The 113,320-nt window shown below is 71.5% G+C and carries 102 protein-coding genes, 1 other RNA gene, 3 pseudogenes and 1 riboswitch; of the genes and pseudogenes, 65 read left to right on the plus strand and 41 right to left on the minus strand.

The features are described from left to right. Positions 1–289: 289 nt before the first annotated feature. Positions 290–685, plus strand: a complete 396-nt coding sequence (locus ACFVXE_RS12015) for a DUF6188 family protein (RefSeq protein WP_389670938.1) — start codon at positions 290–292, stop codon at positions 683–685. A gap of 546 nt (positions 686–1,231) precedes the next feature. On the opposite strand, the gene ACFVXE_RS12020 is transcribed toward ACFVXE_RS12015, so the two are convergent. The 3 genes from ACFVXE_RS12020 to ACFVXE_RS12030 all read right to left on the minus strand — a co-directional run bounded on the left by ACFVXE_RS12020 (position 1,232) and on the right by ACFVXE_RS12030 (position 2,942). Next, positions 1,232–1,609, minus strand: coding sequence for a hypothetical protein (locus ACFVXE_RS12020; protein WP_389670939.1), 378 nt, complete (start codon positions 1,607–1,609; stop codon positions 1,232–1,234). 154 nt (positions 1,610–1,763) lie between these two features. Then, entirely contained in the window at positions 1,764–2,114 is a 351-nt protein-coding gene (locus ACFVXE_RS12025) for a hypothetical protein (RefSeq protein WP_389670940.1), read from the minus strand. Between the two features lie 84 nt (positions 2,115–2,198). After that, on the minus strand, positions 2,199–2,942 hold the full coding sequence (locus tag ACFVXE_RS12030) for a hypothetical protein (RefSeq protein ID WP_389670941.1): 744 nt from the start codon (positions 2,940–2,942) through the stop codon (positions 2,199–2,201). A 120-nt stretch (positions 2,943–3,062) separates the two neighbouring features. Between ACFVXE_RS12030 and ACFVXE_RS12035 the strand changes: the two genes are divergently transcribed. Both ACFVXE_RS12035 and ACFVXE_RS12040 read left to right on the plus strand, forming a co-directional pair. Next, positions 3,063–3,407 (plus strand): transposase, encoded by a 345-nt coding sequence (locus tag ACFVXE_RS12035; RefSeq protein ID WP_389670942.1) that lies wholly within the window; start codon positions 3,063–3,065, stop codon positions 3,405–3,407. Beyond that, entirely contained in the window at positions 3,407–3,880 is a 474-nt protein-coding gene (locus ACFVXE_RS12040; protein WP_389670944.1) for an IS3 family transposase, read from the plus strand. The genes ACFVXE_RS12035 and ACFVXE_RS12040 overlap by 1 nt, the downstream gene beginning before the upstream one ends. 71 nt (positions 3,881–3,951) lie before the next feature. Here the strand turns inward: ACFVXE_RS12040 and glnA are convergent, their stop codons facing one another. Then, positions 3,952–5,313, minus strand: a complete 1,362-nt coding sequence (gene glnA / locus ACFVXE_RS12045; RefSeq protein WP_389670945.1) for a type I glutamate--ammonia ligase — start codon at positions 5,311–5,313, stop codon at positions 3,952–3,954. 285 nt (positions 5,314–5,598) lie between these two features. Here glnA and ACFVXE_RS12050 point away from each other — a divergent pair, with 285 nt between their 5' ends. The 6 genes from ACFVXE_RS12050 to ACFVXE_RS12075 all read left to right on the plus strand — a co-directional run bounded on the left by ACFVXE_RS12050 (position 5,599) and on the right by ACFVXE_RS12075 (position 11,589). Then, positions 5,599–6,276 carry a DUF3105 domain-containing protein gene (locus ACFVXE_RS12050; protein WP_389670946.1) on the plus strand — a complete coding sequence of 226 codons (678 nt, stop codon included), beginning with the start codon at positions 5,599–5,601 and terminating at the stop codon, positions 6,274–6,276. Beyond that, entirely contained in the window at positions 6,273–7,019 is a 747-nt protein-coding gene (locus tag ACFVXE_RS12055) for a DUF305 domain-containing protein (RefSeq protein WP_389670947.1), read from the plus strand. The genes ACFVXE_RS12050 and ACFVXE_RS12055 overlap by 4 nt, the downstream gene beginning before the upstream one ends. A gap of 135 nt (positions 7,020–7,154) precedes the next feature. Beyond that, positions 7,155–7,583 (plus strand): CBS domain-containing protein, encoded by a 429-nt coding sequence (locus ACFVXE_RS12060; protein WP_389670948.1) that lies wholly within the window; start codon positions 7,155–7,157, stop codon positions 7,581–7,583. Positions 7,584–7,681: 98 nt separating this feature from the next. After that, the gene (locus tag ACFVXE_RS12065; protein WP_389670949.1) at positions 7,682–7,873 is read left to right on the plus strand and encodes a hypothetical protein; all 192 of its coding nucleotides are present in this window, start codon (positions 7,682–7,684) and stop codon (positions 7,871–7,873) included. Positions 7,874–7,935: 62 nt separating this feature from the next. Beyond that, positions 7,936–9,735 (plus strand): multicopper oxidase family protein, encoded by a 1,800-nt coding sequence (locus ACFVXE_RS12070; protein WP_389670950.1) that lies wholly within the window; start codon positions 7,936–7,938, stop codon positions 9,733–9,735. Between the two features lie 99 nt (positions 9,736–9,834). After that, the gene (locus ACFVXE_RS12075; protein ID WP_389670951.1) at positions 9,835–11,589 is read left to right on the plus strand and encodes an NAD+ synthase; all 1,755 of its coding nucleotides are present in this window, start codon (positions 9,835–9,837) and stop codon (positions 11,587–11,589) included. Between the two features lie 63 nt (positions 11,590–11,652). On the opposite strand, the gene ACFVXE_RS12080 is transcribed toward ACFVXE_RS12075, so the two are convergent. From ACFVXE_RS12080 to ACFVXE_RS12095, 4 genes are all read right to left on the minus strand, one after another. Beyond that, positions 11,653–12,867 carry an MFS transporter gene (locus ACFVXE_RS12080; protein ID WP_389670952.1) on the minus strand — a complete coding sequence of 405 codons (1,215 nt, stop codon included), beginning with the start codon at positions 12,865–12,867 and terminating at the stop codon, positions 11,653–11,655. A 229-nt stretch (positions 12,868–13,096) separates the two neighbouring features. After that, positions 13,097–14,014 (minus strand): endonuclease/exonuclease/phosphatase family protein, encoded by a 918-nt coding sequence (locus ACFVXE_RS12085; RefSeq protein WP_389671113.1) that lies wholly within the window; start codon positions 14,012–14,014, stop codon positions 13,097–13,099. A 297-nt stretch (positions 14,015–14,311) separates the two neighbouring features. After that, positions 14,312–14,992, minus strand: coding sequence for a TetR/AcrR family transcriptional regulator (locus ACFVXE_RS12090; RefSeq protein ID WP_389670954.1), 681 nt, complete (start codon positions 14,990–14,992; stop codon positions 14,312–14,314). Between the two features lie 147 nt (positions 14,993–15,139). Further along, entirely contained in the window at positions 15,140–16,750 is a 1,611-nt protein-coding gene (locus ACFVXE_RS12095; RefSeq protein ID WP_389670955.1) for an MFS transporter, read from the minus strand. A gap of 156 nt (positions 16,751–16,906) precedes the next feature. Between ACFVXE_RS12095 and panB the strand changes: the two genes are divergently transcribed. From panB to ACFVXE_RS12110, 3 genes are all read left to right on the plus strand, one after another. Next, complete coding sequence (gene panB / locus ACFVXE_RS12100) at positions 16,907–17,791, plus strand: 3-methyl-2-oxobutanoate hydroxymethyltransferase (RefSeq protein WP_389670956.1); 885 nt, start codon at positions 16,907–16,909, stop codon at positions 17,789–17,791. A 149-nt stretch (positions 17,792–17,940) separates the two neighbouring features. Further along, positions 17,941–18,963, plus strand: a complete 1,023-nt coding sequence (locus ACFVXE_RS12105) for an ATP-binding cassette domain-containing protein (protein ID WP_389671114.1) — start codon at positions 17,941–17,943, stop codon at positions 18,961–18,963. Then, positions 18,960–19,817 (plus strand): ABC transporter permease, encoded by an 858-nt coding sequence (locus ACFVXE_RS12110; RefSeq protein WP_389670957.1) that lies wholly within the window; start codon positions 18,960–18,962, stop codon positions 19,815–19,817. Before ACFVXE_RS12105 ends, ACFVXE_RS12110 begins: the two co-directional genes overlap by 4 nt. A 15-nt stretch (positions 19,818–19,832) precedes the next feature. On the opposite strand, the gene ACFVXE_RS12115 is transcribed toward ACFVXE_RS12110, so the two are convergent. Next, positions 19,833–23,219 carry a BTAD domain-containing putative transcriptional regulator gene (locus ACFVXE_RS12115; RefSeq protein WP_389670959.1) on the minus strand — a complete coding sequence of 1,129 codons (3,387 nt, stop codon included), beginning with the start codon at positions 23,217–23,219 and terminating at the stop codon, positions 19,833–19,835. A 204-nt stretch (positions 23,220–23,423) separates the two neighbouring features. On the opposite strand from ACFVXE_RS12115, the gene ACFVXE_RS12120 reads away from it, so the two are divergent. After that, positions 23,424–24,224, plus strand: coding sequence for a site-2 protease family protein (locus ACFVXE_RS12120; protein ID WP_389670960.1), 801 nt, complete (start codon positions 23,424–23,426; stop codon positions 24,222–24,224). A gap of 56 nt (positions 24,225–24,280) precedes the next feature. Here ACFVXE_RS12120 and ACFVXE_RS12125 read toward each other — a convergent pair whose 3' ends face one another. Next, positions 24,281–24,454, minus strand: coding sequence for a hypothetical protein (locus ACFVXE_RS12125; protein WP_389670962.1), 174 nt, complete (start codon positions 24,452–24,454; stop codon positions 24,281–24,283). 98 nt (positions 24,455–24,552) lie between these two features. Further along, on the minus strand, positions 24,553–25,263 hold the full coding sequence (gene npdG, locus ACFVXE_RS12130; protein ID WP_389670963.1) for an NADPH-dependent F420 reductase: 711 nt from the start codon (positions 25,261–25,263) through the stop codon (positions 24,553–24,555). Between the two features lie 141 nt (positions 25,264–25,404). On the opposite strand from npdG, the gene ACFVXE_RS12135 reads away from it, so the two are divergent. Further along, the gene (locus ACFVXE_RS12135; protein WP_389670964.1) at positions 25,405–26,007 is read left to right on the plus strand and encodes a hypothetical protein; all 603 of its coding nucleotides are present in this window, start codon (positions 25,405–25,407) and stop codon (positions 26,005–26,007) included. Positions 26,008–26,096: 89 nt separating this feature from the next. Next, on the plus strand, positions 26,097–27,398 hold the full coding sequence (locus ACFVXE_RS12140) for an MFS transporter (protein ID WP_389670965.1): 1,302 nt from the start codon (positions 26,097–26,099) through the stop codon (positions 27,396–27,398). A gap of 67 nt (positions 27,399–27,465) precedes the next feature. On the opposite strand, the gene ACFVXE_RS12145 is transcribed toward ACFVXE_RS12140, so the two are convergent. Then, entirely contained in the window at positions 27,466–27,696 is a 231-nt protein-coding gene (locus ACFVXE_RS12145; protein WP_389670966.1) for a hypothetical protein, read from the minus strand. A gap of 58 nt (positions 27,697–27,754) precedes the next feature. Here ACFVXE_RS12145 and map point away from each other — a divergent pair, with 58 nt between their 5' ends. Next, entirely contained in the window at positions 27,755–28,612 is an 858-nt protein-coding gene (map, locus tag ACFVXE_RS12150; protein ID WP_389670967.1) for a type I methionyl aminopeptidase, read from the plus strand. 225 nt (positions 28,613–28,837) lie between these two features. Beyond that, positions 28,838–29,500: a heme oxygenase (biliverdin-producing) gene (locus ACFVXE_RS12155; RefSeq protein ID WP_389670969.1), complete on the plus strand. Its 663-nt coding sequence runs from the start codon at positions 28,838–28,840 to the stop codon at positions 29,498–29,500. 60 nt (positions 29,501–29,560) lie between these two features. On the opposite strand, the gene ACFVXE_RS12160 is transcribed toward ACFVXE_RS12155, so the two are convergent. Then, positions 29,561–30,262: a PhzF family phenazine biosynthesis protein gene (locus ACFVXE_RS12160; RefSeq protein ID WP_389670971.1), complete on the minus strand. Its 702-nt coding sequence runs from the start codon at positions 30,260–30,262 to the stop codon at positions 29,561–29,563. 270 nt (positions 30,263–30,532) lie between these two features. Between ACFVXE_RS12160 and efeO the strand changes: the two genes are divergently transcribed. From efeO to ACFVXE_RS12180, 4 genes are read left to right on the plus strand one after another with little or no spacing between them, the layout of a single operon-like run. Further along, positions 30,533–31,669 carry an iron uptake system protein EfeO gene (gene efeO / locus ACFVXE_RS12165; RefSeq protein ID WP_389670972.1) on the plus strand — a complete coding sequence of 379 codons (1,137 nt, stop codon included), beginning with the start codon at positions 30,533–30,535 and terminating at the stop codon, positions 31,667–31,669. Positions 31,670–31,687: 18 nt separating this feature from the next. Further along, the gene (efeB, locus tag ACFVXE_RS12170) at positions 31,688–32,974 is read left to right on the plus strand and encodes an iron uptake transporter deferrochelatase/peroxidase subunit (RefSeq protein WP_389670973.1); all 1,287 of its coding nucleotides are present in this window, start codon (positions 31,688–31,690) and stop codon (positions 32,972–32,974) included. 32 nt (positions 32,975–33,006) lie between these two features. Next, on the plus strand, positions 33,007–33,978 hold the full coding sequence (efeU, locus tag ACFVXE_RS12175) for an iron uptake transporter permease EfeU (RefSeq protein ID WP_389670974.1): 972 nt from the start codon (positions 33,007–33,009) through the stop codon (positions 33,976–33,978). Next, complete coding sequence (locus ACFVXE_RS12180; RefSeq protein WP_389670976.1) at positions 33,911–34,846, plus strand: hypothetical protein; 936 nt, start codon at positions 33,911–33,913, stop codon at positions 34,844–34,846. The genes efeU and ACFVXE_RS12180 overlap by 68 nt, the downstream gene beginning before the upstream one ends. An 88-nt stretch (positions 34,847–34,934) precedes the next feature. Here ACFVXE_RS12180 and ACFVXE_RS12185 read toward each other — a convergent pair whose 3' ends face one another. After that, complete coding sequence (locus tag ACFVXE_RS12185; protein ID WP_389670978.1) at positions 34,935–35,681, minus strand: bifunctional DNA primase/polymerase; 747 nt, start codon at positions 35,679–35,681, stop codon at positions 34,935–34,937. Between the two features lie 487 nt (positions 35,682–36,168). Here ACFVXE_RS12185 and ddaH point away from each other — a divergent pair, with 487 nt between their 5' ends. Further along, the gene (gene ddaH / locus ACFVXE_RS12190; RefSeq protein ID WP_389670980.1) at positions 36,169–37,032 is read left to right on the plus strand and encodes a dimethylargininase; all 864 of its coding nucleotides are present in this window, start codon (positions 36,169–36,171) and stop codon (positions 37,030–37,032) included. A 15-nt stretch (positions 37,033–37,047) separates the two neighbouring features. Here the strand turns inward: ddaH and ACFVXE_RS12195 are convergent, their stop codons facing one another. Further along, a complete protein-coding gene (locus tag ACFVXE_RS12195) occupies positions 37,048–38,046 on the minus strand; it encodes a small ribosomal subunit Rsm22 family protein (RefSeq protein WP_389670981.1) in 999 nt (332 codons plus the stop codon). Between the two features lie 186 nt (positions 38,047–38,232). Here ACFVXE_RS12195 and ACFVXE_RS12200 point away from each other — a divergent pair, with 186 nt between their 5' ends. Next, the gene (locus tag ACFVXE_RS12200) at positions 38,233–39,582 is read left to right on the plus strand and encodes a hypothetical protein (protein ID WP_389670983.1); all 1,350 of its coding nucleotides are present in this window, start codon (positions 38,233–38,235) and stop codon (positions 39,580–39,582) included. A 131-nt stretch (positions 39,583–39,713) separates the two neighbouring features. Here the strand turns inward: ACFVXE_RS12200 and ACFVXE_RS12205 are convergent, their stop codons facing one another. After that, positions 39,714–41,012: a multidrug effflux MFS transporter gene (locus tag ACFVXE_RS12205; RefSeq protein ID WP_389671116.1), complete on the minus strand. Its 1,299-nt coding sequence runs from the start codon at positions 41,010–41,012 to the stop codon at positions 39,714–39,716. Positions 41,013–41,092: 80 nt separating this feature from the next. Here ACFVXE_RS12205 and ACFVXE_RS12210 point away from each other — a divergent pair, with 80 nt between their 5' ends. After that, on the plus strand, positions 41,093–42,094 hold the full coding sequence (locus ACFVXE_RS12210) for a Gfo/Idh/MocA family protein (protein ID WP_389670984.1): 1,002 nt from the start codon (positions 41,093–41,095) through the stop codon (positions 42,092–42,094). Positions 42,095–42,113: 19 nt separating this feature from the next. On the opposite strand, the gene ACFVXE_RS12215 is transcribed toward ACFVXE_RS12210, so the two are convergent. Beyond that, positions 42,114–43,742, minus strand: coding sequence for an alkaline phosphatase D family protein (locus ACFVXE_RS12215; protein WP_389670985.1), 1,629 nt, complete (start codon positions 43,740–43,742; stop codon positions 42,114–42,116). Positions 43,743–44,017: 275 nt separating this feature from the next. Between ACFVXE_RS12215 and ACFVXE_RS12220 the strand changes: the two genes are divergently transcribed. Together ACFVXE_RS12220 and ACFVXE_RS12225 are read left to right on the plus strand one after the other, a co-directional pair. Next, a complete protein-coding gene (locus ACFVXE_RS12220) occupies positions 44,018–44,791 on the plus strand; it encodes an SDR family oxidoreductase (protein WP_389670987.1) in 774 nt (257 codons plus the stop codon). 130 nt (positions 44,792–44,921) lie between these two features. After that, entirely contained in the window at positions 44,922–45,800 is an 879-nt protein-coding gene (locus ACFVXE_RS12225) for a PhzF family phenazine biosynthesis protein (RefSeq protein WP_389670988.1), read from the plus strand. 54 nt (positions 45,801–45,854) lie between these two features. Here ACFVXE_RS12225 and ACFVXE_RS12230 read toward each other — a convergent pair whose 3' ends face one another. Together ACFVXE_RS12230 and ACFVXE_RS12235 are read right to left on the minus strand one after the other, a co-directional pair. Further along, entirely contained in the window at positions 45,855–46,790 is a 936-nt protein-coding gene (locus ACFVXE_RS12230) for an NAD-dependent epimerase/dehydratase family protein (protein WP_389670990.1), read from the minus strand. Then, positions 46,787–47,794 (minus strand): ScbA/BarX family gamma-butyrolactone biosynthesis protein, encoded by a 1,008-nt coding sequence (locus tag ACFVXE_RS12235; RefSeq protein WP_389670992.1) that lies wholly within the window; start codon positions 47,792–47,794, stop codon positions 46,787–46,789. Before ACFVXE_RS12235 ends, ACFVXE_RS12230 begins: the two co-directional genes overlap by 4 nt. Positions 47,795–47,923: 129 nt before the next feature. Between ACFVXE_RS12235 and ACFVXE_RS12240 the strand changes: the two genes are divergently transcribed. Continuing rightward, positions 47,924–48,586, plus strand: a complete 663-nt coding sequence (locus tag ACFVXE_RS12240) for a ScbR family autoregulator-binding transcription factor (protein WP_389670994.1) — start codon at positions 47,924–47,926, stop codon at positions 48,584–48,586. Between the two features lie 237 nt (positions 48,587–48,823). Next, positions 48,824–49,960 carry a serine hydrolase domain-containing protein gene (locus tag ACFVXE_RS12245; protein ID WP_389670996.1) on the plus strand — a complete coding sequence of 379 codons (1,137 nt, stop codon included), beginning with the start codon at positions 48,824–48,826 and terminating at the stop codon, positions 49,958–49,960. Between the two features lie 79 nt (positions 49,961–50,039). Here the strand turns inward: ACFVXE_RS12245 and ACFVXE_RS12250 are convergent. Beyond that, positions 50,040–50,305, minus strand: a pseudogene (locus ACFVXE_RS12250) (aldo/keto reductase); the annotation flags it as partial. A 116-nt stretch (positions 50,306–50,421) separates the two neighbouring features. On the opposite strand from ACFVXE_RS12250, the gene ACFVXE_RS12255 reads away from it, so the two are divergent. Together ACFVXE_RS12255 and ACFVXE_RS12260 are read left to right on the plus strand one after the other, a co-directional pair. Next, positions 50,422–50,796: a MazG-like family protein gene (locus tag ACFVXE_RS12255; RefSeq protein WP_389670998.1), complete on the plus strand. Its 375-nt coding sequence runs from the start codon at positions 50,422–50,424 to the stop codon at positions 50,794–50,796. A gap of 141 nt (positions 50,797–50,937) precedes the next feature. Continuing rightward, complete coding sequence (locus tag ACFVXE_RS12260; protein ID WP_389671000.1) at positions 50,938–51,840, plus strand: glycosyltransferase family 2 protein; 903 nt, start codon at positions 50,938–50,940, stop codon at positions 51,838–51,840. A gap of 27 nt (positions 51,841–51,867) precedes the next feature. On the opposite strand, the gene ACFVXE_RS12265 is transcribed toward ACFVXE_RS12260, so the two are convergent. Both ACFVXE_RS12265 and ACFVXE_RS12270 read right to left on the minus strand, forming a co-directional pair. Further along, positions 51,868–52,338 (minus strand): GNAT family N-acetyltransferase, encoded by a 471-nt coding sequence (locus ACFVXE_RS12265; RefSeq protein WP_389671002.1) that lies wholly within the window; start codon positions 52,336–52,338, stop codon positions 51,868–51,870. A gap of 119 nt (positions 52,339–52,457) precedes the next feature. Further along, a complete protein-coding gene (locus ACFVXE_RS12270; RefSeq protein ID WP_389671003.1) occupies positions 52,458–53,300 on the minus strand; it encodes a hypothetical protein in 843 nt (280 codons plus the stop codon). Between the two features lie 123 nt (positions 53,301–53,423). Between ACFVXE_RS12270 and ACFVXE_RS12275 the strand changes: the two genes are divergently transcribed. Further along, positions 53,424–53,840, plus strand: coding sequence for a hypothetical protein (locus ACFVXE_RS12275; RefSeq protein WP_389671004.1), 417 nt, complete (start codon positions 53,424–53,426; stop codon positions 53,838–53,840). Between the two features lie 108 nt (positions 53,841–53,948). Here ACFVXE_RS12275 and ACFVXE_RS12280 read toward each other — a convergent pair whose 3' ends face one another. From ACFVXE_RS12280 to ACFVXE_RS12300, 5 genes and pseudogenes are all read right to left on the minus strand, one after another. After that, positions 53,949–56,069 carry a glycoside hydrolase family 6 protein gene (locus tag ACFVXE_RS12280; protein WP_389671006.1) on the minus strand — a complete coding sequence of 707 codons (2,121 nt, stop codon included), beginning with the start codon at positions 56,067–56,069 and terminating at the stop codon, positions 53,949–53,951. Between the two features lie 233 nt (positions 56,070–56,302). Continuing rightward, positions 56,303–57,058 (minus strand): annotated as a pseudogene (locus ACFVXE_RS12285) (cellulose binding domain-containing protein); the annotation flags it as partial. Positions 57,059–57,088: 30 nt separating this feature from the next. Then, a pseudogene (locus tag ACFVXE_RS12290) lies at positions 57,089–57,895 on the minus strand (hypothetical protein); the annotation flags it as partial. Then, on the minus strand, positions 57,877–60,624 hold the full coding sequence (locus ACFVXE_RS12295; protein ID WP_389671118.1) for a glycoside hydrolase family 48 protein: 2,748 nt from the start codon (positions 60,622–60,624) through the stop codon (positions 57,877–57,879). The gene ACFVXE_RS12295 and the pseudogene ACFVXE_RS12290, both read right to left, overlap by 19 nt. Positions 60,625–60,766: 142 nt before the next feature. Next, on the minus strand, positions 60,767–62,299 hold the full coding sequence (locus ACFVXE_RS12300; protein WP_389671008.1) for an endo-1,4-beta-xylanase: 1,533 nt from the start codon (positions 62,297–62,299) through the stop codon (positions 60,767–60,769). A gap of 565 nt (positions 62,300–62,864) precedes the next feature. Between ACFVXE_RS12300 and ACFVXE_RS12305 the strand changes: the two genes are divergently transcribed. The 8 genes from ACFVXE_RS12305 (at position 62,865) to ACFVXE_RS12340 (ending at position 71,935) form a co-directional block, all read left to right on the plus strand. Next, a complete protein-coding gene (locus ACFVXE_RS12305; protein ID WP_389671009.1) occupies positions 62,865–63,287 on the plus strand; it encodes a hypothetical protein in 423 nt (140 codons plus the stop codon). Positions 63,288–63,298: 11 nt separating this feature from the next. Beyond that, positions 63,299–63,913 carry a cell wall protein gene (locus ACFVXE_RS12310; RefSeq protein ID WP_389671011.1) on the plus strand — a complete coding sequence of 205 codons (615 nt, stop codon included), beginning with the start codon at positions 63,299–63,301 and terminating at the stop codon, positions 63,911–63,913. A gap of 31 nt (positions 63,914–63,944) precedes the next feature. Further along, on the plus strand, positions 63,945–64,847 hold the full coding sequence (locus ACFVXE_RS12315; RefSeq protein ID WP_389671012.1) for a MauE/DoxX family redox-associated membrane protein: 903 nt from the start codon (positions 63,945–63,947) through the stop codon (positions 64,845–64,847). Between the two features lie 385 nt (positions 64,848–65,232). Then, complete coding sequence (locus ACFVXE_RS12320; protein WP_389671014.1) at positions 65,233–65,997, plus strand: alpha/beta hydrolase; 765 nt, start codon at positions 65,233–65,235, stop codon at positions 65,995–65,997. Between the two features lie 72 nt (positions 65,998–66,069). After that, complete coding sequence (locus ACFVXE_RS12325; protein WP_389671015.1) at positions 66,070–66,906, plus strand: alpha/beta fold hydrolase; 837 nt, start codon at positions 66,070–66,072, stop codon at positions 66,904–66,906. A 652-nt stretch (positions 66,907–67,558) separates the two neighbouring features. Then, positions 67,559–68,086: a DUF2690 domain-containing protein gene (locus ACFVXE_RS12330; protein WP_389671016.1), complete on the plus strand. Its 528-nt coding sequence runs from the start codon at positions 67,559–67,561 to the stop codon at positions 68,084–68,086. Beyond that, positions 68,077–71,097, plus strand: a complete 3,021-nt coding sequence (locus tag ACFVXE_RS12335; protein WP_389671017.1) for a transglycosylase SLT domain-containing protein — start codon at positions 68,077–68,079, stop codon at positions 71,095–71,097. Before ACFVXE_RS12330 ends, ACFVXE_RS12335 begins: the two co-directional genes overlap by 10 nt. A 109-nt stretch (positions 71,098–71,206) precedes the next feature. Beyond that, positions 71,207–71,935: a hypothetical protein gene (locus tag ACFVXE_RS12340; RefSeq protein ID WP_389671019.1), complete on the plus strand. Its 729-nt coding sequence runs from the start codon at positions 71,207–71,209 to the stop codon at positions 71,933–71,935. Positions 71,936–72,224: 289 nt separating this feature from the next. On the opposite strand, the gene rnpB is transcribed toward ACFVXE_RS12340, so the two are convergent. Both rnpB and ACFVXE_RS12350 read right to left on the minus strand, forming a co-directional pair. Beyond that, an RNA gene (gene rnpB / locus ACFVXE_RS12345) (RNase P RNA component class A) lies at positions 72,225–72,626 on the minus strand. A gap of 66 nt (positions 72,627–72,692) precedes the next feature. After that, positions 72,693–73,208 carry a TetR/AcrR family transcriptional regulator gene (locus ACFVXE_RS12350; RefSeq protein WP_389671119.1) on the minus strand — a complete coding sequence of 172 codons (516 nt, stop codon included), beginning with the start codon at positions 73,206–73,208 and terminating at the stop codon, positions 72,693–72,695. A gap of 332 nt (positions 73,209–73,540) precedes the next feature. On the opposite strand from ACFVXE_RS12350, the gene yaaA reads away from it, so the two are divergent. After that, positions 73,541–74,341, plus strand: coding sequence for a peroxide stress protein YaaA (yaaA, locus tag ACFVXE_RS12355; RefSeq protein WP_389671020.1), 801 nt, complete (start codon positions 73,541–73,543; stop codon positions 74,339–74,341). A 74-nt stretch (positions 74,342–74,415) separates the two neighbouring features. After that, positions 74,416–75,039: a bifunctional 4-hydroxy-2-oxoglutarate aldolase/2-dehydro-3-deoxy-phosphogluconate aldolase gene (gene eda / locus ACFVXE_RS12360; protein WP_389671022.1), complete on the plus strand. Its 624-nt coding sequence runs from the start codon at positions 74,416–74,418 to the stop codon at positions 75,037–75,039. Positions 75,040–75,186: 147 nt separating this feature from the next. On the opposite strand, the gene ACFVXE_RS12365 is transcribed toward eda, so the two are convergent. The 4 genes from ACFVXE_RS12365 to ACFVXE_RS12380 form a co-directional block, all read right to left on the minus strand. Next, positions 75,187–76,413, minus strand: coding sequence for a bifunctional RNase H/acid phosphatase (locus tag ACFVXE_RS12365; protein WP_389671023.1), 1,227 nt, complete (start codon positions 76,411–76,413; stop codon positions 75,187–75,189). Further along, positions 76,413–77,156, minus strand: coding sequence for a zinc ribbon domain-containing protein (locus ACFVXE_RS12370; RefSeq protein ID WP_389671121.1), 744 nt, complete (start codon positions 77,154–77,156; stop codon positions 76,413–76,415). The genes ACFVXE_RS12365 and ACFVXE_RS12370 overlap by 1 nt, the downstream gene beginning before the upstream one ends. After that, positions 77,153–77,998 (minus strand): Nif3-like dinuclear metal center hexameric protein, encoded by an 846-nt coding sequence (locus ACFVXE_RS12375; protein WP_389671024.1) that lies wholly within the window; start codon positions 77,996–77,998, stop codon positions 77,153–77,155. The genes ACFVXE_RS12370 and ACFVXE_RS12375 overlap by 4 nt, the downstream gene beginning before the upstream one ends. A 109-nt stretch (positions 77,999–78,107) precedes the next feature. Beyond that, positions 78,108–79,145 carry an ABC transporter substrate-binding protein gene (locus ACFVXE_RS12380; RefSeq protein ID WP_389671026.1) on the minus strand — a complete coding sequence of 346 codons (1,038 nt, stop codon included), beginning with the start codon at positions 79,143–79,145 and terminating at the stop codon, positions 78,108–78,110. A 205-nt stretch (positions 79,146–79,350) separates the two neighbouring features. Here ACFVXE_RS12380 and ACFVXE_RS12385 point away from each other — a divergent pair, with 205 nt between their 5' ends. The 9 genes from ACFVXE_RS12385 to ACFVXE_RS12425 all read left to right on the plus strand — a co-directional run bounded on the left by ACFVXE_RS12385 (position 79,351) and on the right by ACFVXE_RS12425 (position 89,830). Further along, complete coding sequence (locus ACFVXE_RS12385) at positions 79,351–80,718, plus strand: hypothetical protein (protein ID WP_389671027.1); 1,368 nt, start codon at positions 79,351–79,353, stop codon at positions 80,716–80,718. Between the two features lie 529 nt (positions 80,719–81,247). Further along, the gene (locus ACFVXE_RS12390) at positions 81,248–82,189 is read left to right on the plus strand and encodes an ABC transporter ATP-binding protein (RefSeq protein ID WP_389671028.1); all 942 of its coding nucleotides are present in this window, start codon (positions 81,248–81,250) and stop codon (positions 82,187–82,189) included. After that, on the plus strand, positions 82,189–82,917 hold the full coding sequence (locus ACFVXE_RS12395) for an ABC transporter permease (protein ID WP_389671029.1): 729 nt from the start codon (positions 82,189–82,191) through the stop codon (positions 82,915–82,917). The genes ACFVXE_RS12390 and ACFVXE_RS12395 overlap by 1 nt, the downstream gene beginning before the upstream one ends. A gap of 11 nt (positions 82,918–82,928) precedes the next feature. Then, positions 82,929–84,131, plus strand: coding sequence for a sensor histidine kinase (locus ACFVXE_RS12400; protein WP_389671031.1), 1,203 nt, complete (start codon positions 82,929–82,931; stop codon positions 84,129–84,131). After that, positions 84,128–84,769 carry a response regulator gene (locus ACFVXE_RS12405; RefSeq protein WP_389671032.1) on the plus strand — a complete coding sequence of 214 codons (642 nt, stop codon included), beginning with the start codon at positions 84,128–84,130 and terminating at the stop codon, positions 84,767–84,769. Before ACFVXE_RS12400 ends, ACFVXE_RS12405 begins: the two co-directional genes overlap by 4 nt. Positions 84,770–85,214: 445 nt before the next feature. Further along, the gene (locus ACFVXE_RS12410) at positions 85,215–87,014 is read left to right on the plus strand and encodes an MFS transporter (RefSeq protein ID WP_389671034.1); all 1,800 of its coding nucleotides are present in this window, start codon (positions 85,215–85,217) and stop codon (positions 87,012–87,014) included. Between the two features lie 274 nt (positions 87,015–87,288). Next, complete coding sequence (locus ACFVXE_RS12415; RefSeq protein WP_389671123.1) at positions 87,289–87,876, plus strand: class I SAM-dependent methyltransferase; 588 nt, start codon at positions 87,289–87,291, stop codon at positions 87,874–87,876. A 22-nt stretch (positions 87,877–87,898) separates the two neighbouring features. After that, on the plus strand, positions 87,899–88,825 hold the full coding sequence (locus tag ACFVXE_RS12420; RefSeq protein WP_389671035.1) for an N-acetylmuramoyl-L-alanine amidase: 927 nt from the start codon (positions 87,899–87,901) through the stop codon (positions 88,823–88,825). Positions 88,826–89,044: 219 nt separating this feature from the next. Further along, positions 89,045–89,830 carry a hypothetical protein gene (locus ACFVXE_RS12425; protein ID WP_389671037.1) on the plus strand — a complete coding sequence of 262 codons (786 nt, stop codon included), beginning with the start codon at positions 89,045–89,047 and terminating at the stop codon, positions 89,828–89,830. A 101-nt stretch (positions 89,831–89,931) separates the two neighbouring features. Here the strand turns inward: ACFVXE_RS12425 and ACFVXE_RS12430 are convergent, their stop codons facing one another. Next, positions 89,932–90,708, minus strand: a complete 777-nt coding sequence (locus tag ACFVXE_RS12430; RefSeq protein WP_389671039.1) for a maleylpyruvate isomerase family mycothiol-dependent enzyme — start codon at positions 90,706–90,708, stop codon at positions 89,932–89,934. A gap of 39 nt (positions 90,709–90,747) precedes the next feature. Further along, entirely contained in the window at positions 90,748–91,299 is a 552-nt protein-coding gene (locus ACFVXE_RS12435; RefSeq protein ID WP_389671040.1) for a hypothetical protein, read from the minus strand. A 152-nt stretch (positions 91,300–91,451) separates the two neighbouring features. On the opposite strand from ACFVXE_RS12435, the gene ACFVXE_RS12440 reads away from it, so the two are divergent. Beyond that, a complete protein-coding gene (locus ACFVXE_RS12440; protein WP_389671041.1) occupies positions 91,452–91,745 on the plus strand; it encodes a hypothetical protein in 294 nt (97 codons plus the stop codon). A gap of 34 nt (positions 91,746–91,779) precedes the next feature. Here ACFVXE_RS12440 and ACFVXE_RS12445 read toward each other — a convergent pair whose 3' ends face one another. The 3 genes from ACFVXE_RS12445 to ACFVXE_RS12455 all read right to left on the minus strand — a co-directional run bounded on the left by ACFVXE_RS12445 (position 91,780) and on the right by ACFVXE_RS12455 (position 95,009). After that, the gene (locus ACFVXE_RS12445; RefSeq protein ID WP_389671043.1) at positions 91,780–92,856 is read right to left on the minus strand and encodes a prenyltransferase; all 1,077 of its coding nucleotides are present in this window, start codon (positions 92,854–92,856) and stop codon (positions 91,780–91,782) included. Continuing rightward, the gene (locus ACFVXE_RS12450; RefSeq protein WP_389671044.1) at positions 92,853–93,611 is read right to left on the minus strand and encodes a class I SAM-dependent methyltransferase; all 759 of its coding nucleotides are present in this window, start codon (positions 93,609–93,611) and stop codon (positions 92,853–92,855) included. Before ACFVXE_RS12450 ends, ACFVXE_RS12445 begins: the two co-directional genes overlap by 4 nt. A gap of 66 nt (positions 93,612–93,677) precedes the next feature. Further along, positions 93,678–95,009 (minus strand): glycosyltransferase family 4 protein, encoded by a 1,332-nt coding sequence (locus ACFVXE_RS12455; RefSeq protein WP_389671046.1) that lies wholly within the window; start codon positions 95,007–95,009, stop codon positions 93,678–93,680. Between the two features lie 230 nt (positions 95,010–95,239). Here ACFVXE_RS12455 and ACFVXE_RS12460 point away from each other — a divergent pair, with 230 nt between their 5' ends. From ACFVXE_RS12460 to ACFVXE_RS12490, 7 genes are all read left to right on the plus strand, one after another. Next, the gene (locus ACFVXE_RS12460; protein ID WP_389671047.1) at positions 95,240–95,851 is read left to right on the plus strand and encodes a TetR family transcriptional regulator; all 612 of its coding nucleotides are present in this window, start codon (positions 95,240–95,242) and stop codon (positions 95,849–95,851) included. Positions 95,852–96,041: 190 nt separating this feature from the next. Continuing rightward, a complete protein-coding gene (locus tag ACFVXE_RS12465) occupies positions 96,042–97,289 on the plus strand; it encodes a substrate-binding domain-containing protein (RefSeq protein ID WP_389671049.1) in 1,248 nt (415 codons plus the stop codon). A gap of 3 nt (positions 97,290–97,292) precedes the next feature. Beyond that, entirely contained in the window at positions 97,293–98,084 is a 792-nt protein-coding gene (locus ACFVXE_RS12470) for an ABC transporter ATP-binding protein (RefSeq protein ID WP_389671050.1), read from the plus strand. Continuing rightward, complete coding sequence (locus ACFVXE_RS12475; RefSeq protein ID WP_389671052.1) at positions 98,081–98,827, plus strand: ABC transporter ATP-binding protein; 747 nt, start codon at positions 98,081–98,083, stop codon at positions 98,825–98,827. Before ACFVXE_RS12470 ends, ACFVXE_RS12475 begins: the two co-directional genes overlap by 4 nt. Then, positions 98,827–99,714: a branched-chain amino acid ABC transporter permease gene (locus ACFVXE_RS12480; protein ID WP_389671053.1), complete on the plus strand. Its 888-nt coding sequence runs from the start codon at positions 98,827–98,829 to the stop codon at positions 99,712–99,714. The genes ACFVXE_RS12475 and ACFVXE_RS12480 overlap by 1 nt, the downstream gene beginning before the upstream one ends. Further along, entirely contained in the window at positions 99,711–100,856 is a 1,146-nt protein-coding gene (locus ACFVXE_RS12485; RefSeq protein WP_389671055.1) for a branched-chain amino acid ABC transporter permease, read from the plus strand. The genes ACFVXE_RS12480 and ACFVXE_RS12485 overlap by 4 nt, the downstream gene beginning before the upstream one ends. Next, positions 100,853–101,746: an alpha/beta fold hydrolase gene (locus tag ACFVXE_RS12490; protein WP_389671057.1), complete on the plus strand. Its 894-nt coding sequence runs from the start codon at positions 100,853–100,855 to the stop codon at positions 101,744–101,746. Before ACFVXE_RS12485 ends, ACFVXE_RS12490 begins: the two co-directional genes overlap by 4 nt. A 39-nt stretch (positions 101,747–101,785) precedes the next feature. Here the strand turns inward: ACFVXE_RS12490 and ACFVXE_RS12495 are convergent, their stop codons facing one another. From ACFVXE_RS12495 to ACFVXE_RS12505, 3 genes are read right to left on the minus strand one after another with little or no spacing between them, the layout of a single operon-like run. Beyond that, positions 101,786–103,774, minus strand: coding sequence for a helix-turn-helix domain-containing protein (locus tag ACFVXE_RS12495; RefSeq protein WP_389671059.1), 1,989 nt, complete (start codon positions 103,772–103,774; stop codon positions 101,786–101,788). Positions 103,775–103,809: 35 nt separating this feature from the next. Further along, a complete protein-coding gene (locus ACFVXE_RS12500) occupies positions 103,810–104,616 on the minus strand; it encodes a 3-hydroxybutyrate dehydrogenase (RefSeq protein WP_389671060.1) in 807 nt (268 codons plus the stop codon). Positions 104,617–104,647: 31 nt separating this feature from the next. Further along, positions 104,648–104,902 carry a hypothetical protein gene (locus ACFVXE_RS12505; protein ID WP_389671061.1) on the minus strand — a complete coding sequence of 85 codons (255 nt, stop codon included), beginning with the start codon at positions 104,900–104,902 and terminating at the stop codon, positions 104,648–104,650. 30 nt (positions 104,903–104,932) lie between these two features. Here ACFVXE_RS12505 and ACFVXE_RS12510 point away from each other — a divergent pair, with 30 nt between their 5' ends. The 7 genes from ACFVXE_RS12510 to ACFVXE_RS12540 all read left to right on the plus strand — a co-directional run bounded on the left by ACFVXE_RS12510 (position 104,933) and on the right by ACFVXE_RS12540 (position 113,229). Continuing rightward, on the plus strand, positions 104,933–106,405 hold the full coding sequence (locus tag ACFVXE_RS12510) for a PHB depolymerase family esterase (protein ID WP_389671063.1): 1,473 nt from the start codon (positions 104,933–104,935) through the stop codon (positions 106,403–106,405). 175 nt (positions 106,406–106,580) lie between these two features. Next, a riboswitch (cobalamin riboswitch) is annotated at positions 106,581–106,712 on the plus strand. A 107-nt stretch (positions 106,713–106,819) separates the two neighbouring features. Then, the gene (locus tag ACFVXE_RS12515) at positions 106,820–108,085 is read left to right on the plus strand and encodes a hypothetical protein (protein WP_389671064.1); all 1,266 of its coding nucleotides are present in this window, start codon (positions 106,820–106,822) and stop codon (positions 108,083–108,085) included. Beyond that, the gene (locus ACFVXE_RS12520; RefSeq protein ID WP_389671065.1) at positions 108,082–108,762 is read left to right on the plus strand and encodes an SCO2322 family protein; all 681 of its coding nucleotides are present in this window, start codon (positions 108,082–108,084) and stop codon (positions 108,760–108,762) included. Before ACFVXE_RS12515 ends, ACFVXE_RS12520 begins: the two co-directional genes overlap by 4 nt. Beyond that, a complete protein-coding gene (locus ACFVXE_RS12525) occupies positions 108,759–109,919 on the plus strand; it encodes an energy-coupling factor transporter transmembrane protein EcfT (protein WP_389671067.1) in 1,161 nt (386 codons plus the stop codon). The genes ACFVXE_RS12520 and ACFVXE_RS12525 overlap by 4 nt, the downstream gene beginning before the upstream one ends. After that, positions 109,916–111,628: an ABC transporter ATP-binding protein gene (locus tag ACFVXE_RS12530; RefSeq protein ID WP_389671068.1), complete on the plus strand. Its 1,713-nt coding sequence runs from the start codon at positions 109,916–109,918 to the stop codon at positions 111,626–111,628. The genes ACFVXE_RS12525 and ACFVXE_RS12530 overlap by 4 nt, the downstream gene beginning before the upstream one ends. Beyond that, positions 111,625–112,488, plus strand: coding sequence for an ECF transporter S component (locus ACFVXE_RS12535; RefSeq protein ID WP_389671069.1), 864 nt, complete (start codon positions 111,625–111,627; stop codon positions 112,486–112,488). The genes ACFVXE_RS12530 and ACFVXE_RS12535 overlap by 4 nt, the downstream gene beginning before the upstream one ends. Before the next feature lie 300 nt (positions 112,489–112,788). Then, complete coding sequence (locus tag ACFVXE_RS12540) at positions 112,789–113,229, plus strand: transglycosylase SLT domain-containing protein (RefSeq protein ID WP_389671070.1); 441 nt, start codon at positions 112,789–112,791, stop codon at positions 113,227–113,229. Positions 113,230–113,320 lie beyond the last annotated feature (91 nt).

Raw genomic sequence — 113,320 nt, forward strand, 5'->3', positions numbered from 1 at the left:
GAGTATCGGTGCACACAAGCGTTTCCGGCAGGGGCCGAAGCGGCTCGGGGAACGAGTGGCGGCGCCCCGGTATCTAAAGCCCTAGTTTGGAAGACGCCGTACGTGGATGCCTGCTGACCTGCGAGGTCGTTGACCTGCGTGGGAGCTCCTCGCTGTCCGCGATTCCCCGTGGTTCCCCGCTCGTCTCCTGGTGATCGGGCACGCAGGGGGCACGCCGCTGGGGGAACGGGCTGCACCTACGATGTCGAACCATCAGGTTGTTGGCTTGCTGCGGACGTGGGGAGGCGGCGTGAAGGTTCCAGTGGCCTTGATCGGCTCTCGGGTGGAGCGCACAGCATTTGATCAGCAGGTGCGGCTGAGCCTGTGCGCCCTCGATCCGGACGAGGGGTACCGGCTGGATGCCGAGTTGGTGGTGGAGACGCCGTTCCTGCTCCGGGACGCTGCTGGCGAGTGGCACGAGCTGGACCCCGGCACAGGTGTGAGCCTCGCGCCTGTTCTAGCGCTTTACGGGCAGTCGGTCACCGCGGCCGACGTGCGTGACCATGGTGCGTTGGTCATCGACTTTCAAGATGGCGCAGGACTCTGGATCGGGCCAGACCCACAATTTGAGTCCTGGCATCTGACCGGACACGGAATCGACCCGATCACGGTCGGTCCTGGCGGTGAGGACGACTGGGTGCGCTGACTGGCGACAGCACGGATACGGCGTGACCTTCGTCGCGAGGTCGGTGGAATCTGAACCCGCGCCCTCCCCCTTCCCCAACCAACCTCCCCAGCTGCCATCCCGTCCGCCTTCGGCCCACACATCGTGGAGCGGGCGTGGTTCAGGGCGTCAAGGTGGAGCGCGCCACTGTACGAACGACCTTGACGCCCTGGGCCGCGGCTGCTCGGCTCTGCCTGGGTCGAAGGTGGTCGGGATGGGAGCCCACGACGCTCGCCACGATTCGGCCGGCACTCGCGAACGGCGCCCCGTCCATCCCGGAGTCTGAGCGCCCCCGCCGGAGGCATGTCCTTGTGCCTGCCGTTTCCCCTTGTCCAGGTTCTCTCGCTCTAGTTGCGCGACCGGCGTAGCCGGGGCCCAGAGCGGGGCGAAGACAGGAGCGCAGGGCCCCGGCGGTGAGCCGGGGAGCGCGCGACGAGCAGAGCGAGGAGCCTTGATGAGGTAGAGAAACCTGTAACAGGCCTAGCCAGGGAGTCCCTTTCGGATCACCTGACTGCGCTAGCTCACTGGTCAGCGATCGGAAACCCAGCACGCGTCCGGGGGCCAGGAGCCCTTGGCGACGATGTGACTCACGATCCTGAACGCTTCGCCGATCGGCACGGTGTCCTCGTCCGGGTACTCGTCGTGCTGCCCGCTGGAAAGGACAAAACCCTCGCTCGATCCGTGGGCTCCCGGGTCCACAGCGTGCTCGCCAGGATCGCCCTCCGCAACGACCAGCATCACCATCGCACGCTCGGTATTTGTCACGACGGCCAGAAATCGGCCCGCCGAACTGGCCAGCCACGTCTCAAGCTGTCCTCTGCCGATCCTCGCCCGAAGGGCCTCCAGCACCACCTCGGACGACACCGGGACGGTGCTGCCGTCTTCAATCACCCAGGACTCGATCACGAGCGCGACGATCTCATAGTTGGATCTGAGAGACAGTCCTAGTAGAGCCAGCGGTCGAGGAGCTCCGGCCAGATGAACCCGATGTAGCCCTCGAAAGAAGCTGGATCGATGGCGCGGGCATCTTCCTCTGGTCTGCCCGCTGAGAACACGCTGTTCACGGCCGGAGGCATTCACCCTGTGGGTCGAAGCAGACTAGTCCGTGCTCGCGAGCCAGCGCAGCGGCGTACTCGGACACTTCCTCAGCCTTGCCATAGGACATGAGCAGGTACACGATCGGGCCCGATGCCTCATCGATGACCGGGGGCGATGCCCATACGACACTGCGGTCGATATCGTCCGGGTATCGCGCGATGAGGGCTTCCACGTAGGCCGCGATGCGCGGCACCGGAGGCACGATAACCTCGTCCGACTCCAGGTAGCGCTCGTAGAGCTCGTCGTAGGTCGAGCTCGCTTGGTCGTCGTCGAGTGGACGGTCTCCGTCCCACACTGCAAGGTCGTAGCTCACCGGCGCATCGTCGCAGGCAGCAGTTCCGTCGGAGTCAGCGGGCCCCGAGACTGAACCGCCACCAAGTGACCCGAAAGAGAGCTCCTAGCTGGTGCGAGTGAGCGCAGTCAGGTGGTCCAGATACTCCCGGCCTGCTGTCTCCGTGGCGTAGTCCCGGTTGATGATGGCTGCCAGTTCTCGGCTGACCATGAGCAGGGAGGGCAGAGACTGCCGGTCCCCCTTCAGCGCCCACTCGCCGTAGTTGACGGCCTGGTCCAAGTCGCCCTGTCGGGCTGCCACCACCCCAAGGGTGATCCGCGCTTCTGCCATGCGCATTGGTGATCGCTCGGAGCCGTCGAAGTCCGTGCCCGCCCGGATCACTTCATGGGCAAGGTTCTCGGCGAAACGGTCCTCTCCGAGCAGCCGGTAGCAGTCCATCGCGTAGAAGTCGAACTTCGCCGGGTCCACCACAAAGTGGTGATCAAGGTTCTCGGGGTACGGCATCCCTTCGAGAAGTTTCCGCCCCCTGTCCAGGGCCACCTCGGTCTGCCGCCGGTCGCCCAGTCGTGCCCAACCTTTGGCCTCCTGGGCGGCAAGTTGTACCGCCACCCCGTGCTTGGGAGACGCGTCGGTCCCGGCCTGCGAGGCTGCCAGGATTCCGCGGTAGTCGCCTGTCGTGAGGGCGAACCATGCGCGCATCTCGTGGGCCCAACCGGAGATCTCCGGGTTGTCCGCCTCACGAGCTAAAGACAAGGCTGCCCTGCGGGTGCTCTCTGCCGCTGCGCGGTCGCCCATGTCGTACTCGACACAGCCGATCAGGAGCGCGAGCCATCCGGACAGGGTGAGCACTTCGCGGTGCTGCGCGAGCGTGAGGCGTTGAGCCTGAAGCCCGGCAACGAAGCCTCCCCCTGAGTGGTGGACACGCTGATACTGGATCTGCTTGATCCGGAGGAAGCGAGAAGACCGCCGATGGCGATGAAGGACTATTCGGACGAGTTCAAGGCCGATGCCGTGGCCCTGTACGAGTCCACACCGGGGGCGACGTACAAGAGCATCGCCGCTGACCTGGGCATCAACCGGGCCACCCTGCGGGAGTGGGTGCTGCGGGACCGTGGACGCCGCGGCGTCACCGCCACGGCTGCAAAGCCGGTCGTCCAACCGGGGGCGGCGGTGCCGTCCGACGCTCCGGACGAGCGGATCCGGCAACTGGAGGCGAGGGTGGCAGAGCTCGAGGCGAGTGAGCGCAAGCTCGCCACCGAGCGGGACATACTCCGCAAGGCGGCCAAGTATTTCGCCGGGGAGACGAACTGGTGATGAGCCGCTTCCAGTTCGTTGACGACCACCGGGACACCTACGAGGTGAAGCGGCTCTGTGAAGTCCTGGGCCTGAACCGGTCCAGCTACTACAAGTGGCTCGCCAGCCGGCAGACGAGGGCTGCCCGACTACGGGAGGACCGGCTCCTGGCCGAGCGGATCCGCGAGGTCCATGGCGATTCCAACGGCGCCTACGGCTCCCCGCGGGTGACCGCCGAGCTCCGGGAGAAGGGCCTGCGGGTCAATGAGAAGCGCGTCGCCCGCGTGATGCGGACGTTCTCCATCACCGGAATCCGCCTGCGCAGACGCGTCCGCACCACGATCCCGGATCCGGCGGCCTCACAGGTCCCGGACCTGTTCCAGCGGGACTTCACCGCCACCGAACCCGGCCTGAAGTACATGGGCGACATCACCTATCCCCCGCCGGGCATCGTCCTTGACCGTGGGCCGCGTCGTCGGGTGCTCGACTCATGACCTCCGGGCCAGAGGCGAACTGCCTCTGGCCCGGATCGTCACAGCGTCGCTGCGATACGTCTGACCTGCGGTTACAGCACCGGCAGCAGCGCCTTCAGCTCGAAGGCCGTGACCTCGCTGCGGTACTCCTCCCACTCCTGCTTCTTGTTGCGCAGGAAGAAGTCGAAGACGTGCTCGCCGAGCGTCTCGGCGACCAGTTCGCTCTTCTCCATCAGCGAGATCGCCTCGCCCAGGTTCTGCGGGAGGGGCTCGATGCCCATCGCACGGCGCTCGGCGTCGGACAGTGCCCAGACGTCGTCGTCGGCGCCCGCCGGGAGTTCGTACCCCTCCTCGATGCCCTTGAGGCCCGCGGCGAGCAGCACCGCGTACGTCAGGTAGGGGTTGGCGCCGGAGTCGATCGAGCGGACCTCGACACGGGCCGAACCGGTCTTGCCCGGCTTGTACATCGGGACGCGGATGAGCGCGGACCGGTTGTTGTGACCCCAGCAGATGTACGAGGGCGCCTCGCCGCCGGCGCCGGCGGCGCGGGTCGAACCGCCCCAGATGCGCTTGTACGAGTTGACCCACTGGTTCGTCACGGCGGAGATCTCCGCGGCGTGCTTGAGCAGGCCCGCGATGAAGGAGCGGCCGACCTTGGAGAGCTGGTACTCGGCGCCCGACTCGTAGAACGCGTTGCGGTCGCCCTCGAAGAGGGAGAGGTGGGTGTGCATGCCGGAGCCGGGGTACTCCGAGAACGGCTTCGGCATGAACGTCGCCTGCACGCCCTGCTCCAGCGCCACCTGCTTCATGACGAGACGGAAGGTCATGATGTTGTCGGCGGTGGAGAGCGCGTCCGCGTACCGCAGGTCGATCTCCTGCTGGCCGGGGGCGCCCTCGTGGTGGCTGAACTCGACCGAGATTCCCATGGATTCGAGCATGGTGATCGCCTGGCGGCGGAAGTCCATGCCGACGTTCTGCGGGGTGTGGTCGAAGTAGCCGGAGCTGTCGGCGGGCGTCGGACGGCTGCCGTCGACCGGCTTGTCCTTCAGCAGGAAGAACTCGATCTCCGGGTGGGTGTAGAAGGTGAAGCCCAGGTCGGAGGTCTTGGCGAGGATGCGCTTGAGGACGTAGCGCGGGTCCGCGAAGGACGGCGAGCCGTCGGGCATCAGGATGTCGCAGAACATGCGCGCGGTCCCGGGGGCCTCCGCGCGCCAGGGGAGGATCTGGAAGGTGCCCGGATCCGGCTTGGCGATCATGTCGGACTCGTACACCCGGGCGAAGCCCTCGATGGCCGAGCCGTCGAAGCCGATCCCCTCGTCGAAGGCCTGCTCCAGCTCCGCGGGGGCCACGGCAACGGACTTGAGATACCCGAGCACGTCGGTGAACCACAGGCGCACGAAGCGGATGTCGCGCTCCTCAAGTGTCCTGAGGACGAATTCCTGCTGCTTGTCCATAGCCACATCCTTGCAGTTCAGACGGTCTGTGCACCACCGCCCGGGATAGGGGAGAAACTCCAGTATCACGACCCCGGATTTCACCCAGATTACGCACTCGACGTGAGATGGAGCACGCGGCCACCCACTACGATCGGCGCCCATGGTGTGCGGGGCCCCGCTTTCGGATCGGATCGCGGGACCTCAGGGGTGGAGCGGCGTCACAATTGCCCCGCGCCCGCCCGTTTCCCGACCCGTTCCTGTCCCTCCCCGCCCGTTCGCGCAAGGACCGAAGGATCAGACGAGATGAGCTTCGACCGCAGGACCCGCATAGAGCAGATGCGCAACGCCGACCGTGCGCGCGAGCGCCGCAACCGTGCCCTGACCATAGGGCTGAGCGCCCTGGTCGTCGTGGGTCTGGTCGGTTTCGGTACGTACGCACTGCTTGACCGGTCCGAGGCCGCGGACAGGAAGCAGGCCGTCGCGGCCGAGGACGCGAAGGCGTCCGCGGCGGAGAAGAAGTCACTGGCCGCGGAGTCGATCAAGGGTCTGAAGACATGGGACGCGAAGAAGCTGACCCGCAACCACGTCACCACGACCGTGACCTACCCGATGAAGCCTCCGGTCGGCGGTGACCACAGCCCCGTATGGATGAACTGCGACGGCGCGGTATACAAAAAGGCGATCCCCGACATGAACGCCGTGCACGCCCTGGAGCACGGTTCGGTGTGGGTGACGTACACGGACAAGGCGCCGGCCGCCGATGTGGCCGAGCTCGCGGCCCGGGTCGGCAAGACGCCGTACTCGCTGATGAGTCCGTACCAGGACCAGGCAGGCACCATCATGCTGAGCGCCTGGGGCAACCAGGTCACCGTGGACAGCGCCGACGACCGGCGGGTCGACCAGTTCTTCGCCAAGTTCGTGCAGGGCCCGCAGACGCCCGAGCCGGGCGCGGCGTGCACGGGCGGACTGGAGGCTCCGTGACCGTCACGCACCGCACGCGGCGTACCCGGTGGGCGGCGGGCTCCGCCGTCGCGCTCGCCCTGCTCTTCGCGGGGGCGGCCACGGTCGCCTCGGCCCGGGGCGATTCCGCGGACGGAGCGCGGCGCACGGCCACGGCGTCGGCTGTCCAGGTGCCCGCGGCCGACTCGGCCGACGCCGGGTTCGCCCGCGACATGGCGGTCCACCACCAGCAGGCCGTCGAGATGTCCTTCATCGTGCGCGACCGTACGCGGAACGAGGAGGTACGCCGGTTCGCGTACGACATCGCCAATACACAGGCCAACCAGCGGGGCATGCTGCTCGGCTGGCTGGATCTGTGGGAGCTGCCGAAGGTGGCCGCCGGGCAGGAGCCGATGGCATGGATGACGGCAGGCGGGCACGGTGATCACGGCATGGACGGCATGGACGGCATGGACGGCATGGACGGCATGCAAGCGTCGGGGAGCGGTTTCCAGCCGCACGACGGCGCCCTGATGCCCGGCATGGCCACACGCACCGAACTCGCACGTCTCAAGAAGGCGAGCGGCAAGCAGGCCGAGATCCTGTACCTGCAGCTGATGACCGACCACCACAAGGGCGGTGTCGCCATGGCCCGCGGCTGCGCGGGTCTGTGCACGGTGAAGGTGGAGAAGCGGCTGGCCCAGGGCATGGTCCAGGCTCAGCAGTCCGAGTTGGACACGATGGCGCAGATGCTGGCGGCACGCGGCGCCGCACCCAGGCCCTGAAGGGTTCCCTCGGTCCCTGTAATGGCATAAATGCACCTAAATGGGCGATAGTGGTCGCGTACCCCGAACGGTCCCACGCCGATGGATTCGCTCGGGGTCGCACCGAAGTGCCACCGGCACCAGGAGGTATCTCCCATGACCACCGCCAAGGACATCATGCACACCGGGGCCCAGTGGATCCCGGCGCACGAGACGCTCGACCGCGCCGCCCAGCTGATGCGCGAACACAACGTCGGCGCCCTGCCCATCTCGGCCAACGGCGAACAGGACCGGATGATCGGCATCATCACGGACCGCGACATCGTGGTCGGCTGCGTGGCGATGGGCCGCGATCCGTCGAAGGTGACCGCGGGCGAACTCGCCCACGGCACGCCGCGCTGGATCGACGCCGAAGCAGCCGTGGAGGAGGTTCTGGACGAGATGCAGAGCCACCGGATCCGCCGACTCCCCGTGATCGAGGACAAGATACTGATCGGCATGATCAGCGAGGCCGACCTCGCGCAGCATCTCTCCGAGGGCCAGATCGCCGCCTGGGCCGGGAAGGTCTACGCAGGCACCACCTGACCACCCACCGGGAGCGCGTCGGAAAGGGCCCGACACCCCTCGGACGGGGGTGCCGGGCCCGCGTGCGTCGCATACCCGACGGGGGTAGGGTGCCCGATATGACCCATAAACGGAGTGCGATGTACGGACAGCTGCCGCTCTCCGCCGCGCTGCTGTTCGGGATCTGCACCGCGTACACCGCCGGGCATCCGGCGGAGCTCGGTGGCTGCGGGAGCGCGCCGGCCACGGGCCCTTGTCGCCCGTACGTCATGACGGCTCCCGCCGCCCGGTTGTCGGTGTTTCGGATATAGGAGCGCTTCGCTCCCGCGTCCCTCTTCAGCACACCGACAACACGATGAGGTGCACCCCAGTCATGCGCAGTCAGCACACTCGACGCGCCGTGCTCGGCGCTGGAATCTCCCTGGCCGGATCGGGCGTACTGGCCGCATGCGCGGGCGCTACGGCTCCGGCCCGGTCCGTAGCGAGCAACGGCTCCACGAACAGCGGTTCGGCGAACCACGGCTCCACCAACCACGACACCGCGGACCACGGTTCCGCCGATCACGATCGCTCCCCGGCTCCACAGGGACGCGGAGGGTACGTGGCGCCCTCCGGCGAAGAGGTCGCGGCGGTCGAGGCGAAGCGTGGCTCGGGCCCGGTGCGGAAGATCGGCCTCACCGCCACCCCGGCCCGCCTCGACCTGGGCGGCGGGCTCACCGTCAACTCCTGGGCCTTCAATGACCGGCTGCCCGGCAAGGAGGTCCGGATCACCGCCGGCGACACCCTGGCGGTCACCCTCGCCAACCACCTGCCGAAGCCGACCACTCTGCACTGGCACGGCCTCCATGTACGCAACGACATGGACGGCGTTCCCGGCCTGACCCAGCAGGCCATCAGGCCGGGGGCGCAGTTCACGTACCGCTTCGCGGTCCGGCAGCCGGGGACGTACTGGTTCCATCCCCACCAGGGCGTCCAGCAGGACCGCGGCCTGTACGCGCCACTGATCGTCGAGGACCCGAAGGAGCCCCTGTCGTACGACAAGGAGTGGGTCGTCGTGCTCGACGACTGGGTCGACGGGGTGCAGGGATCCACCCCGGACGGGGTGCTCGCCGAGCTCAGCCACGGCATGGCCGGGATGGAGGGCATGGACCACGGGTCCTCCGGATCCTCCAGGTCCTTCGGGTCCGACGGGTCCTTCGGGTCCGACGGGTCCTTCGGGTCCGACGGGTCCGACGGGTCCTTCGGGTCCTTCGGGTCCGACGGTTCGGACGCGTTCGGCGGATCCGACGACAAGCCCGGTTCCCGGTCCGGCCCCTCCCGGGTCCTGAGGGGCTCCAGGAGCAGACTGCTCGGCGGGGAAGCGGGTAGCGTCGCCTACCCGTACTACCTGATCAACGGCCGCGTCCCGAAGGACCCGACCACCTTCACCGCGAAGCCCGGCGACCGCATCCGCCTGCGCATCATCAACGGGGGCGGCGACACCCCCTTCCGCGTCGCGCTCGGCGGCCACCGCATGACCATCACGCACGCGGACGGCTTCCCGGTCCGGCACACCACCACGGACGCGCTGCTGCTGGGCATGGGCGAGCGGTACGACGTGCTGGTCACCGCCCGGGACGGGGTCTTCCCGCTGACGGCGGTCGCCGAGGGCAAGAGGGCGTCGGCGCTGGCACTGCTCCGTACCGGCGGCGGCGCGGCGCCGGGCGCCTCCGTACAGCCGAAGGAGCTGAACGGGAAGCTGGTGTCGGCCTTCGAGCTGGAGCCGGACAGGTCGGTGGCGCTGGCCGCCCGCCGGCCCGACCGGACCATCCGGATCAAACTGACCGGCAGCATGAGGGCGTTCGACTGGGCCTTCGACCACCGCAAGTACGACCCCGATCAGCGCCATCCGGTGCAGGCCGGCGAGCGGGTCCGGCTGGAGTTCTACAACATCACGGAGATGTGGCACCCGATCCATCTGCACGGGCACACGTTCGCCCTCGCGGGACGTGCCGGGAAGTACTCGGTGCTGGGACGGGCTCCCAGGGCACGCAAGGACACCGCGGTCCTGCTGCCCAACCGTTCGGTGGCCGTGGAGTTCGACGCGGACAACCCGGGACTGTGGATGCTCCACTGCCACAACGTCTACCACTCGAACGTGAACATGATGACGGTCCTCGGCTACCGCCGCTGACCCGGTCCTGGCGGGCCGCGGCGCCGGACGCACCGGCCGCGGCGGCGGAAGTGCGGCCCGCCAGGACATTGCGTCAGTAAGACGATTACACTGGGCGGCGTGCCTCAACTACGCCTCGCACTGAATCAGATCGACTCGACCGTCGGTGACCTCGCCGGCAACACCGAGGCGATCGTCCACTGGACTCGGCACTCCGCCGAACAGGGCGCCCATCTGGTGGCGTTTCCCGAGATGATGCTGACCGGCTATCCGGTCGAGGACCTGGCCCTGCGGTCGTCGTTCGTCGAGGCGTCGCGGGACGCGCTGCGCGCGCTCGCCGTACGGCTCGACGAGGAGGGCTTCGGGGAGCTGCCGGTCGTCGTCGGCTACCTCGACCGCTCCGCGAAGGCCCAGCCGCGCTACGGCCAGCCCGCCGGTGCCCCGCAGAACGCCGGCGCGGTGCTGCACCGCGGGCAGGTCGCGCTGTCCTACGCCAAGCACCACCTGCCCAACTACGGGGTCTTCGACGAGTTCCGGTACTTCGTGCCGGGCGACTCGATGCCCGTCGTACGGGTCAACGGTGTCGATGTGGCGCTCGCCATCTGCGAGGACCTCTGGCAGGACGGCGGCCGGGTGCCGGCCGCCCGCGCCGCCGGGGCGGGGCTGCTGCTGTCGATCAATGCCTCGCCGTACGAGCGGGACAAGGACGACACCCGGCTGGAACTCGTCCGCAAGCGGGCCCAGGAGGCGGACTGCACCACCGCCTATCTGGCGATGATCGGCGGCCAGGACGAACTGGTCTTCGACGGCGACTCGATCGTCGTCGACAAGCGCGGCGAAGTGATCGCCCGCGCCCCGCAGTTCTCCGAGGGCTGTGTGGTACTCGACCTGGACCTGCCGGCCGCGGCGCCCGAGGCGCCGTCCGGAGTGGTGAACGACGGGCTGCGGATCGACCACGTCGTCCTCTCCGAGAAGCCCGTGCCGGCGTACGAGGCGGAGCTGACCGGTGGTTACGCCGAGCGGCTCGACGACGACGAGGAGCTGTACTCCGCGCTGGTCGTGGGCCTGCGCGCGTACGCCGCGAAGAACGGATTCAGCAGTGTGCTGATCGGACTCTCCGGCGGCATCGACTCGGCGCTCGTCGCGGCCATCGCGTGCGACGCGCTGGGCGCGCAGAACGTGTACGGCATCTCGATGCCGTCGAAGTACTCCTCGGACCACTCCAAGGGCGACGCGGCGGAGCTGGCCCGGCGCACCGGGCTGAACTTCCGCACCGTGCCGATCGAGCCGATGTTCGACGCGTACATGGGGTCGCTGGGGCTCACCGGTCTCGCCGAGGAGAACCTCCAGTCGCGGCTGCGCGGCACGATGCTGATGGCCGTCTCCAACCAGGAGGGCCAGATCGTGCTCGCGCCGGGCAACAAGTCGGAGCTGGCGGTCGGCTACTCGACGCTGTACGGGGACTCCGTCGGCGCGTACGGGCCGATCAAGGACGTCTACAAGACGTCGGTCTTCCGGCTGGCGAGGTGGCGCAACCGGGCCGCGGAGGAACGCGGCCAGACGCCGCCGATCCCGGAGGCGTCCATCACCAAGCCGCCCAGCGCCGAACTGCGGCCGGACCAGGTCGACACGGACTCGCTGCCCGACTACGACGTGCTGGACCGGATCCTGGAGATGTACGTCGACCGGGATCTCGGGCTGCACACGATCGTGGCGGCCGGGTTCGACGAGGCGCTGGTGACGAAGACGCTGCGGATGGTGGACACCGCGGAGTACAAGCGCCGGCAGTACCCGCCGGGCACGAAGATCTCGCCGAAGGGGTTCGGCAAGGACCGGCGGCTTCCGATCACCAATCGGTGGCGCGAGTCGGGGTGACGCGGTGCCGTGGGCCGGGTTCCGGATGTCCGGGGTCCGGTCCACGCCCATGTGCGGCGTCGGTCAGCGCAGGTCCGCGGGCGACTTCCGGCGGGCCGGCGAGCCCGGGCCCGCCACCACTCGGGAGGTGCCGGATCCCTCGCGGTCCAGCACGCCCGCCGTCACCGCCACCGCCAGACCCGCGACGGTCAGCGCCGCGCCCACCAGGGCCGGCGACGTCCAGCCCCAGCCTGCCGCGATCGCCGCGCCGCCCAGCCAGGCGCCACCCGCGTTGGCCAGGTTGAAGGCCGAGTGGTTGGAGGCGGACGCCAGGGTCGGGGCGTCCTTCGCCTTCCTCATGACGAGCATCTGCAGCGGCGTCGTGGTCATGAAACCGACTGCGCCGAGCAGCACCACCATCACCAGCGCCGCCCACTTCACGTGCACCGCGAGCGGGAAGACCACCAGGACCACCGCGAGCGCGCTCAGCGAGCCGTACAGCGTGGGGCGCAGGGCCCGGTCCGTCAGCGGCCCGGCGGCGAGCGCGCCCAGCGTCATGCCGATGCCGAACAGGGCCAGCACCAGCGTGACCGCCGATTCGCCGAAGCCCATCACCTCGGTCGTCATCGCCGACAGGTACGAGTAGACGGCGAAGACACCGCCGAAGCCGAGGACGGCGGTGAGCAGGCCGAGCAGCACCTGCCGGCTGCCGAGGGCCCGGAGTTCACGGCCGACGCCCTCGTGCGCCTCGACCGGCACCCGGGGCACGAGCCGGGCGAGCGCGGCCATCGAGCTCAGGCCGATCACCGTGACGACCAGGAAGGTCGCGCGCCAGCCGAGGTGCTGGCCGAGGAGTGTGGCCGCCGGTACGCCGACGATGTTGGCGACGGTCAGGCCGAGGAACATGGTGGCCACCGCCCGCGCCTGCCGACCCTCGGGGACCAGCCGGGCGGCGACGACCGCGCCGACGCCGAAGAACGCGCCGTGCGGCAGCCCTGCGACGAAGCGGCCCGCGATCAGCCAGCCGAAGCCGGGGGCGAGCGCGGAGGCGAGGTTGCCGAGGGTGAACATGGCCATCAGCAGCAGGAGCATCCTCCGGCGCGGCACCCGGGAACCGACGGCGGTGAGCAGCGGGGCGCCGAGCACGACGCCGATCGCGTACGCCGACACGAGGTAGCCCGCGGTGGGCACGGAGGTCCCGAGGTCGTCCGCGACGTCGGGCAGCAGTCCCATCATCACGAACTCGGCCGTTCCTATGCCAAAGGCGCTGATGGCCAGCGCGAGAAGAGCCAGTGGCATGGGGAGAGACCTTTCCGCAGGACGCCCGGCCCGCCGCAGCCGGACATGGACCGGCCGGCCGTCCGCTGCGGGGGTGCGAGGGCATGGGGGCGCGGCCGGGGCAGGGCGGCGCGTCCGGTCGGGGCCGGGGCGCACCGCGGTCTCCGGCTCCGTCGCCGGCCGGTTCGCGTTCCCGTTGGAGACAAATACTCTCAGACGGTTTGTGCGGGGAGGTAAACGGACTGTTGCCTCAGAGTTCGACGCGGGCGGCGATCGGAAGGTGGTCGCTGTCGGTCGCCGGGAGGGTCCACGACGAGACCGGCTCGATGCCCCTCACCATGATCTGGTCGATCCGGGCCATGGGGAACGCGGCCGGCCAGCTGAATCCGAAGCCGTTGCCGGCCGCACCCTGGGTGGACCTCATCTGGGCGGTGACCGCGTTCAGCGAGCGGTCGTTCATCGTGCCGTTGAGGTCGCCGAGCAGGATGACCCTGCCGAGCTGTTCGTCGGCGATCGCCTCACCGAGCGCGTCCGCGCTCTCGTCGCGCTGGTTGGCGGTGAATCCGGAGTTGACCTTGACCCGTACGGACGGCATGTGGGCCACGTAGACGGCGACCCTGCCGTCCGGTGTCGTCACCGTGGAACGCATGGCCCGGGTCCAGCCCATCCTGATGTCCACCGGCCGGGTGCCGCTCATGGGGTACTTGCTCCACAGGCCGACCGTCCCCTGCACCGAGTGGTACGGGTAGCCGGCGGCGAGTGCCGATTCGTACGCCTCCACCTGACCGGCCGGCAGCTCCTGCAGGGCGATGACGTCCGCGCCGGAGCGCGCGACCTGCCGGGCGGTTCCTGCCGGGTCCGGGTTGCCCGCGTTGACGTTGTGGGTGGCGACGGTGAGATCGCCGCCGGTTCCCGACTTGTCGGTGAGCAGCCCGCCGAAGAGGTTGAACCAGACCACGAGCGGCAGCAGCACGGCGATCAGCGCGGTCGCGGAGCGGCGCACCAGCCCCAGGGCGAACAGCACCGGGATGAGCAGGCCGAACCACGGCAGGAACGTCTCGGAGAGGCTGCCCAGGTTGCCGATCCGGTTCGGGATCTCCGCGTGGAAGATCATCACAAGGGTCAGCAGGACCGCGCAGGCGGCGAGGACGATGCCGCGCCGCCACATGCCTTTGCCGGCGGTCCATCTGTCGCGCAGGTTCCGGAAGCGGGATCCGGTGCGCTGCGGTCCCCCGCTGCCGTTCCCGGTGTCCGCCCTGTACGCCTGCACCATTGCGCTGTCCTCACTGCCTCGCCGTGCCCATCGCCGCGCTCCCTGACCCTAGGCGATGAGCTACGCCTTTCCTGCCGTCCACGACGGCCGTACTGCCACAAGGACGAAGGGCGCGGTCCGGCCAGTTCCGGTCAGGGGGATCTTGTGGGGTCTTGTGACGGAACACTCACACTCGGGCGCGGGCCGGGCGCGTCACGCCTGGCCTGCGGCTTTGCCGGACGGACCGGCGGCGGAGGCGGTGGTGGCGGCGGGCGCGGCGTCGGGGGCCGGGCACGGCGCCAGGCCCTCGACCAGGGTCCGGATGATGCGATCGGCGAGATCCGGCGGCAGCGGCGCGTCGGGCCGGTGGACGGTCCGTATGAGCATGGGGCCGACGAACAGGTCGTGGATCAGCCCCACGTCCAGATCCGTGCGGAGTTCACCCGTGTCGACCGCACGCTGCACGGCCGCCTGCATCGCGGCGCGACGCGGCTCTATCACCGTGCACTGGTACTCGGCCCACAGTCGGGGGTGGCTCTTCATCTGCGCGAAGACGTTGTGGAGGATGACCGAGGAGCGCTGGGCGAGACCGCGCCTGCGCAGCGACTCCAGCATCACGCGCAGGTCGCTGAGCCCGGCGGTGCCGGAGACGTCCGGTTCCGGGGGCTCGATGTCGCGCAGCACGTCGACGAAGAGCTCCTCCTTGCCGCTCCACCGCCGGTAGATGGTGGCCTTGCCGACCCCCGCGGTGCGGGCGATGCGCTCGATGGACAGACCGGCGAGCGGTTCGCCGGCCTCCAGGAGCTCGACGACGGCGTCCAGGATCGCGCGTTCCGCCGCCGCGCTGCGCGGCCGGCCACGTCGCGGTTCCTGATCCTCGTCCTGCGCCTGCACCTGGTTCCACCTCTCGCAACCGTCCGGCTCCCCTTCCCGATTCTCGCCGACCGGGGCGGCGTCCCGCTCCCTCGCCCCGGCCCGCCCGGTGTGTCCGGGTCGGCCGGGGCGGGGTCTCAGCCGTACGGGGGCATGGGCTTCGAGGCGTCAGCGCCCCGCGCCCGTGGGCACGGAGCGGTCCGCCTCGCCCTGTCCGGCCCGGTCGGCGACCGGCGGTCTGCCCGGCAGGAACAGCCCGACCACGAGTGCGCCGATCAGGGCGACGACTGCGGAGCCGAGTGCGGTGGCATGCATGGCGCCGATGAACGCGTCGTTCGCCGCGCCGACCAGCGGGGCGCCCGCCGGGCCGAGCTTCTCCGCGACGGCGAGGGTCGCCTCGATCGACTCCCCCGCCGCGTCCCGGGCCGGGGCCGGCAGTGCGCCGAGGTGGCCCTCGATGTCACCGCGGTAGACGGTGGACAGCACCGAGCCCAGGACCGCGATCCCGAGCGCCCCTCCGACCTGCCGGAACGTGTTGTTGACGGCCGAGCCCGAGCCCGCCTTCTCGCGCGGCAGAGCCTGCATCACGGCGACGGTGACGGGCGGCATGACATGCGCCATGCCGGTGCCCTGGACGAAGAAGACCACGCACAGCACCCAGACCGGGGTGTCTGCGTCGAACAGCATGAACGCCGACAGCCCGGCCGCGACCAGCAGCATGCCGGCGGTGCACACCGCGCGGGCGCCGAACCGCTCGACGACCAGCCGGGCACGCGGCGCGAAGATCATCTGCGCGGCGGCCAGCGGCACGATCAGCAGTCCGGACTGCAGGGCGGTGTAGCCGCGCACGCTCTGCAGGTAGAAGGCGGAGAAGAAGGTCACGCCCATCAGCGCGAAGAAGACCAGCGCCACCGCGGCGACGGCGGCCGAGAACGCCCCGTTCTTGAAGTACCCGATGTCGATGGCCGGGTGGCTGCTGCGCTTCTCGTGCCAGACGAATCCGGCCAGCACGAGCAGGCCACCGATGATCGAGAGGAGCACGACGGTGTCGCCGAAGTCGGCGAGTTCACCACCGCGGATGATGCCGAACACCAGCAGCACCAGGCCCACGATGGAGAGCACGACGCCGAGCGGGTCGATCCGGCCCGGCCTCGGGTCCCGGGAGTCCGGCACCAGTACGACCATCGCGATCAGCGCGACGACCACCACGGGCACGTTGACCAGGAAGATCGAGCCCCACCAGAAGTGTTCGAGCAGCAGTCCGCCGGTGATCGGGCCGATGGCGATGCCCAGGCCCACACTGCCGGCCCAGATGCCGATCGCCTTGGGCTGTTCGTCGCGCTCGAAGACGTTCATCAGGATGGCGAGTGTGGCCGGCATCACGAACGCGGCGCCGAAGCCCATCACGGCGCGCCAGGCGATGAGTTCACCGGGCGAACCGGACATCGCGGCGAGGGCCGAGCCGACCCCGAACAGCAGGATGCCGAAGAGCAGGACCTTCTTGCGGCCGATGCGGTCGCCGAGCAGACCGGCGGTGAACAGGAGTCCGGCGAAGACCAGGGTGTACGAGTTGATCGCCCACTCCAGCTCGCTCTGGGTGGCTCCGAGCCCGGTGGGCGCCGGGCTCGCGATGGTCTTGACCGCGACGTTCAGGATCGAGTTGTCCAGCACCACGATGAGCAGGCTGAACATCAGAACGGCGAGGATCACCCAACGGCGACGGTGGATCGCCTCGGGAACATGGGACACGGCGGCCGGAGGGCCGGACGGTATAGACATGCCGATGAGCTTATCTGATTTCGATACGAGACCGTCTCGTATTGGAAAGTCTTTGCCCGTCGCGCCCACTTCACGGGGACGGGCCGGGGATGCCACCATGGAACCGATCCGGGGACGCCGTCAGGGCGCCACGAGATGACGAAGGAGCCGTTGGCAATGTCGCTTCAGGCTGCGCAGAATCAGCCCGCAACCCCCGCGGGAGCTCCCACCGACAGCAGCAAGGCGCTGTACGGAGGCACAAGCACCCGCCGCATCACCGTCCATGACATCGCCGCCGCCACCGAACGCGGCGAGAAGTGGCCCATGCTCACCGCCTACGACGCGATGACCGCGTCCGTCTTCGACGAGGCCGGTATCCCGGTCATGCTCGTCGGCGACTCCATGGGCAACTGTCACCTCGGCTACGAGACCACCGTGCCCGTCACGATGGACGAGATCGCCATCCTCTCCGCCGCTGTCGTACGGGGCACCAAGCGCGCCCTGATCGTCGGTGACCTGCCCTTCGGGGCGTACCAGGAGGGCCCCGTCCAGGCACTGCGCAACGCCACCCGGCTGGTGAAGGAGTCCGGCGTCGGGGCGGTCAAGCTGGAGGGCGGCGAGCGGTCGCTCCCCCAGACCGAGCTGCTGGTCTCGGCCGGCATCCCGGTCATGTCGCACCTCGGCCTGACCCCGCAGTCCGTGAACACCATGGGCTACCGGGTGCAGGGCCGCAGCGACGAGGCCGCGCACCGGCTGATCCGGGACGCCAAGGCTGCCCAGGAGGCGGGGGCGTTCGCCGTCGTCCTGGAACTCGTGCCGTCCGAGGTCGCCGCCGAGGTCACCCGCAGCCTGCACATCCCGACCGTCGGCATCGGCGCCGGTCCGGACACCGACGCCCAGGTGCTGGTCTACACCGACATGGTCGGGCTGACCGGCGGCAAGGTGCCGCGCTTCACCAAGCAGTACGCGAACATGCGCAAGGTGCTCGGTGACGCGGCGAAGGAGTTCGCGGACGAGGTCGTCGGCGGCACGTTCCCGCAGCCGGAGCACACCTTCCACTAGGGCGCGGCCGGTCCCCCCGGGGGCACCGGCCACGGCCCGCACCACGACAGCCCGCCGACTTCCCCCATCGGCGGGCTGTCGGCGTCGTCGGCGGCCGCGGGCGCCGCTGTCGGAGGGATGTCGGTGGACTGTCGGTGGCGGCTGTTCTCATGGTGGACATGACGCGAATCGACAAGAACCCCAGGAACGGCGGAAACGCCGTCGAGGTACGGGGGCTGGTCAAGCACTACGGCGAGACCAAGGCTCTGGACGGCGTGGACCTCGATGTGCGCGAGGGCACCGTGCTCGGTGTGCTCGGCCCCAACGGCGCCGGCAAGACCACCCTCGTACGCTGCCTGTCCACCCTGATCCTCCCCGACGCCGGGCACGCCACCGTGGCGGGCTACGACGTGGTGAAGCAGCCCCGGCAGCTGCGCCGCACGATCGGCCTGACCGGGCAGTACGCCTCGGTCGACGAGAAGCTCTCCGGCTGGGAGAACCTCTACATGATCGGGCGGCTGCTCGATCTCCCGCGCAAGCAGGCGCGGTCCCGCGCCGACGAGCTCCTGGAGCGGTTCTCGCTCACCGACGCGGCCAAGAAGGCCGCGATGGACTACTCCGGCGGCATGCGACGCCGTCTGGACCTGGCCGCCTCGATGATCGGCAGCCCGGCCGTGCTGTACCTCGACGAGCCGACGACGGGGCTCGACCCCCGTACCCGCAACGAGGTCTGGGACGAGGTGCAGCGCATGGTCGCGGAGGGGGCGACCGTCCTGCTCACCACCCAGTACATGGAAGAGGCCGAGCAGCTCGCCAATGAGCTCACCGTCATCGACAAGGGCAAGATCATCGCCCGTGGCGGGGTCGACGAGCTCAAGGCGAAGGTCGGCGGCCGCACCCTGCAGATCCGGCCGTCGGACCCGGCGCAGCTGGCCTCCATGGCCCAGGCGCTCAGGGAGACCGGCCTGGACGGGGTCGCGGGCGCGCAGGCCGTCCCGGACGAGGGTCTGCTCTACGTGCCGATCCTCAGCGACGAGCAGCTGACCGCGGTCATCGGGCTGCTCGGCACCCGCGGCTTCTCGCTGGCCCATGTCGCCACCGCGCTGCCCAGCCTGGACGAGGTGTTCCTGGCCATCACCGGCGGCAAGTCCACGTCCGCCACCGACACGATTCCCCAGGAGGTCGCCGCGTGAGCACGACGACTCTGACGCCCACCCCCACCGACGCGGCCGAGCCCGTCCCGGCGAAGAAGCTCCACGACGAGGGCCGGATCGGGCTGCGGGGCAATCTGCGTCACATCGGCGCGCTGGTGCGGCGCAACCTGCTCCAGATCAAGAAGGATCCGGAGTCGATGTTCGACGCGCTCCTGATGCCGGTCATCTTCACGCTGCTGTTCGTGTACGTCTTCGGCGGCTCGGTCGGCGGCAGCATGGGCGGTGGCCGGCAGGAGTACCTCAACTACCTGATCCCCGGTCTGATGGCGATGATGGGCATGAACATCGCCATGGCGGTCGGCACCGGCGTCAACGACGACTTCCGCAAGGGGGTCATGGACCGGTTCCGCACCATGCCGATCGCCCGCTCCTCGGTGCTCATCGCGAAGATCGTGGTCGAGCTGGGCCGGATGATGGTCGCCACGTTCATCCTGCTCGGCATGGGCTTCGCCCTCGGCATGGATCTGCAGGCCTCGTGGTTCGGGCTCATCGAGGCGATCGCTCTCTCGGCGGTGTTCGGCGCCGCCATCATGTGGATCTTCATCCTGCTCGGGCTGACCCTGAAGACGGCCCAGGCGGTTCAGGGAATGGGGATGCTCGTGCTGATGCCGCTCCAGTTCGGTTCCTCGATCTTCGCCCCGACCAAGACGATGCCGGGCTGGCTCCAGTCGTTCACCGACTACAACCCGCTGTCCAACCTGGCCGACGCGGCCCGTGCCCTGATGATGGGCGGCCCGCTCGCCCACTCGGTGTGGGTGACGCTCGGCTGGACCGTGGTCATCACCGCGGTGATGGCGCCGCTCGCGGTCGCCAAGTTCCGCAAGAAGACCTGACGCGACTCCTCCGGTTCACTCCCGGAACGCGTCTGCCAAGGCGATGGCCTCGTCCAGTACGAGGCCATCGCCTTCGGCGTACGCGGCCTCGTAGCCGGCGTCGCCGAGAACGGCGCGGGCCGCCGTCTCCGCCTCGGCGTAGTTCCTCCGCTCTATCGTCGTCGGCACATGGCCGTTCGGCAGCAGGCCGTCGCCCGCTCCCAGCAGCCGGGCGGCGAGGGCCGCCCGGCGCTCGCCGCCGAGCCCGGCCAGGGCCCGCGCGAGGGTGACGAGGTTGATGACGGACATCTGCGGCGCCACCATCTGCGACAGCGGGTCCCCGGACCGCTCCAGCGCCTGCCGGCTCCGGGCCAGGGCGTCGGCGTACGCCCCCTCCTGATTGTCCAGCCAGGCCTGCCCGCCCAGCACGAACCCTTCGAAGATCGCCAGAGTCTCGGATCTGAACTCCTCGCGCAGCACGACGTACTGTTCACGGGCCTCGGCGACCCGGCCGGTGCTGCCCAGGAGCATGGCGAGGAAGAGACGCGCGAACGGCATCGCCTCGTGTCCCGCCGCCCGCCCCTCGGCCAGCACCTCACGCAGGATCGCCTCGCCCTCCGCGCTGCGGCCCAGTTCGGAGAGCACGGAGGCGTACCGGGTGCGGAGCACCGCAACCTGGGACTGGGCGCCGAGCCGCTCGGCATAGCCGACGGCGGCCTGGTAGTCGTCGGCCGCACGGGTGTAATCGCCCCGCCGCTCGTTGGCCTCCCCACGGGAGGAGAGCGACTCGGCGGCGCCCCAGTCGTCACCGAGCCGACTGAAGATCTCCAGGCTCTCGTCGGCGTCCACGCGGGCCTCGCCGGACCAGTCGGGGCGGTTGGCCAGCACATTGGCGCGCATCTGGAGCGCTGCGGCCAGCTCCCACTCGTAGCCCAACTCACGGGAGGCACGGACCGTCTCGTCCAGCAGTTCGCGCAGGTCCGAGACGTCCCCGGTGAGCATGACCGCGAAGAACCAGAGCGACGCCGGGGCTCGGCAGGTCTGCGGCTGGCCCGCCCGGTAGGTGGCGGCGATGACGCGCAGCCGCTCCATGCTCTTCTCACCGGTCCACTCGTCCAACGCATGGTCCATGCTGGCCAGTTGGATCAGCGCGATCCCGCGCCGCGCCTCCTGGAGCAGCTCCGGACCCATCGGCGGCGGCGCGTCGGTGCAGCGTTCCCGGATGGAGGGGGCGGGCCGGGCCGGCGGGGCGAACGGGTCCGGCCCCAGGGCGGCCGCCGCGTCGGCCCAGTGCAGGGCATCGGCGCGCAGATCGCGCATCTGCCAGTACCAGGCGAGCGAGAGCACCAGGCAGATCACCTCCTGCTCGTCGGCGGCGGCGACGGCGTGGCGCAAGGCGGTGCGCAGATTCTCGTACTCCCGCTGGAGGAGGTCGATGGCGGCCCGCTGCCCGGCGCCGCGCAGCAGGGGGTCGGTGGTACGGGCCAGCTCCCGGAAGTGCACCAGGTGGCGCTGCTCGACGGTGGCCCGTTCCCCGGACTCGTCGAGCCGCTCGGCGGCGTACTCGCCGACGGTCTCCAGCAGCCGGTAGCGCATCTCTCCGTCGTCGGCGGGTGCGGCCACGACGAGGGACTTGTCGACGAGCGAACCGAGCACCCCGGCGACCTCGCGCGCGTCCTGCGGCCGGTCCGCACAGACCGCCTCGGCCGCGGTCAGCGTGCAGCCGCCGGCGAAGACGGAGAGCCTGCGCAGTACGGCGTGTTCGGATGCGTCGAGGAGGTCCCAGGACCAGTCGACGACGGCGCGCAGTGTCTGCTGACGCGGCAGCACGGTACGGGCGCCGCTGGTCAGCAGACGGAACCGGTCGTCGAGCCGGTCGGCGATCTGGCGCGGGCTGAGCATCCGCAGCCGGGCGGCGGCGAGTTCGATGGCGAGCGGCAGTCCGTCGAGCCGGCGGCAGATCTCGGCGGCGGCCGCCGCGGTCTCCTCGTCCGCGTCGACCCGGAAGCCCGGCTTCGCGGCGGCGCCGCGATCGGCGAGCAGGCGCAGCGCCATCGGGTCGGGCAGCGGGTCGACAGGACGGACGAACTCACCCGGTACGCCGAGGGGTTCACGGCTGGTGGCCAGGACGGTGAGGTCCGGGCAGTGGACGAGCAGATGGTCGGCGAGCGCGGCGGCGGCCTCGATGACGTGCTCGCAGTTGTCGAGGAGCAGCAGCATGCGGCGCCGGGAGCAGTGCTCGGTCAGCCGGACCAGCGGGTCGCCCGCGCCGCGCTCGGCGGCCCGGAGCTCCTCGGCGCCCGCGCCGCGCAGCAGGGTCTCGCGGGCGCCGAGCGCGGTCAGTACGGCGGCGGGGACGGTGTCCGGGTCGTCGACGGGTGCGAGCTCGGCCAGCCAGACACCGTCCGGCCAGGCGGACGCGACGGATTCGGCGGTTTCCTGGGAGAGTCGCGTCTTGCCCGCGCCGCCCGGCCCGAGGAGGGTGACCAGCCGTGCCTGCCCGAGGTCGTCGCGGAGCGCGTCCATATCGGCCTCGCGCCCGACGAAACTGGTGAGCCGGGCGCGCAGGTTGCCGTGCGGGGCGGCGGTACGGGCCGGTCCGGTGCCGGGCGTGCGGTCCGGGGCGGAGACCGGCTCCGAGGCAGGCGGGCGGTGCGCGGCGGCCCCCTGCCCCGGCCTCCGGCCGGGCGGCCGGGGCGCCGGTTCGTGGCGTAGCAACTCGGCGTGCAGTGCGCGCAGTTCCGGGCCGGGGTCGGCGCCGAGCCGGTCGGCGAGCAGGGTGCGTACCTCCTCGTACGCCGCCAACGCCTGCGCCGTACGTCCGGCGTCGCGCAGCGCCCGCAGCCGCAGTGCGTGGAGGGGTTCGTCCATCGGGTGCTCGGCGCAGAGCGCGACCAGCTCGGGCAGTGCCTCGTCGGCCCTGCCCAGCGCGAGCGCAGCGGCCAGCCTGGTGCGACGGGCCTCCAGGTGACGCGCCGTCCAGCGGGCCGTGACGGCGTCTCGGCCCGGCAGATCGGCGAGGACCGGACCGTGCCAGAGCGCGAGCGCGCCGTCGAGTATCGTCACGGCCTTGACCGGATCGCCCTCTTCCAGTGCGCGCGCCCCGTCGCCCGCCAGCCGCTCGAAGCGGTGCAGGTCGACCGTGTCCGGGTCGGCGGCCAGCCGGTAACCGTTCTCCGCCGAGGTGACCGCCCCGTGGCCGAGGACCCTGCGGAGCCGGCCGACGAGCGCCTGCAGTGCGCCGACCGCGTCGGCGGGCGGGTCGCCGTCCCACACCTCGTCGACCAGCACGGTGGCGGGGACCGTTCGGCCGGGTCGCAGTGCGAGAACGGTCAGCAGGGCGCGCAGCCGCGCCCCACCGATGGCGACGGGCGTGCCGTCGTCGTGGAAAGCCTGTGTGGTGCCGAGGATGCTGTAGCGCACGCGCCTATTCTCCGTGACCGGAACCGGGAAGGGGACAGCCGCCCGGCAGCGTCGGTCCCCGGGGCGCTCCGCCGATGCTCGTCATGCCCCCACCCTGTCCGGAACCACCACCGTGACGCGAGACGTTTCTGCCGTGTCGCCTATACGGTCGAGGCTCGTCCCCGCCCCGCCGCACCCCCGCACCCAGCCATCTGGAGTCCGCTGATGACCACCGCAGCAGCCCGCCGCGACCGGCGGATCAGTCCGGTCTTCCTCGGGATCGTCGCCGTCATGGCGGTGTCGGGCTGGGCGGTGTGGGCGGACGTCGGGTATCCGTACGGCCTCACGGCCTTCCTGTTCGTCACGGCGGCGTGGGTCGTCTCCCTCTGTCTGCACGAGTACGCGCACGCCCGCACCGCGCTCCACAGCGGGGACATCTCGGTCGGGTCGAAGGGTTATCTCACGCTCAACCCGTTCGCGTACACGCACGCCCTGCTGAGCATCGTGCTGCCCGTGCTCTTCGTGATCATGGGAGGAATCGGTCTGCCCGGTGGTGCGGTCTTCATCGAGCGGGGCCGGATCCGTGGTCGCTGGAAGCACAGCCTGATCTCGGCGGCGGGTCCTCTGACGAACGTACTGTTCGCGCTCGTCTGCACGGCGCCGTTCTGGCTGCACGCGCTGGACGGCGTCCCGATGGAGTTCCGCTACGCACTGGCCTTCCTGGCGCTGCTTCAGGTCACCGCTGCGCTGCTGAACTTCCTGCCGGTCCCCGGGCTGGACGGGTACGGGGTGATCGAGCCCTGGCTGTCGTACGGGATCCGCCGCCAGGTGGAGCCGTTCGCCCCGTTCGGGCTGCTGGCGGTCTTCGGTGTGCTGTGGATCCCCGAGGTCAACGAGGCATTCTTCGGCATGATCCACGGCCTGCTGCAGTCACTGGGGGTCGGCGAGTCCGACACGTACTGCGGTCTGGACACCTACCGGTTCTGGCAGAGCTGGGACACGGCGAGCCCCCTCTGCGCCTCCTGAGCGCCGCGTGATCCGTGGCGGACGCTCGGCGTCGGCCACGCATCACGGCCGTTCACTCAGGACGTGGTCCCGGCGCGCTGCCTGCGCAGGTAGTACCACGCCATGTTGGACGAGAGCCCGGCCAGCAGCACCCAGACGATCCCGAGCCAGCTGCCCTGGACGAACGAGGCCACGGCCGCGCCGACGGCGAGGACGCAGACGGCGAGAGCGTAGAGAGCGAGGCGGGGCATGGGGGGCAGCTCCTGTCCGGAGGTGGTGCACGGTCCCGTCCAGTGTCCCCCATGCCCCGTGCCGCTCCGCGCAGGGTGGGGCGTGGCCGCGGGCCGGCTCAGACGTCGGTGGCGCGCAGGCCCGCGTGTGCCTTGTAGCGGCGGTTGACCGCGATCAGATTGGCGACGAGCGATTCGACCTGGTGGGCGCCGCGCAGCCGGCCCGCGAAGACGCCCCGCATGCCGGGGATCCGGCCGGCCAGGGCCTGGACGACGTCGGTGTCGGCGCGGGCCTCGCCCAGCACCAGCACATCGGTGTCGATCTCCTCGATCGTCTCGTCCTGGAGCAGCACCGCCGAGAGGTGGTGGAAGGCGGCGGTGACCCGGGAGCCGGGGAGCAGGGCGGCGGCCTGCTCGGCGGCGCTGCCCTCCTCGGGCTTCAGGGCGTACGCGCCCTTCTTGTCGAAGCCGAGCGGATTGACGCAGTCGATGACGAGCTTTCCGGCGAGCTCCTCGCGCAGCGACTCCAGCGTCTTGGCGTGGCCGTCCCAGGGCACGGCGACGATCACGACGTCGCTGCGGCGCGCGCACTCGGCGTTGTCCGCGCCCTCGACGCCGAGACCCAGCTCGTCGGCGGCGGTCCGGGCGCGCTCCGCGGCGCGCGAACCGATGATCACCTTCTGCCCTGCGCGGGCGAACCGGTAGGCGAGCCCGCGCCCCTGTGGACCGGTTCCGCCGAGCACACCGACGGTCAGCCCGGATACGTCGGGCAGGTCCCAGGGGTCCTTGGCGGGGGGCTTGGGCGCGCTGCCGCTGTCATTCGTAGTCATGAGCCCGACACTACTGCGCACCGTGACGGGGCATGCCGCCCCGCCCTCCGCCCGCTCCGCCACCCGGCGCCGTCACCTCGTTGGGCTGGTTCGCGGCCGTTCGCCGGTGCCGGGGCGGAGACTGCGGCAAGATGCCGGGCCATGGATGCCGTCCGTGTCGCCCTGCTCCGTGAGGTGCTCGCCGGAACCGAGTGGCCCGCGGCGGCCAGGCGGTTCGCAGGGGCGCTCCGCTCGTCGGTCGTGCCGCACGGCGGTGGGCTGCTGCTGGTCGGCACGGCGTCGTACGAACCGTGGCATCTGGCGGCCCACCTGGTCGACGAGTCCACCTGGTCCGGGCTGCCGGAGCTGTCACCCACGCTCGTACGGCACCGGGTGGAGCCGGGCGATCCGGCGCACCTGGCCGTCGGACCGGGCCGGATCGAGGCGGCCGGACGGGGCGAGACGCTGCTCCTGGTGGCCCCGGAGCGGCCCGGGGACGGGCTGCTGGAGCGGGTGCACGACGCGCGGCGGGCCGGGGCGACGGTGCTGTCCCTGAACGGCGGTGATCCGGAGGTGCGGGGGCTGGCCCACGAGTCGCTCGTGGTGGCCGGGAGCGACGAGGTGGACCTGGACACCGTGCAGCATCTGGTGAGCGCGGCGGCCGGGGAGAACAGCATCCCGGTGCCGCGCGGCCGGCGCCGCTTCCGGGACCGGCTCTCCCGGCTCGCCGACCAGCTGACCGCGCCACCGCCGCCACGCTGGTGAGGGGCGGCGGTTGCGCCCCTGGTCGCGGCGGGCCGCCCCGGCCATAACCAGTTGCACGGCGCATGTACGGCACCGGACCATGACCCCTCGTGACCACTGCCCCGCCGCTCCCCGCCCGGCTCTCCGCGCTGTTGCCCGACCTCTCCCCCCTGCGGTCCTCGGCCGACTTCCGGCTGCTGTGGGTCCAGGGCCTGGTCACGTACTTCGGCAGTTTCATGGCGCTGATCGCGCTGCCGCTGCAGATCAAGGAGATCACCGGTTCGCCGCTCGCGGTCGGCGCGATGGGCGCGGTCGAGCTGGTGCCGCTGGTCGTCTTCGGCCTGTACGGCGGGGCGCTCGCCGACGCCACGGACCGCCGCAAGGTGATCCTGGGCACCGAGGCGGGGCTGGGGCTGCTCGCGCTCGTCCTGCTGGTGAACGCCGCGCTGCCCGCCCCGATGCTCTGGCCGCTCTATCTCGTCGCGGGAGGCGTCTCCGCGCTCGCCGGACTGCAGCGGCCCGCACTGGACTCGCTGATGGCCAGGATCGTGCCGCACGACCAGCTCACCGCGGCCGCCGCCCTGAACTCGCTGCGCTGGCAGTTCGGGGCGATCACCGGCCCGGCGGTGGCGGGTCTGGTGGTGGCCTGGGCCGGGCACGCCACGGCGTACGCGGTCACGGTGGTCACGTTCACCGTCTCCGTGGTGCTGTGCCTGCGGCTGGCCCCCGCGCCGCCCGCCCGGCACGCGGGGAAGCCGTCGCTGCGCGGCATCGCCGAGGGGGCGAGGTACGCCTGGAGCCGGCCGGTGCTGCTGGGGACGTACGCGATCGATCTGGCCGCGATGTTCTTCGCCTTCCCGAACGCGGTCTTCCCGTTCCTCGCGGACGAGCTGGACGCCGAGTGGTCGCTGGGCCTGATGTACGCGGCGGGGTCGGTCGGCTCCCTGCTGCTGGGACTGACCAGTGGCTGGACCTCCCGGGTGCGCCGGCACGGGCTGTTCGTGGTGTCCGGCGCGGCGGTCTGGGGCCTGGCGATCGCGGCGGCCGGCCGGATCGGCAATGTGTGGCTCGTGCTCGTCTGCCTGGCGGTGGCGGGTGCGGGCGACATGCTCAGCGGTCTGGGCCGCTCCACGATCTGGAACCAGACCATCCCGGAGGAGCTGCGCGGGCGGCTGGCGGGCATCGAGGTGCTGTCCTACAGCGTCGGCCCGCAACTGGGTCAGGTGCGGGCGGGCGCGATGGCCGGCTGGACGGGCACGCGATCCGCGATCTGGACGGGCGGCGTGGCGTGCGTGGCCTCGGTCGCACTGCTGGCGGCGGCGCTGCCGAAGCTGCTGACGTACGACTCCGAGACGGATGAGGACGCCGTGCGCAGGCGGGCCGGCAGAGAGGCAGCGGCGGCCCGGGCGTGACCCGTCATGGGTTCCGCACCGGGCCACGCTCCCCCGCCGCTCGCTCGCCGGAGGGGCCGGGCAGGTGTTACGCGTCCTCGTCCGTGGACGTGGAGCGGTCATGCCACTTGGGGTCGTTCTCCCACTCCTGATTGCGTTCCTGCGCCGTCTCCATGGCGTGACGGGCCTCCTCGGATGAGGCATAAGGCCCGAACCGGTCCTTCGCCGGGCACTCCGGGCCTTCCTCGACCTTCTGGTGCTGCAGGCAGTAGTACCACTCGCCCGGCTTGCCGACCGTGCGCTTCTTGAACAGGGCCATCGTCGGCTCCTTTCCTCGGGGCCATGCTGCCCCAAGCACGCTGGTTAGACTCGCTGACATGTCTGGCCAGTCGCTGCTCGTACCAGGGGAGATCACTCCCATCCGTTCCGTACCCGGAAACATCCGGCGCCCCGAGTACGTGGGCAAGCCCGCGCCCACGCCGTACAAGGGCCCGGAGATCCAGGACGCCGACACCGTCGAGCGCATGCGCATCGCGGGCCGGATCGCCGCACAGGCGATGGCGGAGGCTGCGAAACACATCGCCCCCGGCGTGACCACGGACGAACTCGACCGGGTCGCCCACGAGTTCATGTGCGACCACGGCGCCTATCCGTCGACGCTCGGCTACCGCGGCTTCCCCAAGTCGCTCTGCACATCGCTCAACGAGGTGATCTGCCACGGCATCCCGGACTCCACGGTGCTGCGCGACGGCGACATCGTGAACCTCGACGTCACCGCGTACCTCAACGGCGTGCACGGCGACAACAACGCCACATATCTCTGCGGCGACGTGGACGAGGAGTCCCGGCTGCTCGTGGAGCGCACCGAGGAGTCGCTGAAGCGGGCCGTCAAGGCTGTCCGTCCCGGCCGCCAGGTCAATGTGATCGGGCGGGTCATCGAGTCGTACGCGAAACGTTTCGGATACGGGGTGGTGCGGGACTTCACCGGGCACGGGATCAATTCCTCGTTCCACTCCGGCCTGATCATTCCGCACTACGACAGCCCGCACGCGACCACCGTGATGCAGCCCGGCATGACGTTCACCATCGAGCCGATGCTGACGCTCGGGACGCACGACTACGACATGTGGGACGACGGCTGGACCGTGGTGACGAAGGACCGCAAGCGCACCGCCCAGTTCGAGCACACACTGGTGGTGACGGAGACGGGCGCGGAGATCCTGACCCTTCCGTAGGGCCTTCCGCTCGGATCGGCCGCTCCCCCGCGGCCCCGCCAGCCACCGCGCGCACCCCGGCACAGGGGCGGAATCGGGCGTATCGTTTTTACCGACAGACCGTCGGGAAGTTATTGACTCAGGCAGAGGATCGGAGATGTCGACAGTCACCGCCACGCGCGGTCGCTGTCGGCATTTCCCTTCCTTCCGGACTTCCTGTCCTTCTTCGGTCCCCGGAGGCCCGCCTTGGACGCAACCGTCACCACGCCTTTCTCGACACTGATCCGTACGGCGTCGCACGAACAGCACACCGAGGCGGAGACCTCGACCTTCATGAGCGACCTGCTGGGCGGGCGCCTCGGGCTCGACGCGTACGCGCGCTACACCGAGCAGCTGTGGTTCGTCTACCGGGCACTGGAGGACGGCGCGGAGGCGCTGCGCGGCGACCCGGTCGCCGGTCCGTTCGTACAGCCGGAGCTGATGCGCACCGCCGCGCTCGAGAGCGATCTGATGCATCTGCGGGGTGCGCGGTGGCGCGAGGGCCTGGAACCGCTGCCCGCGACGGCCGCGTACGCCGACCGGGTCGCCGCGTGCGCGCGCACCTGGCCCGCCGGTTACATCGCGCACCACTACACCCGGTATCTCGGGGACCTCTCCGGCGGGCAGATCATCCGTGACCGGGCGGAGCGGACCTGGGGGTTCGCCCACAAGGGCGACGGGGTGCGGTTCTACGTCTTCGAGTCGATCCCCAACCCCGCCTCGTTCAAGCGGGGTTACCGCGAGCTGCTGGACGCGGTGGACGCGGACGACCTGGAGAAGCAGCGGATCGTCGACGAGTGCAAGCGGGCGTTCTCACTGAACACCGCGGTGTTCCGGGAGCTGGGCGAGGTGTTCCCGCTCAGCGCTTAGCACCCGGACGGGACGGGGGCCGGGCTGCCCGGCCCCCGTCCCGTCGTGTTCCCTGACGCCTTACGGGCGGCCCGGGTGCGCCAGCAGGACGCGGCCCCCGATCTCCACCATGCCGTCCGGGGCGGGCGCCGTGAGGATCTGGGAGCCGCGCCCCTGCATGATGTTGAGGGCGCGGCCCAGGTGTGCGCTGAGCAGCAGCGCCGCGGCCCCGGTCGCCTCGTCCTCCACGATCTCCGCGGCGCCGGCGCCGGCTCCGCCGGGGCCGCGCCTGGGGAACGCCCGCGCCCTGACCCGGCCCGCCGCTTCCTCCTCCCACGCCCATACGTACAGCCATCCCTCACCGGGCGGCGGCCCGGTCAGCGCCTCCACCTCGGCGACCGACGCGTACTGCTCCAGCGTGCGCGGCGGCGCCCACTCCGGACGGGCCGTGATCCAGGTGAACTCGCCGTCCTGGCGGGCGAAGACCTCCCCGACGGGCAGTTCCAGGATCTCCAGGTCGAGCAGCCACGCGGCGCCGACGAGCGGATGCCCGGCGAACGGCAGCCGGAGCCCGGGGGTGTAGATGTCGATGTGACCGCGCTCGGGATCGTCGACGAAAATGGTCTCGCTGAAGCCGAGCCGCCCGGCGAGTGCCAGCCGGGACGCCTCGTCCGGCCAGGCGCGCCCGTCCCGTACGACCCCGAGAGGGTTGCCGTGCCGGCCGTCGGGATCGCAGAACACCCGCAGAACGTCGATGCCCGCGGGCACGTCGAAGTCACTCACGTGCGCATTCAAGCACCGCACGGTCGTCCTCGGCGGGCGCCTCCTGTCGCGCCGATGCGACCCCCGGCGGCGCCTTGACGCTCACTTGACTTTTCTGTGGGTCGCCTGTGGGTCATCCGTGATCACTTCGTTCCCTTTGCACCCCGGATGAGAGCTGAATCACTTCGCAACCGGGTATCGGTGAGGTAAGCCTCGGTTAAGTTAGGTCCGCCTCACCTGCCCTTGCCCGGCCCCCGCCATCCCCTCTCTTGAGCCTTTGTGGAGCCCCGTATGCGAGCCGTTCGTTTCTCCGTCGTCACCGCTGTCGCCACGGTGGCGGCCCTGACCGCCGTCACGGGCTGTGCCGAGAAGAGCGACGGCAAGGGCGACGGCGCCGTGAGTGTCGTGGCGAAGGACGACTCCTGCGCGGTGTCGAAGAAGAAGCTTCCGGCCGGCCACGTCGAACTGGCCGTGGAGAACAAGGGATCCAAGGTCACCGAGGTCTACGTCCTCTTCCCGGACGACCGCATCGTCGCCGAGCGCGAGAACATCGGCCCCGGCACCAAGGCGAACATCACGGCCGAGATCAAGGCCGGTTCGTACGAGATCGCCTGCAAGCCCGGCATGAAGGGCAACGGCATCCGGCAGAAGATCGAGGTCACCGGCGGCAAGATCGCGAAGCGCAGTCCCGAGATGGACAAGGCCGTCGCCGGGTACCGCACCTACGCGCAGAAGCAGGCCGACGAGACGCTGCCGAAGGTCAAGGTCTTCACCGACGCGGTCGCCGCGGGTGACATCGAGGCCGCGAAGAAGGCGTACGCCGACTCCCGCATCGGCTGGGAGCGCACCGAGCCGGTCGCCGAGTCGTTCGGTGACATCGACCCGAAGGTCGACACCCGCGCGGACGGCCTGGAGGACGGCCAGAAGTGGACCGGCTGGCACCGCCTGGAGAAGGCGCTGTGGCAGGACAAGAAGCTCGGCGCCGAGGAGAAGGCGCTCGCGCCCACCCTCTACAAGGACCTGCTGGACTGGCAGAAGCGGGTCGGTACGGCGGACATCACGCCGACCTCGATGGCCAACGGCGCCAAGGAGCTCCTCGACGAGGTCGCCACCGGCAAGGTCACCGGCGAGGAGGAGCGGTACAGCCACACCGACCTGGTCGACTTCAAGGCGAACGTCGAGGGCGCCGAGAAGTCGTACGAGCTGCTGAAGCCGATCGCCTCCAAGAACGACGCGGCGCTGACCGCGACCCTGGACAAGCAGTTCGCGGCCCTGAACACGCTGCTGGACAAGTACCGCCAGGACAAGACGTCCTACGAGTTCACCTCGTACGACAAGGTCGGCAAGGCGGATCGCAAGGAGCTGTCGGACGCGGTCAACGCACTGGCGGAGCCGCTCTCCAAGCTCGCCGCCGCAGTCACGAAGTAACGAACGGAGACGCCGGGCATGTCCGAGGAGACGCAGAACACCGCCGGTGGCGATGAGAACGCCACCACCGCCGTCGGGCATGCCCCGTCCCGCCGCGCCCTGCTCGGCTGGGGCGGCGCCGGGCTCGCGCTCGGCGCCGTCGCGGCCGGTGGCGCGGTCGCCGCGGTGCGTACGGAGAACGACGCGGTGCCGGCCGCGGAGAGCGGCGCCGCCGTGCCGTTCCACGGCGCGCACCAGGCCGGTATCGCCACCGCCGTACAGGACCGGCTGCACTTCGCCGCGTTCGACGTGACGACGAAGGACCGGGCCGAGCTGATCGCCCTCCTCAAGGAGTGGACCCGGGCCGCCGAGCGGATGACGGCGGGTCACGCGGTCGGCGACGGGGCGTACGGCGGTCTCGCCGAGGCGCCGCCGGACGACACCGGCGAGGCGCTCGGGCTCAAGCCGTCCCGGCTCACCCTCACCATCGGCTTCGGTCCCTCGCTGTTCGCCAAGGGCCGGTTCGGTCTTGAGGACCGGCGCCCGGAGGCGCTGGTCGATCTGCCGAAGTTCCCCGGCGACAATCTCGACACCTCCCGCAGCGGCGGCGACCTGTGCATCCAGGCGTGCGCGGACGACCCGCAGGTCGCGGTGCACGCCATCCGCAACCTCGCCAGGATCGGCATGGGCCGCACCGCGATCCGCTGGTCCCAGCTGGGTTTCGGCAAGACGTCGTCGACGACGCCCGACGCCCAGACCCCGCGCAACATGATGGGCTTCAAGGACGGCACCCGGAACATCGCCGGTACCGACACCGCGGCCCTCGACCAGCACGTGTGGGTCGGCGCGAAGGACAAGGCCGGCTGGATGACCGGGGGTTCGTACCTGGTGGCCCGGCGGATCCGGATGCACATCGAGACCTGGGACCGCACCGGGCTCCAGGAGCAGGAGGACGTCTTCGGCCGGGACAAGGGCGAGGGCGCCCCGGTCGGCAAGGCGAAGGAGCGCGACGAGCCGTTCCTGAAGGCGATGCTGCCCACCGCGCACGTGCGGCTCGCCCACCCGGACAGCAACGGCGGCGCGACGATCCTGCGCCGCGGTTACTCCTTCACCGACGGTACGGACGGTCTGGGCCGGCTCGACGCCGGGCTGTTCTTCCTCGCCTACCAGCGCGATGTCCGCAAGGCGTTCATTCCGCTGCAGCGCCGCCTCTCGGCGCATGACGCACTCAACGAGTACATCCAGCACGTGGGTTCGGCGCACTTCGCCGTCCCGCCGGGCGTCCGCGACACGGACGACTGGTGGGGCCGGGCGCTGTTCTCGTAACGGGGCTCGAAGCAGAAAAGGAGAACCGAAACGTGTTCAGCAACTTCCTCATCGGCCTGCGCGAGGGGCTCGAGGCCAGCCTGGTCGTCTGCATCCTCGTCGCCTATCTGGTGAAGACCGGCAACAGGGACCGGCTGCTGCCGATCTGGTGCGGTGTCGCCATCGCGGTCGTCGTCAGCCTGGCGTTCGGCGCGGGGCTCGAATTCGGCTCGCAGGAGATGACGTTCGAGGCGCAGGAGGCGCTCGGCGGCTCGCTGTCGATCGTCTCGGTGGGTCTGGTCACCTGGATGGTGTTCTGGATGCGGCGCACCGCGCGGCATCTGAAGAAGGAGCTGCACGGGAAGCTGGACGCGGCGCTCGCGATGGGCACCGGCGCGCTGGTTGCCACGGCGCTGCTCGCGGTCGGCCGGGAGGGGCTGGAGACCTCGCTGTTCGTCTGGCGTGCGGTGCACGCGGCGGACGACGGCTGGCACCCGATGATCGGTGCGTTCCTCGGGATCGCCGGCGCGGTGGTGCTGGGCTGGCTGTTCTACCGCGGCGCGTTGAGGATCAACCTGGCGAAGTTCTTCACCTGGACGGGTGGCATGCTGGTGATCGTCGCCGCGGGCGTCCTCGCGTACGGCGTGCACGACCTGCAGGAGGCCGAGTTCCTGGGCGGCATCAACAGCCAGGCGTTCGACATCAGCGGCGTGATCCCGCCGGACAGTTGGTACGGGACCCTGCTGAAGGGCACCTTCAACTTCCAGCCCGATCCGACCGTTCTTCAGGTCACGGTGTGGCTCCTGTATCTGATCCCCACGCTCGCGCTGTTCCTCGCCCCGGTAGGGTTCGGACGGTCAGTGGGGGCGACGGATCAGAAGGCGCAGAAAGCAACGGATGAGAAGCCTGAGGCCGATTCGGCTGGCGACGGGGCTCGCGGCAGCGACAGTGCTGAGCATGACGGCGAGCGGGTGCGTGACGGTGCACGGCGAGCTGGAAGTCGTACCGACGGCAACGAAGTCTGAGGCCGCGAAGGCCCTCGCGGACTTCACCGCCGCGTACAACGCGGCGGACAAGGCCTACGATCCCGCGCTCGACGCGGACCGGGTGACCGGTTCGCTCGGCGCGATCAACCAGGCCGGTCTCAAGGCGCGGCAGAAGAACAACCCCGGCGGCAACGCGAACCACCAGACCCTGGAACTGACCGACGCCAGGTATCTCATCCCGAAGAAGGCCGGCTGGCCCCGGTGGTTCGTCGCGGACACCGACTCCAACCGCGACCAGGACGACGGCAAGCAGGACACCCGCTGGCTGGTCGTGTTCCTGCGGACCGGTCCCGGCTCCGGCTGGCGGGCCGCCTATCTGTCTGTGGTGCCCCCGTCCCAGCTGCCCGCGTTCGCGAAGGACGGCGACGGGCAGGCCCGGCCGGTGTCGGCGGACGACGGTGAACTCTCGGTGGCGCCGAAGGACTTGAGCACGCAGTACACGTCCTACCTGCAGAAGGGCACACCGGACGTATGGGCTCCCGGTGGCACCACCTCGGGCTGGCGGGAGGCCCGCAGGAACACCCGGCAGGCCGGTTTCTCCTACCAGTACATCGACCGCCCGCTGGACGGCGGTACGTTCGCTCCGCTCGGCCTGGAGACGGAGGACGGCGGGGCACTGGTCTTCTTCAGCAGCAAGCACTTCGAGCAGCAGACCGCGGCGAAGGGTCTGCGTCCGGCGGTCAACGCCGATGTGCAGGCACTGCTGTCCGGTGAGGTGAAGAGCACCCTCACCAAGGAGCGGGTCTCCAGCCAGCTGGTGTACGTCCCGAAGAAGGGCGCCGCCAACGGCGGCAAGGTCATCGTGCTGAACCGGTTGCCGGGGCTCACGGCGGCGAAGGGTTCCTAGCCGTCGTCCACGCGGCCCGCTCCCGGGAGTCCGGAATCCACGGTCCCGGGAGTCCTCGGAGCGGGGCCGTGGGACCCCGCGCCCCGCTTCAGCGGCTGAGCGGCCAGGTCACCGAGTCATGGTCGAGATCACTCTGGTCCGCGGTGTCGGCGTACTGCGCGCAGGCGTCGGTGAGCGTCTCCAGCAGCGTCAGCGGATCGGGCAGCGGGTTCTCCGGGCCCCGGATCCAGTGCACGTCCAGCTCGGCGGGGAGCTGGGCGGGCGGCAGCAGTACATAGCTGCCGCGGCAGTGCCAGCGCAGCCCCGGATGCTCGTCCATGGTCTCGGGGTGGCAGTCCAGCTCGCAGGGCCACCACTCGTCCTCGTCCTCGGGGGTGCCGCGGGTGGCGGTGAAGAAGAGCATCCGGTCGTCGCCGGAGACTGCGACCGGGCCGACGTCGATGTCCGCGGCGAGGAGCCGCTCCAGTGCCTGGTTGCCCGCGGAGACCGGCACGTCGAGGACGTCGTGGATCATGCCGGTCGCGGTGATGAAGTTCGCCTGCGGCTGGCTGCGGGCCCAGCGCTCGATCTGGCCGCGGTCGGTGGTGGACTGCGTCTGCCAGGCGAAGGAGATGGGGTGCCGGGCCGGGGTGGGGCAGCCGATGCGTTCGCACGAACATCGGTAGCCGACCGGATGGGCTGCGGGCGCGATCGGCATTCCGGCCTCGGCGACAGCCAGGAGCAGCGCCTCCCGTGCGGTGTCGTCGACCGCACTCTGCTGCGGTTTGGGTCGTCGGCGCAGCCATTGGGAAAATTTGCTCTCTGTGCCGCGAGAACGGCCGAAATCGGCGCCCATCAATCCCCTTACCTCAGCGTTGCCCCTGTCCATGGTCCCACCATCCTGCGCCCCCGGTGGCCAGAGTTCTCAAGCGGGGTGCGGAGGCCACCGCGCCGAGCTGGGCACTATGCCACCGCTTGCCCTTAAATGACAGATATGGCCCGGTGTGGCTCGACGGCCGTCCGGCCGTGCGGGGCGCTGCCGACGGTGGTGCGCGCGGACACGCGCGAACGGCGGGTCCGCGGCAGCCGGCGGCAGCCTGGCCCCGCGTCGGCGGCAGCCCCTGACCGGCCCCCGGCCCGTCCGGGCCCTTCAGGGGTACCCGTGGGCCCGCGGGACGGACCGCCGGGCCCCGGTGTCCGGAACGTGCCACGGCGTGTCCGGAAGAACCACCCGATCGGCTCACTGCGCGAAGGCCCCGGACGGCGCACCATGAGCTCACGCACACACCCGTGCGAGCCCCGACGATCCGCAGGTCACCCCTGCCGTCCGTGAGGAGCCCCCATTGCCTCGTGAAGCCACACCCTCACCGCTTCGTGAAGCCTCGGCCCCGTCACCCCGCGAAGCGACCCCGCGCCGCTACCTGATGTGCGCCCCCGTCCACTTCGAGGTCACGTACTCCATCAACCCGTGGATGGACCCGACCAAGCCGGTCGACCTCCCCTTGGCCCAGGCCCAGTGGGAGGATCTGCGCGACCGCTACCGGGCGCTCGGCCACACCGTCGAGCTGCTCACCCCGCGTCCCGAACTGCCCGACATGGTCTTCGCCGCCAATGGCGCGACCGTCGTCGACGGCCGGGTACTGGGTGCCCGGTTCGCCTACCGGGAGCGGTACGCGGAGGCGGAGGCCCACCGGGACTGGTTCCGGGACCACGGCTTCACCGAGATCCGCGAGCCGGACCACGTCAACGAGGGCGAGGGCGACTTCGCGGTCACCTCCTCCTACCTCCTGGCCGGGCGCGGCTTCCGGTCCAGTCCGCTCTCGCACGACGAGGCGCAGGAGTTCTTCGGCCGGCCGGTGATCGGCCTCGATCTCGTGGATCCGCGCTACTACCACCTGGACACCGCGCTCTGCGTGCTCGACGAGGCGGGCGACGAGATCATGTACTACCCGGGTGCCTTCTCGCCGGGCAGTCTGTCCGTGCTGAGGCGGCTCTTCCCGGGCGCGCTGACCGCCGAGGAGGCGGACGCCGCGGCGTTCGGGCTGAACTCGGTCAGCGACGGGCTCCACGTGCTGGTGCCGCAGGGCGCGGCGGGCCTCTTCGACCCGCTGCGGGCGCGCGGCTTCGAACCGGTCCCGATGGACCTGAGCGAGCTGCTCAAGGGCGGCGGCAGTGTGAAGTGCTGCACCCAGGAGCTGCGCGCGTAGGCGCCGGGCCCGCGTTCAGTCCGTACCGTGGGGCGGCGGCCAGGCGTCGCCCCACGCGACGTCCCGTGCGGCCCGGTACAGCTCGCCGTGGCGTTTGGTGACGGTGTCCCGCCGCAGTGCCTCGTCGCGGGTGCACAGGTCCAGCAGGACCTGCCCCTTGCGGATCTGCGGCTTGCGGGTGACCCGGGCCCGTACCGGTTCGGTGCCGAAGCGGGTCGCCACGACATAGCTGAACTTCTCGTCCTCGTACGGGAGTGAGCCGCCCTTCACCTGCCGGTGCAGCGAGGAGCGGCTGACCCGGGCCGAGAAGTGGCACCAGTCGGTGCCCGGCTCGATGGGGCACGTGCCACTGTGCGGGCAGGGCGCGGCGACCGTCATCCCGGCGGCGATCAGCCGGTCACGGGCCTCGATGACACGGGCGTAGCCGTCGGGGGTGCCGGGCTCGACGACCACGACGGCCTGCGCGGCGGCCGCGGCCGTGTCGACCAGGCCGGTGCGGGCTTCCTCGGTCAGCTCCTTGAGCACGTAGCTGACGGTCACCAGGTCCGCGGGGGCGAGCTCCAGGTCCTTGCCGATCCGGGCCCGCCGCCACTCGGCGGCGCGCAGCGCCGCGATGCCGGAGGACTCGGCCAGCTCACGGCCCAGGGCCAGCGCCGGCTCGGCCCAGTCCAGGACGGTCGTCCGCGGTCCGTCCCAGGCGCCGGCGACGGCCCAGCTCGCCGCGCCGGTGCCGCCGCCGATGTCGGTGTGCGTGGCGGGCGTCCACTCCGGGGCGGCCGCACGGAACGCGGCCAGGGCGGACCGTACCGCTTCGAAGGTCGCCGGCATGCGGTACGCGGCGTACGCGGCGACGTCCGAGCGGTCACGGAGCACCGGGGCGTCGGTGGGGGTGGTCCCCCGGTAGTTGGCGATGAGCCGGTCGACGGCCCGCGCCGCCTGCTTGGGCGGCAGCCCGTCGAGCAGTCCGGCCAGCGCCGTGCGCAGGGTCTCGGCGGTGGAGAGGGTGACGTTCACCGACAAATTGTAGGCGGATACGACCGGCTGTTCTCCGGCCGTTCTCCGGCCGGAACCCGTCCGTCCGGCGCGCCGTCGCCGGGCACCGGTCCCCCGCACCGGAAGCCCTGGTCCGAACTGCTGGGAAAAACCGGCCAGTTGCTACGCTGACCGGCGCGGGGCCAGGATTGCTCATCGGAGGGGACCATGAGACAGAAGATCGTGCGTCTGAGCCTGGTCGCCGGGGTGCTCGTGGTCGCACTGCTGCTTCTGCTGGCCACCTGCGGCGCCGGGGGCGGCCGGGACGGGACCGGGGGCAAGGCCGGGAGCAAGGCCGGGAGCAAGACGCCCGCGCCGGCGGTGACGTCCGCGGGGCCTGCCCCGGCGACACAGCTCACGGTCCCGCCCGCGTACTCGACCCGGAGCGGCTGGGAGCTCGTCAACACCTCGCCCGACTACGCGATCTCCCGGACGACGGGACGTCTGGCCTATCTGCTGCGGGTCGGCGAGAACCAGTACCGGCTGGAGACCATCGACTCGGAGACCGGCAGGGCCGGCTGGAAGGGCGAGAACTGGCGTCCGCCGGCCTCGAAGCACTTCCCGAAACTGTTCCTGATCACCAAGGACGACGTGGAGTACTTCGTCACGTGGGCCTACGGGAAGGTCGGTGAGAGCGCACTGACCCCGGCCGACACGATCGTCTCCCTCGATGTGTACGACGTGCGGGACGGCTCGCGGCGGCGTGTGGAGGTGCCGTGGAGCTCCGCACCGAGCGTCATCGCCTCCGGCCCCGGCATTCTGATCAGCGACGGGCGGACGACCAGCGCGGTGGTCGACCCGGCGACCGGCCTGATCTCGAAGATCGCCCCGTCGGCGCTCAAGTACCCGAAGGACTGCCCGTCCTGCAAGCAGCTCACCGAGGTGTTCGGACTCACCGACCGGGGGCTGCTGCTGAGCGGGGCGCGCGAGTTCTGGGTGCAGGGCGGCTGGTTCAGCCGGAACGTCGCCCCGCGGCACACGGACCGCACCAGCGGGATCCCGACCTCCGTGGCCCCCGGCTGGGTGCTGGCGAAGTGGCAGCTCGCGAAGGGGCAGAAGCAGGCGGGGACCCATGACCTGTGGGCGGTGCACGACGCGGAGACGGGGAAGCCGGTGGCCACGGTGGAGTGCAACAAGGTGGCCATCAAACCGGGCCAGTACCCGCAGGCGGTCATGTCGCCCTCGGGGACCTATCTGGTGGCCGGCAACCTCGCCTTCGACCTGACGGCGGACAAGGGGTTCTGCCTGGAGGCGCCGGACGGTTCGAAGCGGCTGACGCTGGCGTCCGTCACGGACGAGGGCGTCGCGTACGGCGCGACGAGCGCACGCAACGCGACGGACGCGCTGAGCGGCGGCGGCCGGCCGTACGCGGTCGAGGTCGCCACGGGCGTGGCGGAGCGGCTGCCGTCGAACGTGCGGCTGCCGGGCGCCGAGGCGAAGGCGGAGGTCGGCGTGTTCCGGTGGACGGACGAGAAGGACCGGCTGCATCTGCTCGGCTACCCGCGGGCCCCGCGCTGAGGGCTGTCGTGTGCCGCGTGGTGCGCCCGCCGCGGCCACGGGTCACGGGGCCGTCCTCGGCGCCCCCGGCGGGTGCGGGCCTCCCGGGGGCGGGTGCGGCAGCGGGCGGAGTCCGCGGTCCCTCCCGGCTGCTACGCCGTCCGCTGCCAGGGACGGCACAGGGTCAGGAAGCACGTCATCGCGCCGACCGCGCACACCACCTGGACGACCGCCATCGGGACGGCCGTCCGGTCCCCCGCGATACCGACGAGCGGTGAGGCGACGGCGCCGATCAGGAACGACGACGTACCGAGCAGTGCCGAGGCGGAACCCGCGGCGTGCTTGGTACGCATGAGGGCCTGGGCATTGGTGTTCGGCATCGCGAGCCCCATCGCCGACATCAGGACGAAGAGCCCGGCGGCGACCGGCACCAGACCGACGTCGCCGAAGACCCCGGACGTCATCAGCAGCAGCCCGGTCGCGGCGACCACGATGGCACCCAGCCCGAAGCCGAGCGCCCTGTCCATGCTGACCCGGCCGACCAGCACCCTGCCGTTGATCTGTCCGACGGTGATCAGGCCGATCGAGTTGATGCCGAAGAGCAGGCTGAAGGTCTGCGGCGAGGCGCCGTAGATCTCCTGGATCACGAACGGGGACGCGCTCACATAGGCGAAGAGCGCGGCGAAGGCGAGGCTGCCCGCGATCATGTAGCCGGTGAAGACCCGGTCGCCGAGGAGACCGCGCATGGTGCGCAGCGCATCGGCCACGCCGCCGGTGTGCCGGTCCTGCGGCGGCAGGGTCTCGTGCAGCCACTTCCACACGACGAGGGTGAGCACGACGCCGACGACGGTCAGGACGGCGAAGATGCCCCGCCAGTCGGTGAACCTCAGCACCTGTCCGCCGATCAGCGGCGCGACGATCGGCGCGACGCCGGAGATCAGCATCAGGGTGGAGAAGAACTTGGCCATCTCCACGCCGTCGTACATGTCACGGACCACGGCCCGGGCGATGACGATGCCGGCCGCGCCCGCCAGCCCCTGCAGGAGGCGGAAGCCGATGAGGAGTTCCACGGTGGGCGCGAAGACGCAGATGGCGGTGGCGAGCACGTAGACCGCCATGCCGAGGAGCAGCGGCCGGCGCCGGCCCCAGCGATCGCTCATCGGTCCGACGACGACCTGGCCGAGCGCCATTCCGGCGAGGCAGGCGGTGAGGGTGAGCTGGACGGTGGCCGCGGGGGCGTGCAGGACGTCGGTGACCGCCGGCAGCGCCGGCAGGTACATGTCCATGGAGAGCGGCGGGAGCGCGGTGAGGCCGCCGAGGACGAGGGTGACGAGGAGTGCGGTGCGGCGGGCCGCGGTGGCGGCGGCACCGGTACGTGCGCCGGTACCGGGACCGGTTGGGGTGTTCGATATGTCTGCGTGCTGGGCTCGGCTCACGCCGGTCTCCGGCATTCTCATCTCCAAATAGTTGAATCCGCCTCTATGCTCTCAGCTCAGCCGGAGTGGTCGAGACCTTTTTCTTGGGAGCAGGCATGAGCAGGACCGTTCGTTGGGGCGTGCTGGCCACGGGTGGCATCGCCGCGACCTTCACCGCCGACCTGCAGGCCATGCCGGACGCGGAAGTGGTCGCCGTGGCATCCCGTACGGACACGTCGGCGAAGGCGTTCGCCGAACGGTTCGCGATACCGAAGGCGTACGGCAGCTGGGCCGAGCTCGCCGCCGACGACGAGGTCGACGTGGTGTACGTGGCCACGCCGCACTCCGCGCACCGGGAGGCCACCGCGCTCTGCCTGGAGGCCGGGAAGCACGTGCTGTGCGAGAAGGCGTTCACGCTCAATGCCCGGGAGGCGGAGGAGCTCGTGGCCCTCGCCCGGGCCCGCGGCCTCTTCCTGATGGAGGCGATGTGGACGTACTGCAACCCGGTCGTCCGACGGCTGACCGCGCTGATCGCCGACGGCGCCATCGGTGACATCCGTACGGTGCAGGCCGACTTCGGGATCGCGGGTCCGTTCGGCCCGGACCACCGGCTGCGGGACCCGGCGCTGGGCGGTGGCGCGCTGCTGGACCTCGGGGTCTACCCGGTGTCTTTCGCCCAGCTGCTGCTGGGTGAGCCCGACCGTGTGCAGGCCGATGCGCTGCTCTCCCCCGAGGGTGTCGACCTGAGCACGTCCATGCTGTTCGGCTGGGAGTCGGGCGCCACCGCGCTGCTCGGCTGCTCGCTGGTCGCGGACACCCCGCAGACCGCGTCGGTCACCGGCACGAAGGGACGGATCGACTTCCCGCGCGGTTTCTTCCACCCGGAGCGGTTCGTGCTGCACCGGCAGGGACACGACCCCCAGGAGTTCACCGCGGGGAGCACGGGCGAGGGGCTCGGCGGGATGCAGTTCGAGGCGGCCGAGGTGATGCGCGCGCTGCGGGCGGGCGAGACGGAGTCGCCGCTGGTGCCGCTGGACGGTTCGCTGGCGGTGATGCGGACGCTCGACGCGGTACGGGACCGCATCGGCGTCCGCTACCCCGCGGACCGCGTGGGCTGACCGGGACGGGGCCGGGGCCTCACGCCGGAGTGAGGCCCTGGTTCCCCACCTCCGTGACGAACGATCCGGCCGTGGCGACGGGCGCGCCGGGCGTGGTGACGGCCGACACCGTGCGGTAGTCGGCGCGTGCCTGGTCACGGCCCAGCGTGACGACCGTGTACCCGCGCCGGCCGTTGAAGAACTTCATGTGCGGGTTGGCCTGCATCTGGTTGGTCCAGGAGGCCGGCCGGTCGGATCCGTCCTTGCCGCTGGTGATGGACGTGGCGACGATCTCCGTGCCCAGTGTGCGGGACGACGGGTCGTCGAAGTCCTTCTTCAGGTCGAAGCCGTAGCTGACGTGGACGTCGCCGGTGAGCACCATCAGGTTGTCGATCCCGGCGGCCTCCGCACCCTTCAGGATCCGGTCCCGGGAGGCCGGGTAGCCGTCCCAGGCGTCCATGGACAGCTTGAAGTCGTCGGTCGGCACATCGCGCCGCTGGGCGAAGGTGACCTGCTGGGGCACGACGTTCCAGGTGGCCCGCGAGGCACGCCAGCCGTCGAGCAGCCAGCGCTCCTGGGCGGCGCCGGTCAGGGTGCGCGCCGGGTCCTCGGACTCCGGTCCCGGCTTCTGCCAGCCGTCCCCGTACGCCTGGTCGCTGCGGTACTGGCGGGTGTCGAGGATGTCGAACTGGGCGAGCCGGCCGAACTGCAGGCGCCGGTAGAGCTTCATGTCGGGACCGGTGGGGCGCTGCGGGGCGCGCAGCGGCTGGTTCTCCCAGTACGCGCGGTACGCGGCGGCGCGGCGCAGCAGGAACTCCTCCGGCGGGACGTCGTTCTCCGGGGTGCCGCCCGCGTAGTTGTTCTCGGTCTCGTGGTCGTCCCAGGTGACGACGAAGGGGTGCGCGGCGTGCGCGGCCCGCAGATCCGGGTCGGACTTGTAGAGCGCGTACCGCAGCCGGTAGTCCTCCAGCGTGACCGTCTCCCGGTTGAAGTGGGCGGGGAGCGTGCGGTCGGTGTAGTTGCGGGCTCCGCCGGCCGCGGTCACGGCGTACTCGTACAGGTAGTCGCCGAGATGGAAGACGGCGTCGACGTCCTCCTGCGCGAGATGGCCGTACGCGGTGAAGTAGCCGTCGTGGTAGGCCTGGCAGGAGACGGCGGCGAGGGTCATCGCGCTGTTGCGGGCGTGCCGGGCGGGGGCGGTGCGGGTCCGGCCGGCCTGGCTGATCCACTTCCCGGCGCGGAAGCGGTAGTAGAAGACCCGGTCGGCGTCGAGCCCCCCGACCTCCACGTGGACGCTGTGGTCGAACTCCGGGTGGGCGGTGGCGGTTCCGCGCCGGACGATCCGGGTGAACCCCTCGTCCCTGGCGAGTTCCCAGCGCACCTGGACGCGGGCCTCCGGCAGCCCGCTGTCCGGCTCGTACGGGCGGGGCGCGAGTCTGGTCCACAGCAGGACCGAGTCGGGCAGCGGGTCACCGGAGGCGACGCCGAGGGTGAAGGGGTCCTCCTTGATCTCCGCGGCTCCGAGCTCCGCGGCGCTCGCGGTACCCGCGGCCGGCAGGTTGACCGAGAAGGCGAGCGCGGCGGCGGCGCCGGTGACGGTGAGGAAGCGGCGGCGGCCGATGTGCCGCGCGGCCTCGCGCATCTCTGCTTGGTGCGATGAGTAGGTCATCTGTCCCTCCCCTGACTGGTGGTGTACGCGCAGATTCCACCCGGCCGGCGCATCGGGCGGTTGTCGCGATCGCGTCGCGCAGACGTCGCGCGGGTGAGGAGTACGGCGGTAATGGCCCCTGGAGGACGAAGCGCGCACACGCACCGAAACGATGATCATCGCTGATCGGCCGGGCGGCGGCGGAATCGCCGGGGAACGCCGGGGAATCACCCCTCGGAGCCCGAACCGGCCGTCCGAGGACGGCCCTTGAGGCCGGAGGCGTACGCTGCGGCGTCATGAGCAACAAACTGTTGAACTCCGGTGCGAGGACGGCCGTCGTCACGGGTGCCGGCTCCGGCATCGGCCGCGCGGTGGCCCTGGCCCTGACCGGCGCCGGCTGGTCGGTCGCGCTCGCCGGACGCCGCCCGGACCCCCTCGCCGGGACGGCGGAGCTGGCCGGGGCGGGCGCCCGGGTCATCACCGTCCCCACCGACGTCTCCCGCCCCGGGGACGTGGACGCGCTCTTCTCCGCCGTACGGAAGTGGACCGGCCGCGCCGACCTGCTGTTCAACAACGCCGGGACGTCAGGCCCGGGTTCCGTCCCGGTCGAGGACCTCTCCTACGACGACTGGCGCACGGTCGTCGACGTGAACCTGACGGGGGCGTTCCTGTGCGCACAGGCGGCGTACCGGCAGATGAAGGAGCAGGACCCGCAGGGCGGCCGGATCATCAACAACGGCTCGGTCTCCGCACACGCGCCGCGTCCCCACTCGGTGGCGTACACGGCGACCAAGCACGCCATGACCGGGCTCACCAAGTCGCTCTCGCTGGACGGCCGTCCGTACCGGATCGCCTGCGGGCAGATCGACATCGGCAACGCCGAGACCGAGATGACCGAACGGATGCGGAGCGGCGTCCCCCAGGCCAACGGGGCGGTGGCGGTGGAGCCGGTGATGGCGGCGGCGGACGTGGCACGGACGGTCCTGCACATGGCGGAGCTGCCGTTGGAGGCGAATGTGCAGTTCGCCACGGTCCTGGCGACGACGATGCCGTACGTGGGCCGCGGCTGACGACGGCGGGCGCGCCGACGACGGGACCGTCCGAGGCGCCGGTGTCAGGGCCGCGACCGGTGGGGGCGGAGACCGCAGTCCGGCGCGCCGACCGGGAATGCTCCGGAGCGGGGCATGGTTGAGCTGCGGCATGAGCCAGTTGTCAGGCACCGAGGTGCTGCGCTACACCGCTTTCTCCACCGACCCGGCGGGCGGCAATCCGGCGGGCGTCGTCCTCGACGCGTCCGGTCTCGACGACGCGGCGATGCTCGCGGTCGCAGCGTCGCTCGGCTACAGCGAGTCGGCGTTCCTGACCGGGCCCGGCGAGGCCGGTGGATCCGCGGGCCGCGGCTACACGATCCGCTACTTCAGCCCGAAGGCCGAGGTCCCGTTCTGCGGCCACGCCACTGTCGCGACGGCCATCGCCCTCGCCGAGCGCAGCGGCCCCGGCGACCTGGTGTTCACCACACGGGCGGGCACCGTCCCGGTCACCGTCGACCGGGACGGCGGCGAGCTCCGCGCCACCCTCACCAGCGTCGATCCGCACGTCACCGATGTCGCCCCGCAGGACCTGGCCGAGGCACTGGCCGCCCTGGACTGGCCGGCCGGCGACCTGGACCCGGCTCTGCCGCCCCGTATCGCCTTTGCGGGCGCCCGCCATCTGGTGGTGGCCGCGGCGAGCCGGGAGCGGCTCGCCGACCTCGCCTACGACTTCGCGCGGCTCGAGGCCCTGATGCACCGGCTCGATCTGACCACGGTCCAGCTGGTGTGGCGCGAGTCCTCCGCCGTCTTCCACGTCCGCGACCCGTTCCCGGTCGGCGGCGTGGTCGAGGACCCGGCGACGGGTGCGGCGGCGGCCGCCTTCGGCGCGTACCTGCGGGAGCTGGCACTGGTCCCGGACTCCGCGGTCCTCACCCTCCACCAGGGTCAGGACATGGGCCGCCCCGGCACACTCACGGTCGAACTGCGCGCGGGCGACGCCCGGGTGCGGGTGAGCGGAACGGGCACACGCATCCCGACGGATCGGTGAGCGACGGCCCGGCGGTCAGGTGAGGTGGCGCGCCGGGCGTTCCGGACCGCGGGGTCACCGGGGCGGGACCAAACCGATCCACTGCCGGTACCAGGCGGCATGGCGGGAGAAGGACGCCGCGAAGCCCTCGCCCGGTTCGCAGTCGAAGTCCTGCGGGACCCGGTCGTCGGCGAACCAGTGGTCCACGGCGAGCATGTCGAGGTGGTGCAGGGCGTACGGGACGCCGGCCAGCCGGCTGCGGGCGACTTCCATGCCGATGCCGGTGACCGTCATGGGCAGTCCGAGTTCTCCGACGACCGTCGACAGCAGCTCCGAACAGGTCACCGGTTCGGGGTGGTTCACGTGGTAGACACCGACCGGTTCCTTCGGTGAGAGCGCCGCGCCGAGCAGCGCCCGCCCCAGGGTCTCCACGTCGATCAGCGAGTGCCGTGCCGCGCACCCGGCCGGCGCGGCCCCGAGCTGCCGGAGCAGGGCGACCAGTCCCGGCACCGCCCACTTGTCCCCGACGCCGTGCACGAGATGGGGCCGCAGAACGGTTCCGCCGGCCGCGAGGACGTGCCGCTCGGCGGCGGCGCGGGTCAGGCTGGTGGCCGAGACCGGGGCGGGTTCGGCGCCGCCCGGCGTCAGCCCGGTGAACGGGCCGCGGCCGTAGACGGATGCCGTGCTCAGATAGACGATCCGGCCTACTCCGCAGCGGCGGGCCTCGTCGACCAGGGCGCGGGTGCCGTGGTCGTTGACGGCCGTTGCGGTCTCCGGGTCGCCGCCGATCTGCGAGGCGCAGTGGATCAGGACGTCGACGCCCCGGCAGACGTCGCGCAGGGACGCGGGGTCGGCGAGATCTCCGTACACGGTCTCGGCTTCCGGCTCCCCGGCGAGCGCGGTCCGGTGCGTCATCAGCCGCAGCCGGGTCCCGGGGGCGTTGCGCGCGGCTGCCGCCACGCGGCTGCCGACGAACCCGGTGGCGCCGGTGAGGAGGATGCGTGTCGTCATGCCCGTCCGGTCCGCTGGTATCCGCCCCCGGCTGCCGGGGAGTCGAGGGTGCTGGTGAAGACCGGTTCGCCGTCCTGCGTGGCCCGGACCTGCACCCGGGTCGTCGACCGGTCGCCGGACGGGACGGTCCGGGCTTCGATCAGGCAGGGACGGTCGAGCTCGACATAGCGGAGGAAGGCGTTGTCCATCGCTGTCGGGAGGAAGGCGTGCCGGACGTCCAGGACGTTGGCGGCCTGCCTGGCCGCCTCCAGCAGCAGGATGCCGGGCACATGGTCGTTGGGCCGGGCGAACAGGGTCGGGTGCCCGGTGTCGAGCCGCAGCTTCCAGACGTTCCGGCGCGGCGTCGGGGACAGCACGACATCACGCTCCGACGTACGGCCCGCCTCGTGCGGTGCGACGGACGGGAGCAACGGCAGCGGGGCGCCGATCACGGACCGGCGGTCTCCGCGCAGCCGCTCGTACACCCGGGCCGAGGTGCAGCTGATCCGGCCGCCGCCGGCCGCGATCCTGCGGCCGCTGCGGTGCAGCAGCAGCTCCAGCTGCATCGAGCCGAGTCCGCTGCCGCGGCGTCTGATCCGGGAGCAGGAGACGTCCACGGTGATGTCCCAGGCCCCCGAGGGGACTTCGGCCCCTTCGCCGGGCTCCCTTGATCCGTCGCGTGCCGCCCCCAGGACGAGGCGGTCGGGCGCGGAGACGTACCTCAGCTCCCACATCACGAACTGGTCCCCGACCGGAACGTCGAACTCGGCGTGGGACAGCAGCATCGTCGTCTGGCGCATGGTCTCCGCGATCAGCAGCGGATCCTGGTAGCGGCCCGAAACGGGAGCGAAGAAGCGGTGCGTGCGCGGCCAGCGGGCCGATACCGAGAACCGGGTGTCGGTCTGCCGGGTCCAGCCGGTCGGAAAGATGTCCTCGGCATCGGATCGGTGGACCAATTGTCCTGAGAATTCGGTGCGTCTGCCTATCGGTGAGAGCACGGCACTGCGTGAGGTGAGCTGAATCATGAAGTTCCTCCCAGAGGATCCATGTAGGAGGCCAACCACCCCCGCAGTAAGATACTGACAGCCCGGTTTTCCTTTCCAGCCATACCCCTGTGGTGCTGACCACGTCATGACTAGAGAGACTCATAGCTGATGGCACAGCAGGCGCGCGCGATCCAGACTCGGCGGTCGATCCTGGTGGCGGCCGCCGCCGTATTCGATGAACGCGGCTACAGCAGCGCCACCATCAGCGAGATCCTCGCCAGGGCGGGCGTGACCAAGGGCGCGCTCTACTTCCATTTCAATTCGAAGGAAGAGCTGGCGCTCGGCGTGATGGACGTCCAGCTGGACAGTGCACCGCTGCCGCCGCAGCTGACGAAGCTTCAGGATCTGGTGGACCAGGGAATGATTCTGGCCTATCGGCTCCGCCATGAGCCACTGGTGCGGGCCAGTGTCGGACTGGCGATGGATCAGGCGGTCGAGGGCCTGGACCGGGGAACTCCATTCCGCGCCTGGATAGACCGGCTCGAACTGCTGCTGAGTGCGGCGAAGAGCCAGGGCGAACTGCTGCCGCACGTCCAGCCGCGCGAGACCGCGGAGCTGCTGGCGGGCGCCTTCTCCGGAATTCAGGTGATGTCCCAAGTCCTCTGCAAACGCGAGGACTTGGGGCGCCGCATCTCGGTGCTTCTGCATTACATCCTGCCGAGCATCTCGACACCGTCCGTGCTCGCGACTCTCGACATGGCCGAGGACCGCGGCGAGCGGCTGCTCGCCTGGCTGGAAACCGTGCCGAGCCAGGCCGCCGCGATCGGCTGACCGCGCGGAACCGCCCGATCCGGCCCGGAACCGTACCGGACGGTCCGAATCGGGCACTCTCCATGTGCACCCGCGCCCCGACGGGGTGGCCCGCCCTCTCGGCGCCGTATTCGGCCGCGCCGGCCCGGCCCGTCGAGGAAGACGGCCGATCGGGCGGTATCGGCGCCGGTGGCCCGATGAATCCGGCCGACGGCGGGAGTCCTACTTCCGACCGCACGACCTGGAGAAGGTGGACCGATGGCGACCGATCTGCACGACATCCTGGAAGCACACGTCAGCAAGGGCCCGGTGCCGGGCGCGGTGGGCCTGGTGGCCCGCGGCGACCGGATCGAGGTGAGTGCGGTCGGCTCGGCCGACATCGAGGGCACCGCCCCGATGACCCGGGAGTCGATCTTCCGTATCGCCTCGATCACCAAGCCGATCGTCGCCGCGGCGGCCATGCTGCTGGTCGAGGACGGCCGGATCGGGCTGGACGATCCGGTGGACCGGTGGCTGCCCGAACTGGCGTCGCCGAAGGTTCTCCGCACGCCGTCCGGCCCGCTCGACGACGTGGTGCCGGCCACCAGGCCGATCACCGTGCTCGACCTGCAGACCTTCCGCGCCGGATACGGCTTCCCGGCCGACTTCTCGGTGCCCGGGGTGGCCCCGCTGTTCAGCGAGCTGAAGCAGGGACCCGAGCCGGCGGCCGCCCCGGCGCCGGACGAGTGGATGGCGACGCTGGCCCGCATCCCGTTGCTGCACCAGCCCGGCGAGGCCTGGCTGTACAACACCTGCTCGGACATCCTGGGCGTGCTGATCGCCCGGGCCACCGGCGCATCCCTGCCCGACTTCCTGGCCGAGCGGATCTTCGAACCGCTGGGCATGCCGGACACCGGCTTCGTGGTCCCGCAGGCCGAGCTCGACCGGTTCACCAGCTACTACCGCATCGGCCCGGACGGCGACGCGCAGCTGGTGGACGCCCCCACCGGACAGTGGAGCAGCATGCCCGCGTTCGCGTCCGGAGCGGGCGGGTTGGTCTCCACGGTCGACGACTGGCTGGCCTTCGGCCGGATGCTGCTCGCCGACGGCGGCGGGCTGCTGTCGCCCGCATCGGTGCGGCAGATGACCACCGACCGGCTGACCCCGGCCCAGCGCGAGGCCAGTGCGCTGTTCATCGAGGGCCAGGGCTGGGGCTTCGGCGGTTCGGTGGATGTGGAGCAGGTCGATCCGTGGAACGTGCCGGGCCGCTACGGCTGGGTCGGCGGCACCGGGACCACGGCCCATCTCTCCCCGTCCACCGGCGCCGTCACCATCATGCTCAGCCAGTTGGAGATGACCGGTCCGACGCCGCCCGCACTGATGCGGGACTTCTGGCGGTACGCGGCGGACGCCTGACGGGGCGGGGCGGCCGACCGGCTCGTGGGCCGCATCCGCCGGTGCGACCCACGACCGGTCATGCCGGCAGGACGGCGCCGAACTCCTCGCAGACGTCCCGCAGTTCGGCGGCCTCGTCGAGCGGCGCGTCGGCGAGATGCAGTTGGTAGAGGTCGATCCGGTCGGTGCCGAGCCTGCGCAGTGAGGCGACGAGCGCCGCACGGGCGTACGCGGGTGTGATGTCGCCCTTGATGAGTGTGCGGGACCGTTCGTCGAAGCGGTTGCCCCACTTGGTGGGGCGATGACGACGTCATCACGGTGCCCGGCGAGGGCCCGGGCGAGAATACGTTCGCTGTGCCCGGTCCCGATGCCCTGACGCCCCGGGACCCTGTTTCCCGTTTCTGTCTCCATGCCTGCCGAGGGCAGGAGTTGAAGTACGCGCGAAGGCAAGCGCTCCGTCCGGACCTGGCAGGCTGCACCGTATGTTCTCCGAGACGAACTCCGCGGACGGTGTGCACGCGGAAGAAGCGGACCTGTCCCCCTGGGACACCGTCGACGGCCTCCGCCGCTGGCTCGACGCGGGGACCGGGATCCGTCCCGAGCAGGATCTCCTGCTGCGGATGCTGAAGCTGTCCGAGGAGGTCGGCGAAGTGGCCCAGGCCGTCATAGGGGCCGTCGGCCAGAACCCGCGCAAGGGGGTGACCCACTCCTGGCAGGACGTGGAGGCCGAACTCTGCGACGTCATCGTCACGGCGATGGTCGCCCTGCGCACCCTCACCCCCGAGGCGCCGGAGGTCTTCGCGGGACATCTGCGGCGCATCGCGGAGCGCGCGTCGTCCTCGGAACGAATGCCGTGACCGCTGGACCCCGACGGCCCCACCCCGTGCCCCGGCGGGGCCGTCCCGGCCGGCCGCGACTCCATGACGGGGCGGCAACCGGCAGCTGAACAGCGAGCGACTACGATCACGGGCACCGCAGCGAGCCCAGGAGTGCTGACCTTGTCCGAACCGCGCATCGGCGTATCCATCGTGACCATGGGCGACCGCCCGCAGCAGGTCGAGGCCCTGTTGGCCTCGGTGGCCATGCAGGACGTGCTGCCGGCCCGTCTCGTCGTCGTGGGCAACGGCTCACCGCTCCCGGACTACACCGGTTTCCCCGGCCTGTCCGGGCTGGCCGGCGGTGTGACCACCATCGAGCTGGACGAGAACCTCGGCTGCCCCGGGGGGCGTAACGTCGCCATCGCGACGCTGGCGGAGTTCGGGGACGTGGACGTCGTCGTCGAGCTGGACGACGACGGCCTGCTCGTCGACGCGGGGGTGCTGCGCAAGGTCCGCGAGCTGTACGCCGCCGATCCGCGGCTCGGCATCGTCGGGTTCCGGATCGCCGACGAACACGGCGAGACCCAGCGCCGTCATGTCCCCCGGCTGCGCGCCACCGATCCGATGCGGCGCGGCCCGGTCACCGCGTTCCTCGGCGGCGGCCACGCGCTCTCCATGGAGATGCTTGCGGAGACCGGCCCCTGGCCTGCGGAGTTCTTCTTCACGCACGAGGAGACGGACCTGTCCTGGCGGGCGCTCGACGCGAGCTGGAAGATCCTTTACGAGCCCGACCTGCTGCTTCAGCACCCCAAGACGTCACCGGCCCGGCACTCGGTCTACTACCGGATGACGGCCCGCAACCGTGTCTGGCTGGCCCGCCGGAATCTGCCTCTTCCCCTGGTGCCGGCCTACCTGGGCACCTGGACCCTGCTCACCGTGGCCCGTACCCGCTCGGCCGCGGGGCTGCGCGCCTGGGCGGGCGGCTTCGCCGAGGGGGTACGCACCCCGTGCGGCCGACGGCAGCCGATGCGGTGGCGCACGGTCTGGCGCATGACGGTACTGGGGCGGCCCCCGGTCATCTGACCCGGACCGCGCGGGCGGGCGCCCGGCTCACCCGCCGGCATCCGCCGGTGCGCGCCCCGGAGCCAGCAGCAGATCGATGAAGGGCACGGTGTCGCCCGGCAACAGGTACCGCTCGACCTCGACGAACCCCCGCGCGTGCGCGAACCGCAGCCCGTCCGGGTTGGTCGCCAGCACCACCGTTCCGATGGCGTCGGCGCCGAGCTCCCGTGCCTGCGCCAGCCCGCGCGCACAGAGTTCCGTACCGATCCCCTGCCGCCGGTGGGCGGGGAGCACCCGGGCGATGACCGTGGCCACGGCCTCGTCGCCGGCGGGCGGCCGCACCGTCGAGCAGCCCACGAGAACGTCACCCAGGTAGGCGACCTCCAACCGGTTCCGCCGGACGCGCTCACGCACCTCGTCGAGGGAGAGCACACCCGTGGGGATGATCGTGTTGTGGACGTGCTGCCAGTCGTGGAGCGTGGCTGCACCGTCCACCGGTTCAAAGCGGAGACCGTTCATCGCCACAGAAAACCGTCGGTGCGACGGCACGTCAACTCCGTTCCGGAGCAGGGTGGAAGAGCCGCCGGCGAGGACGGGCACTCCGCACGGCGACGGCGCCCTCCACGGAGCGGTCGGGCTCACGGGTATCCCTGCCAGGAGGCCGTGGGGGTGGAGGTCACCTGCCACTGGTCGAGGATGCCGTCCCAGTCGTGCATCGGTGCGGAGTTGAAGGTGGCTGGCGGCACCTGCTGCTCCCACGTCGCCTCCTGCTGCGGCGGACGGTTCTGGGTGGGGTAGTACCACTGCCGGGGCGGGGTCACCGAAGGGGCCTCGGCGCCGTTGACCCGGCGATGGCGGCCGGAGCGGTCCACGGGCTGCGGGGTGGCGTGCGTGAAGCGTCCCTGCGCCTCCAGGTACCGGGTGCGGGCCACCAGCCGCGGGAGATCGAGACCGAGTTCGCCGGCCAGGACGGCGAGGTCGATCCCGGTGCTCCAGGCGCCGACCAGGACCGCGTCCACCGCCGACGACGAGGCTCCCCCCTGGGCCGGCTCGTCGGGAGCCGTTGCGGCGTGCGGGATGCTCGGGGCGTGCGGGGGGCACGGAGGCGCCGCCGGAACCTCGTACGCCTCCGATCTCTCCTCCGTATCCGTGAACGGCAGGAGTCTCTCCACGTCCTCGGCGGGCGGCTCGTTCGATTCGTCGGGTGAACCGTCCAGCAGCGCCTTGGCGATCGCCCGGGCGTCGTCCTTCCCCACCGTGCGGCGGGCGAGCCGCACTTCGCGTTCATGGAGCCCCAGCAGTGTGGCGACGGTCCCGTCATTTCCCAGGGTCACCGCGAACGCGGCCAGCGTTCTCATGCGCATGGCGTGTTGCTCGTCGAGGTCGCTCTGCGCACGACGCACGTCCTCGTCACTCCCGAAATATGCCCGCGCCAGCACGGCATGGCGCTCCCACAGCTCCCTCGGTTCCATATGCGGCACAACGCCTCCTGATTCGATTTGAATCGTTTTTCGAACCGAAGGCATCAAGAAAGGTGAAACAGCATCTAATCGTTCCGTATAGCACCGTAGTTACCCGGGTGAGCGCTGATCGTTACCATCATCATGAACGCACCCACATCCGCCACCGCGGCCGGCAGAGGCTCGACGACATCCGTTCCGCATCCCTCGCAGGCCCCACGCGGATCCCATGCCCGCCCGAGCTCGCGGGCGCAGCTGGATGTGTCCCCCGGACCCCGCGCGTCACGGGGTCAGCTGTCCGGGGCGTTCATGCCGGGCCAGGCGCACAAGGAGACGGCGAGCGAGACGCCGTTGTACGCCGAACTGGTCGCGCGCTGGACCGCGTGCGCCGCCACGGTGCCCGGTGTGCCCGACTCCGAATGGCAGCGCCTGACTTCCTACCAGTCCTTCCTTCGGGACGTCGAGTCGGTGCTCAGGGATCTCCGCCCCCACCGCGCCCCCGACACGCTGTGCGGCCCGGCCGGCGCACCGGCTTACCGGGTGGCCGTGGCACAGGGATGACACCGGGCACGGAACACCCACGGCCCGTACCCGGGAACGACCGCTGCTCCCGTCGCCGCGCGAGCGGCGACGGGAGCAGCGGAATCGGTGATGCCGGGCGGGACGGGATCAGGGAGCGGTGCCCCAGGTGAGGGTGGAGCCCACGTAGACGCCGATCTTCGACGCGTCGGCGTACGCGGTGTTGGTCGAACGGCTGTAGTCGTCGGCCTCGTTGAAGTTCGACCAGTCGGACTTGTTCAGCCGCAGCTGGATCTCACCGGTCGAGGCGCCCGCGGCCAGGCTGCCGCTGCCGAAGCCGACCTCCAGGTAGTGGCTGGCCCCGGCGGCCGAACTGCCCGAGGACGTCACACCGGTGGTCACGGTCGAGCAGCCCAGCACCGCATAGTCGCAGGCGGTACCGAAGGTGCTCGCACCGGCCTCGGGAGTGAACCAGTAGCGCACCTTGACCGTGGACAGGTTCACCGCGGCGCTCCCGGTGTTGACCAGTTGCAGGCCCATCCGGATCTGGTTGTCGGTGGCCGACGAGTCGGAGTTCTTGTACTGGACCTTGAGGGTGCCGGTACCGGTGCCGCCACCCGCGTCGGTGGTGGCGGAGACCGCCGCGGAGGCCGCCGAGACGTTACCGGCCGCGTCCCGGGCCTTGACCGTGTAGCTGTACGCGGTCGAGGCGGTGAGTCCGGTGTCGGTGTACGAGGTCGACGCCGAGGAGCCCACCTGCACCCCTGCCCGGTACACGTCGTACGCCGTCACACCGGTGTTGTCGGTCGAGGCCGACCACGACAGCGAGACGCTGCCGCTCGTCTTCGCCGTGACCTTCAGGCCGGTCGGCGCCGACGGCGCCTGGGTGTCGCTGCCGCCGCCGGGGGTGCTGCCGTCGAGGGGCGGGTACGCGTTGCGCACCAGCTCCTGGAACTGGGCGGAGAACCAGTGGCCCGCCAGCGGCGAGTCGGGCAGTGCACCGGTCAGGTTGTTGCCGTTGCGGCCGTTACCCGTGTACGTCGGGTCGCACATCCGGTCGAAGCCCTTGCCCTCGTCGTTGGCGATGGCCTGGCTGTTGCCGTCCGACTCGCCCGGGGGCTTGGCCCAGACGTAGGCGTCGATGCCGGCTTCCGGGGCGGCGGTGGGCCGCTCACCGATGCCGGCCCCCTTCTGGTTGCACCAGTTGCCCGCGTGGATGCGTCGGTCGATGCGGCCGCCGTTGACATAGTCGTCCACACTCGTCAGCGGGCCCGCGCCGGCCGGCCGGGAACTGCCGCCCCAACCGTTGCGCGCCGTGTCGATGAGCATGCCGATGTTGGAGGCGAAGCCCTGCCCGACCATCTCCGTGCGCAGTGCCTGCGCGAACGAGAGCTCGTCGACGTAGTAGTTCCAGTCCACCCACTTGGACTGGCGCACCGTCGTGCCGTTCACGGTGTCGGTGACCTTGAAGTTCGGCTCCTTCAGCGCCGAGTAGTTGGCCGTGTTGACGATGAAGCCCTGCACGTCCGCGACCGTTGCGCCCTCGGAGGTCGCGGCCTTCTTGAACTCCTGGGCCGCCGGGACGAAGTTGGAGTCCCAGCCGAGCCAGCCGTGGTGCCCGGCATCGACGTAGTTGTAGACATTGGGGATCGCGCCCAGGGTGTGCAGCGCGTAGCCGACGCCCTTCTCGTAGTTGCCGTTCTCCTTCATCGTCTGGCACTGGGTGGTGGATCCGGCGGTACCGCCCGCGTTGGTGACGATGTTGGGCAGCGAGTCCGGTTCGATGATGGTGACGATGCGCAGGTTCGCGTAGGCGGGGTCGTCGAGGATGTCGGCGATGGGGTTGATGTACTCGGTCTTGTAACGGTCGAGTTCGGTCGGGCCGAGCTCACCGTTGGAGGCGAGCGCGGCGCAGTCACGGCCGGGCAGGTCGTAGATGACGACCTGGAAGAGGTTCGCGCCCTGGTCGAGCGCCTCGTCGAGGTGCTCACGCAGGCTCATCGCGTCGCCCGCGCCCTCGATGGCCGCGATGCGGTCCATCCAGACGAACGAGGGCTCGTCGGCGATGGCGCTGCCGCCCGGCTCGGCGGCGGCCTTGGCGGACCACTGCGGGTTCACGTACGCCTTCGCCCCGGCGTACGGGTTGTCGACGCGGGCCGCGGCGGAGGCCGGTGTGGGGACGGCCACGGCCAGAGCCGCTCCGAGCGCCAGAGCGGAGAGCGCGGCGCATTTTCTGCGTATCCCGTGCAGGGTGGACCTTCGTGTTCTCATTGCGGCTCCGTATTCCTTTCGTACGCCGGCGGGTACTCCCGCGGGCGGGTTCATGGGTGTTCGGGGGCTGCGTGGTGCCTACGGCCCGGTGCCCCGTACCGGTCGGCCGTCGATGTGGGCCCCGGTCTGCGGGGGCGTCGGTGGGCGGGGAGATGGTGCCCCGATGGCGGGAACGGCGGGGTTGAAGTCCCGCCACCGGGAGTCCGCTCGGGTCGCGTGCGACCGTCGGAGCGTCAGGGGGCGGTTCCCCAGACGAGTGTTCCGCCGAGGTACACGGCCACCTTCGGCGCGTCGGCGTACGCGGTACCGGTCGAACGGCTGTAGTCGTCGGTCTCGTCGAAGCTCGACCAGTCGGACTTGTTCAGGCGCAGCTGGATCTCACCGGTCGAGGCGCCCGCCGCGAGGGTGCCGCTGCTGAATCCGGCCTCCAGGTAGTGGTCGGCGCCCTGTCCGGCGCCGGCCGAAGGAACCACCCGGTGCGTGACACTGCCGCAGCCGACGGCGGCCCAGTCGCAGTTGGTGCCGTACGTGGTGGCTCCGGACTCGCCGCTGAACCAGTAGCGGACGGTGACGTCCGACAGGTTCACGGGCTGTGTTCCGGTGTTCACCAGTTGCAGTCCGGGTCTGATCTGGTTGTCGCCCGGGGCGGCGTCGTTGTTCCTGTACTGCGCCTTCAGCGCGCCGGTCCCGGTGCCGCCTCCGGCCCCGGTGGTCGCGGTGACCGCCGCCGAGGCGGCGGAGGTGTTCCCTGCGGCGTCCCGCGCGCGGACCGTGTAGCTGTACGCGGTCGAGGCGGACAGCCCGGTGTCGGTGAACGAGGCCGAGGCCGTGGTGCCCGTCCGGACTCCGTCGCGGTAGACGTCGTACGCCGTGACGCCGGTGTCGTCCGTCGACGGTGTCCAGCTCAGCGCGGCCGTGCTGCTGGTCGTCCCGGTGAGACGGACGCCCGTCGGCGCCGACGGCGGAGCGGTGTCCCCTCCGGTGCCTCCGCTGTCCGCGCTCGCCGTGAAGGAGTAGCTCCTGGTGCCGAGCCCCTGGCCGCCCTGCCAGATCTCGAACCCGGCCTCGGCGTCGATCAGGTAGTGGGCGGGGTTGATCGAGCCACGCGTGACGGCGTCGTCGATCAGGCCCTTCACGTCGAGACCGGCGAATTCGGTGGCGCCGTTCTGCAGCACATACGAGATGACCTTCCAGCCCGAGGCGCCGGGCCCCGTCCAGACGTCCCAGGTCCTCCCGTCGAGCTGCGCGGTGCCGGTGCGGGAGCCGATCGGCTGGACACCCCCGCGGTGGTTCATCCAGATCATCACCTCGGTGCCGTCCGGTTGGTCGTCCGTGACCGGGGCCGAGTTGAACCAGAGGTCCATCGACACGTTGTACGCGCCCGAGTCGACCTGCGTCGTGGACCAGGAGGTACGGGCGCTGCCCAGGTCCGCGACGCGCAGCGGCAGTCCGCTGTCCGCCGTGCACACGCCCCAGTGGCAGCCCCTGTAGCTGGAGGGGTAGGTGGCCGGGGCGCCGTTCGTCGGCAGGGCGAAGGACGACTCGGTGACGCTCCAGGCGCCCGTGGCCGGGTCGGCGCTCACGCACTGGCGGGCCGTGGAGTTCCACTCGTTCTGCTGGTAGATGTACTCGCCGCCCTGGAGCTCCGTCGTCCCCCACGCCGTGCAGTCGGTCACCGGAGCTGCCGCGGCGGGAGAGGCGCCGGCCAGGAGTGAGGCAGCGGCGAGCAGCAGTGCCGCGGCCGTCGCGGCGAGAGCGGAGCGGGCCCGGCCACCGCTTCCGGCCACCCTGTCCGTGCCGGGACGCCTCACGGTGCGACTCCCCACACCAGGGTGGAACCCACGTAGGCGGCGACACGGGAGGCGTCCGCGTACGCGGTGTTGGTGCCGCGGCTGTAGTCGTCGGCCTCGTTGAAGTTCGACCAGTCGGTCTTGTTCAGCCGCAGCTGGATCTCACCGGTCGACGCTCCCGCGGCCAGGCTGCCCGCGCCGCCGGCGAACCCGACCTCCAGGTACCGGTCGGCCCCGGTCTTCGGAGTGCCGGCCGTCACCACGGTGTGCGTGATGTTCGACGACCCGAGGGCGGCGTAGTCGCAGTACGTACTGAAGGTGCTCGCGCCGGCCTCGGGACTGAACCAGTACCGGAGCTTCACCGTGGACAGGTCCACCGGCGCGCTTCCCGTGTTCAGGATCTGCAGACCGAGCCGGATCTGGTTGTCGGTGGCCGACGAGTCGGTGTTCTTGTACTGGACCTTCAGCGCGCCGGTGCCGCCGCCGCCCGATTTCGTGGTCGCGGAGACCGCGTCGGAGAGGGCCGAGGTGTTCCCGCCCGCGTCCCGCGCCGCCACCGTGTAGCGGTACGCGGTCGCGGCCGCGAGGCCCTCGTCCGTGTACGTCCTCGCCGTCGCACTGCCGGCCAGCACGCCGTTGCGGTACACGTCGTAGCCGGTGACGGCCACGTTGTCGGTCGACGCGGACCAGGACAGCGACACACTGCTGCTCGTGGTTCCGGTGACCGTCAGCCCGGCGGGCGCCGTCGGCGCCTCGGTGTCACCGCCGCCGTCCCCCTCGACCAGCAGTTCGGCGTAGATCGAGAAGGCCAGCGCGAGCGCCGCCTGCGCCCAGAAGCGGTGGTACGTGAAGGTGGGTGCGGCGCCGCCGTCCAGGTAGGCCTGGACCTTGGGCCAGTCCGGGTCGTCCCGGTACCAGGAGCGCAGGCCGATGAAGGTGACGCCCGGCTCGACCGTGTCGCCGTTGGGCATGTCGCCCGACCAGCCCTCGGGCACGAACACCTTGTCGTCGAAACGGTTGTAGTCGGCCCGGGTCTCCGGCACCGCGATGCCCTTGTCGTCGGCGTTCAGTGCCATCGCGTCGAGCAGGGCCTTGGCCAGTGCCCCGGCGGCCGCGTCACCGGACTTGGCCGCGTAGTAGGTCAGCGTCTTGACGTACGCGGCGCCCACCCCGACGTCGTTGGAGTAGTCCACGACCGAGACGTGCAGCCCGGCGTTGTTCCCGGGGGACGCCGGGTTCCAGGTGTCCGGCTTTCCGGTCCAGTTGAGGGTGGAGGGGAAGCGGTAACTGCCGTCGGCGCCGACGGTCGTCTCGCCGGAGGCCCAGGCGACCCACTTGGACAGCACCGCCTCGGCGGTCGCGTTGCCGGTGACGTAGTAGTACGCGGCGACGCGCTCCATGCCCCACGCCTGGAAGCCGAACCAGTTGTTGCTCGGCGGGTCGTGGTAGACGGGCTGCCAGTCGTAGGCCATGCCGTAGAAGGTGGGGGTGCCGGCCGGCGGGGTGCCGTACTTCCCGTCCCAGCTGTTGGTGCAGCCGCCCGCGAACGCGCCCTCGGTGGTCTGCAGCCACTGCAGGAACTCAAGTTGCCGGGTCAGGCTCTTCGCCCAGTCGGTCCTCGCCGTCGCCGACTTGGGGGTCAGCGCCGGGACGTTGGACAGCGCCCATGCCGAGAGGGGGTTCTGGTAGCCCTGGTGGGAGGCGCCGTCACCGATGCGCCAGGCCCAGCCGCCCCCGCTGCCCGCGGCCGCGCCGCCCCAGGCGTAGTACCACGACAGCAGGTAGTGCTGGGAGTCACGGCCCGACGCGGCCGGGCAGGAGTTGGGGTCGGTGCAGCTGCCGATCCGCTTGAAGTACTTGTCGAACATCGCGTAGCGGAGGTAGTCGCCCATCTTGGCGGCCTTGGCCACCGACGCGGCGATGTCGCCCTCCTTGCCCTGGGCGGAGGCCCAGCGGTAGGCCCAGTAGGCAGCCTGCACCGCGCGGGCGTCGGCGTCCGGCGCGTTGGTGTACTTCCACTGCTTGGCATAGCTCGCGTCGTCGACGAAGAGGTCGAGATAGCCGTTGGGGCCGCCGTAGTTGAAGAGGTCGGTCGTCGGCTGCGGGATGGTCTCCCACACCGACTCCTGCGCACCGCGCTGGTAGGTGTTGATGAACGAGGGCCCCGCACCCGGCCCCGACTCGCCGCCGGTGCCCGGCTTGTTGCCGTAGCCGTAGGTGTTGTCGAGGTCCATCAGCCAGTGCATGCCGTAGACGTCCTTGGTGCCGTAGGACGAGGCCAGTTCCGTGGCGATGGGGTCCGAGCCGACCGGCACCGAACCGTCCAGGGCGGACGGGTAGTTGTCGGGGAGCGGCCACTCGGGGGCATAGGTCGCGGGAGAGCTCGGGTTGTACGAGTCGCTGGTGGACTGGTCGGCGTGCTGCGGGATGATCGTGCGTTCCGCGACCGCCCAGGCGTTGTTGAAGGGGGCCCAGTCCCCGGTCACCCGGCCGTACGCCGCCTCCAGCCACATCCAGAAGCTGACGGCCTCGGAGGTGGTCTCGTGCCCGTGGTCCGGCGCCTCGACCATCAGGGTCTCGGCCGAGTGGTACGGGAGGCCCTCGGGGCTGAAGTAGCCGTTGGCCGCCGCCTTGATCTTGCCGTACTGGGTCAGGAACGCCTGGGTGTACGGATCGTCGGCGGCAGCGGCGGCGCGGGCCCCGCCACTCGTCCGGGGGGCCGGCACGGCGACGGCGGAGCCCTGGCTCAGGCCCATCGCGATCAGGCTGCCACCTAAGGCGCTGCTGAACGTTCTACGTGATATGGACACAAATCCTCCACTGGCGGGTGTCGTGGGAGAGGCGGGGGGAGGGGAAGTGGTGCGGGTCGTGCGGGCTGTGCGGGCCGGCCGGGGTGCCGGCAGTGGATCAGGGCTCCAGGCCCCAGACGAGCTCGCCGTCGACGTAGACCGTCACCTTCGGGGCGTCGGCGTAGGAGTCTCCGGCGCCGTGGCTGTAGTCGTCGGTCTCGTCGAAGTTCGACCAGTCGGTCCTGCTCAGGCGCAGCTGCATCTCACCGGTCGACGTCCCCGGTGCCAGGCTGCCGCTGCCGAGGCCGACTTCGAGGTAGTGGTCGGCGCCGGTGTGCGGGGAGCTCATGGCGGCGACCCGGTGGGTGAGGGTGGAGCAGCCGAGCGGGGACCAGTCGCACCATGTGCCGTACGCGGAGGCCCCGTTGTCGCCGGTGAACCAGTAGCGCACCGTCACCCCGGACAGATCGACCGCCGCGCCGCCGGTGTTCACCAGCTGGAGTCCCGGCTTGATCTGGTTGTCGGAGACCGACGAGTCGTTGCTCCGGTACCGGGCCCTGAGCGCTCCCGGGTCGGCAGGACCGCCACCGCCGTCGTCGCCCAGCGCGGCACGCACCGCGGCGTAGGCGGGCTTCGTCCGGAGATTGTCGTCATACAGATTGGCCGCGCCCTGCCCCGGGAACGCGCCGGGAACCCACGAGTACTTGTCCGTGTAGTCCCAGACCGTGATGCCGACGCACCGCTCCACCCCCAGGCACGCCTCGACGACGTCCCGGTAGTACGTGGCCTGCGTGGCGAGCCCGGCCGCACCTGCGGGCAGTTGCATGCGTACGTCGAGTTCGGTGACGGCGACATCGAGCCCCAGGTCGGCGAAGCGCTGCAGGTTCTGCCGCATGCCGCCGGGGAAGCCGTACTGGACGGCCAGATGCCCCTGGAACCCCACGCCGTCGATCGGTACGCCTTCGGCGACCAGACCGCTGACCAGGTCGTACATGGCGTCGCTCTTCGCGCCGAGGCCCTCGGTGTTGTAGTCGTTGATGTAGAGCCTGGCGTCCGGGTCGGCCGCGTGGGCGGCGCGCAGGGCGGTCGCGATGTAGTCGCTGCCCATGGCGTCGTAGAAGGGGCTGGTACGGAAGGTCCCGTCGTCGTTGAACGGCTCGTTGACGACGTCCCAGGCCGCGACCGACCCCCGGTAGTGGCCGGCGACTTCCGTGATGTGGTTCACCATCGCCGCTTCCACCTGCGCCGACGGCAGGGCGGACACCCAGCCGGGCAGTTGGCTGTGCCAGACGAGTGTGTGACCTCGCACGGTCTGGCCGTGTGCCTGCGCGAAGCCGGTGATCGCGTCACCCTTGGCGAAGTCGAACCGGCCCTGCTGCGGCTCGGTGGTGTCCCACTTCATGGAGTTGCCCGGAGTGATCTGACCGAACTCGGAACCCAGGGTGGCCGTGTAGGCGCTGTCGGAGAGTTCCGGGTTGTCGGTCGCCGAGCCGAAGTACCTGCCCTGGGCCGAGGCGAGGTCGTGCAGGGTCTCCTGCCCGGCCGCAGCGGCCGGCCCTGCTGTCAGAGCCGCGGTGACGCCGCATACGGCGAGCAGCAGCACAGCCGTCCGGCCAGGGCGGCGTCGCGTGGAGCGCTTCGTCAGACTCATGACATTCGCTTTCCTCGGCCGGGAGCGGCCGGGGGTCCGGGCGCGCGGCAGCGCATCCGGACCCCCGGCTCACGTCCCGAAGATGTGGGGAGCAGAGGGGGAAGGAAGTGTGCAAGTCTTGATGGTGGGAGCGCTCCCAAAGTGGCGCGGCGATAGGCACCTGTCAAGTGTTGAATCACAACTGCCTTACGTTCGCGTTAAGTTGATGACGGAATCTCCAGGCCGTCCAGGACACACAACCGCTGGCCCCGGGCCGGGCGCGGAACCGGGATCGCGTGCGGGATCGCCGGGCCGACCTGGCCGAAAACAGCCGCTCGGAGACCGTCACTCTCCGAGACGAAGGCCCTTGACGGATCCCTCGTACGGACAGGCGCGCCCGGCCCGGCACTTGAGCGCACCCAGGGGCAGGCCATCTATGCAACCCGCCGGGGGACGCGCATCATTGGGTTGCTTCGCTCGCACCACCACCCCCGGCCGCGACGTGGGCACCTCCCTTCACATGGATCCGCCACCGCTCGGCCGTAGAAATGTCATGCACTTGTCAACTCTCAGGAGGGACAACACGATGGCTTGCGGATCGACCAGCCTGTGGGCCGGTGAGACCAGCTGGTTCTGCTGCGGGAACGCCTGGGGCCCCTGCTCCAGTGCCGGCGGCGGCGCCTGCGGCAACTGCCAGTCCAGCGCACATCACGGCGCGTGGCCCAACGCCTCTCAGGCGTGCTGGAACATCACCCGGCCCGACCTCTGCGGCGAGAACATCCCCAGACGCGGCTGCGGTGCGGTGATGAACATCAAGCACCAGTGCTCGGGCGCGACGGTGTGCATCACGATCACCGACTGCGGCCCGCGCACCAAGGACTGGTGCGGCGAGGCGACCTGCTGCAACGGCACCTGTCGCACCAACCGTGTCCTCGACCTGACCCCGGCCGCCTTCTCGGCGATCGGCAACCTGAGCTCCGGCAAGCTGCCGGTCTACATCTACGAGTGAGGAGGACCGCCATGACCGCACGACACGACCGGACCGACGGGATGCGCCGCCGGCGCTTCCTCAGCACGGCCGCCCTCGGTGGCGCGACCATCATCGGCGCGACCGCGCTCGGCGGCCTCGACGCCGAGGCCGCCTTCGCCGCGGAGCCCTCGCTCGACCCCGCGATAGCCAGGTCCACCTTCGTGGAGGGCCGCATCACGGGCATCACCGGAAGCGTCCTGGAGGTGGCTGGCTCGAACGGCGGCCACTCCCGGGTGCAGATGACCAACGTGACCAGCGTGTGGAAGGTACGCGCCACCACGGCCGAGGTGATCGAGGTCGGCGACGGACTCTACGCACGCGGCGTCACGATGCCCGACGGCACCGTGGCCGCCGACGCGGTGTGGGTCAACATCGTGAACCTGGACACCCAGATCCGTGGCATCGCGAAGAACCGGCTGCATCTCGCCCACGGGCAGCACGAACTGGTCGGCCACGTCGCCCCGGACGCCAGTGCCTCGTACGCGGGCCGGGCACTCACCTCCGACCTGTCCCAGCTGCGCATCGGACAGAGCGCCCAGGTGCTCGGCGCCTGGCGGCCGGCCGACAACTCCGTGGATGTCGTCCGCATTTCCGTCGGGCACTGATGCGGGCGCCAGGACACAGGGAGAGGAAGAGATGCTGTCACTGACCACGTGCCTGGCCCCGCTGGTCCTCGCGGGCCTGCTCGGGTGGACCGGTGCGGTCAAGGCGTTCAGCCGGGGCACCGCACAGCAGGCGCCGAAGACGGTGCTGGCCCGCATGCTGCGCAGCAGCGAGCGGGCCACGGTGGTGCTGCGCGCCACCGGCGGGGCCGAACTGCTCATCGCCGCAGGTCTGTCGGCCGCACCGGGGAGCCCCTTGCCGGGCACCGCCACCGCGGTCCTCGGGGCGGGGTTCCTCGGCTATCTCGGCTACGGCCGGGCGGTGGCACCGGAGTCCTCCTGCGGCTGCTCCGCGCGTGAGGACGCCCCGATCACCTGGCGGGCGTTCGCACGGGCGGCGGTCGTGCTCATCGGCGGGGCCACCGTCGCAGTGGCACAGGACCCCTGGTGGCCGACGCTCTCCGGCCGGCCGGCCGGAGCCCTCGCCTTCCTGGCCGGGGCGGCGGCGGTCCTGGTCGCCCTCTCGGCCGACCTGGACCGGTGGTGGCTGCTGCCGCTGCGCCGGACGAGGCTGCGCGTCTTCGGGCACCCGCTCCTGGGTACCGCCGGCGGGGACCGGGTGCCGGTCGCGGCGAGCGTCGAACTCCTGGAGCACTCCCTGGCCTGGCAGGCCGCCGCACCGGTGGTGCGGTCCGCCCTGCTGGACCACTGGGAGGAGAACGGGTGGCGCATCCTCCAGTACTCGGGTGTGTACGGGGACCGGGAGAACGCGCGCCCGGTCGCGGTGGTGTTCGCACTCGACGCCACGGCCGGCCGCGACACCGATGACTCCCCGATCGTCCGTGTCAGCTACGTCGACGCGGACAGCGGGGAGGCGGTGGCCGTGGAGGAACTGGAGGCGGTGCCGTCGCGGCGGATCCTGCCCATGGCGGGATGACGCCACGACCGTCGGGCCGACTCCCCGGGGCCGCCCGCGGCCCCGGGGAGCGTGCCAGGGCCGGACCCGCGACGAGCGGGACCGGTCCGCGTCCGCTCCGAAGCCCGTGGGGCCGGGCATCAGGCCAGGCCCGGCAAGGCACTGCACGGCACCGGGTCCCGGCGTGGACGCGGCCAACAGACGTACGGTGAAAGCCGGTTCCGCCCGCGAGCTGTTCACCCGGTCCCGGGGCTGATAACGTCGCCGCTCACGTGACCGACCGAGGAGGTGAGACCCATCAACGCTGTATCGAGCTGGGTGCTCTCCTCCCGCGTGGCGGTGCGGTTCATCTGACGCAGGTGGCCAAGGGAGCGCCCTCAGGCATCCCGGGAAGGCCCTTGCATTCATGCACTTCATCTGTGAGACGACCTCGAACGGCGTCTCGGAACGTCTTTTCGATCTCGACGGTGTCTCCGGTGTCCTCTGGTCACCCGCCGGCGCCGGCGGCGGACGCCCCCTGGTCCTGTTGGGCCACGGTGGCGGCCGGCACAAGCTCGCCCCGCCACTCGTCGCCCGGGCCCACCGCTACGTGACCGGCTGCGGTTTCGCGGTGGCCGCGATCGACGCGCCCGGACACGGCGACAGCCGGAGAACCGAGCAGGACGAGCGGTTCGCGACGGGCATCAGGGAACGAAAGGCCGCCGGCGAACCCCTGGGCCCGTACATCACCGGTCACAACGCCGCGCTGGCGGCGCGCGCCGTCCCCGAGTGGCAGTCCGTGCTGGACGTGCTCCAGGATCTCGACCCCGTCGTCGCCGGCGGTCCGGTGGGGTTCTGGGGGGTGTCGCTGGGCACCGCGATCGGCGTGCCGCTCGCCGCGGCCGAACCGAGGATCGCCGCCGCCGTCTTCGGCTGCGCGGGCCACGAGATCCTGGGCGAGGCGGCGGCCCGGGTCACCGTCCCGGTCGAGTTCCTGTTGCAGTGGGACGACGAACTGGTGCCGCGCGACTCCGCTCTCGCCCTGTTCGACGCGTTCGCCTCACCCGAGAAGACGCTGCATGCCAACCCGGGCCGCCACGCGGGCGTTCCGGCGTTCGAGCTGGAGAGCTCGGAGCGCTTCTTCGTACGTCACCTCGTTCGCGACCTCGACACCCCGCAGGCGCACCGCTGACCCGTCCGGGCCGGGTCGGCGCACCGCGCCGGCACTTCTGTCCGGGACATCCCCGCCGAAAGGACCATTGCCATGCCTTCCTTCTCCGCGTACGACGGAACCGAGCTCGCCTACCACGTCCTCGGCGACGGTGATCCCCTGGTCTGTCTGCCAGGGGGGCCGACGGACTCCGCATACCTCGGGGACCTCGGTGGACTCTCCGCCCACCGGCGGCTGATCAGGCTGGACCTCCGGGGCACCGGGAAGTCCGCGACGCCCGATGACCTCTCCTCCTGCCGCTGCGACCGGGTCGTCGACGACGTGGAAGCCCTGCGTGAGCACCTCGGCCTGGACCGGATGGACGTGCTCGCGCACAGCGCGGGAGCGAATCCGGCCGTGCAGTACCTGAGCCGTCATCCGGAAAGCGTCGACAGGCTGGCGCTGATCGCGCCGAGCGTCCGGGCCGTCGGTCTCACCATCACCGGGGACGACCGGATCGAAGCGGCGCTGCTCCGCCGGGGCGAGCCGTGGTTCCCGGCGGCGTTCGCGGCCTTGGAGACGGTGGTGGCGGGCCGGGCCACCGACGACAGCTGGAAGGCGATCGCGCCCTTCTCCTACGCGCGCTGGGACGAGGCGGCCCAGGCCCATCAGGCTGCCGGGGACGAGCGGATGAACATGGACGTCGTGGCCGCCTTCGGTGCCGAGGGCGCCTTCGACCCGGAAACCACCCGTGCCGCGCTCGCCCGGTTCGCGGCGCCGGTGCTGCTGCTCGCCGGAGAGGTCGATCCCGGTGCGCCTCCTCGCACGATGGCCGCGTTCGCCGGCCTGTTCCCCCACGCCGAGCTCGTCGTCCAGCCCCGGGCCGGACACAATCCGTGGATCGACGACGCCGACCGGTTCGTGGCGACCGTCGAGGCGTTCCTGAGCTGAGGTCTGTCCGGTCGTCCGCGGTGGATAGGCGCACGGCGGCGGATCGGGTGCGGTGCGTCGCACGGCGCACCGAGGCCGCCGCACATGTGACGGTTGGACGCCATCACCCGCAATATCGCCATGTGCATACATGGTGATTCCCCCAAGCAAAGCCACCACAGCCCCCTTGTCGACTCTCCGCACCAAGGGAGCGCCTCGCACCGCCCGGAAACCCGCGGACGCGACGGCCCGGTGAGCGGACCGTTACGCGACCATGAACTCACGGTCGAAGATGTCGAGTTCTGTTGAGTTCTTCCTGAACGGCCTGACGACACCGCCCCATTCCAGCCCGCTGCGGCACACCCCCGACCGGAGGTGCTCGTAGCGTGTCAGCCCCGGGCAACCAAGGAAGAATGGACACCAACCAGCGCAGACGCAAGGTAAGTTGACCTGTCCCTACGCGGCACCCGACCTGACGGACGCCGCTGGGAGGGTTTTTAACAGAGCTTGGTTGTTCCTGTGCGATTCCAGCGATCACCTTGTGGAGGTCGGGCGATCGAGCTCGACGGTCGGTGACTGGCGGCGTGGGTACAGGGGACGCATCGCATGACATGGCAGCGGACTCTGCACCAGGTCGGCGGTTCTCCTCCCCTTCCTATCGCAAAGGATGCTCATGTCCACGCGAAGACGTCCTGCCGGCAAGGACACTCGCTCCCGGCGCTCCCCCGCATTCGGCTCCGCGTTACTGGCTCTCGCCCTGGCCGCCGCATGCGTGTTCGTCAGCTCGTCGCCGGCAGCGGCCAGCGGATGCAAGGGATCCAGCTGCACCGGCCAGAGTCCCGTCACGATGAAATGCGACACCGACGCCCGGCTCCTCGAGGAACTCGATGACACCAACATGTCTCTGAAGTTCTACTACTCGGGCACATGCGACGCCTCCTGGGCGTACGTCACCGTCAATCCGAATTCGGACCTGTGGCCGCAGGCGGCGAACATTTTCTACGTACCCCAGCTCGGGGGCAGCGAGGCCTCCTACTCCGCCGGATACGTGAACCAGGACGACGTGGCCAAGGCGTCGCCGATGGTGGGCGGAAACGCGATGGCGAAGGGGTGCGCCACCGATGTGGGGCCGGGCGACGATCCGGCGCCGGAGACCTGGAAGCAGGACGGGACCAGCGGGATGTGTACACAATGGCACTGACGACAGGCAGAAGCAGCGCGCGCTCCCGCAGACGGGCCACCCGCCGGACGGCCAGAACCGCCGTCGTCTCCTGCGCGGCACTGGCCGCGGGATTACTGCCCGCATCGGGTGCGGTCGCGTCCGTCGAGACGACGGCGCGGCAGTCACCGTCCCGCTCCGAAGGGAAGCCGTTCGCCTCCCCCGACCGGGCGTTGGGCAAGAACTGGCAGACGTCCGCCGACCGTGCCGTGGTCGGAACCGGTGACTCGAAAGGCTTCCACATCCTGGTGGCCGACGAGTCGCAGTCGTTCCGCTACCGGGAGGCGGCCAACCTGACCGAGGCCGGCCTCGACGGCATCGGACCGTGGACGGGATACGTCTGCACCACCGGATCCGGGCGGTACGCCGCCGCGGTCTACGCACCGTCCATGGTCGCCAACAAGCCCGCCCTGATGCAGCACGGCGCCTTCGCCGCGGTGGTGGACCTGACGACCGGGAAGGTCACCCGCTCGGTCAGCGGCGTGCAGCTGGCCTACTTCTCCCCCGGCTGCGGACAGACCGACACCGTCACCTTCACCCGCAGTGCCGTCGGCGACTCCGGACACGGGACGACCAAGCTCTTCGACGTCGACGCCGGGACCGGAAAGACCGTCAGCACCCGTACGGTGCAGGGTCAGTTCACCAACCCGCTGCCGACCGCCGACGGCGACATCGGCGTGCTCGGCGGCCGGCTCGTCAAGGTCGCGCCGAGCGGCCGGGCCACCACCATCGCCGACCTGCCCGGACGCCTGTTCGCGCTCGCCCCGTCCACCGGCGGAGCCGTCGACCTGGCCGTGGTGACGAACGGCAAGGACGTCCTGCACCGCTGGAACGGCAAGAAGCTGACGAAACTGGGCACCGCCCCGCTCGGCAAGCTCGGGCTCTTCCCGCGTCGCGGCGGCGACCTGGTCGCCGGCGAGGTCACCGGCATCGACACGGCCGGGGCCCCCGGCCTCGCCAAGGCCGATGCCCCCGACAGGCCGCTCGCGGCTTCCCACGAGGGTCACCTGCTGACCACCTCGGCCGCCTCGGAGGAGCTCAAGGGCATCACGTCGAAGATCGGGTCGTCCAGCGGGCAGGGAGCGGGGCTGATCGACGTGCAGGCCCTCGCGACCGCCAGCGACACCGCGGCGGCCACGCAGGTCACCACGGCCGAGGCCGTCACCGCCGCCACCGACGACGTGGAACCCGACGTCAACGGCCAGCCGGAGAAGGACGCACTCGCGCAGTCCGGGCTCGCCCCCGACGAACCCAACCCGCAGTCCCACTATTCGAACTGCCTCGTCAAGCGCAACGACCCGCACGCCCAGGCACTGCAGCCCAGCCCCAACATGGTCGAGTGGGCCGTCGACCAGGCCGTGCACGGTGACCTGAACATCACCCGGCCGGCCAACTACCTGGGCACGGGCAGCGACTCGTACACCCCGGAGGGGCTGTTTCCGCGCGTCTCACTGACCGGCGGCGGCACCGTCCCGGCACAGGTGGTGCTCGGCATCCTGGCCCAGGAGTCCAACTTCAAGCAGGCGTCCTGGCACTCGGTGCCCGGTGACGGCGGCAACCCGCTGCTCGGTGACTACTTCGGCAACGGCGACAGCATCCACTACTACCCCAACGGTGGGGCGGCCGACTGCGGCTACGGCATCGCACAGGTCACCTCTGGCATGAACGAGGCGAAGCCCAACCCGTACAACCCGACCGAGGCGTACGCCATCGCCACCGACTACGCGGCCAACATCGCGGCCGGTGTGCAGATCCTGAGCAAGACCTGGAACCAGCTCAAGGGTCTCGGCATGAACGTCAACATCGGCAACCCGGCGTACATCGAGAACTGGTCCATGGCGCTGTGGGGCTACAACAGCGGTGTCTACACCGACTCCTCGCAGAACGGCGGCAACACCGGACTGGGCTGGTTCAACAATCCGGCCAACCCCAACTACCGTTCGGACCGCGCGCCGTTCCTGCGTGACTCCTACGACGACGCCGCACACCCGGCGGAGTGGCCCTACGAAGAGAAGATCATGGGTTGGGTGGAGAGTCCGCAGCTGACGTACAACGCCAAGCCGTCGTACGCCCTCCCGCAGTTCCCCGTCGGCGGCAACAGCCCGGCCGGCAAGCTCAACCTGAACATGAACTACCGCGCCTACTGCGACAGTTCGAACAACTGCAATCCCGGAGCCGCGTCCGACAGCGACCCGTGCCCGGCCGAGGACGAGAGCTGCTGGTTCCGCGGCTCGGTCTCCTGGGGAGCGGGCAGCGACACCACCAACGGCTCCACCGAGAACCTCGTCACCTCTCTCGGCAGCGGCGAACCCGCACTGAACCGGCAGTACGACGCCGGGCCCTGCAACAACGCCCCCGCGGGTCTGCTGATCGACGACCTACCGGACCCGGACGACAACACCCAGGGCTGCAACGAATCCCATCAGATCGACGGGAAGTTCAACCTGCAGCTCGGGGACAACTTCACCTACAACCGCAGCGACAGCACCGTGCGGGCCACCGGTGACATCGCCTCGATCGACCTGCACCAGCTGGGCGCGGGCTACGACGGCCATGCCTGGTTCACCCATGCCTACAAGGGCGGTCCCGGGAACGCGGGCGACCTGTGGCACAAGGTGACCGCGACCTGGACGCCGAACCCCTCGCTCATGTCCGAGCCCGGCACCACCGGCCTGCTGTACGACATCTACGTCCACCTGCCCAACCACGGGGCGCAGGCGATCGTCCCGTACACCGTCAACGTCGGCATGAGCAACGCCGGTGTCACTGCCACGCGCAGCTGCTCCGTCAACCAGACCACCAAGAGCAACGGCCACGACACCTGGGTGGAGCTGGGGACCGTCCGCCTCTGGCAGGGCGCCAACCTCCAGGCCGACAACACCAGCCGCACCGACTACACGGGTGACGCGGACGTCGCCTACGACGCCGTGGTCTTCTCCGCGACGCCGCAGGCGTCCAGCACCGGCATCTGCTTCCACGACGCCATGCCCTGATCCCTCCCGTGCACCCGTCCACGGCGGTGCGCCCCCACGGCTCCGGTCCGACCGGGCCGTGCGGGCGCGCCGCCCTGTGCACATCTGCCCCTCACCACGGAGCCCTGCCATGAAGTTCCCCACCCCCCACGTCCGGCGCACCGCCATCGCCCTGGCCGTCTCGATCCTCGTCGTCGGCTGTTCCACGTCCCGTCACGCCTCTCCGGACGCCCCCGGCTCCTCGAAGGCGTCTCCCGGCGACGGGACCGCGCCCTCCGCGGGGGCGACGAGCGGTCACCCGTCCGCCACCGCGGCTCCGGACCTGGACGACTGGCCGACCCGGCCCGCCACCGCGGACAAGTTCCCGCACGGCATCCCGAGCACCGTGCTCGCGAAGGGCTACACGGGCTCCGCCTTCCTGGAGAAGGTGACGGAGAAATGGCACATCGCACTGGGCCCCAGGAAGAAGAACGACTTCAGCAAGAAGGACGACCAGCCCCCCGTGTGGTACGCCACGGGCGCCGGACAGCATGCGTCCGGCAAGCTGAGCATCGCCGTGACGTGGAACCTCTCCGGCGACCTCGAATCCCTCTCCTGCATCGCCGGCCGGAAGACGCCGGGCTACGCCGACTTCCTGCGCGACTGCATCGAGCTGGACCACCCGGGCGCGCGGCCGGCCGCGGCCGCCCGCTGGCTCGGGAGCATGGTGCCGAGCCTGGACAAGGCGTACGCAGAGGCCAGGAAGCCTGTCGGCAGTCCGCTGTACCGGGCGGGCCGGGCGGCTTCCGCCCTGCAGGAGTACAGCTACGGCAAGGAAGGGATGGTCTACACCGTCCGGACCTTCGGTACGGCGCCCTGAACGTCCGCGCCCCCGCCGGGCAGTCGGCCCCGAAGGGGCGTTCCGGATCTCCCCAGCGCCCAATTCGATCAAGAAAATTGGGCGCTAGGGCGTGTTGCGAAAGTCCCGCCTGCTCGGCGACGTCTCGCACGCACGCTCGCCGCGTTGTCGGGATCACCCCGATACATCCAGTATCGGGGCGACCCTCCGCCTTGCGATCGCACGCACCAGACGCCGCCGAGCCCGCCCTCCGGGTGGACGGCGCTACTTTCGAAACACGCCCTAGGCCCCAGTTCAGGGGCCTAGCGGGCAGACGAGTCGGCCTGTACGCCGGGTTCTGTCGCCCGGTCGCCTCGCGGCGGCCGGGGAGACGGCCATCCATCTAGGACCGGCATTGCTGCCGGTCTCGTGCGGTCTACCCGCGAACTCGGGCGGGCAGCCCTCGGTCGTTCGCGCAGGGCCGTCTTGCGACGGCCCCTCTTGACCTTGCTCCGGGTGGGGTTTACCTAGCCGCCTGAGTCACCTCAGGCGCTGGTGGTCTCTTACACCACCGTTTCACCCTTACCGGGGACCGAAGCCCCCGGCGGTCTGTTTTCTGTGGCACTGTCCCGCGGGTCACCCCGGGTGGCCGTTAGCCACCACCCTGCCCTGTGGAGCCCGGACGTTCCTCGGGAGGTTCCGAAGAACCTCACGCGGCCGTCCGGCCGGCTCGTCTGCCGTGCCGACCATGCTACCCGGCGAGGCGATCACGCCCGTACCGCGGATCCGCCGGTGCCGCTCACTTGTCGCCGGCGAACGCCGCGATCCCGGCCGTCCAGGCCGCCGACAGATCGGCGCCCGGGGGGAACCTGCCGTTGAGTTCCAGCACCACCATGCCGTGGGCGAAGGCCCAGGCCGCCCGGGCCCGCTCCTGGTCGCCGTCGACCGCCCGGGAGAGCGGGGCCGCGGCGCGTTCCTGCAGGCCGGCGGGGAGCGCCGCCGGGTCCACGGGGCGTGCGGTGGTGAGGAGGTAGAGGTGCGGGTGGGCCAGGGCGTAGGCGCGGTACGCGGTGGCGAGTGCCGGGAACGATCCGGGGGCCTCCGACTCGGCCGCTTCCAGCGTCTCGGCCGTTTCCCGCAGCACCTCACCGGCGAGGGCCGTGAGCACGGAGGACTTGTCCGGAAAGTGCTTGTAGAGGGACGGCGCCGTGATCCCGATGCTGTCGGCGAGCCGGCGCATGGTGAGGGCTTCCGGGCCGTCCGCCTCCAGGAGGGTTCGGGCGGCGGCGATGATCTGCCGTGCCCGGTCCGTCACGTGGCCCGTGACGTGGTCCGTCGTGGGGGCGGTGACACGTTCAGTCACGCTGGCAAGCCTTCCTTCGTACGGACCCGTCGGAGCCCGTGGGCCGCGTCGGAGTCCGTGGCCGAATGCGTGATCGTACGAGACGGGGAGGGCCGCGGCGGCAACCGGTCCGGACGCGTCGTGCGCGGCCCTGCGACGTCCTGCACCGCGCGGAGCCCGCGCCGGCCGGGTCCCGGAGTCCCCGTACGCTGGCGCGGGGGCGTCGGGTCGCGCCGGAGCTCCTTCCGTGCGGGCCCCACCCGGTCCCGGACCCCTCTTCCCCGTTCGTACGAAGGAGAACCGCCGTGCTCGTGCTGTTGCCGCCCTCCGAAGGAAAGGCCGCCTCGGGGCGCGGAGCACCCCTGAAGCCCGAGTCGCTGTCGCTGCCGGGTCTCGCACGGGCACGCGAGGCCGTCCTCGACGAACTGGTCGGGCTGTGCGAGGCGGACGAGGAGAAGGCTCGTGCGGTGCTCGGCCTGAGCGAGGGGCTGCGTGGCGAGATCGCGAAGAACGTCGTGCTGCGGACGGCCGGGACACGGCCGGCCGGGGAGATCTACACCGGCGTTCTGTACGACGCGCTGGATCTGGCGTCCCTGGACACAGCGGCCCGGCGCCGGGCCGGAAAGTCGCTCCTGGTGTTCTCCGGCCTGTGGGGCGCGGTGCGGGTGGGCGACCGCATTCCGCCGTACCGCTGCTCGATGGGGGTGAAGCTGCCCGGGCTCGGCGCGCTGGGCGCGTACTGGCGTGCCCCGATGGCCGAGGTCATGCCCGAGGCTGCCGGCGACGGGCTCGTACTGGACCTGCGCTCGTCGGCCTACACGGCCGCCTGGAAGCCGAAGGGTGAGGTGGCGGGGCGCACGGCGAACGTGCGGGTGCTGCACTCCCAGATGGTGGACGGGGTGGAGAAGCGGTCGGTGGTCAGCCACTTCAACAAGGCGACGAAGGGCCGGATGGTCCGCGACCTGTTGCGGGCGGGGGCGCAGCCCAAGGGCCCCGCGGAGCTGGTGGACGTGTTGCGGGAGCTGGGGTACGCCGTGGAGGCGGAGACCCCGGAACGGGCCGGGCGGCCCTGGGCGCTCGACGTGATCGTGACGGAGATCCACTGACCCACGGAGAAGCATCGTTGCATCATGCGCAACGTGCGTTGCGCAAGGTGCGGTGGCCGCGGCAGGATGACCCCATGACCTCCCCCTCTGTGCTCGATCTCGCCCCGGTTCTCCCCGTTGTCGTACTGAAGGACGCCGCCGACGCGGTGCCGCTCGCCCGGGCGCTGGTCGCGGGCGGGCTCCCGGCCATCGAGGTCACCCTGCGGACGGCCGCCGCGCTGGACTCGATCGCGGCGATCGCGGCGGAGGTGCCGGACGCGGTGGTGGGGGCGGGCACGGTGATCTCCGCACGGCACGTCGCCGACACGGTGGCGGCCGGGGCGCGGTTCCTGGTCAGCCCCGGCTGGACGGACCCGCTGCTGGACGCGATGCAGGGGGCCGGGGTGCCTTTCCTGCCGGGCGTCTCGACGACGTCCGAGGTCGTGGCACTGCTGGAGCGCGGGGTCGCCGAGATGAAGTTCTTCCCGGCCGAGGCGGCGGGCGGCACGGCGTATCTGAAGGCCATGTCCGCGCCGCTCCCGCAGGCCCGGTTCTGCCCGACCGGCGGCATCTCGCTCGCCTCGGCGCCCTCGTACCTGGCGCTTCCGAACGTCGGTTGCGTGGGCGGCAGTTGGATGGTGCCGGCCGATGCCGTGGCGGCGAAGGACTGGGCGCGGGTGGAGCGACTGGCGGCCGAGGCCGCGGCGTTGCGCGGCTGACCCCTCCCCGCACGCCGGGCGTCACGCGAAGGCGGACCGACGCCCCGGCGGGGACGGCGGCTTCGCCCCCGACCGCACCACGGTCTCGGGGGGAGCGGCGGAGGCGAAGGCGTCCGATGGCATCCGCGCGCCCCGGCGCCTGCGCCCCTACCTCAGGTGCGACGTGTCGTTCAGCAGCCTCAGCGAGGCATTGCCGTCCGCGTAGTACGCCACCGCCGACAGCGACGCCGCCGAGAGTTCCATACGGAACAGGGACTCCGGCGGGGCGCCGAGGGCCAGCCGGACCAGGGTCTTGATCGGTGTCACATGGGTGACCAGGAGCACCGTACGGCCCGCGTGCCGGGCGGTCAGCCGGTCGCGGGCACCCGAGACGCGGCGCGCCACCTCGGCGAAGCTCTCGCCACCTCCGGTCGGGGGCGTTCTCGTGGAGCCGAGCCAGGCGTCCAGGTCGGGGCCGTAACGCTCCCTGACCTCGGCGAAGGTCAGGCCCTCCCAGGCGCCGAAGTCCGTCTCGCGCAGGGCTTCGTCGATCTCGACGGTCAGGCCGAGGCGCGCGGCCACCGTCGCCGCGGTCTGCCGGCAGCGGCGCAGCGGCGAGCTGATGATCTCCTGAATCGTGCCGCGTGCGGCGAGCGACTCCGCCACCCGTTCCGCCTGGTGGCGGCCGGCCGCCGAGAGTTCCGGGTCGCTGCCGCCGCTGCCGGAGAACCGCTTCTCGGGGGTGAGCGCCGTCTCGCCGTGCCGGAGCAGCACGAACGTCGCGGGCGCGCCCAGGTCGGGGGCGGCGCCCCAGCCGACCTGCGGCGTGGGCGCGGGTTCACGGCGGGACGTCAGCGCCGCCCGCGCCTTCGCCGCGCCCGCCGCCGCGTCCCCGGGCGGGCCGGAGACGGGGGGCAGGTCGAGAGCGGCGGTCGACGCCGACGGCTCCCACTGCCTGCCCTGGCGGCCGGCGTCCATCGCCTCGTTGGCGAGCCGGTCCGCGTGCTTGTTCTTCTCGCGCGGGATCCACTCGTACGTGACGGCGGAGGCCGGAAGGATCCGCGCCGCCTCCGCCGCGAGCGGCTTCATGTCGGGGTGCTTGATCTTCCAGCGGCCCGACATCTGTTCCACGACCAGCTTGGAGTCCATCCGGACGTGCACCCGCAGCGCGCCGTCCGCCGACGCGTCCGGCACCAGCGCCTTCGCGGCCTTCAGTCCCGCGATGAGGCCCTTGTACTCCGCCACGTTGTTCGTCGCGACACCGATGTACTCGGCGGCTTCGGCCAGCGTCTCCCCCGTGACCGGGTCGATCACGACCGCGCCGTACCCGGCGGGCCCCGGGTTGCCCCGGGAGCCGCCGTCGGCCTCGATGACGAACTGGCGGGGCTCCGTCATTACAGGCCCGACTCCGCCGTGCGGACCAGGATGCGGTGGCAGTTCTCGCAACGCAGCACCGCCTCCGGGGAGGCCGCCTTCACGTCGTTGACCTCGGTGATGTTCAGCTCCAGCCGGCAGCCCTCGCAGCGACGCTGGTAGAGGCGGGCGGCGCCGACACCGCCCGACTGGGCGCTGAGCTTGTCGTACAGCTTGAGAAGGTCGGCCGGCACGGAGCCGGCGACGAGCTCGCGCTCCTTCGTGACGGTCGCGGCCTCCTCGTCGAGCTCCTTCGTCGCGGCGTCCCGGCGGGCGGTCGCGTCGTCGGCCTTGGCCTGGACGGCGGAGACCCGGGCGGTCAGCTCGGTGACACGCTCCTGTGCGGACTCGCGGCGCTCCATGACTTCGAGGACGACGTCCTCCAGGTCGCCCTGGCGCTTGGCCAGCGAGGTGATCTCGCGCTGCAGGCTCTCCAGGTCCTTGGGCGAGGTGACCGCGCCGGAGTCGAGCCGCTGCTGGTCGCGGACGGCACGCTGGCGCACCAGGTCGACGTCCTGCTCCGCCTTGGTCTGCTCGCGGGCGGTGTCGCTCTCCTCGGTCTGCGAGGCGACCAGCAGGTCGCGCAGCTGCGCGAGGTCGGCGGTGAGCGAGTCGATCTCGGCGTGCTCGGGCAGCGACTTGCGCTTGTGGGCGAGCTGCGACAGCCGTACGTCGAGGGCCTGGACGTCGAGAAGTCGGATCTGGTCGGCGGGCGCGGCGTTCAGTTGGGGGCTCCAGAAGAGTGGTGGGTGGTCCAGGGGTCGGTGACCTGCTTCGAGACGTGGACCCGCAGGTCCCATCCGTGGCGGTCGGAAATCGCGTCGAGCTGCGCTGCGGCCTGCTCGCACCAGGGCCATTCGGTGGCCCAGTGCGCGGCGTCGATCAGGCCGATCGAGGAGTGCTGGACGGCCTCGGAGGCCGGGTGGTGGCGCAGGTCCGCGGTGAGGTAGGCGTCGACGCCCGCGGCGCGCACGGCGTCGAAGAGGCCGTCGCCGGAGCCGCCGCTGACCGCGACGGTGCGCACGAGTGCGTCCGGGTCGCCGGCCAGCCGGATGCCCTGCGCGGTCGCGGGCAGCCGGGCGGCGGCGCGGGCGGCGAGGTCGCGGAGGGTCTCGGGGTGGTCGAGTTCGCAGATCCGGCCGAGGCCGCGACGGCCCTCGGCATCGGTCGGGTCCGGGACGAGGGGTCCGGTGACACGCAGGTCGAGGGCGCCGGCCAGGGCGTCGGAGACTCCGGGGTCGGCGGTGTCGGCATTGGTGTGCGCGACGTGCAGGGCGATGCCGTGCTTGATGAGGGTGTGCACGACCCGGCCCTTGAAGGTGGACGCCGCGACCGTCGTCGTACCCCGCAGATAGAGCGGGTGGTGGGTGACGATCAGCTGGGCGCCGAGCCTGATCGCCTCGTCGGCGACCTCCTGGACGGGGTCGACGGCGAAGAGCACACGGTCGACGTCGGCGGCCGGGTCGTCCACGTCCGCGCAGACCGTTCCGACGGCGTCCCATCCTTCGGCGCGCTCGGGGGGCCAGAGGGCGTCGAGCGCGGCGAGGACTTCAGACAGACGGGGCACGGAGGAAAGGCTACCTTCCGTCCGTGCCCCGCCGCCCATGGCTGCGGCGACCCGTGAGGGCCGGGCGACAGCCCGTCACGTGTCGTTACGCGCGGTTCCGGCCCGCCCGCTACTTGACCAGGTCGGCACGGAGGTCGTCGAGGACCAGGTCGGCCGCGGTGACACCCAGGCCGAGGTACCAGGTCTCGTCCGGGACGTCCTTCGCCCGGCCCTCCTTGACCGCCTTCAGGTTCTTCCACAGCGGGTTGGCCTGGGCGGTGTCGCGCTTGGTCGCCTTCACGTCGCCGTAGACGCCGGTGAAGATCCAGTCGGCGTCCGCCTCGTCGATCTTCTCCGGGCTGATCTCCGCGGCGAGGTCGTCGATCTGCTGGTTCTTGGGCCGCGGCAGGCCGACGTCCTCCAGGATCGTGCCGATGAACGACGCCTTGGCGTAGAGCCGGATGCGGTCCGGGAGGTAGCGGACCATGGAGATGGTCGGCTTGTCGGGGCCGATGTCCTCGCCGAGCTTCGTGGCCTTCTTCTCGTACGCGTCCAGCTCGCTCCGCGCCTTGGCGGTCTTGTCCAGCGCCGCCGCGTTGAGGAGGTAGTTCTCCTTCCAGGTGAAGCCCGGACGGATGGAGAACACGGTCGGCGCGATCTGGGAGAGCTGGTCGTACTTGTCGGCGGCGCGCAGCTGGCTGCCGAGGATCAGGTCCGGCTTCAGGCCGGCGATCGCCTCAAGGTTGAGGTTGTTGATCGTACCGACGTTCTTCGGGTTGCCCGCGGCCTTCTTCAGGTACGAAGGGATGGCCGCGTCGCCCTCGGAGGGCGCGTAGCCGACCGGCTTCACACCCAGCGAGACGACGTTGTCGAACTCGCCGACGTCGAGCACCACGACCCGCTTCGGGGCGGACTTGAGCTCCGTCTTGCCCATGGCGTGAGTGAGGGTCCGGGGGAACTGGCCCGGCTCGGCGTCGGTGCCGTACCCGGCCGTCTTCTTCGCCGCGTCACCGAAGTCCTTGCCGCCCGTCGCGACGGCGGCCTTCTTGTCGCCGCCCGCGGACTCGGCCGAACCGTCCTTCGCCCCGCCGTCGCCGCAGGCGGAGAGGGTGAGGGCGGCGGCCACTGCCAGGCCGACTGCTGCGGTGCTGCGGCGTCGTATGGACATCACTTGCTCACTTGCTCCATCTGAGGGACTCACAGGGAATGCTTAGGAATGCCTTACCTTATCCAGCGTTTCCATGGAGAGCACAACCACCCCCACACCCTCAGCCGAACCCGGACATCGCCACCCTTATGGGTGAAGTGACGGGTCTCGTGTTGTTCGGCAGGAAGTGCGAAAACTAGCTTCGGTTGCCGGAGGTGACGAGTCCATGACTGCCTGTGCCATCGAGGGCGAGACTGCCGGGCCCGCCGCGACAGCGGATCCCGCGTCCGGAGAAGCGGAAGAACCCGGGGGGCCGGACGACCCGGAGGAGCGGAACGGGCTCATCGGCCCCGGCGAACCGGGCGGGTCCGACGAGACGGAGGCCGGTGTGCCCAGCGGGTTCGCCGAGATCGCCGGGCCAGGGGAGGACGCCGGGTCGGGCGGACCGGACGGGGCCGGAGCCGGCTCCGCGGCAGGCGCGTTCACCATCGCCGCCGACGGCTCGTACGCGGCACGGCTCACGGTCGCCGGACCGGCACCCGGCACCGCCTGGTTCCCCGAGCGCTGGACGCTCGACGGGCCCGAGCCCTACGCCGTACCGCTCCCCCTGAACCAGCCCGAGGAGCCGGACACCGACGTCCTGCCGCTCACCGACGGCCGGGTGCTGATCCGGCGGCGGGTGGCGGACCGCCACGCCTTCTCGTTGCTCTATCCGACCGGTCCCGGCACCGGCGAACTGCCCCTCGGCGCCATCGAGTGCGTGGACGGCGTCCCCCTCACGATGCTGCCGCCGTCACCGGACGGCGCGAGTGCGTACGCGCTGTCGGCCGGGGAACACACGACCACCCTCTGGCTGGTGGCGGGCGGACCCTTCGGGCCGGAGCGTGTCGCCGACCTCCCGGGGCGGTGCTCCGGCGGCGTCTGGCTGGACCGTGCGGGACGGATACTGGCCCTGGACCGGCAGGCCCCGGACGGCGGCCCGGTGAAGGCGGTCGCCGTGGATCTGGGACGCGGCGGCGAGGTGACGCCGTTGCTGCAGATCGCACCCGGCAGCAACGACCGGCTGCTGCTCGCCGATGCGGACAGCGGGCTCCTGCTGATCCGCTCCGACGCGCCGGGCCACGACCGGCTCGGGTGGGGGGTGCTGGGCAGCTGCCTGCCGGTGCGTTTCCCGGAGTGCCTGCGCCCGGCGGATGTGGCGGTGACGCCGTTCGCCGTGCAACCGGGGCAGACGCTGATGCCGGAGAGCTGCGCGGTGGCGCTGCGGATCGACGGGGCCGCCGGCAGCTGGCTCGGGGTGTGGCGCCCCGCGGGGCGCCGGCTGCATCAGTTCGCCGCCCCGGAGGGATGGCTGGCCGGGTCCGGACTGTGGACCCGGGACGGCGTGCTCAAGCTCCCGTACGCCAACAGCTACGTGCCGTGCGGGGTGGCCCTGTTGCGGGCGCCGGAGGACGAGGATCTCGGCATCGGGCCGGGCTGCGCCACGGCCGGGGAAAGCGGTATGCAACCGTCCGCGGCTGTCGGGCCTCCTCCTGTGTGTAAGCCGGTTCCACTGGGGCAGGCGCCTCTCATGAGGCGGACGCAACCTGGTTAAATTCTGGGCCTGGGCTACGCAGCCGATGGGCGCGGTCGCCGACGGTGACCGGGTCAGGTCGGTGGTGCGTCGGTCCTGGTGACACACACGTAAGCGATCACAACGGGGTGACTTCCCACATGTCTGAAGCCCGAACCGACACGACCCAGACGCGCCCGCCGGGGGCGGGCGCCGAACGGGCCGACGCCGGCGGCTCCGGAAAGCACCGAGGGGGTGTGTCGACGGAGAGCCCGGGCGCGCAGCCGCACGGTCGCCACCGGCGCCCCTCCGAGGGGGGCAGCAGGGCGGCCTGACCGCGCGGCAATCAACGAGGGAAGGGCGGGCCCCCGCGGCGAACGGCGCCGTGGGGGCCCGCCTCTGTACGCGGCCGGACACCCGGCAGCTGTGAAGAACGCTGACTTCCCGTCAACTTCCCCTCTCCCCACCCGACATGATGTCGGCCGGATCGAGCGGGCCATGACATTTGTCATCACTGAGTCCGTACATGCGCCTCTGCCGGAAGAGCTCACCGCTCCGTACCGTCGTGGTCATGGATGAGACAACGGGGAACGGGCCCGCGGTGGTCTTCACCGGGGCAGTGAAGACCTTCGGCCGGGCGGAGCGGACGGTGCGGGCCGTCGACGGGATCGATCTGACGGTCGAGCGCGGCGAGACCGTCGCGCTGCTCGGCCGCAACGGCGCGGGCAAGTCCACCACCATCAGCATGCTGCTGGGACTGAACGAGCCGGACTCCGGCAGCGTGCGGCTGCTCGGCCGCACACCCGAGCAGGCGGTACGGGCCGGCCGGGTCGGGGCCATGCTGCAGGACGGGCGGCCCATCCCCCGGGTCACCGTCCGTGAACTCATCGCCTTCGTCGCCTCCACCTACCCGGACCCGATGCCGGTGCCCGAGTCGCTCGCCCTGGCGGGTGTCTCCGAGTACGCGGACCGGCGCATCGACAAGCTCTCCGGCGGGCAGACCCAGCGCGTCCGGTTCGCCGTCGCGCTGGCGGGCAACCCGGAGCTGATCGTCCTGGACGAGCCGACCGCCGCCCTGGACGTGGAGGCCCGGCGCGTGTTCTGGGACTCCATGCGGGCCTACGCCCGGCGCGGCAACACGGTCCTCTTCTCCACGCACTACCTGGAGGAGGCCGACGAGAACGCCGACCGGATCGTCGTCATCGACCATGGCCGGATCGTCGCGGACGGCAGTGGCGACCGGATCAAGAAGTCGGCCGGCGGCAACCAGGTCTCCTTCGACCTGGCGGGCGGCCCGACGGATGGACTGGAACTGCTGCCCGGCGTGGCCGCCGTCGAGATCCGCGGCGACCGGGCACTGCTGCGTACGGAGGACTCGGACGCCACGGTGGTGGAGCTGGCCCGCCTCGGCCGGGTACGCAACCTCCTGGTCTCCCGGGCCACGCTCGAGGACGCGTTCCTCTCACTGACCGCGCCCACCACCACCACCGACCCGGAGAGGGAGAGCGTCTGATGCTCCGCTACATCGTGCTCGAAATCAGGCGCACCCTGCGCGACGGCGCCTTCATGATCTTCGGGATCGGAATGCCGGTGCTGATGTACCTGCTCTTCACCAACCTCGGTGGCGGGGGCGGGAAGTACGAGGCCGCGTGGAAGGTCGCCTCGATGGTGGGCATGGCCGCCTACGGGGCGCTGGGCGCCGCCATGTCGATCGGTACGGGGGTCGCGTCGGACAAGTCCCTGGGCTGGCTCCAGCAGCTGCGGATCACTCCACTCGACCCGTCCCGGGTGGTCGCGGGCCGCGCGATCAGCGGGTCGGTGACCGTACTGCCGACCATCCTGGCGGTGGAGCTCGCCGGGGCCCTGATCAACGGTGTGCGGCTTGAGCTGTGGCAGTGGCTCGTGCTGACGTTCCTGCTGTGGATCGGCGCGCTGCCGTTCACACTGCTCGGCCTCGGCAACGGCTACCGTCTCACCCCGCAGGCCACCGGGGTGGTCAATGTGGCCTGCCTGATGGGCTTCGCGATCGTCGGCGGGCTGTGGTTCCCGCTCTCCGAATTCCCGTCCTGGCTGCGCTCCATCGGCACGTACACGCCGGCCCACCGCTTCGCCGACCTGGGCTGGGCGACCACCGGTGGCCACGCGCCCTCCCTCGGGACGGTCACCGTGCTCGGCGGATGGCTGCTGCTGTTCGGTGCGTACGCCGTCGTCTCGTACCGTCGGTCCGCGAGGACCGTGTGACAGGAGCGAGCATGTCCCGGAACGGATCGGAGACGCGGCGGGAACGCCGCAGGCGGCACCGCGAGGAGGGACGCCCCGGGCCGCCCGGACCCTACTCGCTGCTGCCCTGGTTGCTGATGGGGCTGGGCGCCTTCTCCAACCTCTTCCAGGGGAAGACCCCGAACCCCTGGATCGGCGGCGTCGGACTGTTCGTCTTCAACTCCCTCTACATCTCGGTGGTGTTCCGGGGGTTCGACAAGAAGAAGCGCGAGAGCCCCGCGTCGTACGTGACGCTCGCCGTGATGGCCGTGGTCACGTTCGGACTGGCGATCGGCTACGGCGGCAGCTGGCTGCTGTTCTTCCCGCTGCTCTCGCTGGCCTGCGGCACCGTCCTGCGCCACCGGCAGCTGGTGCTCGGCCTGCTCGCACTCGCGGTCGTCGCCAGCCTCGTCGCCGTCTGGCGCGGGGACAACTCCTCGGACCCGTGGACCATCGGATACGGCACCTTCATCTCGGGCGCGGTGACCGCCGCGATCCTCACGCTGTCGGAGACCGTGATGGAACTGCGGGCGACCCGGCAGGAGCTGGCCCGCACCGCCGTGGAGAAGGAGCGGCTCCGTTTCTCCCGCGATCTGCACGATCTGCTGGGGCACACGCTCTCGGTGATCGTCGTCAAGTCGGAGGCGGCACGCAGACTCGCGCCGCGCGACATGGACGCGGCGCTGGCCCAGGTCACCGACATCGAGTCGGTCGGCAGACAGGCCCTCACCGAGATCCGCGAAGCCGTCACCGGCTACCGCGAGGGGAGCCTGGCCACCGAACTCGACCGGGCCAGGTCCGCACTGACCGCCGCCGGGATCGAACCCGTCGTCCGCCGTTCCGGACCACCGCTCGCCCCGCAGGCGGAGGCCCTGCTGGGCTGGGTCGTACGGGAGGCGGTGACCAATGCGGTACGCCACAGCACTGCGACGACCTGCTCGTTCGTCGTCGACGGGACCGCCGAACGGGTCCGGCTGACCGTCACCGACGACGGCCGCGGGCGGGCGGCCGAACCGCCCATGCCGGGCATCGGCGGCACCGGGCTCAAGGGCCTCACCGAACGCCTCGCCGCGGCGGGCGGCTCGCTCACTGCGGGCCCCGGTCAGGGCGGCGGCTTCGTGCTCACCGCGGAACTGCCGGTGGACCCGGCGGACAGCGGCGGCTGCCCGGCCCCAACCCATACGCTGGGCCGATGACCGAGATGCCCGGGGCCCAACGGCCGAACAAGTCCGTACGTGTGCTGCTCGCCGAGGACCAGGGCATGATGCGCGGCGCGCTCGCCCTGCTGCTCGGACTGGAGCCGGACATCGAGGTGGTGGCCCAGGTCGCCGCCGGGGACGAGATCGTGGACGCGGCACTGCTGTCCCGCCCTGATGTGGCACTCCTCGACATCGAGCTCCCGGGCCGCAGCGGCCTGGACGCCGCCGCCGATCTGCGCGAGGAGGTACCGGACTGCCGGGTGCTGATCCTGACCACCTTCGGCCGGCCCGGCTATCTGCGCCGTGCGATGGAGGCCGGGGCCGCTGGATTCCTGGTCAAGGACGGCCCGGTCGAGGAGCTCGCGGCGGCGATCCGCCGCGTGCTGACCGGGGAGACCGTCATCGACCCCGCACTCGCCGCGGCAGCCCTCAGCGCGGGCCCCAGTCCGCTCACCGCACGGGAACGGGAAGCGCTGAACGCCTCGGTGGACGGGGCGACGGTCGCCGACATCGCGGACAGGCTCCACCTGTCCGAGTCGACGGTACGCAACTACCTGTCGTCGGCGATCGGGAAGACAGGGACCCGGAACCGGATGGAGGCGGCACGAGCGGCGCGGCAGCAGGGGTGGCTCTGAGCGCGGGTGCGTGGCGGCGCACGCCGGGGCACGCCGGGGCACGTAGGGGCACGTAGGGGCACGTAGGGGCACGCAGGGGCACGCAGGGGCGCTCGCCCGGTGAGGCCGTGGATCTCCTGCGGCGGTGCGGCACGCGTCGGCCATCCCTGCACGGCCCGTGCCGCTCCCCCCGGACCCGGGGTGATCCCGTAAGCCCGGGGACCGATCCCTGCCGGTCACACCCGCCGGAGCAGCGCGGGAACGGCACCCCCCGCGCTCCGGCGGAGGACCACATGCCCCTACCCGTTTCGGCCAATTACGTGCCGTGTCCTGTTCGCACCTCGTGCACCGGAATACCTCGGGCGTCCGGAAACGTTCAAGCTGCACAGACTTGGCGGTCGGTGCTGCCCGCCGACGGTCCCGCACGCCACCCTCACTCTTCTTCCGCCGCCCGGAGGCCGCACGCATGCCACAGACGACGAACGATCAGCTCGCCGGGGAGCAGTCGCTCCCGGACCCGCGCAGAAAGCGCGCGGGCGGCGGTGTCGTCCCCGTTCTCGCCTTCGCAGGCATCACCGTCGCGGTGATGCAGACCCTGCTCGTCCCCGTCATCAAGGACCTGCCCACCCTTCTCCACACCGCTCCGTCCAACGCCACCTGGGTGATGACCGCCACGCTGCTCGCGGGCGCCGTCGCCACTCCGATCATGGGCCGGCTCGGCGACCTCCGCGGCAAGCGGAGGATGCTGCTCGCCAGCCTCGCCGTCATGGTGATCGGCTCGCTGATCTGCGCGTTCACCGATGAACTCGTGGTCATGATCGTGGGGCGGGCGCTTCAGGGCTTCGCCATGGGCGCCATCCCGCTGGGCATCGGGATCATGCGCGACGAACTGCCGCGCGAGAAGCTCGGCTCGGCCATGGCACTGATGAGCTCCTCCATCGGGGTCGGCGGCGGGCTGGCGCTGCCTGCCGCCGCACTGGTCGCGCAGCACGCCGACTGGCACACGCTGTTCCTCGGCGCGGCCGGGCTCGGCGTGCTGTCGATGGCACTGACCGCCTTCGTCGTACCGGAGACCTCGGTGCGCGCGCCCGGGCGGTTCGATCTGCCCGGTGCGCTCGGGCTCTCACTCGGCCTGGTCTGTCTGCTGCTGCCGATCACCAAGGGCAGCGACTGGGGCTGGACCTCGGGCACCACGCTCGGGCTGATAGCCGCAGCCCTGGTGATCCTGGTCCTGTGGGGCCTGTTCGAGCTGCGCAGTGCGGCGCCGCTGGTCGACCTCCGGACCTCGGCCCGGCGCGAGGTCCTGCTCACCAACCTCGCCTCGGTGATGGTCGGCGTCGCGTTCTACGCGGTCTCGCTCGTCCTGCCGCAGCTGCTCCAGCTGCCGAGGTCGACCGGGTACGGCCTCGGGCAGTCGATGGTCGTGGCGGGGCTGTGCGTGGCGCCACTGGGTCTGACGATGATGTTCGTCGCCCCGCTGTACGCGCGGCTGTCCGCGCGCCGCGGCCCCAAGGTGTCGCTGATGCTCGGCCTGCTCATCATCGCGATCGGCTACGGCGCGGGGCTCGGTCTGATGAGTGCGGCCTGGCAGACCGTGGTGATCGCGGTGGTGCTCGGGGCCGGCATCGGACTCGCGTACTCCTCGTTGCCGGCTCTGATCATCGGGGCCGTCGATCCGTCCGAGACGGGCGCGGCCAACGGCCTGAACACCCTGATGCGGTCGATCGGCACGTCGGTGTCCAGTGCCGTCATCGGTATGGTGCTGGCCAACACCTCGGTACGGATGGGACCGGTGTCGGTCCCCTCGATGGACGGGTTCCGGACCTCGTTCATGATCGCGACGGGTGCGGTGGTGATCGGCCTGGTGCTGGCCGCGTTCCTGCCCTCGCAGCGCGACGCGATGCGGCCGACGCTGCTGGCGAGCAGCGCAGACGAGGTGGCTCCCGGTGTGGCGGCCTCGCGTCCCGTTGCCGGTTCGAGCGGCTTGCACGGACGGGTGCTGGACGCGGACGGTGCACCGGTGGCGCACGCCAACGTCACTCTGATCGACCGGACCGGGCGGCAGGCGGGGCTCACCGTGACGGACCGGGAGGGCCGGTACGCCCTGGCGGCCCCGTCCGGCGGCAGCTTCGTGCTGGCCGGTTCCGCCACCGGGTACGCACCGCGCGCCTGCCCGGTCGCGTACCCGGCGAACGGCCTGCCGGTCGAGGTCGACCTCATGCTGACGGCCGGCGCACCGGAGCGCCCGACCTCGGTGCCGTCATGAGCGACTGAGGGACGCCGAGGCGCCCCGACAACGCGCCAGGGGGCGGTGGGCCGAGGGCCCACCGCCCCCTGGCGTCGCCCCCGGCTGCCGGCACCGGCCGGTCCCGGCACGAGAGCCGCCCCCGGCCTCTCCGCTTCCGACCCCCGCCGACGCCGCCGGCCGGGCCGTGCGGCAGCATGGGGCGCCGTTCGATCCCCGTACCACCAGGAGGAACCCCGTGGCCGCCGAGCCCAAACCCGAGATTCTCGCCGCCTTCCAGGCCGCCAAGGGGTTCATGCCGGTCGTCGAAGGGCTCGCCCTCCACGCGGCCGCCACCGAGGCCGCCGCGCTCGGTCTGCCCCTGCTGGAGGTCGGGACGTACTGCGGGCGGTCCACGATCCTGCTCGCCGATGCCGCCCGGGCAGCCGGTGTGACCGCGCTCACCGTCGACCACCACCGGGGCAGCGAGGAGCAGCAGCCCGGCTGGGAGTACCACGACCCTGCCGTCGTGGACCCGGAGGTAGGCCTGATGGACACGCTGCCGACCTTCCGCCGGACCCTGCACGCGGCGGGCCTCGAAGACCACGTGGTGGCGCTGGTGGGCCGGTCCCCGCAGGTAGCGGCCGTCTGGGGCGGGAAGCTCGGCTTCCTCTTCATCGACGGCGGGCACACCGACGAGCATGCGAACGGCGACTACGAGGGCTGGGCGCCGCATGTCGCCGAGGACGGGCTGCTCGTGATCCACGACGTCTTCCCCGATCCGGCGGACGGCGGCCAGGCGCCGTACCGGGTGTATCTGCGGGCGCTGGAGTCCGGGGCGTTCACCGAGGTGTCGGTCACGGACTCGCTGCGCGTCCTGCGCCGCACGGGAACGGGGATCTGAGCCGCCGGATAGCATCGCGGGCGTGCCGTACGACGACAGCGTTGCCCCCACCGTCCCGCGCGCTGCCCTGCGCCGCAGCCGTCTGCTCGCCGCCGCGGCCCTGGCGTCCGTGTGCCTGACCGCGGGCTGCGGCGCCGGCAGCGGTGGGGCCGTGCCGCCGCCGTCGCGCCCGGCCACGCAGTCGCCGTCCCCTTCGGAGGCGGAGAACGGTCCGGCGGCGGGCGGGTCCCCCGCCCCCTCGAAGTCCGCGGGCCGCACGGGCTCCCCGGGCTCCGGGCCGCTGTCGGGCCGGACCGTCGTCATCGACCCCGGGCACAACCCCCGTAATTACCGGCACACCGGCGAGATCGCCCGCCAGGTGGACATCGGCACGACGCACAAGGAGTGCGACACCACCGGCACGTCCACCAACTCCGGTTACGCCGAAGCCAGGTTCACCCTCGACGTGTCGCACCGGTTGCGCGCCCTGCTCCAGGCACAGGGCGCGAAGGTCGTCCTCACGTACGACGACGACCGCCCGTACGGGCCGTGCGTCGACGAGCGGGCCCGGATCGGCAACGACGCCAAGGCGGATGCGGTCGTCTCGGTGCACGCGGACGGATCCGCGGTCGGCAACCGCGGGTTCCATGTGATTCTTCCCGCCCTCGTGCGCGGCGGGGACGCGGACACCTCCGGGATCGTGAAGCCGTCGCGTGAACTCGGCACCCGGATCGCCGGCCTCTTCGTCCGCGCCACCGGAAGTGCGCCGTCCAACTACGTGGGCGGTAATACCGGGTTGGACACCCGCAACGACCTGGGCGGACTCAATTTGTCCACGGTGCCCAAGGTGTTCATCGAATGCGGCAACATGCGTGACCCGAAGGACGCCGCCCTGCTCACCAGTCCGGGTTGGCGGCAGAGGGCGGCCCAGGGCATCGCGGACGGCATCAGTTCCTACCTCAAGGGGTAGGCAGGGGTAGTTGTGCGGCATTGTTCCCGGGGGTCGGCCGAGCGACGTCCGGGCCCGGGCACAACCCGCCCGGGCAGACGATAGATTCATCCGTACGATGGGTAGCCGCCCGAGCTCCGCGCCGTGCCCGCCGTACCGGCGGCAGCGACGACCGCCCAGACGCGACGACCGACTAAGGACCTTCACGTGAATATCCGCTCGCTCACTAGAGGCGATGGCGTGGTGATCGGAGCAGCGGTGGTGCTGTTCATCGCCTCGTTCCTCGATCTGCTCTCCTACGACGGCGCGCCGAACGCCTGGGACTCGCTGGGCAACGCGTTCGGTGTCTACATGGTCGGAGTGATCGGCGCGGCGCTGATCGTCTTCTCCCGTTCGCAGCCCCAGCCCCGCAAGGTCGTCGGTCTGGATCTCGGCCAGTTCGGTGTCGCGGCCACGGTCTTCACCGCCTGGAACATGTTCTGGACGATCATCGACCTCGGTCAGGCCGACGCCGGCGCCGGCCTCGTCCTCGGCCTGATCGCCTCGCTCGTGCTGGCGGGTGGCGCGGTCGCGTCCCCGCTGGTTCCCGCGCTGAAGGCGCCCCTGGTGGGCGCCCCGCGTCCGCAGGCCGTGCAGTCCCCGTACGGCGGCCAGCCGCAGCCCGGCCAGGGGTACGGCTACCCGGGCGCCCAGCAGCAGCCCTTCGGCGCGCACCCGGGTCAGCCGCAGGGGTACGGCGCCCAGCCGCAGACCGGCCAGCCGGATCCCGCCCAGGCGCATGCGCCGCAGGCGCAGCAGGGATCGCAGGGCGGCGGCGCACCGGCCGGCGACTTCACGCCGTTCTGGTTCGCGGTGCCGGTGGCCCGCCCGCTGTACGGGGAGGACGGTTCGCCGAGCCCGATCGCCGAGCTGGCGCCGGGCACCTGGTACCTCGCGGTCGAGCAGCGCGGCCCGGGTCTCGTAGCCCAGACCCAGGACGGCCGTCGTGGTGTCCTGCAGGACACCACGGGCATCCAGCGCGGCTGACGCCCCGCAGTCCCGCTCAGCGGCCCCGCACCCCGTCCGGGTGCGGGGCCGCTGCCGCGATCTCCGTCGGTGCAGGGCGCCCTGATGTCACGTCACCTCGGTCAGCGGAACGTCGCCCGCTCCAGCCAGAAGTCCAGCAGCGCCCGGTCGCCGAGCACTTCGACACTCCCGCTGTCCACGTCCAGCCGCCGGTTGAAGAGCAGCATCAGATCCGTCAGCGGTGCCCGCACCGCGACCGTGGCCTTCTCGTGGGCCCGTCGCCAGGTGAATCCGTCCTCGCCGAACTCGATCAGCCACTCCGCTCCGGGCTCGTCCGTGGCGTGGAAGTGGAGGGACCGGCCGGCTCCGCGGAGCTCCGCGGCCTCCGGGTCCCCCTCGGACTGGGCGTAGGCGACGATCTCCAGCCACTCGTCCATCGTGTCGGCCGCCACCTCGGGCGTCACCTCGTAGACGGCCCGCGCGGCGAGCACCGCGTCGGCGCGGTGGACGACCGTCTCGTGCACCATGCGCCGCGCCCAGAAACCGGCGCTGCTGTCCCACGCCCAGCTCCACATAGGCAGGGCGGCGCCCGCTTCGCGCAGCGCGGCCGATGTCTTCGCCGCGCCGTCGGCCAGCCAGGCGTCCAGCACGGCCGGGTCGTCGCCCTCCGGTGTGAACTCCGGTACCTGCTCGTCCGGGACCGGTTCGGTCGCCCGGGTGCGGACGATCTCACCCGCCCAGCGGTGGGCACCGCCGACATGCACGGCGAGATCGCGCAGTGTCCAGTCGGGGCAGGTCGGGACCTGTGCGGTGAGATCCGCGCCCTTGAGGGTCGCCCTCAATTCATCGGTCTGCCGAATGAGTTCATCGCAGTAGCGATCATGAGTCAGAAGCGTCATGTCGGCACCCTAATACGATCATCCTGCGGCGACGTCCGATTATCCGCCGAGCTGGGCGGAGGACGGCACCTGGTCCTTCACCTCGGCGCCCGCGCTCTTGCCCGCGTCCTTGATGCCGTTGATGACGCTCTCGAAGGCGCCGATGTCGCCCGCGCCCGCCTCGCCCGAGCGAAGCTTGCTGCCGAGCCCCTTGAGCGACTCGATGCCCGCCGTCAGCGGCGCGACCGCCTTGGACAGCAGCGGGTCACCCTTGGCGTTCTGCACCGCCGCCTTGAGCCTGTTGTACGCGAAGCCTCCCGCGAGCCCGGCCTTGACCAACGCGAACGTCCGGCCGTCGGCGCCCTTCTTGAACTTGCCCGCACGGTAGGGCTTGATGATCCACTGGTAGGTGGCGCCGGCCGCGAGCCCCGCGTTGGCGACGAACCGCGTCTTCGCGAGCTTCTGCTTCTCCTGCGACGCGGTGCTGCTCGGAGCCGGGGAGGAACTGGAACTGCTGCCGGAGTCGTTACCGCACGCGGTGGCCCCCACCAGCACGGTGCAGGAGAGCAGCAACGCCACGAACAGCCGTCTGAGCGGTACGGAACTGGGCACAGCGGGCCTCCCTGGACGGGCACATCACGGTGAGTTCAGCGGCGAGCGACGCGGTCAGGCACTCAAGGTCAGGCTCGTCGAGGCCCGGTCACCGCGCCACTCGGAAGGCGCCGTCCGGGTTTCGGATCGCGGAATGCGGCAACTCGGTCTGCATGTCTCCTCGAACAGGCACGAGAAGCAGCACCGCAGCACGCGTCATAGCCGTGGTGGCCGACGTCATGGCCTTCATCATCGGCTTGTGGATCCTGATGTACCTGCTGGACGCGAACCGGGGCAACGACCTGGTGGACTTCGTCAAGGACTCCGCCCGCTGGCTCGCCGGCTGGTCGTACGACCTCTTCACCTTCGACGAGGCGTGGGCGCGGGTCGTCTGCGGTTACGGCCTCGCCGCCGTCGTCTACCTCTTCATCGGACATGCGGTGGCGGGCCGTATCCGCCGCTACTGACGGTCCGGCCCCCGCCGGACCGGACCGGGCCGCGCTAGACCGCGCAGCAGTCCGGCTCCAGGCCCTTCGGCAGCCGTTCGCCGCCGAAGACCGCGGTGGTCGCCTCGTCGCCGCCGAGAGCGGCCACGGCGAGCAGCAGCGAACCGGCGGTCCAGGCGGTGTGCTCCTCCGGCCAGAACGCCCGGTTGCCCTCGAAGACGTATCCGGTCCAGTACATGCCGCCATCGGCGCGCAGATGCTGGATGGACTGGAGGATCTCCAGTGCCCGGTCGGATTCGCCCATCACCCAGAGGGCCAGGGCGAGTTCACAGCTCTCACCGCCGGTCACCCAGGGGTTGGGCAGGACGCAGCGCACCCCGAGGCCCGGGACGACGAAGCGTTCCCACGCCTCCTCGATCCGTTCCTTGGCGGCCGCTCCGGTGAGCGCGCCGCCGAGGACGGGGTAGTACCAGTCCATCGAGTAGTGGCTCTTGTCGAGGAAGCGCTCGGGGTGGCTGCGGATCGCGTGCGCGAGCGCGCCGGTCGCCAGCTCCCAGTCGGGCTGCGGCTCCTCGCGCTGCTCGGCGATGGCGAGGGCGCAGCGCAGCGCCTGGTGGATGGAGGAGGAGCCGGTGAGCAGGGCGTCGACGACGGGAGTGCCGTCGGGTTCGCGCTTCCAGCCGATCTGGCCGCCGGGCTGCTGGAGCCGCAGGACGAACTCGACGGCGGCGTAGACGGTCGGCCACATCCGGTCGATGAAGGCGTCGTCACCGGTCGCGAGGTAGTGGTGCCAGACACCGACGGCCACGTACGCGCAGAAGTTGGACTCCAGGCTCCGGTCGGTCGGCCGGTCCGGATCGCCGTCGTGGTAGGCGGCGTACCAGGAGCCGTCCCCGTTCTGGTGCCGGGCCAGCCACTCGTACGCGCGTCCCGCCGCGGCGTGTTCGCCCGCGGCGTCGAGGGCCATGGCCGCCTCGGTGTGGTCCCACGGGTCGAGGTGGTGCCCCCGGAACCAGGGCAGCGCGCCGTCCTCGCACTGCACGGCGAGCAGCGCGGCGACGGTCTCCGCTGCCTGCCCGGCGGTGAGCACTCCGGGCAGCACGAGGTGTTCGGTCTGCTCGGGAGTTGTCACGCCTCGGCCTTCGCGAGGTCGTCAGCGACCGCGACCCTGGGCAGGTGCGGCTTGGTGGCGTACGCGACGAAGCTCTTGCCGACGACCGGGTTGAGCAGCTGCTCGGCGACCCTGGTGACGGCGGGCTTCTTCATGATGTCCCAGACCAGCAGCTTGTGGTACGCGCGGACCGGCAGCGCCTTGTCGTTGTCGACCCCGAACGCGCACTTGAGCCACCAATAGGGTGAGTGCAGGGCATGCGCGTGGTGGGTGCCGTACGGCTTGAGGCCGGCGCCACGCATCTTGCCGAGGAGTTCATCGGCCCGGTAGATGCGGATGTGACCGCCCTCGACCTCGTGGTACGCGTCGGAGAGCGTCCAGCAGACCTTCTCCGGGCCGTACCGGGGCACGGTGACGGCGATCCGGCCGCCCGGCTTGAGGACCCGGACCATCTCGGCGAGCACCCCCTTGTCGTCGGGGATGTGCTCCATCACCTCGGAGATGATGACGACGTCGAAGGACTCGTCGGGGAACGGCAGGTTGAGGGCGTCGCCCTCCATCGCGGTGGCGGTGGCGCCCTCGGGCGCCTCCCCGGCCTCCTTCATCGCCGCGAACCACTTCGCGACCTCGCGGATCTCCTCGCCGTTCCGGTCGAGTGCCACCACCTGGGCGCCGCGCCGATAGCACTCGAAGGCGTGGCGTCCGGCGCCGCAGCCCAGATCGAGCACTCGGTCGCCTGCGGCGAGCGGGAAGCGGGTGAAGTCCACGGTCAGCACGAATGCCTGCTTTCGCGGTCGAGGGGGGTCAGGGGGCTGGGACGGTGGGGCGGGTCGGGGGCGGGTTCACCTACGGCCGCCGGATCGCGAGGTGGCGGCGCGGGCGGCGATCGCCTGCCGGTAGAGCTCCGCGGTGCCGATCGCCGCCTGCTTCCAGGTGAACCGGGACAGCACCCGGGCGCGGCCCGCGGCGCCGAGCCGGGCCCGCAGCTCCGGGTCGCCCAGCAGCCGGGCGAGCCCGGCGGCCAGCGCCCCGGCATCGGCGGGCGGCACCGCCAGACAGGTCTCACCGTCCGGGCCGGCGACCTCGGGGATCGCACCGCCGGTGGTGGCGACGAGCGGGGTGCCGGTGGCCATGGCCTCGGCGGCGGGCAGCGAGAAACCCTCGTAGAGCGAGGGGACGCAGGCGACCTCGGCACTGCGCACCAGGTCGACCAGTTCGGCGTCGCTGATGCCCTTGACGAACTCGACGGCGTCCTGGAGCCCGTGCCGTTCGATGGCCTGCGCGACGGGCCCGTCCTCGGCCCGCCTGCCGACGACCACGAGGTGCGCCTGCGGATTCGTGGACCGCAGGACGGCGAGCGCGTCGACGAGGTGGACGAGTCCCTTCAACGGGACGTCGGCGCTGGAGGTGGTGACGATCCGGCCCGGTACCTCGGCGACCGAAGGGTCGGGGGACCACAGATCGGTGTCCGCGCCGATGTGCACGACATGGACCCGGTCCTGCCGCACCCCGAGGTGGTCGACGATCTCCTGCTTGGAGGAGCCGGAGACGGTGAGCACCGAGGGGAGCCGACGCGCGACCCGCTTCTGCATGCGGGTGAAGGCGTACCAGCGGCGCACCGAGGCGCGGCGGAGGCGGCTTTCGGCGGCGTCCAGCTCCAGCTGCCGGTCGACGGTGATGGGGTGGTGGATCGTGGTGACGAGCGGTGCGCCGAGAGCCGCCAACAGCCCGTACCCGAGCGTCTGGTTGTCATGGATGACGTCGAACTCGCCGCGGCGGGCGGCGAGGTGGCGGCGGGCGCGGAGGCTGAAGGTGAGCGGCTCCGGGAAACCGCCGGTCCACATGGTGGCGACCTCGGCGGCGTCGATCCAGTCCCGGTACTCGCCGCGCCCGGGGGTGCGGAACGGGTCGGGCTGGCGGTAGAGGTCCAGGCTGGGCAGCTCGGTGAGCGGGACGCCCTCGTCGAGCACCGGATAGGGCTGCGCGCCGATCACTTCGACGCTGTGGCCGAGCCGGGCCAGTTCGCGGCCGAGGTGGCGTACGTACACGCCCTGGCCGCCGCAGAACGGGTTGCCCTTGTAGGTGAGCAGTGCGATGCGCAACGACCGGTCACCGAGGGTGCCCGACTTGTCGCCGCCCGCGCGGGGGCCCGCCTCTATGGCCTCAGCGGTCACACTCGGCCCCCTTCTCACTGCGTGTTCGCCGGAGCGTAACCGCTCGCGCTAATCTAGAACAAGTTTCAGACTGGAACGTTCAATGAGCTACGAATCTACCGGCAGGTAGCGTCGGTGCAACGGCCGGATCAGGTGATTCGCGCCACCACCGGGCACCCTGGCAGGCTGTGCGCCGCCGGGAGCCCACGCGCCTCCCTCCGGTTACGGACAGCAGCCTTGGATGGGGACTCATGACAGCGGAGACCAAACCGGCGTCGCCACCCCTGACGGAGCGGCAGGAGGCCCGCCGCCGTCGCATTCTGCAGGCCGGCGCCCTGCTCGCGGGCCGGGGCGGGTTCGAGGCGGTGCAGATGCGTGAGGTGGCGGAGGCCGCCGAAGTCGCGCTGGGCACGCTGTACCGGTACTTCCCCTCCAAGATCCATCTGTTGGTCGGCATCATGCAGGACCGGCTCCAGCACCTGCACGGGACGCTGCGCAGGCACCCCCCGGCCGGGGACGACGCGGCGGAGCGGGTAGCCGGCACCCTGATGCGGGCCTTCCGCGCGATGCAGCGCAAACCGCATCTGGCGGACGCCATGGTGCGGGCGCTGACGTTCGCCGATCGCGGTGTCAGCGCCGAGGTGGACACCGTCTCGCGGATCACGACGGCGATCATCCTGGACGCGACGGGGCTGGAGCATCCGACGCCCGAGCAGCTGTCCGCCGTCCGGGTCATCGAGCACACCTGGCACGCGGCGCTGATCACCTGGCTGGCGGGGCGGGCGTCGATCGCACAGGTGCAGACGGACATCGAGACGGTGTGCCGGCTGATCGGCCCGACGACACCGCCGGCGGCCCCGTAGCGGCGGTCCGGGCGGCCACCGGCGTCCGCGCGTCCGGGCGCCGGGCGAGCACCGCCCGCGTCCCCCCGGCCCATGTGCGGCCCGCACATGCGCACCGCGTCAGGTGGGGCGTCCTGCACCATGTCGACGGCGCCGCGGTGTCCATACGGTTCGGCGACATCACAGGAATCGCGCCGAGGAGCCGGTCACCATGCGTCGCAGAGCCACAGGCACCGAACACCACCCGAGATCCCTCTCCGCGCTCGCCGTGCTGACCGCGGCCGGCCTCCTGCTCACCGGCTGCACCGCCGCCGGCCAGGCGGGCGGGACGGACTCCGCCGCCGGCAAGGGGGCGAAGGGCCAGGCCGTGAAGGTCGGCCTGGTCTACTCCCGGACCGGGCTGCTCGCGGCCTACGGGAAGCAGTACCGCGACGGGTTCATGGCGGGTCTCGACTACGCGACGAAGGGCACCGGCAAGGTCTCCGGGCACCGTATCGAGGTGACCGAGCAGGACGACGCGGGCGACCCGGGCAAGGCGGTCTCCGCCGCGAAGAACCTGATCGGCAAGGGCTACAAGGTGCTCGCCGGGACCACCGACTCCGGCGTCGCCCTGCAGATGGCACCGCTCGCCGCGCAGAACAAGGTCCTGTACGTCAGCGGGCCCGCCGCCACCGACGCCGTGACCGGGATCAACGACTACACGTTCCGATCCGGCCGGCAGTCCTACCAGGACATCCTCACCGCCGGCGCGATGCTCGGCGAGGCCAAGGGCAAGAAGGTCACCGTGCTGGCCCAGGACTCCACCTTCGGCCAGGCCAACGTCGCCGCGGTGAAGGCCGTCCTCGGTGGCGAGGGCGCGACGGTGGGCTCCGTGCTGGCCCCGCCGAGCGCCACGGACCTGACCCCGTTCGCCCGGCAGGTGAAGGCCGCAGGTCCGGATCTGGTCTTCGTGGCCTGGGCGGGTTCCACCGCCCCCGCGCTGTGGACCGCGCTGGACCAGCAGGGTGTACTGGGCGCCTCCAAGGTCGTCACCGGGCTGGCCGGCACCGCCTCGTACCCGATCTTCGGCGCCGCCGGTTCCAAGGTCTCGTTCCTGGCGCACTACTTCCCCGGCGCGGGCGGCGGCAACGCCGTGGAGAAGTCGATGCTGGACTCGGTGACCAAGGCGGGCGGCACCCCCGACCTGTTCACCCCCGACGGCTTCACCGCCGCGCAGATGATCGTGCACGCGGTGGAGGAGGGCAGCGCCACCGATCCCGCCGCCATGGTGAAGGCCCTGGAGGGCTGGAGCTTCGACGGCGCCAAGGGCAAGGAGCAGGTCCGGGCCGAGGACCACGCCCTGATCCAGCCGATGTTCGTGGCGAAGCTGACCGGGAAGGGCGCCATCGCCGAACCGGAGCTGGTGACCACCGAGCCGATGGACAAGGTGGCGCCGCCCGCGAAGCCCTCGGCGGGCTGACCGATGGCCGCACCGGGCATCACGGCGGAAAACGGCAGCGGGGCGCGGTCCACCGCCCCCGTGCTCCGGCTGACCGGCCTCGGCTGGGGCGTCGGCGGCGCGACCATCGTGGAGGACATCACCCTGGATGTGCACGAGGGCGGGTTCCTGGCCTTCATCGGCCCCAACGGGGCGGGCAAGACTTCGCTGTTCAACCTGATCAGCGGGTTGACGACGGCGACCTCCGGCAGCATCGCGCTCGACGGTACGGACATGACCGGCCGGCCCGCCCACGCGCGGGCCCGGCGCGGGATCGGCCGGACGTTCCAGACGTCCAGCCTGTGGCCGGGGATGAGCGTGGCCGACCATGTCCGGCTGGCCGCGCAGGCCGCCCGGGGCGGCTCGTACCGCGTGTGGCGGCGGGCCTCCCCGTACACCGCCGAGGTGCGCGGCGTGCTGGAGCGCACCGGGCTCGGCCACCGCGCCGGGGTGCCCGCGTCCGAGCTGTCGCACGGCGAGAAGCGGAAGCTGGAGCTGGCGGTGCTGCTGGTGGGAGAGCCGCGGCTGATGCTGCTCGACGAGCCGATGGCCGGGGTGAGCGCGGAGGAGGTCCCCGCGCTCACCGAGCTGATCCGCACCCTGCACCGGGACGAGGGCCGCACCGTCCTCATGGTCGAGCACCACATGGACGTGCTGCTGGGGCTCGCCGACCGGCTGGCCGTGATGCACCACGGCCGGCTGCTGGCGCTGGACACCCCGGCGGCCGTGACCGCCGACCCGACCGTGCAGCAGGCGTACCTCGGGGAGGGGCTGTGACGACGGAACCCCTGCTCGCCGTGCGGGACCTGCGGGTCCTCATCGGCGGACGGCACATCCTGCACGGCGTGGACCTCGATGTCGCAGCGCACGGAGTGACCGCGCTCCTCGGCCGGAACGGCGCCGGGAAGACCACGACCGTACGCGGCGTCCTCGGCCTCGTCCCGCGCACCGGCAGCATCCGGCTGGGCGGCGAGGAGACCGTGGCGCTGCCCACCCACACGCTGGTGCGGCGGGGCATCGGCTACGCCCCCGAGGACCGCGGCGTCTTCGCCGGACTGACCGTGGCGGAGAACCTGCGGCTGGCCGAGCGGCGCGCGTCGGGTGAACCCGCGTACGCCTTCGTCCATGAACTCTTCCCCGAACTGAAGCGACGCGAGCGGCAGTTGGCCGGAACGCTGTCGGGCGGACAGCAGCAGATGGTCGCCATCGGCCGCACTCTGCTCAACGGCAACCGGCTGATCATCGCCGACGAGCCCACCAAGGGGCTGGCGCCCAAGGTGGTCACCGAGGTAGCCCAGGTGCTGGAGCGGGCCGCCGAGGCGGTGCCGGTGCTGCTCGTGGAGCAGAACCTCGCCGTCGTGCGGCGCCTGGCCGCCCACTGCACCGTGCTCGCCGACGGACGGACCGCCCATCGGGGCCCGGCCGGTGAGCTGCTGGGCGACGCGGACGCGGCCCGCCGGCTGCTGGGCGTGGGGCACGGTCCGGCCACCGAAGCACCATCCGTGGAGGCGGATTCCTGATGTCCACCGTCGTACTGCTCACCATGACCGGACTCGGTCTGGGGGCGCTCTACTTCCTGATCGCGTCCGGACTTTCGCTGATCTTCGGCCTGATGGACGTGCTCAACTTCGCGCACGGCGCGCTGCTCTCCATCGGCGCGTACGGCACCTGGTGGGCGGCGTCCGGGAACCTGCCGGGCGCGGGCCCGGACGGCGCCGGCTTCGTCCTCGCGGTCCTCTTCGGTACGGCGGTGGGCGCCGTCGCCGCGGTGCTGCTGGAGCTCGCCGTCGTCCGCCCGCTGTACACCCGGCCGCGCGAGCAGGTGCTCGCCACGGTCGGGGTGGGGCTCGCCGTCCCGGCGCTGCTGTCGGGCATCTGGGGTTCCGACGCCCGGACCTTCCCCGGGCCCCGGACGCTGTCCGGCACCTTCTCCCTGCTGGGCGCGGAGGTCCCGGCCAACCGGCTGGTGCTGATCGCGGCGGCGCTCGTGGTGCTGGCGGCGCTGCGGCTCTTCCTCGGACGGACCCGGCACGGACTGGTCGTGCGGGCGGGCGTCGAGGACCGGGCGATGGTGACCGCGCTCGGCATCGACGTCCGTAAGGCGTTCACCCTCGTCTTCGCGATCGGCGGCTGCGCCGCCGCGCTCGGCGGGGCGCTCGGCGGGCTCTACTTCGGCTCGGTCGACCCCCGGCAGGGCACCTCGCTGCTGATCTTCGCGTTCGTCGTGGTGGTCACCGGGGGCATGGGCTCGGTGACCGGCGCCGCCGTGGCGTCGGTGGCGATCGGGCTGGTCCAGCAGTTCGCCAACTACTACACCGCAGCGGGCCTCGGCGACCTGGCCGTCGTCGTCCTGCTCGCCGCGCTGCTGCTCGTACGGCCGCGCGGACTGACCGGGAGGCTCGCGTGAGCACCGTGACCGGCACATCCGAGCGCACGAACGGAACACCGGTGGCGCCGTCCGGGCCACCGGTGCGCACGAACACGGCCCGGCTGCTGCGCGGATGGCCCGTCGTCGCACTGGTGGCGCTGATCGTCGCCCCGTACAGCGCGCTGCCGCTGCCGGGGCTGCTCGACGGTCCGCTCGGCAGTGCCGGCAGCCTCCAACTCCTCGCCACCTGCCTGCTGTTCGGCGCCCTGGCGACCGGTTACGACCTGCTGCTCGGCCGGACCGGGCTGCTCTCCTTCGGCCACGCGCTGTACTTCGCGGCGGGCAGCTACGCGACCAACACCGTCATGCTGGAGGCCGGACTGCCGTTCGCCGTCTCGGCGTTGCTGGGCGTCTGCTTCGGGATCGCCCTGGCGCTGGTGCTGGGATCGGTGAGTCTGCGGGTCACCGGCATCGGCTTCTCCATGGTGACGCTGGCCTTCGCCCAGGCGGGATCGATCCTGGTCTCCCGCAACCCCGGGGGCTTCACCGGCGGCGAGGAGGGCCGGGCCGCGCCCGCGGACCTGCTGCCGTCCGGGCTCGTCGGCATCGAGAACACGGCGAACCTCTACTGGGTCGCGCTCGGCTATCTGGTGCTCACCCTGGCCGTCGTCCACCGGGCGGTCCGCTCCCCGACCGGGCGGGTCTGGGAGGGCATCAAGGAGAACGAGCGCCGGGTGGAGGTGCTGGGGCTGCGGCCGTACGGGTTCAAACTGACGGCGTTCGTCCTGGCCGGTGCGCTGGCCGCACTCGGCGGACTCGTCCATCTGCTGCTCACCGGCGGCTCGACACCCCAGACGACGACCTCGGACTTCACACTGTCGCTGCTGGTGATGGTGGTGCTGGGCGGTTCGGGCACCCGCTGGGGGCCGATGATCGGCGGCATCCTGTACACGTGGGCCGATCACCGGCTCGGCGACCTCGCCGGCTCGGGTGCGGTCGCCGGACTCCCCGCGGTGCTGCGGGTGCCGCTCTCGCAGCCGCTGTTCCTACTCGGTGTGGTGTTCGTGGCCGTGGTACATCTGCTGCCGGGCGGGCTGGCACGGCTGCCGTCCCGGATGCGTTCCGCACTCCGTGCACCCAGTGGGGGCGCATCCGCCCCGGAGGAGGACCGGCGCTCATGACCCCGTACGAAGAGATACGCGTCCCGGTGGCCGGGGGCGAGCTGGCGGCGCTGCGCTGGCCTGCCCGGGATCCCGGCGCGCCCGTGGTGGTGGCCCTGCACGGCATCACGGCCAACGCGCTCTCCTGGGGAACGGTGGCCCGGCTGCTGGCCGGGCAGGTCACGCTGATCGCCCCGGACCTCCGCGGCCGGGCGGCGAGCTCCGGGCTGCCCGGCCCGTACGGCATCGCGGCGCACGCCGACGACGTCGCGGCCCTGACCGGGGCGCTCGGCCCGGACCGGGTGGTGCTGGCCGGTCATTCGATGGGCGCGTTCGTGGCGGCGTTCGCCGCCGTACGGTATCCGGACCGGTTCGGCCCGCTGCTGCTCGTCGACGGAGGGGTCGGCTTCCCGGCCCCCACCCAGCTCTCCCCGGACGAGCTCATGACGGCGGTGATCGGCCCGGCCATGGACCGGTTGTCGATGACCTTCCCCGACCGCGCCGCCTACCGGGCCTTCTGGCAGGCGCACCCCGCGTTCGCCGGCGACGCCTGGTCGCCGGAGGTCGATGCGTACATCCAGCGCGATCTGGCGGGGGCCGAGCCCGAGATGCGCTCGACCTGCCGGATCGAGGCGGTACGCACCGACGGGATCGGCCTCTTCGACGACGACGTGCTGTCGGCCGTACGGAAGCTGCCGGTGCCGGCGACGCTGCTGTGGGCGGCGCGCGGTCTGATGGACGAGGAGCAGGGGCTGTACGACGAGGGCCGGCTGGCGGCCGCCGGTCTCTCCGGCACCCCGCTGGAGCCGGTGGCGGTGCCGGACGTCAATCACTACACCGTACTCACCGGGGAGGCCGGCGCGGGCGAGATCGCGCGGCGGCTGGTGGCGGCGGCGGGCGGGGCGGCCTGAGGAGGGCCCAGGACGCCGGGAGGGCCGGGAGGGAACGCTTCAGGTACCGCCGGCACCGGACAACAGGTGCAGCCGGAGCGCAAGTTGGAGTTCGAGCGCCCGGTCGGGTTCGTTCCAGTCCCGGCCGAGCAGCACCTGTATCCGGTCCAGCCGCTGCACCACCGTGTTGACGTGGACGTGGAGTTCGTCCTTGGCGCGGATGAGGCTCCCCCCGGAGCCGAAGTAGGCACTCAGCGTGCGCACGAGCTGGGTGCCGCGCCGGGCGTCGTACCGCAGCAGCGGCCCCAACGTCGCGGTGACGAAGCCGTCGACGTCCTGCGCGTTGCCCAGCACCACACCCAGGAAGCCGAGTTCGTCGACGCAGGCGCCCTCGCCGGTCCGGCCGAGCACCCGCATGGCCCGCAGGCAGCGGGCCGCCTCGGCGTACGCGGTGGCGAGCCCGCGCGCTCCGCGGGCCGGGCCGGTGGCGGCGACCGTGACCGGCGCCTGGACGAGCTGGCCGAGCTGGGCGGCCGCCGCCCGCGCCGCCTCACCCGCGCCGGGCCCGGAGTCCGCGCCGTCACCCCCGCAGTCGATCAACAGCACGACGGCGCCCGCGTGTTCGGCGCTCACCCCGTGGATGTCCCCGCCGAACAGGTAGCGCAGGGCCGCGGCGCAGAGCTTCTCGCGGGCGCCTGCCTCGGCCACCAGCAGCAGATGCGGGCGGTCCAGGTCGATGCCGAGACGGCGGCCGCGTTCGGCGAGACCGGCCGGGTCGCGCTCCGCGTCGGTCAGCAGATCGGTGATCAGTTCGCCGCGGATCCGGTTCTCGGTCTCGGCGACCGTGCGTCGCAGCAGCAGCAGAAGGCCGGTGACGACGGCGGCGCGTTCGAAGAGCCGCCGGTCGGAGTCGTCGAGCCGCCCGCGCCGGTGCAGGACCAGACCGGCCAGGAGCTCCTGACCGGCGAGCACGGCACAGATCCACCGGCCGTCGCGGTGCACGGCGCGCGCCCCGGTCCGGGATTCCTCCGCGGTCTCGACGAGCCACCCGGCGTCCATGGAGTCGGCGGCGAGACCGGCGCCGTCGGGCCGGACCGCGGCCAGCGGGCGGCCGCCCGGGTCGTGGATGGTCAGCGGGGAGTCCAGCAGACCTGCGACGGCCGCCGCGACGTCCTTGACGTCACCGCCGCGCAGCACCAGGTCGGTCAGCCGGTCGTGCGCCTCCTCGGCCCGCTGCATGGCGGCCGAGTGGGCCCGGACAGCCGCGTTGGCCTCGGCCAGTTCGGCGTTGGCCCCGGCGAGTTCGGCCAGCGCGGACCGGGTGTCGGCCAGGGCGCGGGCGGTGTCGATGGCGATGGCGGCGTGCGCGGCGAGCGAGCAGAGCAGGGCCACCTCGTCGGGGCTGAACACACGCGGTGCGCGATCGGCCGCGAAGAGGACGCCGATGACCTTTCCGGTGCCGCCCCGGCTGGAACCGAGGAGCAGGGGCACGCCCAGGATGGCGACCAGCCCCTCGTCCAGCACCCCGGCGTTGATGTTGCGGGTGTGGCGGAAGCGGTCGTCGGTGCGGTAGTCGGGGGTCGCGTAGGGACTCGCGGTCTGCGCCACCAGACCGCCGAGTCCGTCGCCGAGCTCCAGCCGCAGCCGCTGGAAGAGGACGGACACCGAGCCGTCGGTCACCCGCATGTAGGTGTCCCCCGCCTCCTCGTCGGGGAGCGTGAGGTACGCCGTGTCCGTGCCGAGCAGCATCCTCGCCCGCCGGACGATCGCCTTCAGCACGTCGTCCAGATCGCGGGAGGCGGCCAGGTCGCCCGCGGTGTCGAAGAGCGCGGTGAGCTGGAGCTCGCGGCGCCGGTGCTGGCGCAGGGCGCCCCTGATCCGCAGGGCGGTGGCGGTGGCCGCCTCCACCTCCACGAGACCGTCCGCGGGCACACCGGCGGTCCGCGCCCGGGCGGCGACGGCGCCGAGCGCCTCGGCGGGGGCGTCCTCGGCCAGCAGGTCGAGGAGGCGTCTCAGGTGGGGCGCGGCGGAAGGGGGCGGTGCAGACATGGCGGGCCATCGTTCGTCGGGTGCGGGGGTCGTGGTCAGTTGGCGGTCCAGCCGCCGTCCATGGCGAGCGAGGTGCCGGTGATGTGCGAGGTGCCGGGTCCGCAGAGCCAGAGCACCGCATCGGCGACCTCGCCGGGCTCGATGAGGCGTTTGATCGCGCTGCGCTCCAGCATCACCTTGGCGACCACCTCCTCCTCCGTGATCCCGTGGGTACGGGCCTGCGCGGCGATCTGGTTCTCGACCAGGGGCGTGCGCACATAGCCGGGGTTGACGCAGTTGCTGGTGACTCCGTGCGGTGCTGCTTCGAGCGCGACCACCTTGCTGAGTCCCTCCAGTGCGTGCTTGGCCGACACGTACGCCGATTTGTACGGGCTGGCGCGCAGCCCGTGGACGGACGATATGTTCACGACGCGCCCCCAGCCGCGTTCGTACATGCCGGGGAGGGTGCGGCGCAAGATGCGGAACGGTGCCTCCACCATGACGCGGTGGATCAGCGCGAAGCGGTCCGGCGGGAATTCGTGCACCGGGGCGATGTGCTGCAGTCCGGCGTTGTTGACCACGATGTCCGCGTCGGCGGGAAGGGTGTCCACCGCCTCGGGGTCGGACAGATCGACCACCCGGGCCGTGCCGCCGATCCGCTCCGCCAGCCGCTGCGCCGCGTCGGCGGCCTTGTCCACGATGTACACGTGGGCGCCCGCGGCGGCGAGCGCCTGCGCACAGGCCTGCCCGATACCGCTCGCCGCCCCGGTCACCAGGGCGGTGCGCCCGGCGAGGGAGCGGTCTGCGGGCGGGGGGACGTCGAGCGCGGCGGGCCCGGGTGCGGGGCTCTGGGGAGTCTCCATGGTCGTCACCGTAAGGAGGTCGAAGCCCACGTCACACGGGGTCGGTGCACACACCGCCGTACGTCACCGTGGTGGTGGCATACATGGTGCGGCCGACCGGCGCCGCCGATGCGCCGGGTCCGGTGCCGTCGGCCGGATCGCCCCCGGCCGCCGCGGCGGTCACCGGCCGCCGGGCGCGGGCCCTGCCGCGCAAGGGCGCCGCCGCACACATGAGGACCCGAGGGGTGTCAGCCCGCCCCATGGGCCGGGGCGGTCCCAGCTCGTAGGTTCCGGCAGCAGTCCGCACGCCCGCACGTTCCGAACAGGGAGGCCCCCCGTGCGCCCATCGATCCTGCGACGCCTGCTCCGGCGCGTCGCGTCCACGGCCGTACTCGGCGTCGTCGCGGCGACGCTGAGCACCGTGGGCGCCGCCCAGCCCGCCACCGCCGCCTCCGGCCTGCAACAGGTCACCGGTTTCGGCTCGAACCCCGGCAATCTGCAGATGTACGAGTACGCCCCCGCCGGCCTGCCCGCGAACGCGCCCCTGGTGATCGCACTGCACGGCTGCACGCAGACGGCCGACGACTACTACACCAACTCGGGCTGGCCGAAATACGCCGACCTGTGGAAGTTCGCCGTGGTCTTCCCGCAGACCACGTCCGCCAACAACTCCCTCTCCTGCTTCGGCTGGTTCGATCCGGCCGAGGACGGCCGGGGCAAGGGCGAGGCCGCCTCCATCGTGCAGATGGTGGAGCACGCGAAGCAGCAGTACGGGTCCGACGGCCGCCGGGTGTACGTCACCGGGCTCTCGGCGGGCGGCGGGATGACCGCCGACCTGCTGGCCGCCTACCCGGACGTGTTCGCGGGTGGTTCCGTGGCCTCCGGCCTCCCCGCGCAGTGCGCCACCAGCCAGGCCGCCGCCTCGGGCTGCCAGACGGGCCCGCAGAAGCTGACCCCGGCCCAGTGGGGCGACAAGGTCCGCGGTTCCTATCCCGGCTACAGCGGCCCCTGGCCCCGGGTGGCCATCTGGCAGGGCGCGTCCGACTACACGGTGTACCCCGCGAACGCCACCGCGCTGCGTGACCAGTGGACCGATGTGTGGGGTATCGGCCAGACCCCGGCCGGCACCGACACGCTGCCCGGGAACACCACCCGGACCATCTACAACGACTCCTCGGGCAAGCCCGCCGTGGAGACGTACTCCGTCTCCGGCATGGGCCACGGCCTGCCCGTGTCCCCCGGCTCGGGCACCGGTCAGTGCGGTTCCACGGCCGCGTACTTCCTCAGCTCGATCTGCTCGACGTACTACACCGGCGTCTTCTGGGGACTGGACCAGGGCGCCCCCGGCGGCGGGAACCCGCTGCCGGCCCCCTCGGGTCCGACGGTCACCGGCGTCACCGGCAGCAGCGCCTCGCTCTCCTGGGGCGCGGTGACGGGAGCCTCCTCGTACGCCGTCTACCGCAACGGCACCGAGGTCGGGCGGCCCGCCTCGACGGCGTTCACGGACACGGGGCTGACCGCCGGGACCGCGTACCGCTACACGGTGGCGGCGGTCGACGCGTCGGGGGCGACCGGTACCGTCTCGGCCGCGGTGACGGCGACCACGACCGGCGGGACGGGCGGCGGCGCCTGCTTCACGGCGACCAACTACGCCCAGGTGGCGGCCGGGCGGGCGCACACGACGGGCGGCTACGTGTACGCCAACGGCTCGAACCAGAACATGGGTCTGTACAACGTGTTCGTCACCCACACCCTGAGGGAGTCGCCGGCGGGCTACTTCGTGATCGCCGACACCGGCTGCACGGCGTAGCGGGCGGGCCGGGTCCGCGGCCCGCCCGGCGACCACTCCTCGTGACAGGAAGGCGTCCGCGGGTCCCGGGTCCGGGACGGACCGGGGCAAGGGCGTGGAAGTGGTCCCGGCGGCTCCGGGACGGTGACGTACGTCGCTGTCCCGGATGCCCCTCCGCCCGGGGCGAACGGGTTACGTCCCGGTAGAGTGTGCGAGTCGTCATCATGCCCGTTCAGGGGGAAGCCGGTGCAAATCCGGCGCTGACCCGCAACCGTGAGCCGCTTCGAGCGGTAAGTCGGACTGCCCTGTCCGCGGTCGTGACCGGCTCGCGTCACCGGAGAGCCGGTGGCCGGCACCGTCGAGGCATACGGGGCCGGAGCCTGGTGCCTGAGCGTGCCTGTGCCCGGTTCCGCCACAGGAGAGGCTCAGCCCGCAATGACCGTACGCCGCAGCGCAGCAACGCTCGCCGCCACCGCCACCGTGCTCTGTGCGGCCGCTGCCCCGGCCGCGGTCGCGGCGCCGTCGCCCTCCCCCAGCCCGTCCGTCGCGCTGCCCTCCGGGCTGTACGGCACCAAGGACCCCACGTACGACGGGGTCTGGCGGCAGTCGCTGGCCTTCCTCGCCCAGCGCATCGAGGGGATCGTGCCCGCGACCGAGTCGGTGGACTGGCTGATCGCCCAGCAGTGCGGCAACGGCGCCTACGCGTCGTACCGCGCCGACGTCTCCAAGCCGTGCGACGCGAAGACCATGCTGGACACCAACGCCACCGCCGCGGCGGTCCAGGCGCTGGCGGAGGTCGGCGGGCACCGCGACATCGTCAACAACGGGGTCCGCTGGCTGAAGTCCGTCCAGAACGAGGACGGCGGCTGGGGCTACGGCGCGGGGTCGCCCAGCGACGCCAACTCCACCTCGGTCGTGATCGGCGCCCTGGCCCGGCAGGGCCAGCGGATCGGGGACATCACGAACGCGGGCGGCAGGACGCCGTACGACGCACTCCTCAAGCTGGCGATCCCCTGTGGCGGCAAGGACGGCGGCGCCTTCGCGTACCAGCCGGACAAGGCCGGGAAGCTCGCCGCCAACGCGGACGCCACCGCGGCCGCCGTGCTCGGCTCGATGGGCAAGGGCCTGGCCGTCGGGGACAACGCCACGGTCGACGGCAAGGCCCCGGCCTGTGTGAAGAGCGACGACCTCAAGCCGGAGCAGGCCGCCCGCAACGGTGCCGCCTACCTCGCGGGCGCCCTCGCCAAGACCGGCCACCTGAACCTGCCCCCGATGCCGGGCGCCGACGACACCACCCCGCAGCCCGACTTCGGCAACACCGCGGACGCGGTCGTCGCCCTGGCCTCCGCGGGCCACAAGGACAGGACTGCGGGTGCGGTCGGCTGGCTGAAGAAGAACTCCGGGAACTGGGCCGCGACGAGCGGCCCGGCCGCCTACGCCCAGCTGGTCCTGGCCGCGCACGCGACCGGCGCCGACGTCCACGACTTCGGCGGCGTCGACCTGATCCGTCAGCTGAACGCGAGCGGCCCCGCGCCCGCCGCCGTCGTCACCCCCAGTGCGTCCCCGGACGACTTCTCCGAGCAGGACGGCACCAGCGACGACGCCGGTCTCGGGGTGTGGTGGCTGGTCGGCATCGGTCTCGCCGCCGGCGCGGGCATCGGCTTCCTGATCAGCAGCCGCCGCAAGACCCCGCAGCTGTGAACCGGGCGGGGAGTGCGTCCGGCGGGCGGGCGGCAGCCGCGCTGCTGGCGCTCGCCGCCGTGCTGACCGTGCTCGGCGCGGGCACCGCCCACGCGGCCGGCTACCGCTACTGGTCGTTCTGGGAGGGCAAGGGGGCGGGCTGGGCGTACGCCACCCAGGGCCCGTCGCTGGTCCGGCCCGACGACGGCACGGTGCAGGGCTTCCGGTTCTCCGTGAGCGAGGACTCCCAGGATTCGGCGAAGCCGCGCCGCTCCCCCGGGTTCGCGACGATCTGCGCGGACACCCCCGCCAAGGACGGCAGCAAGCGGATCGCGCTCGTCATCGACCCCGGTACGGCGGCGGACGCCCCGGACGGAGAGACACCGCCCGCGCTGCGTACCGCGTGCGCGCGGGTCGCCCCCGACGCGAGCACCGCCGAGGCACTCGCCTCGGTGGCCAAACCGCTGCGCTACAGCAGCGACGCACTGCTCTGCGCGATCTCCGGCTATCCCGCCGCGGGCTGCGGCGAGCAGGTCTCCGGCAACGGGCACACCACCGCCGGCGCCGCCGCGCCCACCGCAGGCGCCGCCACCGGCGGCGGGCGCGGCGGCCCGTCCACCGGGGTGCTCGTCGGAGTCGGCGCCGTCCTGCTGCTCGGCGTCGCCGCCGTCCTGCAGGCCCGCCGCCGACGCGGATGACCGCCTCCTCCGGCGCGACCCGGCTCCGTCGTTCCCTGCGCGCGCCCGAGGCGACCCGCAGCAACGCCCTGCCCGCCGGAGCCTGGTGGCTGTGGGCCCTCGGGCTGGCCACCGCCGCGTCCCGGACCGGCAATCCCCTGCTGCTCGGGCTGCTGGTGGGCGTGGCCGGTTACGTGGTCGCGGCGCGCCGGACGGATGCGCCTTGGGCCCGTTCGTACGGGGCGTTCCTCCGGATCGGGTTGTTCGTCGTCGCCGTCCGGCTGCTGTTCTCCGTCTTCCTCGGCTCCCCGATCCCCGGTACGCACACGGTGTTCACGCTGCCCGCGGTCCCACTGCCCGACTGGGCGCAGGGCGTCAGGATCGGCGGCCGGGTCACCGCCGAGCAGGTGGTCTTCGCGCTGTACGACGGGGCAAGGCTGGCCACGCTGCTGATCTGTGTCGGCGCCGCGAACTCCCTCGCCAACCCGGCCCGGTTGCTGAAGTCACTGCCCGGCGCGCTGTACGAGGCCGGGGTCGCCGTCGTCGTCGCGATGACGTTCGCGCCGAACATGGTCGCCGATGTGGTGCGACTGCGCACCGCCCGCCGGCTGCGGGGCCGTAGGACCGGCGGGATCGGAGCCGTACTGCAGATCGGGCTGCCGGTGCTGGAGGGCGCGCTGGAGCGGTCGGTTGCGGTGGCGGCGTCGATGGACGCGCGCGGATACGGGCGTACGGCGCAGGTCCCGGCCGCCGTGCGGCACACCACGAACGTCCTCACTCTCGGCGGGCTGCTGGGTGTGTGCGCCGGAACCTACGCCCTGCTGGCCTCGCAGGGCGCGGTGTACGGTCTGCCGCTGCTGCTCGCCGGGCTGGTGGCCGCGATGGCCGGGCTGCGGCTCGGCGGCGCCCGCTCGGTGCGTACCCGGTACCGGCCGGACCGGTGGGGTGTGCGGGCCTGGCTGGTGGCCGGGTCGGGTGCGGCGGTCGCCGCGGTGATGATCCGGGCGGGCGTCGTCGATCCGGAGGCGTTGCACCCCGGGGTCGTACCACTGGCCGCGCCGGTATTCCCGCTGTGGCCCGCGGCGGGGGTGCTGATCGGGCTGCTGCCCGCGGTGGTGGCGCCCGTCCCGCCGTCGGTGGACGCGACGCCCGCGGTCAACTCCGAGGAGGGCAAGTGATCCGGTTCGAGCAGGTCTCGGTGCGGTACGAGGGCGCGGCGCACCCCACCCTGTCGGGGGTCGATCTCACCGTCCCCGAAGGCGAGTTGGTGCTGCTCGTCGGCCCGTCAGGGGTCGGCAAGTCGACGCTGCTGGGGGCCGTCTCCGGTCTCGTGCCGCACTTCACGGGCGGCACCCTGCGCGGCAGGGTGACGGTCGACGGCCGCGACACCCGCACCCACAAACCACGCGAACTCGCCGACCTGGTCGGCACGGTGGGCCAGGACCCGCTCTCCCATTTCGTCACCGACACCGTCGAGGACGAGCTGGCGTACGGCATGGAGTCGCTGGGACTCGCCCCCGGCGTGATGCGGCGACGGGTCGAGGAGACGCTCGACCTGCTGGGTCTCGCCGGTCTGCGCGACCGCCCGATCGCCACGCTCTCCGGCGGTCAGCAGCAACGGGTCGCGATCGGCTCGGTGCTCACCCCGCACCCCAGGGTGCTGGTCCTCGACGAGCCGACGTCCGCGCTGGACCCGGCGGCGGCCGAAGAGGTCCTCGCGGTGCTCCAGCGCCTGGTGCACGACCTGGGCACGACGGTCCTGATGGCGGAGCACCGGCTGGAACGGGTGGTCCAGTACGCGGACCAGGTGCTGCTGCTGCCCTCGCCGGGCGCCGCACCGGTGATGGGTGCACCCGCGGACGTCATGGCCGTCTCGCCGGTCCGCCCGCCGGTGGTGGCACTGGGCCGGCTGGCGGGCTGGGAGCCGCTGGCGCTCTCGGTGCGCGACGCCCGGCGCCGGGCCGCCGGGCTGCGGGAACGGCTGGCGTCGGTTCCGCCGCCGTCACCGGTCCCACCGGCCGATGCCGCCGCCCCGGCGCCGCTGCCCCCGGCCGCCCCCGTACGGCGTGGACTGTTCGGACGCCGGCGCGGGCCCGCTCCGCAGCCGGACCCGGAATCGGCGGGCGGAACGACCGCCCGGGTGGAGGGCCTTGGGGTGCGGCGCGGTCGCGTCGAGGCGCTGCGCCGGGTGACGCTCTCCGTCGCGCCCGGCGAGACCGTGGCCCTGATGGGCCGCAACGGCGCGGGCAAGTCCACGCTGCTCGCCGCCCTCGTCGGCACGGTCGAGCCCACGGCGGGCACCGTCCTGGTCGGCGGCCGGTCCCCGCACCGTACACAGCCCCGCGACATGGTGCGCCGGGTCGGGCTGGTACCGCAGGAACCGCGCGATCTGCTGTACGCGGACACGGTCGCCGCGGAGTGCGCGGCGGCCGACGCCGACGCGGGCGCCGCGGCGGGCAGCTGCCGGGCCCTGGTCTGCGAGCTGCTGCCCGGCGTGTCCGACCGCACCCACCCCCGCGATCTCTCCGAGGGGCAGCGCCTCGCCCTGGCGCTGGCGGTCGTACTGACCGCGCGGCCCCCGCTGCTGCTGCTCGACGAGCCGACCCGGGGTCTGGACTACGCGGCGAAGGCCCGCCTGGTCCGGGTGCTGAGCGGTCTGGCGGCCGAGGGCCATGCGATCGTCCTGGCCACGCACGACGTGGAGCTGGCCGCCGAGCTGGCCCACCGGGTGGTCGTTCTCGCCGACGGTGAGATCGTCGCGGACGGGCCGACCCGGCAGGTCGTGGTCTCATCCCCGGCGTTCGCACCCCAGACCGCGAAGATCCTGGCCCCTCAGGAGTGGCTGACCGTGGCACAGGTGCGCACGGCGCTGGAGGCGAAGGCATGAGGACACGGATACGGGCCGCCCGGGCGGCCGGGGGACGGGGCGTGCGCGACCGGCAGGCGCGGGCGGTGCGTCTCGGGCCACGCGCGATCGCCGCGCTGCTCCTGATCAGCGCGATCGGCGTGATCGCCATCGGCTGGCCGCTGCTGGCCGGCGCGGACTCCGGTCTCGCCCATTCCCAGGACGCCCCGTGGCTCTTCGCGGCGCTGCTTCCGCTCCTTGTCGGGGTGGTCGTCGCGACGATCGCGGACTCCGGCCTGGACGCGAAGGCGGTGGCGATGCTGGGCGTGCTCGCCGCGGTGGGTGCCGCGCTGCGCCCGCTCGGAGCGGGCACGGCCGGCCTGGAGCCGATGTTCTTCCTGATGGTGCTGAGCGGCCGGGTGCTCGGCCCCGGCTTCGGGTTCGTACTCGGCTCGGTCACCATGTTCGCGTCCGCCCTGCTCACCGGCGGGGTGGGGCCGTGGATGCCGTTCCAGATGCTGTCGATGGGGTGGTTCACGATGGGCGCCGGGCTGTTGCCCGGGCCGGATCGGCTGCGCGGACGCGCCGAGCTGCTGATGCTCGCGGCGTACGGGGGTGTGGCGGCGTTCGCCTACGGCACGGTCATGAATCTGTACGGCTGGACGATCGTGCCGGGCCTGGGCTCGGGGATCTCCTTCCACGCCGGTGACCCGCTGCCCGAGAACCTGGTCCGTTTCCTCGCGTACTGCCTGGCCACTTCGCTGGGCTGGGATCTGGGCCGAGCCGTCCTGACGACGGCTCTGACGCTCACCGTGGGGGCGACCCTGCTGAAGGCGCTGCGCCGGGCAACCAGGCGTGCGGCCTTCGAGGCCCAGGTCACATTCGAGGCCCCGGAGGCGTGAAGGACCCCACAGTGCCTTGGTCCTCCACTATCGGGGATAGTAGCCGTTCCGCACCTGTCGGCAGCCATCCCTCCACTTCTGACCTGCAATAACGCCATATACACCGTTCGGGACCTTGTGCCCTCGGTGCGAGACGGGACCGTACCGGGGGTCATTGCACCGGCCGGACGCCGCGGCTAACACTGGTCACGTCGCCGAGCACCGCAGGGTCCACCGGAACGGATCGCGGTCAACGAGCACCGGCCCCCGCGTCATTGGGCCCGGTCCGCGACTCCCTCGTCCCCGACGTTAGGTCTGCCTGTGTCGTTCGTCCGCAACATCCTTGCCCAGCCCCGCACCGCCCGCCGCAAGGCCACCGTCGCAGGAGCCGCCACGCTCCTCGGCGCCACCGGCCTGGCCCTCGGTGTCACCCCGGCCATGGCCGCTCCGGCCACCGCGCCGACGTCCGTGGCGACCGGCGTACAGGGCACGGCGCGAGCGATGGCCGGCAGCGAGGCGCAGTTCCAGTGCTTCAGCAACATCGTGTCGCACGAGAGCGGTTGGAACCCGCACGCCACCAACGCCTCCTCGGGCGCCTACGGTCTGGTCCAGGCACTGCCCGGCTCGAAGATGGCCTCGGCCGGCGCCGACTGGAAGACCAACCCCAAGACCCAGATCAAGTGGGGCCTGGACTACATGAACTCCCGTTACGGCAGCCCGTGCGCCGCCTGGTCGTTCTGGCAGACCCACCACTGGTACTGAGCCGCCCACCAGAGGCTGCTGTGAGGACCCCGACCGGAATCCGGTCGGGGTCCTCCTCTTGTCCGGAGCCCCGCCTGGCCCCGGACCGGCG

Source organism: Streptomyces sp. NPDC058231 (assembly GCF_042882275.1).
Lineage (GTDB): Bacteria > Actinomycetota > Actinomycetes > Streptomycetales > Streptomycetaceae > Streptomyces.

What these genes read in the sequence shown, in the direction of transcription:
- ACFVXE_RS12035 (WP_389670942.1), top strand. Translation starts at nt 3,063, where the DNA reads ATGGCGATGAAGGACTATTCGGACGAGTTCAAGGCCGATGCCGTGGCC.
- ACFVXE_RS12040 (WP_389670944.1), top strand. Translation starts at nt 3,407, where the DNA reads ATGAGCCGCTTCCAGTTCGTTGACGACCACCGGGACACCTACGAGGTG.
- glnA (WP_389670945.1), bottom strand. Translation starts at nt 5,313, where the DNA reads ATGGACAAGCAGCAGGAATTCGTCCTCAGGACACTTGAGGAGCGCGAC.
- ACFVXE_RS12050 (WP_389670946.1), top strand. Translation starts at nt 5,599, where the DNA reads ATGAGCTTCGACCGCAGGACCCGCATAGAGCAGATGCGCAACGCCGAC.
- ACFVXE_RS12060 (WP_389670948.1), top strand. Translation starts at nt 7,155, where the DNA reads ATGACCACCGCCAAGGACATCATGCACACCGGGGCCCAGTGGATCCCG.
- ACFVXE_RS12065 (WP_389670949.1), top strand. Translation starts at nt 7,682, where the DNA reads ATGACCCATAAACGGAGTGCGATGTACGGACAGCTGCCGCTCTCCGCC.
- ACFVXE_RS12070 (WP_389670950.1), top strand. Translation starts at nt 7,936, where the DNA reads ATGCGCAGTCAGCACACTCGACGCGCCGTGCTCGGCGCTGGAATCTCC.
- ACFVXE_RS12080 (WP_389670952.1), bottom strand. Translation starts at nt 12,867, where the DNA reads ATGCCACTGGCTCTTCTCGCGCTGGCCATCAGCGCCTTTGGCATAGGA.
- ACFVXE_RS12085 (WP_389671113.1), bottom strand. Translation starts at nt 14,014, where the DNA reads ATGTGGCGGCGCGGCATCGTCCTCGCCGCCTGCGCGGTCCTGCTGACC.
- ACFVXE_RS12095 (WP_389670955.1), bottom strand. Translation starts at nt 16,750, where the DNA reads ATGTCTATACCGTCCGGCCCTCCGGCCGCCGTGTCCCATGTTCCCGAG.
- panB (WP_389670956.1), top strand. Translation starts at nt 16,907, where the DNA reads ATGTCGCTTCAGGCTGCGCAGAATCAGCCCGCAACCCCCGCGGGAGCT.
- ACFVXE_RS12105 (WP_389671114.1), top strand. Translation starts at nt 17,941, where the DNA reads ATGGTGGACATGACGCGAATCGACAAGAACCCCAGGAACGGCGGAAAC.
- ACFVXE_RS12120 (WP_389670960.1), top strand. Translation starts at nt 23,424, where the DNA reads ATGACCACCGCAGCAGCCCGCCGCGACCGGCGGATCAGTCCGGTCTTC.
- ACFVXE_RS12125 (WP_389670962.1), bottom strand. Translation starts at nt 24,454, where the DNA reads ATGCCCCGCCTCGCTCTCTACGCTCTCGCCGTCTGCGTCCTCGCCGTC.
- npdG (WP_389670963.1), bottom strand. Translation starts at nt 25,263, where the DNA reads ATGACTACGAATGACAGCGGCAGCGCGCCCAAGCCCCCCGCCAAGGAC.
- ACFVXE_RS12135 (WP_389670964.1), top strand. Translation starts at nt 25,405, where the DNA reads ATGGATGCCGTCCGTGTCGCCCTGCTCCGTGAGGTGCTCGCCGGAACC.
- ACFVXE_RS12145 (WP_389670966.1), bottom strand. Translation starts at nt 27,696, where the DNA reads ATGGCCCTGTTCAAGAAGCGCACGGTCGGCAAGCCGGGCGAGTGGTAC.
- map (WP_389670967.1), top strand. Translation starts at nt 27,755, where the DNA reads ATGTCTGGCCAGTCGCTGCTCGTACCAGGGGAGATCACTCCCATCCGT.
- efeO (WP_389670972.1), top strand. Translation starts at nt 30,533, where the DNA reads ATGCGAGCCGTTCGTTTCTCCGTCGTCACCGCTGTCGCCACGGTGGCG.
- efeB (WP_389670973.1), top strand. Translation starts at nt 31,688, where the DNA reads ATGTCCGAGGAGACGCAGAACACCGCCGGTGGCGATGAGAACGCCACC.
- ACFVXE_RS12180 (WP_389670976.1), top strand. Translation starts at nt 33,911, where the DNA reads ATGACGGCGAGCGGGTGCGTGACGGTGCACGGCGAGCTGGAAGTCGTA.
- ACFVXE_RS12185 (WP_389670978.1), bottom strand. Translation starts at nt 35,681, where the DNA reads ATGGGCGCCGATTTCGGCCGTTCTCGCGGCACAGAGAGCAAATTTTCC.
- ACFVXE_RS12200 (WP_389670983.1), top strand. Translation starts at nt 38,233, where the DNA reads ATGAGACAGAAGATCGTGCGTCTGAGCCTGGTCGCCGGGGTGCTCGTG.
- ACFVXE_RS12205 (WP_389671116.1), bottom strand. Translation starts at nt 41,012, where the DNA reads ATGCCGGAGACCGGCGTGAGCCGAGCCCAGCACGCAGACATATCGAAC.
- ACFVXE_RS12210 (WP_389670984.1), top strand. Translation starts at nt 41,093, where the DNA reads ATGAGCAGGACCGTTCGTTGGGGCGTGCTGGCCACGGGTGGCATCGCC.
- ACFVXE_RS12215 (WP_389670985.1), bottom strand. Translation starts at nt 43,742, where the DNA reads ATGACCTACTCATCGCACCAAGCAGAGATGCGCGAGGCCGCGCGGCAC.
- ACFVXE_RS12220 (WP_389670987.1), top strand. Translation starts at nt 44,018, where the DNA reads ATGAGCAACAAACTGTTGAACTCCGGTGCGAGGACGGCCGTCGTCACG.
- ACFVXE_RS12225 (WP_389670988.1), top strand. Translation starts at nt 44,922, where the DNA reads ATGAGCCAGTTGTCAGGCACCGAGGTGCTGCGCTACACCGCTTTCTCC.
- ACFVXE_RS12230 (WP_389670990.1), bottom strand. Translation starts at nt 46,790, where the DNA reads ATGACGACACGCATCCTCCTCACCGGCGCCACCGGGTTCGTCGGCAGC.
- ACFVXE_RS12235 (WP_389670992.1), bottom strand. Translation starts at nt 47,794, where the DNA reads ATGATTCAGCTCACCTCACGCAGTGCCGTGCTCTCACCGATAGGCAGA.
- ACFVXE_RS12240 (WP_389670994.1), top strand. Translation starts at nt 47,924, where the DNA reads ATGGCACAGCAGGCGCGCGCGATCCAGACTCGGCGGTCGATCCTGGTG.
- ACFVXE_RS12245 (WP_389670996.1), top strand. Translation starts at nt 48,824, where the DNA reads ATGGCGACCGATCTGCACGACATCCTGGAAGCACACGTCAGCAAGGGC.
- ACFVXE_RS12255 (WP_389670998.1), top strand. Translation starts at nt 50,422, where the DNA reads ATGTTCTCCGAGACGAACTCCGCGGACGGTGTGCACGCGGAAGAAGCG.
- ACFVXE_RS12265 (WP_389671002.1), bottom strand. Translation starts at nt 52,338, where the DNA reads ATGAACGGTCTCCGCTTTGAACCGGTGGACGGTGCAGCCACGCTCCAC.
- ACFVXE_RS12275 (WP_389671004.1), top strand. Translation starts at nt 53,424, where the DNA reads ATGAACGCACCCACATCCGCCACCGCGGCCGGCAGAGGCTCGACGACA.
- ACFVXE_RS12280 (WP_389671006.1), bottom strand. Translation starts at nt 56,069, where the DNA reads ATGAGAACACGAAGGTCCACCCTGCACGGGATACGCAGAAAATGCGCC.
- ACFVXE_RS12300 (WP_389671008.1), bottom strand. Translation starts at nt 62,299, where the DNA reads ATGAGTCTGACGAAGCGCTCCACGCGACGCCGCCCTGGCCGGACGGCT.
- ACFVXE_RS12305 (WP_389671009.1), top strand. Translation starts at nt 62,865, where the DNA reads ATGGCTTGCGGATCGACCAGCCTGTGGGCCGGTGAGACCAGCTGGTTC.
- ACFVXE_RS12310 (WP_389671011.1), top strand. Translation starts at nt 63,299, where the DNA reads ATGACCGCACGACACGACCGGACCGACGGGATGCGCCGCCGGCGCTTC.
- ACFVXE_RS12315 (WP_389671012.1), top strand. Translation starts at nt 63,945, where the DNA reads ATGCTGTCACTGACCACGTGCCTGGCCCCGCTGGTCCTCGCGGGCCTG.
- ACFVXE_RS12320 (WP_389671014.1), top strand. Translation starts at nt 65,233, where the DNA reads ATGCACTTCATCTGTGAGACGACCTCGAACGGCGTCTCGGAACGTCTT.
- ACFVXE_RS12325 (WP_389671015.1), top strand. Translation starts at nt 66,070, where the DNA reads ATGCCTTCCTTCTCCGCGTACGACGGAACCGAGCTCGCCTACCACGTC.
- ACFVXE_RS12330 (WP_389671016.1), top strand. Translation starts at nt 67,559, where the DNA reads ATGTCCACGCGAAGACGTCCTGCCGGCAAGGACACTCGCTCCCGGCGC.
- ACFVXE_RS12335 (WP_389671017.1), top strand. Translation starts at nt 68,077, where the DNA reads ATGGCACTGACGACAGGCAGAAGCAGCGCGCGCTCCCGCAGACGGGCC.
- ACFVXE_RS12340 (WP_389671019.1), top strand. Translation starts at nt 71,207, where the DNA reads ATGAAGTTCCCCACCCCCCACGTCCGGCGCACCGCCATCGCCCTGGCC.
- eda (WP_389671022.1), top strand. Translation starts at nt 74,416, where the DNA reads ATGACCTCCCCCTCTGTGCTCGATCTCGCCCCGGTTCTCCCCGTTGTC.
- ACFVXE_RS12365 (WP_389671023.1), bottom strand. Translation starts at nt 76,413, where the DNA reads ATGACGGAGCCCCGCCAGTTCGTCATCGAGGCCGACGGCGGCTCCCGG.
- ACFVXE_RS12380 (WP_389671026.1), bottom strand. Translation starts at nt 79,145, where the DNA reads ATGTCCATACGACGCCGCAGCACCGCAGCAGTCGGCCTGGCAGTGGCC.
- ACFVXE_RS12385 (WP_389671027.1), top strand. Translation starts at nt 79,351, where the DNA reads ATGACTGCCTGTGCCATCGAGGGCGAGACTGCCGGGCCCGCCGCGACA.
- ACFVXE_RS12390 (WP_389671028.1), top strand. Translation starts at nt 81,248, where the DNA reads ATGGATGAGACAACGGGGAACGGGCCCGCGGTGGTCTTCACCGGGGCA.
- ACFVXE_RS12395 (WP_389671029.1), top strand. Translation starts at nt 82,189, where the DNA reads ATGCTCCGCTACATCGTGCTCGAAATCAGGCGCACCCTGCGCGACGGC.
- ACFVXE_RS12400 (WP_389671031.1), top strand. Translation starts at nt 82,929, where the DNA reads ATGTCCCGGAACGGATCGGAGACGCGGCGGGAACGCCGCAGGCGGCAC.
- ACFVXE_RS12405 (WP_389671032.1), top strand. Translation starts at nt 84,128, where the DNA reads ATGACCGAGATGCCCGGGGCCCAACGGCCGAACAAGTCCGTACGTGTG.
- ACFVXE_RS12410 (WP_389671034.1), top strand. Translation starts at nt 85,215, where the DNA reads ATGCCACAGACGACGAACGATCAGCTCGCCGGGGAGCAGTCGCTCCCG.
- ACFVXE_RS12415 (WP_389671123.1), top strand. Translation starts at nt 87,289, where the DNA reads ATGCCGGTCGTCGAAGGGCTCGCCCTCCACGCGGCCGCCACCGAGGCC.
- ACFVXE_RS12430 (WP_389671039.1), bottom strand. Translation starts at nt 90,708, where the DNA reads ATGACGCTTCTGACTCATGATCGCTACTGCGATGAACTCATTCGGCAG.
- ACFVXE_RS12440 (WP_389671041.1), top strand. Translation starts at nt 91,452, where the DNA reads ATGTCTCCTCGAACAGGCACGAGAAGCAGCACCGCAGCACGCGTCATA.
- ACFVXE_RS12460 (WP_389671047.1), top strand. Translation starts at nt 95,240, where the DNA reads ATGACAGCGGAGACCAAACCGGCGTCGCCACCCCTGACGGAGCGGCAG.
- ACFVXE_RS12465 (WP_389671049.1), top strand. Translation starts at nt 96,042, where the DNA reads ATGCGTCGCAGAGCCACAGGCACCGAACACCACCCGAGATCCCTCTCC.
- ACFVXE_RS12470 (WP_389671050.1), top strand. Translation starts at nt 97,293, where the DNA reads ATGGCCGCACCGGGCATCACGGCGGAAAACGGCAGCGGGGCGCGGTCC.
- ACFVXE_RS12480 (WP_389671053.1), top strand. Translation starts at nt 98,827, where the DNA reads ATGTCCACCGTCGTACTGCTCACCATGACCGGACTCGGTCTGGGGGCG.
- ACFVXE_RS12490 (WP_389671057.1), top strand. Translation starts at nt 100,853, where the DNA reads ATGACCCCGTACGAAGAGATACGCGTCCCGGTGGCCGGGGGCGAGCTG.
- ACFVXE_RS12495 (WP_389671059.1), bottom strand. Translation starts at nt 103,774, where the DNA reads ATGTCTGCACCGCCCCCTTCCGCCGCGCCCCACCTGAGACGCCTCCTC.
- ACFVXE_RS12500 (WP_389671060.1), bottom strand. Translation starts at nt 104,616, where the DNA reads ATGGAGACTCCCCAGAGCCCCGCACCCGGGCCCGCCGCGCTCGACGTC.
- ACFVXE_RS12515 (WP_389671064.1), top strand. Translation starts at nt 106,820, where the DNA reads ATGACCGTACGCCGCAGCGCAGCAACGCTCGCCGCCACCGCCACCGTG.
- ACFVXE_RS12525 (WP_389671067.1), top strand. Translation starts at nt 108,759, where the DNA reads ATGACCGCCTCCTCCGGCGCGACCCGGCTCCGTCGTTCCCTGCGCGCG.
- ACFVXE_RS12535 (WP_389671069.1), top strand. Translation starts at nt 111,625, where the DNA reads ATGAGGACACGGATACGGGCCGCCCGGGCGGCCGGGGGACGGGGCGTG.